General features: G+C 74.1%; 99 protein-coding genes (2 of these 99 running past the window's edge). 35 read left to right on the forward strand and 64 right to left on the reverse strand.

The features are described from left to right. Positions 1-626: the 3' portion of an NAD(P)-dependent oxidoreductase gene (locus IO39_RS15315; protein WP_043622434.1), read on the forward strand. 283 nt of this gene lie to the left of the window's left edge; only the last 626 of its 909 coding nucleotides appear in the window; its start codon lies beyond the left edge, outside the window; the stop codon is at positions 624-626. A 77-nt stretch (positions 627-703) separates the two neighbouring features. Here the strand turns inward: IO39_RS15315 and IO39_RS15320 are convergent, their stop codons facing one another. Further along, positions 704-1,540, reverse strand: coding sequence for an AraC family transcriptional regulator (locus tag IO39_RS15320; protein ID WP_084772902.1), 837 nt, complete (start codon positions 1,538-1,540; stop codon positions 704-706). Between the two features lie 121 nt (positions 1,541-1,661). Beyond that, on the reverse strand, positions 1,662-2,231 hold the full coding sequence (locus IO39_RS15325; protein ID WP_043622442.1) for a TetR/AcrR family transcriptional regulator: 570 nt from the start codon (positions 2,229-2,231) through the stop codon (positions 1,662-1,664). 74 nt (positions 2,232-2,305) lie between these two features. Here IO39_RS15325 and IO39_RS15330 point away from each other — a divergent pair, with 74 nt between their 5' ends. Beyond that, positions 2,306-4,201, forward strand: coding sequence for an ABC transporter ATP-binding protein (locus IO39_RS15330; RefSeq protein WP_043622446.1), 1,896 nt, complete (start codon positions 2,306-2,308; stop codon positions 4,199-4,201). Between the two features lie 124 nt (positions 4,202-4,325). Here IO39_RS15330 and IO39_RS15335 read toward each other — a convergent pair whose 3' ends face one another. Next, the gene (locus IO39_RS15335) at positions 4,326-4,976 is read right to left on the reverse strand and encodes a TetR/AcrR family transcriptional regulator (RefSeq protein WP_043622448.1); all 651 of its coding nucleotides are present in this window, start codon (positions 4,974-4,976) and stop codon (positions 4,326-4,328) included. A 303-nt stretch (positions 4,977-5,279) separates the two neighbouring features. Here IO39_RS15335 and IO39_RS15340 point away from each other — a divergent pair, with 303 nt between their 5' ends. Continuing rightward, positions 5,280-6,467, forward strand: a complete 1,188-nt coding sequence (locus IO39_RS15340; protein ID WP_043622450.1) for an MFS transporter — start codon at positions 5,280-5,282, stop codon at positions 6,465-6,467. A 60-nt stretch (positions 6,468-6,527) separates the two neighbouring features. Here IO39_RS15340 and IO39_RS15345 read toward each other — a convergent pair whose 3' ends face one another. Continuing rightward, a complete protein-coding gene (locus IO39_RS15345; protein ID WP_043622452.1) occupies positions 6,528-8,768 on the reverse strand; it encodes a rhamnogalacturonan lyase family protein in 2,241 nt (746 codons plus the stop codon). Between the two features lie 344 nt (positions 8,769-9,112). Beyond that, the gene (locus IO39_RS15350; RefSeq protein WP_211267024.1) at positions 9,113-10,150 is read right to left on the reverse strand and encodes a LacI family DNA-binding transcriptional regulator; all 1,038 of its coding nucleotides are present in this window, start codon (positions 10,148-10,150) and stop codon (positions 9,113-9,115) included. Positions 10,151-10,410: 260 nt separating this feature from the next. Here IO39_RS15350 and IO39_RS15355 point away from each other — a divergent pair, with 260 nt between their 5' ends. Together IO39_RS15355 and IO39_RS15360 are read left to right on the forward strand one after the other, a co-directional pair. Next, complete coding sequence (locus IO39_RS15355) at positions 10,411-10,788, forward strand: hypothetical protein (RefSeq protein WP_043622457.1); 378 nt, start codon at positions 10,411-10,413, stop codon at positions 10,786-10,788. A 56-nt stretch (positions 10,789-10,844) separates the two neighbouring features. Then, the gene (locus IO39_RS15360) at positions 10,845-12,146 is read left to right on the forward strand and encodes a serine hydrolase domain-containing protein (RefSeq protein ID WP_084772904.1); all 1,302 of its coding nucleotides are present in this window, start codon (positions 10,845-10,847) and stop codon (positions 12,144-12,146) included. Positions 12,147-12,218: 72 nt separating this feature from the next. Here IO39_RS15360 and IO39_RS15365 read toward each other — a convergent pair whose 3' ends face one another. Then, positions 12,219-12,866, reverse strand: a complete 648-nt coding sequence (locus IO39_RS15365) for a CatB-related O-acetyltransferase (protein ID WP_043622460.1) — start codon at positions 12,864-12,866, stop codon at positions 12,219-12,221. A 184-nt stretch (positions 12,867-13,050) separates the two neighbouring features. On the opposite strand from IO39_RS15365, the gene IO39_RS15370 reads away from it, so the two are divergent. Continuing rightward, complete coding sequence (locus IO39_RS15370) at positions 13,051-13,800, forward strand: TetR/AcrR family transcriptional regulator (RefSeq protein WP_084772906.1); 750 nt, start codon at positions 13,051-13,053, stop codon at positions 13,798-13,800. Positions 13,801-13,850: 50 nt separating this feature from the next. After that, on the forward strand, positions 13,851-14,297 hold the full coding sequence (locus IO39_RS15375; protein WP_043622463.1) for a DUF4383 domain-containing protein: 447 nt from the start codon (positions 13,851-13,853) through the stop codon (positions 14,295-14,297). Positions 14,298-14,333: 36 nt separating this feature from the next. Here IO39_RS15375 and IO39_RS15380 read toward each other — a convergent pair whose 3' ends face one another. The 21 genes from IO39_RS15380 to IO39_RS15480 all read right to left on the reverse strand — a co-directional run bounded on the left by IO39_RS15380 (position 14,334) and on the right by IO39_RS15480 (position 39,042). Then, the gene (locus IO39_RS15380) at positions 14,334-14,621 is read right to left on the reverse strand and encodes a hypothetical protein (RefSeq protein ID WP_043622466.1); all 288 of its coding nucleotides are present in this window, start codon (positions 14,619-14,621) and stop codon (positions 14,334-14,336) included. Positions 14,622-14,627: 6 nt separating this feature from the next. Beyond that, positions 14,628-16,706 carry an ATP-binding protein gene (locus IO39_RS58890; RefSeq protein ID WP_043622469.1) on the reverse strand — a complete coding sequence of 693 codons (2,079 nt, stop codon included), beginning with the start codon at positions 16,704-16,706 and terminating at the stop codon, positions 14,628-14,630. A gap of 42 nt (positions 16,707-16,748) precedes the next feature. Continuing rightward, complete coding sequence (locus tag IO39_RS15390; RefSeq protein WP_043622473.1) at positions 16,749-18,476, reverse strand: hypothetical protein; 1,728 nt, start codon at positions 18,474-18,476, stop codon at positions 16,749-16,751. Next, positions 18,473-19,012, reverse strand: coding sequence for a hypothetical protein (locus tag IO39_RS15395; RefSeq protein WP_043622476.1), 540 nt, complete (start codon positions 19,010-19,012; stop codon positions 18,473-18,475). Before IO39_RS15395 ends, IO39_RS15390 begins: the two co-directional genes overlap by 4 nt. 94 nt (positions 19,013-19,106) lie before the next feature. Further along, on the reverse strand, positions 19,107-20,240 hold the full coding sequence (locus tag IO39_RS15400) for a hypothetical protein (protein ID WP_043622480.1): 1,134 nt from the start codon (positions 20,238-20,240) through the stop codon (positions 19,107-19,109). Then, on the reverse strand, positions 20,237-22,408 hold the full coding sequence (locus IO39_RS15405; RefSeq protein ID WP_043622483.1) for a coiled-coil domain-containing protein: 2,172 nt from the start codon (positions 22,406-22,408) through the stop codon (positions 20,237-20,239). The genes IO39_RS15400 and IO39_RS15405 overlap by 4 nt, the downstream gene beginning before the upstream one ends. Then, positions 22,405-23,769, reverse strand: a complete 1,365-nt coding sequence (locus tag IO39_RS15410) for a hypothetical protein (protein ID WP_052422934.1) — start codon at positions 23,767-23,769, stop codon at positions 22,405-22,407. Before IO39_RS15410 ends, IO39_RS15405 begins: the two co-directional genes overlap by 4 nt. Positions 23,770-23,782: 13 nt before the next feature. Beyond that, on the reverse strand, positions 23,783-25,735 hold the full coding sequence (locus IO39_RS15415; RefSeq protein WP_043622486.1) for a phage tail protein: 1,953 nt from the start codon (positions 25,733-25,735) through the stop codon (positions 23,783-23,785). Between the two features lie 67 nt (positions 25,736-25,802). Beyond that, positions 25,803-27,848, reverse strand: coding sequence for a putative baseplate assembly protein (locus IO39_RS15420; RefSeq protein WP_043622489.1), 2,046 nt, complete (start codon positions 27,846-27,848; stop codon positions 25,803-25,805). Further along, complete coding sequence (locus IO39_RS15425) at positions 27,845-29,800, reverse strand: baseplate J/gp47 family protein (protein ID WP_043622492.1); 1,956 nt, start codon at positions 29,798-29,800, stop codon at positions 27,845-27,847. The genes IO39_RS15420 and IO39_RS15425 overlap by 4 nt, the downstream gene beginning before the upstream one ends. Next, positions 29,797-30,201: a GPW/gp25 family protein gene (locus IO39_RS15430; RefSeq protein WP_043622495.1), complete on the reverse strand. Its 405-nt coding sequence runs from the start codon at positions 30,199-30,201 to the stop codon at positions 29,797-29,799. The genes IO39_RS15425 and IO39_RS15430 overlap by 4 nt, the downstream gene beginning before the upstream one ends. Beyond that, entirely contained in the window at positions 30,198-30,845 is a 648-nt protein-coding gene (locus IO39_RS15435; protein WP_043622498.1) for a phage baseplate assembly protein V, read from the reverse strand. The genes IO39_RS15430 and IO39_RS15435 overlap by 4 nt, the downstream gene beginning before the upstream one ends. Further along, positions 30,845-32,032: a phage late control D family protein gene (locus IO39_RS15440; protein ID WP_043622501.1), complete on the reverse strand. Its 1,188-nt coding sequence runs from the start codon at positions 32,030-32,032 to the stop codon at positions 30,845-30,847. The genes IO39_RS15435 and IO39_RS15440 overlap by 1 nt, the downstream gene beginning before the upstream one ends. A gap of 13 nt (positions 32,033-32,045) precedes the next feature. After that, positions 32,046-32,714, reverse strand: a complete 669-nt coding sequence (locus tag IO39_RS15445; RefSeq protein ID WP_043622503.1) for a CIS tube protein — start codon at positions 32,712-32,714, stop codon at positions 32,046-32,048. Then, complete coding sequence (locus IO39_RS15450; protein WP_043622506.1) at positions 32,711-32,899, reverse strand: putative phage tail protein; 189 nt, start codon at positions 32,897-32,899, stop codon at positions 32,711-32,713. The genes IO39_RS15445 and IO39_RS15450 overlap by 4 nt, the downstream gene beginning before the upstream one ends. A gap of 8 nt (positions 32,900-32,907) precedes the next feature. Continuing rightward, positions 32,908-33,408, reverse strand: coding sequence for a phage tail protein (locus tag IO39_RS15455; RefSeq protein WP_211267025.1), 501 nt, complete (start codon positions 33,406-33,408; stop codon positions 32,908-32,910). Further along, positions 33,405-34,958, reverse strand: a complete 1,554-nt coding sequence (locus IO39_RS15460; protein ID WP_211267026.1) for a phage tail sheath subtilisin-like domain-containing protein — start codon at positions 34,956-34,958, stop codon at positions 33,405-33,407. Before IO39_RS15460 ends, IO39_RS15455 begins: the two co-directional genes overlap by 4 nt. A 4-nt stretch (positions 34,959-34,962) precedes the next feature. Further along, positions 34,963-35,412 (reverse strand): phage tail protein, encoded by a 450-nt coding sequence (locus IO39_RS15465; protein WP_211267027.1) that lies wholly within the window; start codon positions 35,410-35,412, stop codon positions 34,963-34,965. A gap of 30 nt (positions 35,413-35,442) precedes the next feature. Beyond that, a complete protein-coding gene (locus IO39_RS15470; RefSeq protein ID WP_043622512.1) occupies positions 35,443-37,689 on the reverse strand; it encodes a phage tail sheath C-terminal domain-containing protein in 2,247 nt (748 codons plus the stop codon). A gap of 19 nt (positions 37,690-37,708) precedes the next feature. After that, complete coding sequence (locus IO39_RS15475; RefSeq protein WP_052422935.1) at positions 37,709-38,470, reverse strand: hypothetical protein; 762 nt, start codon at positions 38,468-38,470, stop codon at positions 37,709-37,711. Further along, the gene (locus IO39_RS15480; RefSeq protein WP_043622515.1) at positions 38,467-39,042 is read right to left on the reverse strand and encodes a Pvc16 family protein; all 576 of its coding nucleotides are present in this window, start codon (positions 39,040-39,042) and stop codon (positions 38,467-38,469) included. Before IO39_RS15480 ends, IO39_RS15475 begins: the two co-directional genes overlap by 4 nt. Before the next feature lie 194 nt (positions 39,043-39,236). Here IO39_RS15480 and IO39_RS15485 point away from each other — a divergent pair, with 194 nt between their 5' ends. Continuing rightward, positions 39,237-39,455 (forward strand): hypothetical protein, encoded by a 219-nt coding sequence (locus IO39_RS15485; RefSeq protein ID WP_043622518.1) that lies wholly within the window; start codon positions 39,237-39,239, stop codon positions 39,453-39,455. Between the two features lie 127 nt (positions 39,456-39,582). Further along, positions 39,583-40,278: an AfsR/SARP family transcriptional regulator gene (locus tag IO39_RS15490; protein WP_211267028.1), complete on the forward strand. Its 696-nt coding sequence runs from the start codon at positions 39,583-39,585 to the stop codon at positions 40,276-40,278. Between the two features lie 42 nt (positions 40,279-40,320). Here IO39_RS15490 and IO39_RS15495 read toward each other — a convergent pair whose 3' ends face one another. Both IO39_RS15495 and IO39_RS15500 read right to left on the reverse strand, forming a co-directional pair. Continuing rightward, positions 40,321-41,235: an SAM-dependent methyltransferase gene (locus IO39_RS15495; RefSeq protein WP_043622524.1), complete on the reverse strand. Its 915-nt coding sequence runs from the start codon at positions 41,233-41,235 to the stop codon at positions 40,321-40,323. Between the two features lie 53 nt (positions 41,236-41,288). Beyond that, positions 41,289-42,302, reverse strand: a complete 1,014-nt coding sequence (locus tag IO39_RS15500) for a hydroxyacid dehydrogenase (RefSeq protein WP_043622527.1) — start codon at positions 42,300-42,302, stop codon at positions 41,289-41,291. Positions 42,303-42,670: 368 nt separating this feature from the next. On the opposite strand from IO39_RS15500, the gene IO39_RS15505 reads away from it, so the two are divergent. Together IO39_RS15505 and IO39_RS15510 are read left to right on the forward strand one after the other, a co-directional pair. Then, positions 42,671-43,228 carry an RNA polymerase sigma factor gene (locus IO39_RS15505; protein ID WP_043622530.1) on the forward strand — a complete coding sequence of 186 codons (558 nt, stop codon included), beginning with the start codon at positions 42,671-42,673 and terminating at the stop codon, positions 43,226-43,228. Continuing rightward, positions 43,225-43,710, forward strand: coding sequence for a hypothetical protein (locus IO39_RS15510; protein ID WP_043622533.1), 486 nt, complete (start codon positions 43,225-43,227; stop codon positions 43,708-43,710). Before IO39_RS15505 ends, IO39_RS15510 begins: the two co-directional genes overlap by 4 nt. A gap of 277 nt (positions 43,711-43,987) precedes the next feature. Here IO39_RS15510 and IO39_RS15515 read toward each other — a convergent pair whose 3' ends face one another. The 5 genes from IO39_RS15515 to IO39_RS15535 form a co-directional block, all read right to left on the reverse strand. Continuing rightward, on the reverse strand, positions 43,988-45,205 hold the full coding sequence (locus IO39_RS15515) for an MFS transporter (protein WP_043622536.1): 1,218 nt from the start codon (positions 45,203-45,205) through the stop codon (positions 43,988-43,990). A gap of 4 nt (positions 45,206-45,209) precedes the next feature. Next, positions 45,210-46,193, reverse strand: coding sequence for an ABC transporter substrate-binding protein (locus IO39_RS15520; protein ID WP_043622539.1), 984 nt, complete (start codon positions 46,191-46,193; stop codon positions 45,210-45,212). Then, positions 46,193-46,990 carry an ABC transporter ATP-binding protein gene (locus tag IO39_RS15525; RefSeq protein WP_043622541.1) on the reverse strand — a complete coding sequence of 266 codons (798 nt, stop codon included), beginning with the start codon at positions 46,988-46,990 and terminating at the stop codon, positions 46,193-46,195. Before IO39_RS15525 ends, IO39_RS15520 begins: the two co-directional genes overlap by 1 nt. Beyond that, complete coding sequence (locus IO39_RS15530; RefSeq protein WP_063765279.1) at positions 46,990-48,111, reverse strand: iron ABC transporter permease; 1,122 nt, start codon at positions 48,109-48,111, stop codon at positions 46,990-46,992. The genes IO39_RS15525 and IO39_RS15530 overlap by 1 nt, the downstream gene beginning before the upstream one ends. A gap of 130 nt (positions 48,112-48,241) precedes the next feature. Then, positions 48,242-49,261, reverse strand: a complete 1,020-nt coding sequence (locus tag IO39_RS15535; protein ID WP_043622544.1) for a LacI family DNA-binding transcriptional regulator — start codon at positions 49,259-49,261, stop codon at positions 48,242-48,244. A gap of 266 nt (positions 49,262-49,527) precedes the next feature. Between IO39_RS15535 and IO39_RS15540 the strand changes: the two genes are divergently transcribed. Further along, positions 49,528-50,007: a hypothetical protein gene (locus tag IO39_RS15540; RefSeq protein ID WP_043622546.1), complete on the forward strand. Its 480-nt coding sequence runs from the start codon at positions 49,528-49,530 to the stop codon at positions 50,005-50,007. 58 nt (positions 50,008-50,065) lie between these two features. Here the strand turns inward: IO39_RS15540 and IO39_RS15545 are convergent, their stop codons facing one another. Both IO39_RS15545 and IO39_RS15550 read right to left on the reverse strand, forming a co-directional pair. Next, on the reverse strand, positions 50,066-50,896 hold the full coding sequence (locus tag IO39_RS15545; RefSeq protein WP_043622548.1) for a carbohydrate deacetylase: 831 nt from the start codon (positions 50,894-50,896) through the stop codon (positions 50,066-50,068). After that, complete coding sequence (locus tag IO39_RS15550; RefSeq protein ID WP_043623152.1) at positions 50,893-52,290, reverse strand: MFS transporter; 1,398 nt, start codon at positions 52,288-52,290, stop codon at positions 50,893-50,895. The genes IO39_RS15545 and IO39_RS15550 overlap by 4 nt, the downstream gene beginning before the upstream one ends. A 285-nt stretch (positions 52,291-52,575) precedes the next feature. On the opposite strand from IO39_RS15550, the gene IO39_RS15555 reads away from it, so the two are divergent. Together IO39_RS15555 and IO39_RS50645 are read left to right on the forward strand one after the other, a co-directional pair. Continuing rightward, positions 52,576-53,637 carry a serine hydrolase gene (locus tag IO39_RS15555; protein ID WP_157548361.1) on the forward strand — a complete coding sequence of 354 codons (1,062 nt, stop codon included), beginning with the start codon at positions 52,576-52,578 and terminating at the stop codon, positions 53,635-53,637. Between the two features lie 166 nt (positions 53,638-53,803). Further along, entirely contained in the window at positions 53,804-54,148 is a 345-nt protein-coding gene (locus IO39_RS50645) for an ArsR/SmtB family transcription factor (RefSeq protein WP_052422936.1), read from the forward strand. Between the two features lie 100 nt (positions 54,149-54,248). On the opposite strand, the gene IO39_RS15565 is transcribed toward IO39_RS50645, so the two are convergent. Beyond that, positions 54,249-54,845 carry a DJ-1/PfpI family protein gene (locus IO39_RS15565; protein WP_211267029.1) on the reverse strand — a complete coding sequence of 199 codons (597 nt, stop codon included), beginning with the start codon at positions 54,843-54,845 and terminating at the stop codon, positions 54,249-54,251. A 177-nt stretch (positions 54,846-55,022) separates the two neighbouring features. Between IO39_RS15565 and IO39_RS15570 the strand changes: the two genes are divergently transcribed. The 6 genes from IO39_RS15570 to IO39_RS15595 all read left to right on the forward strand — a co-directional run bounded on the left by IO39_RS15570 (position 55,023) and on the right by IO39_RS15595 (position 63,155). Then, positions 55,023-55,970 carry a GlxA family transcriptional regulator gene (locus tag IO39_RS15570; protein ID WP_043622552.1) on the forward strand — a complete coding sequence of 316 codons (948 nt, stop codon included), beginning with the start codon at positions 55,023-55,025 and terminating at the stop codon, positions 55,968-55,970. A gap of 236 nt (positions 55,971-56,206) precedes the next feature. Beyond that, positions 56,207-57,043: a hypothetical protein gene (locus tag IO39_RS50650; protein WP_052422937.1), complete on the forward strand. Its 837-nt coding sequence runs from the start codon at positions 56,207-56,209 to the stop codon at positions 57,041-57,043. Between the two features lie 5 nt (positions 57,044-57,048). After that, positions 57,049-58,497 (forward strand): SRPBCC family protein, encoded by a 1,449-nt coding sequence (locus tag IO39_RS15580; protein ID WP_084772912.1) that lies wholly within the window; start codon positions 57,049-57,051, stop codon positions 58,495-58,497. Positions 58,498-59,128: 631 nt separating this feature from the next. Continuing rightward, entirely contained in the window at positions 59,129-60,265 is a 1,137-nt protein-coding gene (locus tag IO39_RS15585) for a M23 family metallopeptidase (RefSeq protein ID WP_084772914.1), read from the forward strand. A 218-nt stretch (positions 60,266-60,483) separates the two neighbouring features. Then, on the forward strand, positions 60,484-61,608 hold the full coding sequence (locus IO39_RS15590; protein WP_245641985.1) for an alanine racemase: 1,125 nt from the start codon (positions 60,484-60,486) through the stop codon (positions 61,606-61,608). Between the two features lie 101 nt (positions 61,609-61,709). Then, positions 61,710-63,155: an IucA/IucC family C-terminal-domain containing protein gene (locus IO39_RS15595; protein ID WP_043622559.1), complete on the forward strand. Its 1,446-nt coding sequence runs from the start codon at positions 61,710-61,712 to the stop codon at positions 63,153-63,155. Here IO39_RS15595 and IO39_RS15600 read toward each other — a convergent pair. After that, entirely contained in the window at positions 63,109-64,596 is a 1,488-nt protein-coding gene (locus tag IO39_RS15600; RefSeq protein WP_245641986.1) for a Gfo/Idh/MocA family protein, read from the reverse strand. The two genes, IO39_RS15595 and IO39_RS15600, sit on opposite strands and share 47 nt — an antisense overlap. A gap of 131 nt (positions 64,597-64,727) precedes the next feature. On the opposite strand from IO39_RS15600, the gene IO39_RS15605 reads away from it, so the two are divergent. The 6 genes from IO39_RS15605 to IO39_RS15630 all read left to right on the forward strand — a co-directional run bounded on the left by IO39_RS15605 (position 64,728) and on the right by IO39_RS15630 (position 70,360). Next, positions 64,728-66,236, forward strand: a complete 1,509-nt coding sequence (locus IO39_RS15605; RefSeq protein ID WP_043622565.1) for an ABC transporter substrate-binding protein — start codon at positions 64,728-64,730, stop codon at positions 66,234-66,236. Further along, a complete protein-coding gene (locus IO39_RS15610) occupies positions 66,236-67,201 on the forward strand; it encodes an ABC transporter permease (RefSeq protein WP_043622570.1) in 966 nt (321 codons plus the stop codon). The genes IO39_RS15605 and IO39_RS15610 overlap by 1 nt, the downstream gene beginning before the upstream one ends. After that, complete coding sequence (locus IO39_RS15615) at positions 67,198-68,010, forward strand: ABC transporter permease (protein WP_043622572.1); 813 nt, start codon at positions 67,198-67,200, stop codon at positions 68,008-68,010. The genes IO39_RS15610 and IO39_RS15615 overlap by 4 nt, the downstream gene beginning before the upstream one ends. Positions 68,011-68,053: 43 nt before the next feature. Then, positions 68,054-68,842, forward strand: coding sequence for an ATP-binding cassette domain-containing protein (locus IO39_RS15620; protein ID WP_043622576.1), 789 nt, complete (start codon positions 68,054-68,056; stop codon positions 68,840-68,842). Next, positions 68,839-69,660 carry an ABC transporter ATP-binding protein gene (locus IO39_RS15625; protein WP_211267031.1) on the forward strand — a complete coding sequence of 274 codons (822 nt, stop codon included), beginning with the start codon at positions 68,839-68,841 and terminating at the stop codon, positions 69,658-69,660. The genes IO39_RS15620 and IO39_RS15625 overlap by 4 nt, the downstream gene beginning before the upstream one ends. Positions 69,661-69,772: 112 nt before the next feature. Further along, the gene (locus IO39_RS15630) at positions 69,773-70,360 is read left to right on the forward strand and encodes a peptide deformylase (RefSeq protein ID WP_052422939.1); all 588 of its coding nucleotides are present in this window, start codon (positions 69,773-69,775) and stop codon (positions 70,358-70,360) included. Positions 70,361-70,435: 75 nt separating this feature from the next. Here IO39_RS15630 and IO39_RS15635 read toward each other — a convergent pair whose 3' ends face one another. The 11 genes from IO39_RS15635 to IO39_RS50660 all read right to left on the reverse strand — a co-directional run bounded on the left by IO39_RS15635 (position 70,436) and on the right by IO39_RS50660 (position 81,909). Continuing rightward, a complete protein-coding gene (locus tag IO39_RS15635; RefSeq protein ID WP_157548367.1) occupies positions 70,436-70,672 on the reverse strand; it encodes a type II toxin -antitoxin system TacA 1-like antitoxin in 237 nt (78 codons plus the stop codon). 142 nt (positions 70,673-70,814) lie between these two features. Continuing rightward, positions 70,815-72,203 carry an aldehyde dehydrogenase family protein gene (locus tag IO39_RS15640; RefSeq protein ID WP_043622586.1) on the reverse strand — a complete coding sequence of 463 codons (1,389 nt, stop codon included), beginning with the start codon at positions 72,201-72,203 and terminating at the stop codon, positions 70,815-70,817. Continuing rightward, entirely contained in the window at positions 72,193-73,104 is a 912-nt protein-coding gene (gene bcpA / locus IO39_RS15645) for a carboxyvinyl-carboxyphosphonate phosphorylmutase (RefSeq protein WP_043622589.1), read from the reverse strand. Before bcpA ends, IO39_RS15640 begins: the two co-directional genes overlap by 11 nt. Further along, entirely contained in the window at positions 73,074-74,333 is a 1,260-nt protein-coding gene (locus IO39_RS50655) for an enolase-like domain-containing protein (protein WP_157548370.1), read from the reverse strand. Before IO39_RS50655 ends, bcpA begins: the two co-directional genes overlap by 31 nt. Continuing rightward, complete coding sequence (locus IO39_RS15655; RefSeq protein WP_084772918.1) at positions 74,330-75,601, reverse strand: CMP-5'-phosphonoformate--3-phosphoglycerate phosphonoformyl transferase; 1,272 nt, start codon at positions 75,599-75,601, stop codon at positions 74,330-74,332. The genes IO39_RS50655 and IO39_RS15655 overlap by 4 nt, the downstream gene beginning before the upstream one ends. After that, positions 75,552-76,121, reverse strand: coding sequence for an adenylyltransferase/cytidyltransferase family protein (locus IO39_RS15660; RefSeq protein ID WP_043622593.1), 570 nt, complete (start codon positions 76,119-76,121; stop codon positions 75,552-75,554). The genes IO39_RS15655 and IO39_RS15660 overlap by 50 nt, the downstream gene beginning before the upstream one ends. Further along, positions 76,118-77,260, reverse strand: a complete 1,143-nt coding sequence (gene aepY / locus IO39_RS15665) for a phosphonopyruvate decarboxylase (protein WP_052422942.1) — start codon at positions 77,258-77,260, stop codon at positions 76,118-76,120. The genes IO39_RS15660 and aepY overlap by 4 nt, the downstream gene beginning before the upstream one ends. After that, positions 77,257-78,219, reverse strand: coding sequence for an isocitrate lyase/phosphoenolpyruvate mutase family protein (locus tag IO39_RS15670; protein WP_043622596.1), 963 nt, complete (start codon positions 78,217-78,219; stop codon positions 77,257-77,259). Before IO39_RS15670 ends, aepY begins: the two co-directional genes overlap by 4 nt. 68 nt (positions 78,220-78,287) lie before the next feature. Further along, positions 78,288-79,298, reverse strand: coding sequence for a C-terminal binding protein (locus tag IO39_RS15675; RefSeq protein WP_043622602.1), 1,011 nt, complete (start codon positions 79,296-79,298; stop codon positions 78,288-78,290). 8 nt (positions 79,299-79,306) lie between these two features. Then, complete coding sequence (locus IO39_RS15680) at positions 79,307-80,626, reverse strand: hypothetical protein (protein ID WP_043622605.1); 1,320 nt, start codon at positions 80,624-80,626, stop codon at positions 79,307-79,309. A gap of 101 nt (positions 80,627-80,727) precedes the next feature. After that, a complete protein-coding gene (locus tag IO39_RS50660) occupies positions 80,728-81,909 on the reverse strand; it encodes an iron-containing alcohol dehydrogenase (RefSeq protein WP_052422943.1) in 1,182 nt (393 codons plus the stop codon). Between the two features lie 523 nt (positions 81,910-82,432). Here IO39_RS50660 and IO39_RS15690 point away from each other — a divergent pair. Continuing rightward, the gene (locus IO39_RS15690) at positions 82,433-85,543 is read left to right on the forward strand and encodes an amidohydrolase family protein (RefSeq protein ID WP_043622607.1); all 3,111 of its coding nucleotides are present in this window, start codon (positions 82,433-82,435) and stop codon (positions 85,541-85,543) included. Between the two features lies 1 nt (position 85,544). Further along, complete coding sequence (locus IO39_RS15695) at positions 85,545-86,780, forward strand: MFS transporter (RefSeq protein ID WP_043622609.1); 1,236 nt, start codon at positions 85,545-85,547, stop codon at positions 86,778-86,780. A 144-nt stretch (positions 86,781-86,924) separates the two neighbouring features. Here the strand turns inward: IO39_RS15695 and IO39_RS15700 are convergent, their stop codons facing one another. Genes IO39_RS15700 through IO39_RS15710 form a run of 3 tightly spaced genes read right to left on the reverse strand, consistent with a single transcriptional unit; the run spans position 86,925 to position 90,714 of the window. Beyond that, positions 86,925-88,142 carry an NADP-dependent isocitrate dehydrogenase gene (locus IO39_RS15700; protein ID WP_043622614.1) on the reverse strand — a complete coding sequence of 406 codons (1,218 nt, stop codon included), beginning with the start codon at positions 88,140-88,142 and terminating at the stop codon, positions 86,925-86,927. Between the two features lie 12 nt (positions 88,143-88,154). After that, a complete protein-coding gene (locus tag IO39_RS15705; RefSeq protein WP_052422945.1) occupies positions 88,155-89,552 on the reverse strand; it encodes an MmgE/PrpD family protein in 1,398 nt (465 codons plus the stop codon). After that, on the reverse strand, positions 89,545-90,714 hold the full coding sequence (locus tag IO39_RS15710; RefSeq protein ID WP_043622616.1) for a citrate synthase: 1,170 nt from the start codon (positions 90,712-90,714) through the stop codon (positions 89,545-89,547). The genes IO39_RS15705 and IO39_RS15710 overlap by 8 nt, the downstream gene beginning before the upstream one ends. 262 nt (positions 90,715-90,976) lie before the next feature. Here IO39_RS15710 and IO39_RS15715 point away from each other — a divergent pair, with 262 nt between their 5' ends. Next, positions 90,977-93,985, forward strand: a complete 3,009-nt coding sequence (locus IO39_RS15715; RefSeq protein ID WP_052422947.1) for an AfsR/SARP family transcriptional regulator — start codon at positions 90,977-90,979, stop codon at positions 93,983-93,985. Between the two features lie 112 nt (positions 93,986-94,097). Here IO39_RS15715 and phnE read toward each other — a convergent pair whose 3' ends face one another. The 4 genes from phnE to IO39_RS15735 all read right to left on the reverse strand — a co-directional run bounded on the left by phnE (position 94,098) and on the right by IO39_RS15735 (position 98,234). Next, entirely contained in the window at positions 94,098-94,922 is an 825-nt protein-coding gene (gene phnE / locus IO39_RS15720) for a phosphonate ABC transporter, permease protein PhnE (protein ID WP_043622617.1), read from the reverse strand. Further along, a complete protein-coding gene (locus IO39_RS15725; protein WP_063765282.1) occupies positions 94,919-95,989 on the reverse strand; it encodes a phosphonate ABC transporter ATP-binding protein in 1,071 nt (356 codons plus the stop codon). Before IO39_RS15725 ends, phnE begins: the two co-directional genes overlap by 4 nt. Before the next feature lie 2 nt (positions 95,990-95,991). Further along, on the reverse strand, positions 95,992-96,906 hold the full coding sequence (locus tag IO39_RS15730) for a phosphate/phosphite/phosphonate ABC transporter substrate-binding protein (protein WP_043622619.1): 915 nt from the start codon (positions 96,904-96,906) through the stop codon (positions 95,992-95,994). Positions 96,907-97,100: 194 nt separating this feature from the next. Continuing rightward, complete coding sequence (locus IO39_RS15735) at positions 97,101-98,234, reverse strand: TIGR03364 family FAD-dependent oxidoreductase (RefSeq protein ID WP_052422948.1); 1,134 nt, start codon at positions 98,232-98,234, stop codon at positions 97,101-97,103. Between the two features lie 154 nt (positions 98,235-98,388). Between IO39_RS15735 and IO39_RS15740 the strand changes: the two genes are divergently transcribed. Together IO39_RS15740 and IO39_RS15745 are read left to right on the forward strand one after the other, a co-directional pair. Continuing rightward, positions 98,389-99,168 carry a GntR family transcriptional regulator gene (locus IO39_RS15740; protein ID WP_043622632.1) on the forward strand — a complete coding sequence of 260 codons (780 nt, stop codon included), beginning with the start codon at positions 98,389-98,391 and terminating at the stop codon, positions 99,166-99,168. Next, on the forward strand, positions 99,165-99,839 hold the full coding sequence (locus IO39_RS15745) for a phosphonatase-like hydrolase (protein ID WP_043622633.1): 675 nt from the start codon (positions 99,165-99,167) through the stop codon (positions 99,837-99,839). Before IO39_RS15740 ends, IO39_RS15745 begins: the two co-directional genes overlap by 4 nt. Here the strand turns inward: IO39_RS15745 and IO39_RS57720 are convergent. From IO39_RS57720 to IO39_RS50680, 5 genes are all read right to left on the reverse strand, one after another. Further along, the gene (locus IO39_RS57720; RefSeq protein WP_245641987.1) at positions 99,742-100,299 is read right to left on the reverse strand and encodes a hypothetical protein; all 558 of its coding nucleotides are present in this window, start codon (positions 100,297-100,299) and stop codon (positions 99,742-99,744) included. The two genes, IO39_RS15745 and IO39_RS57720, sit on opposite strands and share 98 nt — an antisense overlap. Before the next feature lie 140 nt (positions 100,300-100,439). Further along, on the reverse strand, positions 100,440-101,057 hold the full coding sequence (locus IO39_RS50665) for a hypothetical protein (RefSeq protein ID WP_052422949.1): 618 nt from the start codon (positions 101,055-101,057) through the stop codon (positions 100,440-100,442). Positions 101,058-101,507: 450 nt separating this feature from the next. Beyond that, a complete protein-coding gene (locus IO39_RS15755; RefSeq protein ID WP_052422950.1) occupies positions 101,508-105,119 on the reverse strand; it encodes an RHS repeat domain-containing protein in 3,612 nt (1,203 codons plus the stop codon). After that, the gene (locus IO39_RS56035) at positions 105,083-105,913 is read right to left on the reverse strand and encodes a hypothetical protein (RefSeq protein ID WP_052422951.1); all 831 of its coding nucleotides are present in this window, start codon (positions 105,911-105,913) and stop codon (positions 105,083-105,085) included. Before IO39_RS56035 ends, IO39_RS15755 begins: the two co-directional genes overlap by 37 nt. 482 nt (positions 105,914-106,395) lie before the next feature. Beyond that, positions 106,396-107,112, reverse strand: coding sequence for a hypothetical protein (locus tag IO39_RS50680; protein ID WP_052422953.1), 717 nt, complete (start codon positions 107,110-107,112; stop codon positions 106,396-106,398). Positions 107,113-107,477: 365 nt separating this feature from the next. Here IO39_RS50680 and IO39_RS15760 point away from each other — a divergent pair, with 365 nt between their 5' ends. Continuing rightward, the gene (locus IO39_RS15760; protein ID WP_043622636.1) at positions 107,478-108,947 is read left to right on the forward strand and encodes an aminotransferase class I/II-fold pyridoxal phosphate-dependent enzyme; all 1,470 of its coding nucleotides are present in this window, start codon (positions 107,478-107,480) and stop codon (positions 108,945-108,947) included. 118 nt (positions 108,948-109,065) lie between these two features. Here IO39_RS15760 and IO39_RS54420 read toward each other — a convergent pair whose 3' ends face one another. Then, positions 109,066-109,845 carry a hypothetical protein gene (locus IO39_RS54420; RefSeq protein WP_043622641.1) on the reverse strand — a complete coding sequence of 260 codons (780 nt, stop codon included), beginning with the start codon at positions 109,843-109,845 and terminating at the stop codon, positions 109,066-109,068. 11 nt (positions 109,846-109,856) lie between these two features. Then, positions 109,857-110,426 (reverse strand): DUF5709 domain-containing protein, encoded by a 570-nt coding sequence (locus IO39_RS15770; protein ID WP_157548377.1) that lies wholly within the window; start codon positions 110,424-110,426, stop codon positions 109,857-109,859. 217 nt (positions 110,427-110,643) lie between these two features. Between IO39_RS15770 and IO39_RS15775 the strand changes: the two genes are divergently transcribed. Beyond that, entirely contained in the window at positions 110,644-111,528 is an 885-nt protein-coding gene (locus tag IO39_RS15775) for a hypothetical protein (RefSeq protein ID WP_211267032.1), read from the forward strand. A gap of 84 nt (positions 111,529-111,612) precedes the next feature. Here IO39_RS15775 and IO39_RS15780 read toward each other — a convergent pair whose 3' ends face one another. After that, positions 111,613-112,221, reverse strand: a complete 609-nt coding sequence (locus IO39_RS15780) for a nucleotidyltransferase domain-containing protein (protein ID WP_043622653.1) — start codon at positions 112,219-112,221, stop codon at positions 111,613-111,615. A 151-nt stretch (positions 112,222-112,372) separates the two neighbouring features. Here IO39_RS15780 and IO39_RS15785 point away from each other — a divergent pair, with 151 nt between their 5' ends. Further along, positions 112,373-113,200, forward strand: coding sequence for a maleylpyruvate isomerase N-terminal domain-containing protein (locus tag IO39_RS15785; RefSeq protein ID WP_084772926.1), 828 nt, complete (start codon positions 112,373-112,375; stop codon positions 113,198-113,200). A gap of 193 nt (positions 113,201-113,393) precedes the next feature. Further along, a protein-coding gene (locus IO39_RS15790; RefSeq protein WP_043622656.1) for an ArsR/SmtB family transcription factor crosses the window boundary here: on the forward strand, positions 113,394-113,442 show its 5' portion. The gene runs 293 nt beyond the window's last position; 49 of the gene's 342 nt are visible here — the first part of the coding sequence; the start codon lies at positions 113,394-113,396; its stop codon lies beyond the right edge, outside the window.

Raw genomic sequence — 113,442 nt, forward strand, 5'->3', positions numbered from 1 at the left:
GCACGACGTCTCCCGCGTACTCGGCGGAGCTGGCCGCCGCCATCCGCGACGCGGGGGGCGAGTACGTCGAGGCGCCCGTGTCGGGCTCGCGCGGCCCGGCCGAGAGCGGGCGCCTGGTGGCGATGCCGGCCGGCGAGCCGGCGGCGGTCGAGGAGGTACGCCCCCTGCTCGCACCGATGTGCGCCGAGACGATCACCTGCGGGCCGGTCCCCGGCGGGCTGCTGATGAAGCTGGCGGTGAACCTGTTCCTGATCACCATGGTGAGCGGCCTGGCCGAGTCCGCGCACTTCGCCGCCCGGCACGGGCTGGACCTGGAGAAGTTCGCCCGGGTGCTCGGCTCCGGCCCGATGGCCAGCGACGTGTCCCGGGTCAAGGCCCGCAAGCTCCTCGAAGGGGACTTCGCCCCGCAGGCGGCCATCGCGGACGTGCTCAAGAACAACCGGCTCATCGCCGAGGCGGCCCGGGCGTCCGGCGTGGCCTCGCCGCTGCTCGACGTCTGCCACGCCCTGTTCGCCGAGACCCTGGCGCTCGGGCACGGCGCGCTCGACATGGCGGCCGTGGTCCGGGCCCTCGAAGCCAGGACCGACGCCTCCCGGCCCCTGACCGGCGATGCGGCGGCCAGGTGACTGCGGCGGCCAGGCGAGTACAGTGGCCAGCTGAGTGCCGCGGTCAGCTGAGTGCCGCGGTCAGCTGAGTGCCGCGGTCAGGTGAGTGCGGCCGTCCACGCGCCGGGGGTGAGACCGTAGGCGCGCTTGAACATGCGGGTCAGGTGGCTCTGGTCGGCGAAGCCCGCCCGCAGCGCCGCCTCCCGCAGCGGCAGGCCGTCCCGCATCGCCCGGCGGGCCAGATCGAGCTGGCGCATCGTCCTGAACCGGGTCGGGCTGGTGCCGAAGGCGGCGCGGAACTGGCGGGCGATGGTCCACCGGTCCAGCCCCGAGACGCGTTCGAACACGGCGACCGGATGCCGGACGGCGGGATCGGCGGCGATGAGCTCCCGCACCCGCGCCAGCTCCTCGACCGCGAGCGGCTCCCGCCGTGACCGGGCCGGCCGGCCGGCGTGCCGCTCCAGCGCCGCCGCGACCAGCAGCGCGACCTCCAGCCGGGCCAGCCCCTCCAGCGGCTCGTCCAGGCGCCGCAACCAGCGCAGCAGCGACGGGGACATCCCGTCCGGCCGGACGACGGGGTCGGCGACGAACGGCAGCGGCCTGCCGCCCAGCGCCTCCTGCACGAGGTACGGATCGACGTAGAAGATCCGGTAGCCGAACCCCGCGTCGGTGCCCGCCGCCCCGTCGTGCACCTCGTCGGGGTGCAGCACGTGCCACTCCCCCGGCAGGCACCGCCGCAGCTCGCCCCGGTACCGGAAGGTCTGCACGCCCGTGAGCGTGACGCCGATGGCGTAGGTGTCGTGGCGGTGCGGCGCGAACGCCGCGCCCACGAGCGAGGCCGCCAGCCGCTCGATGCCCTCGGCCCGCGCGCCGAAGCGCAGCCGGTGCCCCGGCGCCGGCCGCAACGTCCCGTCCCAGGAAGGTGCCGTCCTCACCCCACCAGTCTCACCCCGACCGGCCCGGCTCACTCCGACCGGCCCGGCTCACTCCGACCGGCCCGGTGTCGCGGGCACGGTGTCGCGGGCACGGTGATGGGGCGGGCCGTTGGCCGGGGTGTCAGCAGCCGGCCGCGATGGCCTTCCTGAGGGTGTGCAGGCACAGGCTCAGCGACGTGTGCTTGGGCACCTGGTTCTGGCGGGTGTGCTGCCAGGCCGCGTACAGCATGCTCCACATCAGCTCCGCCACCCACGCCGGGGGAAGCCGCGGGTCGATGGTGCCGTCGGCGTGGCCGCGCTGGATGAGCCGGCCCAGGATGCGGTCGGACTCGCTCTCGCTCTCCCAGTCCACCCACTCGGTCGCCTGATTGTTCTCGAACGCGAAGAGCAGCACGTCGCCCAGCTCGAAGTATTCCTGGCACACCCGCTCCAGCGCCTCGGCCCCCGTGCCGTCGTCGGGGCGGGCGCGCGCGGTCGCCAGGTCGATGCGCTCCAGCAGGTAGCTGCCGATCGCGGCCAGCAGGTCGGAGCGCTCGGGGAAGTAGCGGTGGATCGTGGTGCGCCCCACCCCCGCCGCCGCGGCGATGTCGGACAGGGAGGCGGCGGGCTTGGCGGCGAGGACGGACAGGGCGGCGTCGAGGATGGCCCGCCTGGTCCGGGCCCGTGCGCCGGTGGGGGCTGCTGTGTCCATGCGGCTACGGTAGCGCCTCCTCCATAAGGAAACACATTTGACTTTCTCCGGAACATCAGTGTTCCATTTCTCACATGAATGTTCCGAAACGGTTCCCGAGGTTCCATGTCCTGTGGTCGTTCGCCCGGCCCCATGCGGCCACGCTGCTGCTCGGGTTGTTCCTGGCCCTGGGCGGGTCGGCGCTGGGCCTGGCCTCGCCGATGGTCACCAAATGGGTGCTCGACGCGCTCGGCGCCGGCGACTCCCTGACCGGCCCGATCCTGGCGCTGGCGGGGCTGCTGGTGGTGGGCGTGGTGATCTCCCGCTGGCAGTGGGTCAAGCTGGGCACGCTGGGCGAGCGGGTCGTGCTGGAGGCCCGCGAGTCGATGGTCCGGCGGTTCCTGCGCGCCACCGTGCCCGCCGTGACCAGGCACCCTCCCGGCGAGCTCGTCACCCGCGTGACCTCCGACACCGTGCTGCTGCGCGAGGCCGCGACGTCCAGCGTGATCGGGCTGATCAACGGCGCGGTCATGCTGGCCGGGACGCTCGTCCTGATGGCCGTGCTCGACCTCGTCCTGGTGGCCGTGACGATGGCGGCGGTGCTGACCGTCATCGTGCTGTTCGCGCTGCTCATGCCGGCCATCGCCAGGGCCCAGGAGCGGGCGCAGCACGAGATCGGCCGGCTCGGCGGCGTGCTGGAGGGCGCCCTGCGGGCGATCAGGACGGTGAAGGTCAGCCGCGCCGAGGAGCGCCAGGCCGAGCGCGTCCTCGCCCACGCCAGGTCCTCCGCCGAGCACGGCGTCCGCGCCGTGCGGGCCGAGGCGACCGCCTGGACGATCGCGTGGACGGGCATCCAGCTCGCGATCATCCTGGTTCTCGGGGTCGGCGCGTGGCGGGTGGGCGCGGGGCACCTGGAGGTGTCGAGCCTGATCGCGTTCCTGCTGTACGCGTTCGGCCTCATGGAGCCCATCACCGAGCTCAGCCAGAACTTCACCGCCCTGCAGTCCGGCATCGCCGCCGCCGAGCGCATCCGCGAGGTCGCCGCCATGCCCACCGAGCCGGCGGCCGTCCCGGCCACCCCACCTGCGGATGACGGGCCGGTGGCCGGCAGCGGGACGGCGGCCGGCAGCGGGACGGCGGCCGCCGGCAGGACCGCGAGCGGTGGCGGGACGGCGACCGGGGCGGCGACCGGGGCCGGGGCGGTGGGTGGTGCGGGGCCGGAGGCGGGGCCGGTCCTCGAACTGCGGGAGGTCACGGCCGCGTACGGACCGGACGCCGGTCCCGCCGTGCGCGGGGTCAGCCTGGCCATCCCCCGGCGCGGCCACGTGGCGATCGTCGGCCCGTCGGGCGCGGGCAAGACGACGCTGTTCTCCCTCATCCTGGGCTTCCTCGAACCGCAGGAGGGCACGCTGCTGCTGGACGGCCGCCCGTACTCCGGGCTCACCCGCGACCGGATCAGGGCCAAACTGGCGTACGTCGAGCAGGACACTCCCATCGTGCCCGGCACGATCCGCGACAACCTGCTCTTCTCCCACCCCGACGCCCGCGAGGAGGAGATGACCCGGGTGCTGCGCGAGGTGCGGCTGAGCGACAAGGTCGCCGTGCTGGACGACGGCCTGGACACGCCGCTGTCCTCCACGCAGGTCTCGGGCGGCGAGCGGCAGCGGATCGCGCTGGCCAGGGCGCTGCTGCGCACGCCGGACGTGCTCCTGCTGGACGAGGCCACCGCACAGCTCGACGGGCTCACCGAGGCGGCCGTGCACGACTGCATCCGCGACCGCGCCCGCGAGGGGGCGGTGGTGACGATCGCGCACCGCCTGTCCACCGTGATCGACGCCGACACCATCGTGGTCATGGAGGCCGGCCGGGTGCGTGCCCGGGGCGGTCACGAGGAGCTGCTGGCCACCGACGCCCTCTACCGCGAGCTGGTCGCCGCCCTGCGCATCGACTCCACCCGGCCGGACGCGAGCGTGACACCGCCACGGGGCTGACCGGGCTGGAGGCAACCGGGCGGGGCTGGTCAGGCGAGCGGTGACCGGCGAGGTGACCGGCGAGCGGTGACCGGGAGGGTGATCAGGCGAGCGGTGACCGGGAGGGTGATCAGGCGAGCGGTGGTCAGGTGCTGGCGCCGCGCAGGTAGGCGACCACCGCGTCGCCCACCATCTTGCGCAGCCGGGCGCGGTGTTCGGGCGCGGTCATGTCGCGCCCGAACAACGCCCCGAACGTGTGCTGGTTGGCCACCCGGAAGAAACAGAACGAACTGATCAGCATGTGCACGTCGATCGCGTCGGCCTCGGTCACGAAATCACCCCGCGCCGCGCCCTCGTCCAGAATGCGCGAGATCAGATCCAGCACCGGCGTGCCCAGCCCCGCCAGCGCCGCCGACTTGCGAATGTGCTCGGCCTGATGAATGTTCTCGATCGCCACCAGCTTGATGAACTCACGATGCAGATCATGGTGATCGAACGTCAGCTCCGCCAGCGTCCGGATCGCCTCCACCGGCGCCAGATGCTCCACCTCGATCGCCCGCTCCATCTCCCGCACCTCGGCGTACGCCTTCTCCAGCACCGCGATGTAGAGCCGCTCCTTGCTCCCGAAGTAGTAATAGATCATCCGCTTCGTCGTCCGCATCCGCGCGGCGATCTCATCCACCCGCGCCCCCGCGTACCCATGCCGGGCGAACTCCTGCTGCGCGACCCCGAGAATCTCCGCCCTGGTGCGCTCGGCATCCCGCTGACGTTCGGGAGCGGCCGGCTGAGAGGTCATCCGCCCATCCTAGTGTCCCCGTCACGCCGCACCGCGAGTTCCGTCCCGCCACCACCGCGAGTTCCTTCCCGCCACCACCGCGCGTCCCGGCGGGCCGCGCCGCGAGTCCCGGCGGGTGCCCGGAACGTTCACCCGGCGGTTGACCCGCGCGGCCGGCGGGCCGAAGGGGTGAGTCCGGCGGGGGCGTGCCGCACGGGAGAGACTTTCCCCCTATACGATCAGTTTCATCACCTATAGGGATTCATCTCCCCTTTGTCAGGCATCCTCCCCGGGCATCCGCATCATCACGGAGTTCTCAGCTGCATGGATACCGCCACGCGCCGGCGCCGGCAGGCGCTGTTCCTGTTCTTCTTCCTGCCGGGCATCGCGATGTCGTCGTGGGTGACCCGCACCCCTGACATCCGTGACGGGCTGGGGGCCTCCACCGCGCAGATGGGGCTGGTCCTGTTCGGCCTGTCGCTCGGGTCCATGATCGGCATCCTCTGCTCCGGCCGCCTCACCTCCCGCTTCGGGACCAGGCCCGTCATCGGCTTCGGCACCGCGCTGGTCGTCGTGAGCCTGGCCGTCATCAGCGCGGGCGCCCTCCTGGCGTCCGTGCCGCTGGTCATGGCGGGCCTGTGCGCGTTCGGCGCGGGCGTGGGAGCCGGCGACGTCGCCGTCAACGTGGACGGCGCCGACGTCGAGCGGATCACCGGCAGGACGACGCTGCCCACCCTGCACGGCTGCTTCAGCCTGGGCACCGTCGTCGGCGCGGCGGCGGGCATCGCGGCCACCGCCGCCGGGGTGCCGGCGCACTGGCACCTGGCCGCGGTCACCCTGGTCGCCGCCGCGATCTTCCTGTACGCCTTCCGCCACGTCCCCGCCGGCACCGGCCTGCTCGCCCCCGCCGAGCCCGGCGCCGGCGGGCCCGCGCCGAAGATCTGGAAGGACGGCCGGCTCCTCCTGATCGGCGCGATCGTGCTGGCCATGGCCCTGGCCGAGGGGGCCGCCAACGACTGGCTGCCGCTGCTCATGGTGGACGGGCACGGCGTGGACGCCACGTACGGCTCCCTCGTCTACACCGGGTTCGCCGCCGCCATGACCATCGGCCGGTTCTGCGGCGGCTTCTTCCTCGACCGCTTCGGCCGCACCACGGTCGTACGGGCGAGCGCGGTCTCGGGGGCGATCGGCCTGCTCCTGGTGGTCTACTCCGACAGCGCCGTGCTGGCGGGGGCGGCCGTGCTGTTCTGGGGGCTCGGCGCGTCGCTGGGCTTCCCCGTCGCGCTGTCCGCCGCCGGGGAGACCGGGCCCGAGCAGACCGCCCGCGTCAGCCTGGTGGCCACCATCGGGTACGTCGCCTTCCTCGTCGGCCCGCCCGGCCTCGGCTTCCTCGGCGAGCAGTGGGGGCTGCGGCCGGCCATGCTCGTGGTGCTCGCCTTCGTCGCCTCGGCCGTCCTCCTGGCCCCCGCCGTCGACACCCGCCGCCGCACCGCCGAGCCCACCACCCGCTGACCGCCGGGCGCGGTCACGGCGGCGTGGGGTTTCCGCCGTCGCGACCGCGCCCGGTGCTCATCAGCGCAGGTAGACGTTGGGCCGGGGCGGCGTGCCCATGCCGGCGCCGATGAAGAAGCTCGGGTGCGGGGGCTGGTTGTAGGCAGTGTTCTGCCAGGCCAGGGCCACGCGGTACTGCGGGTCGTGCAGGAGGGTGTGGATCTTGGTGGTGGTCACGTGCGGGGTGGCGTAGATGCGCAGGGCGCGGTTGTCGGTGGTGGGCCAGATGACCTCCTCGCGCCAGTCGCCCAGCAGGTCGCCCGACAGGGACGGGGTGGCCTTGGTGCCGTTGTTGCTGTGCACGCCGGAGGCGGTCAGCAGGCGGGTCTCGCCGCCGGTGCCGTACTTGTCGACGCGGGTCTGGTCCAGCAGCTCGCGCACCGGGTCACCGTCCCACCAGGACAGGAAGTTGGCCGAGGAGGGCTGGCGGCCGACGACCGTGCCGGAGGTGTTGCGCAGGCCGTTCTGCCCGGCGCCCGCGGCCCAGGACTCGGCGCCGGGGCTGCCCGCGTAGATGTCGGCGGCCACGCCGCGGCCCGGTCCCTCGCCGTCTGAGCCCGAGCCGGTGCCGGTCTGCCAGAGCACCTGGCCGTTGCGGGCGTCGACCATGTAGAGGCCGGGCCGGTTGGCGGACTCGGAGATCTTCACGTACTCCTGGCCCGCGCGGGCCGGGTTGAGGTCGCCCAGGTGGGCGGCGTCGCCGTGGCCCCAGCCGACGTTCCACAGGCCGCGGCCGTTGTCGTCGATGGCGGCGGCGCCGTAGAGGATCTCGTCGCGGCCGTCGCCGTCCACGTCGCCGACGGTGAGGGAGTGGTTGCCCTGGCCCGCGTACGAGCCGTTGCCCGAGGCGTTGGAGTCGAACGTCCAGCGCTTGACGAGCCGGCCGTCCCGGAAGTCCCAGGCGGCGATCACGGCGCGCGTGTAGTAGCCGCGGGCCATGATCAGGCTGGGCCGCTGCCCGTCCAGGTACGCGGTGCCGGCCAGGAACCGGTCCACCCGGTTGCCGTAGGAGTCGCCCCAGGAGGAGACGTTGCCGCGCGGCGGGTCGTAGGGGACCGTGGACATCGCCGCGCCGGTCTGGCCGTTGAACATGGTCAGGTACTCGGGGCCGGACAGGATGTAGCCGCCGGAGTTGCGGTGGTCGGCGCTCGCGTTGCCGATCGCGGCGCCCCGGCCGTCGATCGTGCCGTCGGCGGTCTTCACGGCGACCTCGGCCCTGCCGTCGCCGTCGTAGTCGTACACCTGGAACTGCGTGTAGTGGGCACCGGCCCGGATGTTGCGGCCCAGGTTGACCCGCCACAGGCGGGTGCCGTCCAGCTTGATGCCGTCGAGGTAGACCACGTCGGTGGTGCCGGACTGGGAGTTGTCCTTGGCGTTGTCGGCCTCCCACTTCAGCACCAGGTCCAGCCGGCCGTCCCCGTCCAGGTCGCCCACGCCGGCGTCGTTGGCGTGGTGGCCGGAGGAGGGCGGCGTGATCGGCACGTCGAGGTAGCCGCCGCCGAAGCGCAGCGAGGTCTCCGAGGCGGGCCCCTCCACGCCGCCGCTGACCGGGCGGACGGTGTACGAGGCGTCCGCGGCCGCCCCGGAGTCGAGGTAGTTGGTGGAGTTCGTGACGGTCGCGACCCGGGTGCCGCCCCGGTAGACGTTGAAGGACGTCTCACGCGGCTCGGTGCCCAGCAGCCGCCAGGAGACCAGGTTGCCGCTGCCGGAGCGGACGCTGATCAGGCCCCGGTCGAGGTCCTCCGCCTGCTTGGCCCCCGGAGGGTTCGTGGTCGGCGTCACCGTTGGGGTCACTGTGGGGGTCACTGTGGGAGTCACCGTGGGGGTGGGCTCGCCCGGGTCGCCGGTGCAGGTGACGCCGTTGAGCGCGAACGAGGCGGGCGCCGGGTTGGCGGAGCCGTTCCAGGAGGCGTTGAAGCCGAACCTGGCACTGCCGCCTTCGGGGATCGCCGCGTTGTAGCCGGCGTCCTGCGCCCTGACGGCCGAGCCGTCCTGCGTGGCGGTGGCGTTCCAGGCCTGGGTGATCTGCTGTCCGGCGGCGAACGACCAGTCCAGGCGCCAGCCGTCGATCGCCTCGCCCAGGTTCCTGATCGTCACGTCGCCGGTGAAGCCGCCGGACCACTGGGTGGCGACGGCGTAGTCCACCTCGCAGGCCACCGCCGCGGCGGCGGACGGCCGGAGGCCGACGGCGCCCGCGACCACCAGGCTCACGGTGCTGCCGAGCACCGTGGAGATCAGCGCTGGACGGGATAAACGTTTCATTGAGCGTCCAATCAACGTGCGGATCTCGACGGGGTGCCGAGCGCCCACACGGTAAGAAAACGCTGATCAGAGTGTCAATCGGCCGGTGACGCCGATCCCGGCCCGGGTTGTTACCTTTCAGGTCAGCGAAGCGGGACCCGCCCACCGCCCCTGAAACTTTCGGCCGCCCCGCCCGTGATCGGGGCCGGCGCGGCGTCACCGGTGGGCCGGCGGCCGGGTCGGGTGCAGGGGCGGGTGCCGGGTCGGGTGCCGGTCAGTGGCGAGGGTGGCGCGCCCGCGTCACCGCGGGGCCGGCGCCGGGCCGCCGCCGGGCCGCCGGTGGTCGGCGGCCGGTCAGCGGCCGATCAGCGGCGGGGTGGGGCCGTGGACTCGCGGACGACCAGGCGCGGCCGGTAGACCAGCTTCTGGTGGCGGTGGCCGGGGCGGGCCTCGTCCAGCAGCAGCTCCGCCGCGACCCGGCCCAGCTCGCGCTTCGGCTGCCACACCGTGGTCAGCGGCGGGGCGAGCTGGGCGGCGAACGCCACGTCGTCGTACCCCACCACGGACATCTCCCCGGGGACCGCGATCCCCCGCTCCCGCAGCCCGCCGATCACGCCGAGCGCGGCCGTGTCGTTGAGGCAGAGGATCGCGGTGGGCGGGTCGGGCGCGCCCAGCACGTCCTCGAGGGCCGCCGCGGCGGTCACCGTGATGTCGGGCGACGGCACCCGCACGTCCAGCATGCCGCGGTCGGGGTCCAGACCGGCCTTGACGAACGCCCTGCGCACCCCGGCGTGGCGCTCGGCGGTCTGCTGCACCTCGATCGCGGCGGCGAGCAGCGCGATCCGCCGGTGCCCGAGCCCGATCAGGTGTGCCGCGATCTGCTCGCCGCCCCACTGGTTGTCGATCGAGACCGAGCAGAGCCGGCCGTCGGAGCGGTGGTCGAGCAGCACCACCGGGACGCCGCGCCCGGCCAGGGCGACCAGCGGGCCCAGGTCGTCCTCGACGGGGGTGATCAGCACGCCCCGCACGCGCTGTTTCTCCAGCTCCTGGAGGTAGTGCCGCTCCCGCCCGGGCTGCAGGTCGGTGCTGCAGGTCATGAGCATGCAGCCGTCCTGGAGGAGCCGGTCCTCCACCCCCCGGCACACCTCGGTGAAGAACGGCCCGGCGATGTCCAGCGTCACCGCGCCCACCAGCGGGCTGGGCAGCCCCCGTAACCGCCTGGCGGCGTTGTCCGGCAGGTATCCCATGCGCTCCATCGCCGCGTGCACCCGCCGGCGCGTCTCCTCGGCGACCAGCTCAGGGTTGTTCAGGACGTTGCTCACCGTCGTCGGCGAGACGCCGGCCTCCTTGGCGACCTGGCGCATGCCGGGGCGGCGCGGCTCGCCCGGTGCGTCCCCATTCACCGCAGCACCATATCCGGCCACCGGCTCCGCCACCGCACCTCCCGGCCGATCTTCCCCGGGGCCTTCCCGGCCGATGGCGCCGGAAGCCGCAGAGGCCGCTCCCCCCGGGCCGCCGGAGGGGTTGTCAACATCGTCTCTCTGAGAGACAATGGGTTTCGTCTCTCGTGGAGACATCGTTTTCGGCGGCTCAGGGTGAGGCGCCGGACGTGGTAATACTGGAGATCCGCGAAGGGGGCCGGAAAGGACGAGCTGGTGCGCCCATGACCGAGCGCTATCTCGGTGTGCTCGGCCTCGCCGAGGCCCTGGGAGTGAGCCGGCACGCGGTGCACAAGTGGCGCACCCGCTATCCCGGCGGCTCCGATCACCCGTTCCCCGAGCCTGACGTCGAGGTGGACGGGGCGCCCGGCTGGCGGGCCGATCGGGTGACGGAGATCGCGCGCTGGCGCGCCGGCCTGCCCGGACGCGGGGCCGGTGGCGGGCGGCCCACCGCCGCGCGTCAGGAATACCTCAAGGCGGCGATGGCGCGCGGCCTGGACCGGGGCGAGGCGCTGCGCGCGCTGGCCACGTTCGCGGCGGAATATCCGGAGATGAGCGAGCCGGAGCTGTGCGCCTGGCTCATCGAGAAATTCCGCCGCTGACTCCTTTCCGCCGACCCCTTTTCGCGGAGCACGACATGAACAGAAGGCGATGACGCATGCCCGAAATCAGCCCGGACAGCGAGACGGGAAACGGGGCGAGGAGCGGCACGGAGGTCGGCACGGAGGTCGGCGCGCAGGTCGGCGCAGAGGTCGGCGGGCAGGTCGGCGCGCAGGTCGGTGGGGAGACGGCGCCGGGGTTCGAGGGGGTGCGCGAGGCGTTCGCGGCGAACCTGGCCTCCGGGGAGGAGATCGGCGCGGCGGTCAGCGTCTACCTGCGGGGGCGGAAGGTCGTCGATCTGTGGGGCGGGATCGCCGACCCCGAGACCGGCCGCCCCTGGCGGCGGGACACGCTGCAGGTCGTCTACTCCACCACCAAGGGGGTGACGGCGGCCTGCGCGCTGCTGCTGGCCCAGCGGGGCGAGCTCGACCTCGACGCGCCCGTGGCCCGCTACTGGCCGGAGTTCGCGGCCAACGGCAAGGAGCGCATCCCCGTACGGTGGCTGCTCACCCACCAGGCCGGCCTGCCCACCCTCGACCGCACGGTCACCCCGGCCGAGGCGATCGCCTGGGACCCCGTGGTGGACGCGCTGGCGGCCCAGCGGCCGTTCTGGGAGCCGGGTGCCGGGCACGGCTATCACGCGCTGACGTACGGCTGGCTCGTCGGCGAGGTGGTGCGCCGGGTCACCGGCCGGAGCATCGGCACGTTCCTCGCCGAGGAGATCGCCGAGGAGATCGCCGGGCCGCTCGGCCTGGACCTGTGGATCGGGCTGCCCGAGTCCGAGCAGCACCGGGTCAGCCGCGTCGTCACCGGCCCGGGCGGCTTCGACCTCTCCGCGATCGACCTGGACGCCGTCCCCGAGCCCATGCGGGAGGTGATGGCGGCCTACGCCGACCCGGCCTCGCTGACCGTACGCGCGCTCACCTTCGTCCGGCCCGCGTTCGATCACAACGACCCGGTGGAGCGGGCCGCCGAGCTGCCCGCCACCAACGGCATCTGCACCGCGCGCGCCCTGGCCCGCTTCTACGCCGCCCTCATCGGGGAGGTGGACGGGCGCCGCCTCCTCACCCCCGCCACCCTGGCGGCCGCGACCGCCGAACAGGCCGCCGGCGTCGACCGGGTCCTGCGCGTGCCCGTCCGGATCGGCACGGGGTTCGGGCTGCCCACGCCGGACGCGTACTGGTACTCCCCCACCGCCTTCGGCTTCCCCGGCCTCGGCGGCTCGATCGGGTTCGCCGACCGGGAGAGCGGGCTCGCGTTCGGTTACGTGATGAACCACGTCCGGGAGGGAGCGCCGGACCTGCGGGCGGCCCGCCTGCTGGAGGCCGTCAGGCGGGCGGCAGGAGCGCTCGCTCGATGAGGCCGACGGCCCGGAGGGTACGGAAGCTGCGGACGCGGCGCACCCGCCGTCGTGCGGGGGCAGGTGCGCGGGTCAGGGACGGGGGGCGGCGGCCTCCAGGGCGTCGACGGTGCCCGACATGATCGTGCGTACGTGCTCGGTGATGTGCGCCACCGGCCAGTCCCACCAGGCCAGCGCCAGGAGGCGGGCGATGTCGGCGTCGCTGTGGCGACGGCGGATGAGCCGGGCCGGGTTGCCGCCGACGATGCCGTAGTCGGGCACGTCGGAGGTGACCACGGCGCCGGCGCCGATGATCGCGCCGTGCCCGATCCGCACGCCCGGCATCACCGTGGCCCCGTAGCCGAACCAGACGTCGTTGCCCACCACGGTGTCACCCCGGTTCGGCAGGCCGGTCAGCAGGTCGAAGTGGTCGGACCACGAGCCGCCCATGCTGGGGAAGGGGAAGGTCGAGGGGCCGTCCATGCGGTGGTTGGCGCCGTTCATGATGAACCGCACCCCGGTGCCCAGCGCGCAGAACCTCCCGATGACCAGCTTCTCCGGCCCGTAGTGGTAGAGCACGTTGCGGGTCTCGAAGGCGGTCGGGTCGTCCGGGTCGTCGTAGTACGAGAACTCCCCCACCTCGATCAACGGGGACTTGACCAGCGGCTTGAGCAGCACCACCCGCGGCTGCCCCGGCATGGGGTGCAGCACGGTGGGGTCGGCGGGGACAAGGGGACTCATGGATCGTTCCTCTCGGTACTCCTGCGGGTGGCAGGTGCTCGTGGGCCGCGCGGGAGACCGGACCCGTCCGGCGGGCCGCCCGCGTGACGGGCGGCGGTTCAGGAACCGGGCGGTCCGGGAGGAACGCCACGGAAGAACGTCGATACCGCCACTAATGCGACAACTTCTACATTAAGATGGTGGCATGGCTCCGTCCGATGAGCAACCTGACCCCGCGCCGACGACATCCGCGCCGACCACGTCCGCGCCCCCGCCACCGGCCGCCCGACCGGCGCAGGGCGGGCCGGAGACGGCGACACCGGCCGGGCCGGAGACGGCAACGCAAGACGGGCCGGAGACGGCGGTTCGGAGGCGGCCGGGTGGGCGTACCGGCAGGATCCGGGCGCAGGTCCTCGACGCGGTCCGCGCCGAGCTCGGCGAACACGGCTTCGACGCGCTGAGCATCGACTCCGTGGCGGCGCGCGCCGGGGTGCACCGGGCGACGGTGTACCGGCGCTGGCGGGATGTGGGCGGCCTGCTCACCGACCTTCTGGAGGCCACCGGTGACGACGACTGGGAGCCGCGGGACACCGGCTCCCTGCTGGGCGACCTGGCGGCCCTCAACCACGAGAACCAGGCGGCGCTGACCGCGCGGCCGTCGATCGCCGCGGCCCTGCTGACCGCCTCGTTCCGCTCGGAGGAGGCCGCCCGCGGCGTGCGACGGCTCTGGGAGGACCGCTACGCCCGCTGCGAGGTCATCGTGCGGCGGGCCGTGCGCCGTGGCGAGCTGCCGCCGGACACCGACGCGCGGGGGCTGCTCATCGCCGCCACCGCCCCGCTCTACCACCAGCTCGTGCTGCTCCGCATGCCCGCCGACCCCGGCCTGCCCGAGCAGGCGGCCAGAACCGCCGTCCTCGCCGCCGGGGCCGGCGCCTTCACCGCGGGTGACGACTGAGTTCGTGTGCGTGGGTAGGGAGAAGGGTCCATCTACGCAAGGGAGGTCCGATGGACACCCCGCACACCCCTGCCACCCGCTCGCCCGTGCAGGTCGCCGCCCTCGCCACCGGCGTGGTGTTCCTGCTCGTCGGCGTGCTCGGCTTCGTTCCGGGCGTCACCACCAACTTCGACGACCTGCAGTTCGCCGGGCACCAGTCCGACGCGCTCCTGCTCGGCGTCTTCCAGGTCTCCATCCTGCATAACATCGTCCACCTGCTGTTCGGCCTCGCCGGCGTGCTGCTCGCCCGGACGTGGAACGGCGCGCGCGCCTTCCTCGTCGGCGGCGGGATCGTCTACCTGGTGCTGTGGATCTACGGCATGCTCATCGCCCACGACAGCCCGGCCAACTTCGTCCCGCTCAACACCGCGGACAACTGGCTGCACCTGGTCCTGGGCATCGGCATGATCGCCCTCGGCCTCCTGCTGACCCGCCGCCGCGTCACCGCCACGCGCTGACGGGCCCGCTGAAGGACCGGCTGACGGGCCGGCGTGTCACGGGGCGTCCTTCTTCGGGACGGCCATCGGCACCACGCGCATCGCCGCGCCGGCCACGGCCGCGTTGCCGACGCGGTCCTGGCCGGCGGCGAGGGTGGAGGCCACGTGGGAGGGCACGGTCTTCGACTGCGCGTCCATGGCGGTCTTGGCCGCCTGTGCGTTGCCGACGACCGCCGGGACCAGGACGAGGGCGCTCCTGCCCTTGTCGGCCGCGGCGGCCGTGCGCAGCTCCTTGGCGGTGACCGGCACGGCGGGCCGGTGCTGCGGCGGAGGAAGTTCGGGCATCGGTCGTCACCCCGGGATCCCATTGTCGGGTAGGAGTCCAGCGTACGGGCCGAGCTCGGACGGGCGGAACAGGCGGGCCTCACGCTGGAACTGGCGGGAGACGCCGCGGACGACGTGGCGCATGCCGATGGCCGGGCTGCCCTCGTCGGCCGCCGCCAGCGCGGCGGCCCGGGCGGCGGCGGTGATGCCGGCGCCCGTCATGTCCAGCCGGCACAGCGCCTCCAGGTCCACGTCGCCGGCCAGCGGCGCCTGGGGCGGGAAGGCCTGCCGCCACAGGGCGCGCCGCTCCTCGGCGCCCGGCCTGGGGAAGTGCACCACGAACTGGAAGCGGCGGGTGAAGGCCGGGTCGATGTTCTCCTTCAGGTTGCTGGTCAGGATGACCAGCCCGTCGCTGGCCTCCAGGCGTTGCAGCAAGTAGCCGACCTCCAGGTTGGCGTAGCGGTCCGTGCCCTGCTTGACCTCGCCCCGCTTGCCGAACAGCGCGTCGGCCTCGTCGAACAGCAGCACGGCGTGGCTGTTCTCGGCCTGCTGGAAGACCGTCTCCATGTTCTTCTCGGTCTCCCCCACCCATTTGGAGACCACCTGCGACAGGTCCACCCGCAGCAGCTCCAGGCCGAGCATGCCGGTGATCACCTCGGCGGACATCGTCTTGCCCGTCCCCGGCTCGCCGGTGAACAGCGCCTTGATCCCGCCCGGCGAGCGGCCCGCGAAGCCCCACGACTCGGCGATGCGCGGCCAGGCGCGGAAGGCCGAGGCGATCTCCTCGATCTGGTTGAGCTGCGCCTCGGGGAGCACGAGGTCGTCGAGGCTCCTGCGCGGCACGATGGCCTGTACGGCGTGGCTGGTGCGCCCCCTGGTCACCGTGGCGATCGCCGGCTCCACGTGCTCGGCCAGCGGCGCCGGTCGGCCGTTGCCCGACAGGCGCGCGCCGGTGCCGGCCACGGCCGCGACGGCCCGCAGCTCCCCGCCCGTCATGCGGTAGCGGGCGGCCAGGTCCTCCAGCACGGGCCCGTCCAGGACGGGGAAGGCGGCCGACCACATGGCCCGCCGCTCCGGGAAGCCGGGGGCGGGGATCGTCAGCTCCGCGTACGTACGGGCGGCCAGCAGCTCCGCCGGCCGCCACGGCGTCGTGCCGGTCAGGCAGAGCGGCACGGCCGACCTCAGCAGCAGCGCGTCGGGCCGGGTGGGCAGGTCGTCGGTCGGCAGCCACAGCACCGCCTCCAGCGCGGCGGCCAGGCGCAGGTCGCCGTCCAGGTCGCCGGTGCCGCGCCGCAGCCGTCTGCCCGCCGCCCGCGCCAGCGCCCGCGCCACGTCGGCCTGGCCGTCCCGCGGGCAGCCCCACAGTCCCACCACGTCGATGTCGCCGGCCGCCAGGGCGCGGCCGAGTCTCGGCAGGCGCTCCTCCGGCAGGTACGGCCCCACCGCCTCCGGCCCCGGCTCGGCCACCTCGCCCGGGTCGTGGCCCACCAGGCCCACGTCCCCGCCCCAGCCCATCAGGAAGTCGAAGACCCCGGCGCCCAGCGCCAGGTCCCGCGCCGCCTCGGACGGGGAGTCGCCGTACGCGAGCAGCAGGCCGAGCCTGCGCAGCCGGCCGGTCGGCCCCACGGCCCGGCGGATCGCCAGCCGGGCGGGGGGCGTCTGCCCGCACACCGTGACCAGCAGCTCCACGCTCGGCGCCCGGCGGTTGAGGTTGTCCACGACGTAGGCGTAGACGCGCTCGTAGCCCGCGTCCAGCTCGGGGGCCGCCACCAGCAGCAGGGCGTCCTGCTCGGCGCGGGTCAGGCCGAAGCGGGCGGCCAGCGCGTCCAGCGGCAGGGTCGCCCCCTCCGCGGCGGCCCGGTGGCGCAGCTGCTGCTCCGGCTCCGGGTCGGGGACGGGCTCGGGCGGCGGGCCGGTCATGGCGGCGGCGAAGGCGTCCACCCGGTCGAGCAGCGCGCCCACCTGCTCGTCGGTGACGCAGAACGGGGTCAGGTCCGGGCGGGTGAGCAGCGCCGCCGCCTCCGCCTGCCGCGCCACCGCCAGCCGCAGCGTCCGGTGCAGCTCCCCCAGCCGCAGCCGCAGATGCTCCACGGCCCACCCGCTCATGCCGCCCCTCCCGACCGGCGCTCCACGGCCCACCCGCTCATGTCAGCCCCCCGAGAAGGTCAGGGTCCGGCCGTCCAGCCAGACCACGTCGGGCACGTCCGTCAGGGCGCCGCAGCGCCACAGGTCCGCGTGGCGCCGCCCGAGCGGCAGTTTCACGCTCACGGTGTCGCGGGAGTACCGGACCGTCCCCTCCAGGTCGGCGAAGCGCGTCAGCGCCAGCAGCGGATCGGGCGTCTCCCGCTCCCGCCACAGCGTCCAGGCGAGCAGGCCGAGGGCCAGCGAGGCCGCCAGCGTCACGCTGCGCTCCAGCGCGCGGTCCGGCGCCAGCGGGACCGCGCGGTGCGCCTCGAACAGGGTGCGCACCAGGTCGCCCGCCCGCCCGGCCAGGGCGGGCAGCTCCGCGGCCAGGCGCTGCCGCACGCCGCCCGTCGTCCACAGGGGGGTGCGCCAGGGCAGGCGGGACAGGGGGTCGTCGCGGACCGGGGGCACGGCGGTGACCAGGCGCACGCCGGCCTCGGCCAGCTCGCGCAGGCACGGCGGCGGGAGCGGGCCGGCGCACACCAGCACCGGCGGGCGGCCGCACGCCTCCCAGTGCGGCAGCAGGCCCGCCGTACCGGCGGCCCACGCGATCGGGAACATGCCCTGGGCGTCCACCAGCAGCAGGCCGCCGTCCACCCCCAGCACCAGCAGCGGGTCCTCCGGGTCGTGGCCCCGGCACAACGACAGCGCCAGCACGCCGTCCAGCACGGGCAGCGCGGGCCGCACCCGGTGGGCGAAGCCGGTCAGGTCGGGCGCCGACTCCAGCCCGGCGAAGGCCGCGGCGGCCTTCCCGGCCTCGCCGCTCCTGCGCCAGCCCCGTTCCGGCGCGTCCAGCACCTTGTACGCCAGCGCCGCCGCGAGCAGCGGCGCCTCCTCCGGCAGGTCGATCCCGGCCAGCGCCGGGCCGATCGCGTCCAGGTACCCGGTGCGCGCCAGCGGGCCCGCCAGCAGGAACGGCAGCACGAAGCACACCCGCGTCTCCCCCGCCGGCACGCGCTGCCAGCCGCCGGCGTCCGCGCGCAGGGCCGGTGGCAGCGGCTCGGTCTCCGCCCCGGGCAGGGCGTCGAGCAGCTCGGCGAGGCCGTCGCGGGTGGCGGGCGGCGGCGGGCGGGACAGCCGGCGGGCCAGCTCCGCGGCCAGCGCGCCGATCACCTCGGCCGGCACGGGCCCGGCGGGAGCGGGGGCTCGCGTGCCCGCTCCCGCCGGAGCGGCGTCCGGGGCGGGGGCGAGCAGCGCGGACAGGTACGTCCGCAGCGCCGCGTCGGGCAGCCCGGCCAGCAGCGCCGCCAGCTCGCCGCGCTCGGCCAGCTCGGCGAAGAGCGCGGCGGGCGTGCGGCTCGCCTCCCCGGCCGCGTACGGACCGGCCGCCATCGTGGCGTCCTCCGTCGTGGACGCCCCGGCCGGCGCCGGGCCCGGGGGCGGGGCGCCGGCGACCGGCCGGGGCGGCGGGACGGCGACGGGCGCGGGCTCGACGACGAGACCGGCCGGCGCCAGGCCGTTGCGGGCGGCGCGGGGCGGCTTGACGGTCAGCAGCACCGGCTCGGTGATCTCCAGGTCCGGGCCCTCGCCGGTCAGGTGCTCGCCGAACCGCTCGGCCAGCAGCTCCGGCAGCGCGTCCAGCACCTGCCGCACCAGGTCCTGCGGGTCGGGGCCCCAGCTCCAGCCGCCACGGCGGATCACCCGCACCACGCACCGGCGCACGGTGATGCCGTCCGCGGCGGGGGTGCTCACGACCGGGTCACCGCCCGCAGCACGCCGGTCCAGCCGGTCACCAGGGCCAGCACCCCGTAGGTGCCGGCGGGCACGCTCACCGGGAGCCGGACGGTGTCCGTCCCCGCGGCTATCCGCCCGGCCAGCACGTGGACGTCCTGCCCCTCGGCGAGCAGCGCCAGCACGGGGGTGTCCTGGCTCGGGTCCGGCACCGGCACCTTGATGTCGAGGCTGCCTGCCGTCAGGGTCACCCCCTCCGCCCAGGTGGCCAGCTGCACCAGCGCGGGCTTCGGCCGGCCGCCGGGGACCTGCTCGACGCCGAACGCCAGCGGGCCGGCGTAGACGCGCGGCTCGTCCTCCGCCTCGTGCACGGCCAGCTCCCTGGCCGGCAGGGGGAGGCTCGCGACCTCGCCGCCGGCGACCGGCACGCGCAGCGGCAGCGCGTCGCCCACCAGCGCCGCCACGCCGGCGTCGTCGCCCGGGGGGAGCGCGCCGAGCGCCGAGACCGCGCCCACGACGTGCCCGGTGTCCGGTACGTACACCACGAAAAGGCTCATCCCGCACCATCGCCTTCCGTCATCGCGACCGCTGCCCGCAGCGCGGAGATCCGGCCGGCGCCGTTCGCCGCCGCTGCCGGTGCTGCGAAGAGGCTCATCCCCGGCCACCGCCGTTCGCCGCCGCGACCGTCGCCAGGACGAGGAAGTCGACCGCGCCGGGCAGGTCGACCACCTCGGCCGGGTTGCCGACGGGGTCGTAGAAGCGCATCCGGCACCGGACCCGCCGCTCGCCGTCCACCGTGGCCTCGGCCGGGACGCCCAGCCCGGCGGCGAACGGCGGGACGCGCGGCGTGACGTACACGTGCAGCGCCACCCGGCCGTCGGCGACCTCCTCGGGGGCCACCCCGGCCGGCAGCGGCAGCAGCATGCCGTCCGTGGCCGTGCCGGAGGCGGCCAGCACGCTGCCCGCCGAGACCCGGCCGGAGAGGCTGCCCGCGATGGTCAGGTTCCCGTTGCCGGCCACCGTCATGAGCGGGCTGACCGAGCCGTTGCCCTGGTAGAGGCCGAAGACCAGGCTGGGCGGGTCCTCGCCGGACAGCACCAGCGCGGGCCTGCCCTCCTGCACGGCGGTCTGGGTGCGCAGCGACAGGGTGCCCGAGCGCGCGGCCACCGTGTCGGCCCGCACCCCGGCGTACCGGGGGGACACGCCGCGCGCGCTGGGCGGGGCGCCGGTGAAGTGCCCGTCGGTCCACTGGACGAAGCCCAGCAGCACCAGCCAGCGCGCCGGCGGGCCGGCCGGCGGGCCGCCGGCCCCGGGCGGGCGCTGGTCGGCGACCAGCCGCTCGTCCCCGAGCCGGCCGAAGAGGATCTGGTACGTCTCGGCCACCCGGGTCGCCCCGGCGGCGCCGGAGCACGACCCGGGCCCAGTGGCGGCCTGAGGCCGGTCCACGGCCGTCAGGAACACGGGGAACGGCTGCGTGGTGCGTTCGGCCCCGTTGACCTCCGCGAAGTCGGCCTCGGACAGCACGACCGGGGCGTCGACCACGATCTCCCTGCCCGTCCCGTCGATGGCCAGCCCCGGCGCCAGCGTCACCTCGACGTACCGGGCGCCGGTGACCGGGTCGGTGCGGCTCTCGGTGGTCAGCCCGAGCCCTTCGGCGATGCCCCAGTCGTGCAGGTACCTGGCGTGCCGGGCGGCGGCGGCGCGGGCGTGCTCGACGGTCGCCGCCAGGTCGGCGGCGGCGAGGACCTGACCCTCGTGGAAGGCGGGGCGCAGCGGAGCGGTCACGACGACTCACCCGGCTCACCCGGCGCGGAACCGCCGGACCGGCCCGACCGGCCGGAGCCGCTCGACCCGCCGGATCCGCTCGACCCGCCGGATCCGCTCGACCCGCTGGATTCGCCGGACTCGCCCGGTTCCTCCGAGCCTGCCGGGGTGTCCGAGCCGCCCGACCGGGGCTTCCGGCCCGAGGTCGAGCGCGTGCGCCGCGCCGGTTGCTTGGAGGACGACGAGCCCGACGAACCCGACGGCGAGCCCCCAGCGGAGCCTGACGAGCCCGAGGACGGCGCCGGCGGCGGGGCGTTCTCCAGCTCCGAGAGCCGGTCGCCGAGCCGCTCCGGCAGCTCCTCGCGCACCTGCGAGACCTGCTCCCGCGCGGTGTCGAGCTGCGCCCGCAACGCCGCCATGCCCGCGGTCAGGTCGTGCACCTGGGCCCGCAGCGCGCTCAGCTCGTGCAGGCTGTCGGTCACCTCGCTGGGCACCGTGTAGACCCGCTCGTGCAGCGGCTGCGGCACCGTCTCACCCGGGGCCGGGGTGATCAGCAGGTGCCACATCTCCTCCAGCAGCCCGGTGCGCGGCCAGTCGTCGAGCAGCCCGGCCACGTAGGGCCGGCGCACCGGGCCGTCCTGCGGCACGGAAGGCGGCCGGTGCACCGGCACCGGCCGGCAGCACACCTGCTGGGCCAGGTGGCGAAGCTGGTAGAGCTTCGGCAGCCACTCGCCGTACGCCGACCCGCCCGGCAGCACCTGCTCCCGGGTGGCCGAGCAGACGCGCCGCACGTCGCAGCCGTCCAGCTCCAGATGGGCCAGGAGCACGTCGGCGTCGGAGCAGTCGGGGCACGGCGGGTTGAGCGTCGAGCAGGCCGCGTCGGCGACGAAGCGCCGCACGTAGACCGTCAGGTTCCCCGCCGCGCCGGCGATCTGGTCCAGCTCCGCGATCGTCAGCCGCTGCGCCGGGTCCGGCTCGGGCGCGGGCAGCGGCTGCGGGATCGCCGCCGCGCGCACGTCGTCCCGCAGCGCGCAGTCGCCCAGGCCGCGCGTCCGCTCCAGGCGGCCCAGCAGCCACTCCCTGATCCGGACGAGGTCGGAGCGGAACTCGGCCTGCAGCACGTTGCTCACCGGGGTGCCCTGCGCGAGCAGGCGCACCTCCAGCGGCGACCCGGTGTCGGGGGTCACGACCCGCGCCCTGGCCTCGGCCACGACGGCGACGGCGAGCGAGCGGTGCGCCGGGTCCGGCCACACCTGCGCGGGATCGGTCTCGGCCAGCCGGGCGCACGCGCGCTCGATCGCCTGCCGGGCCGGCTCGACCTCGCCGAGCCGGTGCTCGGTCCGCAGCCGTTCCTGGCCGGCCGGGTCGTGGGTGTCGTACCGGGCCAGGGCGGCGGCCAGCGCGCGCACGTGCTCGGTCATCTCCCTGGCCACCTGCGGCGACGTCACGCGCCCCGCACCGCTCTGGCCCAGCCACTCCAGGCTGCGGGCATAGCGGGCCGCGTCGTCGGCGGTGAACTCGATCGGCCGGGCGGACGCCGCCCCGGCGACCGACATGGCGTCCACGTACAGCCCGAACCGCTGGCCCAGGACGCGTACGGGCTCGTAGCCGTCCTTGTCGCCGACGGTCGCCAGCAGCCGCTGGACCGGGTTGTAGCGGTGGTCGTCGGTGTCGGCGCACTTGACGACGAAGCGGAAGCCCTCCTGCACCCGGGAGGGCACGCAGCCGGGCGCCGGGCAGGGCTCCTCGGTGGCGTACGGGGCGACCGGGTCGACCGGCGTCTCCTCGTAGCGCACGTAGAGCCCGTAACGGCGGCCCCCGTCGTCGTCGCACGGCTCGCCGCACTCCACGCCCAATGACGAGACCCGCAGCTCCCGCACGAGCGCCTGCACGTCCACCTTCTCCTTGCAGGACAGCACGATGTCGTTGCCGAGGCAGTCGAGCGCGTGCCCGGGGTGCACGACCACGGTCCCGCCGCCGCACGGGTCGCAGCCCACCTCCAGGCCGCAGACCACGCCCGGCCCCGACATCATCCGGTTGTGCAGGCGGGACTTCCCGGTCAGGTAGTCGACCAGCAGCGACAGGTCGTCCTCGGTGAGGAGCTGGCCGGCGAAGAACCGCGGCCGGACGAACGCGGCCGGCCACCGGGACGCGCCGCCGCAGCCGCACCCGCAATCTCCTCTGCTCATCGGCGCTCCTCGGTGACGAAGAACCAGCTCTCGAAGACGTCCCCGCCCGCGCCGGTGCCCGAGGTCCACGGCCCGATGCCGGAGGGCGGCAGCCCACAGCCGCGCCTGCTCTCCAGCTCGTTCTCCGCGGGCTCCGGCCAGTCGCCCTGGATGTCCCGGCCGCGCCGGAGGTAGGGGACCTTGCCGCCGACGTTGGTGCCGTCGACCGGGCGGCAGCACCGGTCGAGGATGAACGCCGCGCGGACGGTGACCAGCACCCGGTCGCCGTCCTGCAGCGTCTCGCGGGTGGTCTGCCGGTAGCGGAAGTGCCGGGTGTACTCGCCGCCGGCCGGCTCCTCGAACTTCCCGCCCATGTACCAGGTGTCGGCGTTGCGGCCGGCGCCGCCCTCGATCACCTGGATCTCCACGACGCCGGGCTGCAGCGAGTCCACGCGGACGTCGTCGGAGAAGCGCACGACGAGCCCGCCGCTCTGCTTCTGCGTGCCGAGCAGCTCCCTGGCCTCGTCCACCGTGTACGTGTGGCCGTGCCGCCAGTTGATGCCCGTGATCACCGTCGGCACCCGCTTGCCGAACAGCCGGCGGATGTTCATGCGGATCTGCTCCCCTCGCACGGGCCGGCGCCAGTCCACGTCGTCGATCCTGGCCAGCCAGAGGACCTTGTGCTCGCAGCGGGAGCAGCACGGCTCGCACCGCTCGTCGTCCGGCGGCCTGCGGGTGGTCACCCGTACGGCGTAGCTCTCCTCGGTGTAGCCGTACTCGCAGTCGGAGGTGTCGGCGCAACTGGAGTTGAAGACGGTCCTGGTGGGCTCGACGGCGCGCTCGTCGTACTCGATGCCGATCCACACCGTCGTGCCCGCGGAGCGCTCGTCCTCGTGCAGCGCCTCCCACAGGTCGATCACGCAGCCGCCGGGGACGACGAGCTCGTGGCCGTCGCAGTCCACGCCGAGCCCGGACGTGAGGCGCACCTTCGCCCTGCGCCGCCACTCCGGATGGCCCTCGCCGCTCCCGCCGGCCTCCGAGGTCTCCGCCGCGTCGCCGCCGCCGGTCTCGGAGGTGCCGGAGGCGCCGGCGCTCCCGGCGCTCCCGGCGCTCCCGGCGTTCTCGGCGTTCGTCTCATGGGGCCCGTCGTCATGAGGCCCGTCGGCCGGCACCGGCTCCACGTACAGGCCGCACACGACGCCGTAGCCGAGCAGGGAGCGCATGCGCAGCATCAGCTTCTCGCGGAAGTACTCCTGCTCGCGCTGGAAGTCGCGGGCGGTCAGCATCTGGCCGTGGAAGTAGCGCAGCCGGCGGAACGGGGAGACGTCGAAGTCCCCGTGCTCCGGGCTCTGCGCGGAGGGCTGTGCCGATATCTCGGTCATCTCTTCCGTCCTCTCAGGACACTCGCGTGTGGACCCCGACCGCGGACACCACGCCGACGCTCACGCCGTGGCGGGCGCCGCGCGGCCCGGGTCTCAGTACTCCGTCGTGGTTCAGCCGCGCGCCGCCGAGAACGGGCGGTGGCAGGGGGACGAACGCGGTGTCCACCCCGACCGTCGACCGGGTGCCGACCACGAAACCCACCCCGCCGGCGCGGACCGATCCCCTCGTGTGCGCGGGCGCCTGCCGCTGGACGAGCCGCCGCAGCGCCTCCTCGTCGGCGCCGGGAGGCAGGCCGCCGGGCAGCAGGACGCGGAAGCGGTGGGCGTGCTCGGTGAGCGGGTCGGTGCCGGGGTCGCCGAAGGCGCGCAGCGGCGCCCCGCCCAGTGCCGAGCCGCGCGCCGAGCCGCCGAGCCGGAACCGGCCGGCGGAGCGGCCGAACAGCCGCACCGCGCCCAGGCCCCGGGCGCCGGCGGGGCCCGCGCCGGCGCCTACCTGCGCCCAGTGGCGGTCGCCCGCCAGCTCGTCGATGACCGGCGTGACGCCGAAGACCACGCGCACGGCCTCCGACAGCGCCCACGGCGTGCCGCGCCGCCGGTACAGCTCCGGCGCCCTGGCGATCAGCTCGCGCCGGGTGCGCGCGTCCCAGCCGGCCTCGAACGACAGGCCGAGCAGCCCGGCCAGCCACGGCAGCGCCGCGTCCGGGACGCCCGCCGGGTCGAGCAGCGCCGGGTAGCGCTCGATGACCCGGTCGATCTCGGCCGTCGTCGCGTCGAACAGCGACAGGAACCGCTCGGTGAAGTCGTCGGCGGCGGGGTCCTGCCGGTAGGCCGGGGGCAGCAGGTCCGCGCTGGTCGTGCGGGGGAAGTCCAGCCGGATGCGGCGCAGGACCGGGGTGGCGGAGGTGTCGCCGGTCAGTCGCACGCGGGCGGTCAGGTAGCGGCCGGGCGGCTGGTCGACGAGGAAGTCGGTGACCCCGGCGGGGACGGTCTGCCAGTCGGTGCCGGCGAACCGGCCGTCCTCGGAGACGACGACGGCCACGGACACCGCGGTGCCCGCCGGCACGTCGGCGTGCACGCGCACCCGGTGCCAGCGGCAGCGGGCCAGGCCGCTGTCGATGAGGCCGGTGGTGAACTCGCCCGCGCTCACGTACCTGCCGGTCTGCGACGCCGGCTCCGGCCGCGGCCGGCCCGCCCAGTCGTAGCAGGCGGCGGCCTCGCCGTCGGGGCCCTGCTCCCGCAGGCAGAACCCGTGCTCCCCGGCGGAGACGAGCGTGCTCGGCGGCAGCTCCGCCGCCAGCTCGGCCAGGCCGGACTCGGCGAAGCGGCCGTCCGGCAGGCTCCGGTGGACGCGCAGCCGGGTGCGGCTCTCGGTGAGCAGCCAGATCGTCCGGCCTGGGCCGGTGCGCAGGCCGGCGATGCGGCCGGCGACGCCGGTCTCGATGACGCCGCACGGGCGGCCGTCCGGCCCGAAGCGCAGCAGCTCGCCGCCGCGCTGCCGGGTGACCAGCACCTGCCCGTCCGGGGCGAGCGCGACGAGGTCGGCGCCCGGCGCGTCGATCACCGCGACGAGCTGCTCGCCCTCGTTGCGCCAGACGAGGACCCGGCCGGAGTCCACGACGGCCAGCCGGTGGCCGCGGGCGGCGACGGAGTGCGGCGCGCGCAGCTCCTCGGGCAGGCACGGTGGCGTCCAGACCGGCCGCCACCCGCCGGAGCAGGTGTCGCGGCGGAGCGGCCCGCGCTCCGCGAGCAGGTACCAGGAGCAGGGGCGGCAGCCGGGCGCCAGCCGGGGATCGGGGAACCACGGCAGCACCATGTCCCTGGTCGGCCCCTCGGGCGCGCGGCCGGCGAACGCCAGCCGCACGCCGGCCGGGTCGGCGAAGCCGGTCACGTTCAGCACGTCGGCCTCGTCCCACCCGACCACGTCGTCGAGCAGGCGGAACGTCGCGGTGGTCGGCCCGCACGTCATGGGCGCACCCCTCCCCCGGCCTGGGCGCCGCCGGGCGGGCGGTACGCGGTGGTGAGCGGCGCGGGCGTCATGTTTCCTCCACCGGGATCAGCAGCGGGCGTTCCGGCCAGACCAGGTCGTTCGGCGGGATCGCGTGGTCGGTGCAGGGCGGCTGCCGCACGCCGTCCACGGTGAGCGAGAGCCCGGACACGGCCAGCACGCCGTCCACGGCCAGCAGCCGGCGCACCAGCGGGGTGTGCCGCACGGCCCCGCCGAACGGCCAGCCGCCGCCGTTCTCGCCGCCCCGCAGCGGGTCGAGGTAGGCGGTCACGGCGTCGGCGGCGCTGGCCAGCACCGCGGCGCGGTCCCGGTCCCGGTCGAGCACGACCCGCGCCTCCACGGCGACCCGGCGGAACGCGGCGGGGCCGGCGACCACGGTGACGCCGGCGGGCGCGGCCTCGCGGGCCAGGTAGTCCGACACCGCGCGCAGGGTGGCCGCGGCGGGCACCGGCGGCTCGCCCGCGGCCCCGCCCGAGCCCTCGACCGGCGGCACGACCAGCACGCCCACCACGCCGGGGATGGGCCTGCCCGGCAGGCCGGGGTGGAGGCCGGGCACACCGTGCGCGCGGGCGACCGAGGCGCCGGGCGCGCGGACGGCCAGCAGGCCGTAGTCCGACGGCGCGACGGCGCGGCCCCGGGAGCGCAGCTCGCCCACGCCGCGCCGCATCGCCTCGGCGTCCGGCTCGGCGTCGGTCCCGCCGGTGGCGGGGAACGGGTTGTTCACGCCGGTGACGAACGGCAGCGCGGTGACGACGCCGTTGATCGCGCCGGCCGCCACCGCGCCCGCCCGGCCGCCGCCGACGCGGTAGCGGACGGCGCGCACGTTGCGGAAGCCGGGCGGCACGGGCGCGCCGTTGACGCCGTCGCCGAACGTGACCTCGCCGGTCGCGTGGTCGATGACGAACACCCGGTCGTCCGGCCCGTACGCGGCCAGGCTCGCGACCTCCCGCCAGCGGGCGGCGGAGGCGCGGGTGGTGCCGAACAGGTCGGCGCCGGGGTCGTCGTCCACCTCGATCACCACGCTGCCGGCGAGGATCGGCACCTGGCTGAGCCGCATCCGGCGGCGGGCCGCCTGGCGGGGGTCCCTGACGGGTTCGAGCGGCTCGTCGAGGATCGTGCGGGCGGCGGTGGCGGCGACCATGTTCAGCCGCAGCCCGGTGACGAGCGGCGGCGCGACGGTGAACGTGCCGTGCGCGACCTGCAGCCGCAGCCAGCGCAGCGCCGGTCCCGGCCGGGCGACCGGCGGGCTGCCGGCGGCCCAGGTGCGGGGCAGCCGCAGCTCCACGGTGCCGGCGGCGCGCAGCCCGCCGGTCTCGTCCCGCACGACCTCGGCGGGGCGGAACCGGCCGCCGTCCAGCACGTCCCAGCGCAGGAGCGGCTGCGGCGGCAGGGGCGGCGGCGCGAGCCCGCCGGACTCGGCGGGGGCGGGCGGCGCGGCGGCGACGACGAAGCCCAGCGACAAGGAGGGGAACGGGTTCGCGGCGCCGGCCAGGCCGATCCAGAGAGCGTCGCCGGGCTGGGGGTCCGCGCCGAACGGCGGGAAGGGACGGCCGGGCCCGTTGGGGCCGAGCGGGACCGGTTCGAGCGCGCCGCCGCGCTGCACGGCGATCGCCGCGAGCGTGGCGGGCGTGGCGTACAGGTCACGGTCGGTCTCGTAGACGAGCTGGCCGTCGGGTCCGGCCGCGGCGGCCTGGAAGCCGGCGGGGACGAGGACCGAGGCGCCGTCCGGCGGCGTCACGGTGAACTCCAGCAGCGCGGCCGCCGCGGTGGCGGGCCTGCGCCGCACGCCGGCGGTGCCGAGGTGCTCGGCCAGCACCTTCTCGGGCAGCCGGTTGACCCGGGCGAGCACGGGCTCGGCCTGGCTGCCGAAGAGGCGGACGAGCGCGACGCCGGCGTCCTGCCGGTCCGGGTTGGTCCAGTCGGGGGTGTAGCCGGGGATGCGGTCGCGTACGGCGGCGCGGACCGCCTCCCGCGTGGCGTCCACCAGCTCCGGCTGCACGCCGGACGGCCCCGGCCCGGGCACGACGCGGCCTTCCTCCTCCGAGTCGCGTGCCCACCACACGTCTCCGGTCATGTCAGCCCCTCCCCCGGTTCGACGTCGGGCACGATCCGGGTACGGATCTCCCGCACCGCGGGCAGCTCGCCGGGCCGCAGGTCCAGGTCGCCGCAGGAGGCGGCGGGCGCGTCGCCGTCGAGGCCGATGGCGACGGCCGCGACGTGCGCGAGGCCGCCGAGCGCCCGCTGCGCGGCCCGCAGCAGCGCGGACGGCCGCAGCGCCGCGCCGAACGGCCAGCCGGCGCCGTCGTCGCCGCCCGCCAGCGGGTCCAGGTAGCGGCGCAGCGCCTGGCCGGCCAGCGCGGAGACGCGCGCCCGGTCGGCGGGGCGGCCGGACAGGTCGACGCGCAGCCGGACGGGCCGGTAGGCGGGGGCGCGCACGAACACCTCGGCCGTCAGCAGCCGCGCGGCCGCGAGCCGGTCGGCGACCGCGCACAGCATGCCGGGATCCGGCCTCGGCTCCGGCACCTGCCCGCCGCCCGCGGTGTCGCGGGGTGCGTCGGGGACGATGTGCACGGTGACCGCGCCGGGCACCCGCGCGCACGGGAAGCCCGGGTGCTCGCCCGGCGCCGCGTACGCCCGGCCGACCGGGACGCCGGGCGTCGTGACGGCCAGGGTGACGTAGTCCTCGGCGGTGACGGCCCGGGTCACCTCGCCCAGCGTGCCCGCCGCGCGGCCGCGCGCCTCGGCCACGGTCTCCGGGTCCGCGCCGCCCGCGGCCTGCACCAGGTTCGCGCCGCGCACGGCCACCGGACCCTCGGCGGGACGGGCTCCGGGCACGACCTCGGCGTCCGCGACGGGCAGCCAGTTCCCGGTGAGCCCGCCGTTGCCGTCCCTGCCGCCGCCGACCGTGTACTCGACCCGCACCTCGTCCCCGCCGGGGCGCGGGATGCGCCCGGTGAGCCCGTCGCCGAAGACGAGCGCGCCGCCGGCCCGGTCGAGGAGGAAGATCCGGTCGCGGGAGCCGCCGAACGCGAAGTCCGCCGCCGGCTCCCACGTCTCCCCGGCCAGCCGGAGCGTCGCGCCGAGCAGCCGGCCGGCGGCGTCCGGCAGCGCCAGCCGCTGGCCGGGCAGCTTCAGCCACGCGGCGAGCTGGTCCGCCAGCTCGGCCCCGGTCACCGTGCGATGTTCGAGGTGCCGGGCGGCGCCGGCGTTGACCGCGAGCTGGAGCAGCCGCGGCGGCGCCGCGAACGTGGCCGCCGGAGTGGACACCAGCACGCCGCGGTCGCGCGTGGTCCACCCGCCGGGCGGGTGCAGCCGGACCACGCCGGAGCGCCGCAGCCCGCCGGTGCCGTCCTCGACCTCGGCGAACGTGCCCGAGACGTCGGTGCCCGGCCGGAACCACGACCAGGTCAGCGCGGCGGGCGGCGGCACGTCCGGCACCGCGGACGGCGACCAGGACGGGGGCAGCGGCGTGTCCAGCTCGACGAGCAGCGACAGCGGGCCGGGCGCCGGGTGCGCGCCGGCGAGCGGCAGCGTGAACCGCGCGGCGGCGGCCGAGCCGTCGGCCGCCAGCAGCGGGACCCCGCGCCGCGCGAGCAGGTCCGCCGTGCGGTCGCGGTCGGTGCCCACCGTGACGTCCCCGTCGAGCGGGAGGACCGCGACGTCGCTGTCGAGGGTGAACCTGATCCGCCCGGCCGGGTCCCGCGACATGACGGTCCCTGCGGGGACGAGCGTGGGGCGGGGCCCGTCGGCGGTCAGCCGCAGCACGGTGGCCGCCGGCCGCGCGGGCCGTGGCGGGTCGAGGCCGAGCAGCCGCAGGATCGCGACGACGAGCTCGTCCGGCGCCTGGTCGAGCCAGTAGAGCCGCTGCTCCAGCAGGTACGCGAGCAGCTCCAGCAGCGTGACGCCCGGATCGGCGGGCGAGTGCAGCGTCCACGCGCCGTCCGACTCGGCCGGGATGCGGCGGCGGATGGCCGCCATCATGTCGGCCCAGGTGAGGTCGTCGAGCCGGGGCGCGGGCAGCGTCATGGCGTGCTCCCCGTCAGGCCCAGGTAGAACGGGAACACCAGGTTCGTCTTGGTGTTGGTCCTGCGGATGCGGTATTCGACGGTGACCGTGACGCGGAACTCGTCGGCCGGGTCGGCCTCGGCGCGGACGGCGTCCAGCTCGACCCTGGGCTCGTGGGCGCGCACGGCGTCGGCGACCGAGCGCTCCAGGTCGCGCAGGTTCTGCACGCTGCCGGGCGCGAAGACCGACTCCTGCGCCCGCGTGCCGAAGTCGGGGCGCATGACGCGCTCGCCCGTGCCGGTGAGCAGCAGCGCGCGCAGGCAGTGCTCGATGCTCTGCTCGCCGTCGGCGTACCCGAGCCGTCCGGCCTCGTCGGGCAGGATCGGGAAGCGCCAGCCGGTGCCGAGAAACGGTTCGCTCATTCGACCTTCACCTTCGACGACAGGGTGTTCCCGGGCAGTTGCGGCACCGGCGGGCCGGTGGGCGAGCCAGACGCGGCGGAGACGTGGGTGTGCGCGTCGAACGCCGCCTTGAGCGCCTCGCCGAGCACGGCGCTCTGGGCGGCCCCGCCGCCGAGGTCGACGGCGTCCGCCTCGACGATCACCTTGCGCGCCTTGAGCCTGATCTCGCCGGTGGCCGTCACGGTCACGTCGCCGCCCTCGGCGGTGGTGATGCGGATCTCCTTGGCGGCGTCGTCGAACACGACCTCGTGCCCGGCCCGCGTACGGATGACCTTCCGGTCCCGCCCGCCGGTCCGCGCGGCCGGCGGCTTGTCCACGCCGTTGTAGAGCCCGCCCAGGACGATCGGGAAGCGCATGTCCCCGTGCACGAACGCGACCAGCACCTCGTCGCCCTTCTCGGGGACGAACACCGAGCCGTAGCCGTTGCCCGCGTAGAGCTGGCCGACCCGGCACCACTCGGTGACGGTCGAGCCGCCGTCGAACCAGGGGAACGTGACCTTGACGCGGCCCTCGTCGTCGCCCTCGTTCTCCACCACGATCGCCTCGACGACGCCGTAGAAGCGGCGGTCGGTGCTGCGGGCGCGGGGCATGGCGCGCGGCGGCATCACACGCCTCCCTGGTGGATCCGGCGGCCGGTGAACGTGGTGAAGAAGCCGCTGCCGCCGAGGGTGTGCTCGACGCGCTTGACGAAGTAGGTGCCGGAGAAGCGCCGGCCCAGGCCGAAGATCTCCAGGTTGTCGCCGGGCCGCAGCTCCGGCAGCCCGGCCACCCGCCCGGTCGCGGTGATGAACTCGTACGACCGCTCCCGCAGCAGCGCGATGGCCAGCTCGCGGGCCTCCTGCTGGCTGGTGACGGGGGCGTCGACCAGCACCTCCTGGCGCCCGCCCGCCGCGCTGTCGGCCGCCTGCGGGCCGTTCTCCCCGCCGGCGCTGTTCTGCCCGGCGGGCAGGTTCTCGGCGGTCGCGGTGAACGCCAGCTCCTGCTTGGTACGCGGGTCCCAGCCGCGCACGGTGAGCTTGCTGACCTGCTGCGACACCGTGAGCGTCGGGGTGAAGTCGAGCAGGTTGGGCACCAGGCCCTCGGGCAGCGCGGCCGGCCCGGTGGTGAGCCCCGGCTGGTAGGTCAGCCGGAACAGCCGGATGGGGCGGCCGTCCCTGCCGTCGGTGGGCTTGATGAAGTACAGCGTCTCCTCGCCGGTGTCGGGGTCGGGCAGGATGAAGCAGTCGAAGTCGAGCCGCTTGGCCCGCTCCATCAGGAAGCTCGCGTCGTCCTGGTTCTTCTGCACCACCAGGTCGTGCACGGGCCCCTCGCGGGTGGTGACGACGCGCAGCTTGTTGCGCCGGGCGATCTTCTCGGCGATCTGCCAGTCGGCCATCCGGGGGAAGACCTTGTCCTCCTCCTTGGTGGGCTTGCGGTCCTTGAGCTTCAGCATTCCGTCCACGCCGCTGATCGAGACGGTCGGCGAGGCGCCGTCGGGGAACTTGGGCGCCAGCGTGCTGATGGTGCCGGTCGCGACGGTCAGCAGCCGGTCGGCGTAGCCGAGCCGGACCGACACCCGGGAGCCGAGCCGGAACTGGCGCGAGTCGCTGTGCTTGAACCGCAGGTTGACGTCGTCCCAGTTGTTCAGCTCCAGGTCGAAGCCGGACATCTCGTCGAGGTCGCGGTGCACCTTGATGTCGAGGATGTCGTTCTTGGTGGTCGGGTCGGCCTCGACGCCCTCGATCACCACCTCGAACTCGGGGGCGTACCGGTCGGGGTCGGCGATCTGCGGCTCGGCGGCGGGCAGGGTCATCGCGGCGCCCCTCTCACGGCAGCCGGGGCACGGTGAGCACCCGCCCCGGCCGCAGGTCGCGTGGATCGGTGATGCCGTTGGCGCGCGCCAGCTCCCGCCAGGCGTCGGGCCTGCGGTAGACCGCGGCGGAGATGCTCGACAGCGTGTCGCCGCGGCGCACCACGTAGCTCTTCTCCACCGTCGGCGAGGAGCGCGGCGGGTCGGAGACCTGCTGGGCCGCGGGCCGGAACTCCTTGAGCGTGATGTCGAGCTGCGCCCGCAGCGGCACCCCGTCCTTGCCGAACAGCACGTAGTTGACGTCGAGCTTCTCCAGCACGCCGGTGAAGACGGCCTCGTCCCAGACGAACCGCACGACGGGCGGGGCGTGCTCCCTGCTGTCGGGCCGCATCAGGTTGCGGACGGCGTCGACGTAGGCGGTGCGCACGTTGTCGAGGGTGTCGGAGGTGTCGACCAGCGCCTGCACGCTGAGCGTCTCGCTGCCGCCGCGGACGTACTGGATCGGCGGCGTCTCCAGCCCCGGGATGGTGATCTCGGCGAAGGTGTTGCTCTTGCTCAGCTTGTAGTCGGTCGGGTTGAAGCGCAGCGGGATGCGCCGCCGCCGCTCGTCGGCGATCACCGGACGGATGATCTCCAGGCGGGCCAGGGCGCCCTGGCCGGCGAAGGACACGGGGGTGACGCTCACCAGCCGCCCTCCGTGTCAGCGAGCCGGCGCTCCTGCTCCGAGCGCTTGTGGCGGGCGCACTCTTGCTCGTACAGCCGCGCCCACGCCTGGATGTGCTTGTTGAACAGGCGGGTGAACACGGCGCCCTCGTCGCCGTCCACCTGGAACCGCACCTCGAGGTTGTGGATGATCAGGTTCTTGGGCACGCTCTCTCCTACAGGACGTTGGTCAGTCCCTCGTGGGCGATCTCCAGTGACTCGATCGCGACCGCGTTCTGCTCCGCGTGCAGGTCCGGGCCGCTCCACTTGGCGGCCAGGCCGCCGTGGAAGGCCCACGCCATCGCGGGCAGGCCGGCGTTGTCGAGCACGATCACCGCGCCGTCGCGCCGGGCGCCCAGCGAGTCGGCCAGGCCGGTCCGGTACCAGGACCACAGCAGGCGGTCGCGCACCACGCCGCGTTTCAGCGTGATCCGGTTCCACGAGTGGCGCAGCGGAAGCTGGTGCGTCGAGTCGTTGCGGCCGCCCTCGGCGTAGCTGACGACCTCCAGCTGCCCGCCCAGCCCGGTGACCTCCTGGAAGGCGCCGGCGGCGACCAGCGGCAGCAGCAGCGCCTGGGCGGGCGGCAGGTAGGCGTCGCCCGGGTCGAGGGTGACGATGAAGCGGTACTTGGGCAGCGGCTCGGTCAGGTCGAGCAGGCGCTCGATCGGCGTGCTCATGACTCGATCACCTCCAGCCCGCGGTCCTGGCCGAGCACGAGGCGCAGCCGGATGAACTCCATCGGCACGGCGGGCGCGACCTCGACCTCGCACACCAGGAGCCCGGGGTCCTGTTCCTGCGGGTTGTTCGTCTCGTCGCACACCACCCGGAACGCCTGCTCCGGCCGGGCGCCGGCGAGCGCCCCGGTGCGGAAGGTCTCCAGCAGCACCGAGGTGATCGCGCGGACCAGGGTCAGCCGCAGCTCGGGGCTGTTGACGTCGAACACCAGCGGGCCGGCGACCCGGCGGATCGCGCGGACCAGCAGGTGCAGCAGCCGGCGGTGCGCGACGTAGCGCCGGCGCGGGTCGCCGGACAGCGTCCGCCCGCCCCAGACCACCAGGCCGCGCCCGCGCACGCAGCGCACGAGGTCCACGTTCGCCTCGAAGAGGCGGACCTGCTGCGGCTGCGGGTAGTCGATCTCCAGGTCCACCGCGTCGAGCAGGGTGGCGTTGGCGGGGGTGTGGTGGGCGCCGCGCTCGCCGTCCAGCCGGGCGACCAGCCCGGCGACGTGCCCGGAGGCCGGCACCGTGCGCAGCCCGGAGGGCGGGCCGGAGACCGGCGCGTGACCCGCGGCGTGACCCGTGGGTTGCGCCGGGTCCGGGCCGGTTCCGGCCGGTTCGGGCGCGCGCAGCGGCGGGTGGTACACCGCGGCGGCGGCGAGCAGCGCGTCGCCGCCGAGGTTTCGCAGCGAGCGCACCCAGGCGAGCGCGTCGTCGGCGGAGGCCGCCGCCGGCGGCACGTCCAGCAGGGCCAGCCGGTCGAGCAGCGGCGCGCACGTGGCCAGCAGCGTGCCCACCAGCTCGGCGTGGTCGGCGCCGGTCAGGTCCGCGCCCAGGTCCGGCAGCGCGACCAGGGCCGGCTCCGGCAGCTCGGCCTGCGCCGCCACGGCGGCGGCGTACTCGGCCCGGCCGGGCGGCGCGTCGGCGCCGCCGGTGAGCGTCAGGTCCCACGCCATCGAGATCGGCGCGCCGGCCGGGATCGGCCCGCCCGGCTCGTCCTCGCCGGCGGGCACCAGCCGGACCAGCCGGGACGCGGCCAGCCGGGCGGCCAGCTCGTCCGGCGCCAGGCCGGCGAAGATCTCCGCCGGCTCGCCCGGCACGAGCACCCGCACGCTGATCGCGGGCGGCCCGGCGATGCTGCTGGCCTGGTAGCGCAGCGCGACCCGGCCGCCGTTCGCCCAGGCGCCGGGGCTCGTGGCCACGACCCGCCAGCCGGCCGTCCACTCCGCGCCGGCGGTCGCGGCGGGCCCGGAGACCCGCAGCACCCACGCGGTGCGGCCGCCGTTCTCGAAGAACCCGCGCAGCGCGTACGGCAGGGCGGCGGCGCCGTCCGGGGCGCCGAACGCGCCGGTGACGTCGTTCCAGCTCTCGACCCGCACCGGGACGCCGACCGGCCCGCGCCGGGCCCGGCCGAGGAACGCCGCCACGTCCGTGCGCAGCGGCTCGGTGCCGGAGCCGGCGCGCTCGACGGTGAGGGAGACGCCGGGAAGCGCCGCGCTGGTCATCTCCATGGCCTCACGCGTCGATCAGGAGGCTCTCGACGGCCAGGACGAGCGTCTCCATGGCGATCTCGTTCTTGGTCGCGTTGAAGGACGGGCCGGTGTACTTCGTGGGCCAGGCCCGGTCGAAGTTCCAGCGCATGACCTCCTGGCGGTTCTCGTCCAGCATGACGATCGAGCCGGAGGTGCGGCGGACCCGGCCGTTGAGGGCCTCGTTGATCCAGTTCCAGAAGCCGACGTGGCCGGTGACGCCCCGCTTGAACGTCAGCGCGCTCGGGAACTTCTTCAGCCCCACCAGCTTCCTGACCGTGATGTCCTCGCTGCCGGTGCGGTACTCGATCACCGGCAGTTCCACGTCCAGCCCGCTGGCCTCGGTGAAGGACCCGCTCACCGCCACGCCGTCGTCGCTGACGTTGGTCACGATGACCAGGAAGTTATATGCGGCGTACGGGTCTTCCCGCGTCACAGGTGGCATTTCCGTTGCCTCTCAGTCGGTTCAGGCGAGGGTCTCGCGGGTCTTCTGCTGGATCCGGAAGATCACGAACTCCGCGGGGAAGACCGGCGCGACGCCGATCACGCAGATGAGCCGGCCGTTCGCGATGTCGTCGTCGGTCATCGTGGAGCGGTCGCAGGTGACGAAGAACGCCTCGTCGGCGGTCGCGCCGGCGAGCGCGCCGCTGCGCCAGACGGTGGTGAGGAAGTTGCGGACGGTCTGCCGGACCAGCGCCCACAGCGGCTCGTCGTTCGGCTCGAACACGACCCACTGGGTGCCCTCGTCGATCGACTCCTCGATGAACAGGAAGAGCCGGCGGACGTTGACGTACTTCCAGGAGGTGTCGGAGGAGAGCGTGCGCGCGCCCCACACGCGCTGGCCGAGCCCGGGGAAGAAGCGCAGCGCGTTGATGCCCTTGGGGTTGAGCAGGTCCTGGTGCCGTTTGGTGACGTCCTGGGCGATGCCGTCGGTCAGGCGGATGCCGCGGATGACCACGTTCGCCGGGGCCTTGTGCACGCCCCGCTCGTTGTCGACGCGGGCGTAGATGCCGGCCAGGTGGCCGGAGGGCGGCACCTCGACGAACCGGTTGGTGGCGGGGTCGACGGCGACCAGCCACGGGTAGTACAGGGCGGCGTACTTGGTGTCGAACGGCTCGCGGAACGCCTGGATGCCCTCGATGTCCAGCCCGTCCTGCGGGTCGAGGATGGCGAAGCGGTCCTTGAGCTGCTCGCAGTGGGTGATGAGCGCCGACTCGACGGTCCCCGACCAGACGCCGGGCACGGCGCAGATCGCGATCTCGTCGATGTCCTCCAGCGCCACGATCCCGGTGCGCCTGCCGCTGCCGCCGTCGGCGCCGACGAAGTCCCCGACGTTCAGCGCGTCGTAGCCGTCGGACCCGCCCTCCAGCGCCAGCGCGGAGCCGCGCGCCGGGGTGGGGAACAGGGTGAGATCGTCGAGCCTGCCGCGGACCGTGGCCCGCACCAGTTGCGAGCGGCTCGCCAGGGTGGCGGCCAGGCTGGAGGGGGAGTCGCCGCTGAGGCGCAGGTTGCTGAACGTCTCGGTGACCGAGCCGCCGCCCGGGTCGTCGAAGCCGGCGTCCACCCGGCCCTCGACCAGGTAGAGCCGGTCGTTCTCGAAGACGTCGGCCGGCGTGTCGGAGGTGAAGGTGACCTCGTCGCCGGAGAGGGAGCGGACGTACAGGGTGGTGAGCCGGTCGCCGGTGTCGAGCTGGACGACCGCGTCGGGGTAGAGCCGGTTCACGCCGGCGACGCGCAGCCGGGGCGTCGCGCCCGCCGGGTTGGCGCGGCGCAGCCGGCGCACGGCCAGGCCGGCGGGCCAGGCGGCGTGCTCGGCGTCGCCGAGGGTCAGCGTGGCCGGGCCGTCGGCCGGCCGGTCCGCCGCCGTCACCTCGAACCGCCGCTCGCCGATCAGGATCCAGAACGGCGTCTCCAGCCCCTCGGGGATCGCGGCCACCTGGACGGTGGGGCTGTCCTCGTCGGCGGGCGCGGCCAGCCGGGTGACGAACAGCTCGCCCTCGTCCGCGCCGGGCAGCACCTGGAGCGTCGCGCCGACCATCGGCGTGAGGCTGACCCTGATCCCCCTGCCCCAGGTGCCGGGGCTGGCGGCGGCGAACTCCACGGTGGCGTCGCCGGCGCGCTGCCCGACCTGGACGTAGTCGCCGCGCGAGACCTTCACTTCGGCCGCCAGCGGGGTGCCGAGCCGGATCCTGCGGGTGGCGGCGTCGTAGCCGGTGATCGTCGCGGTGCTGATCTCGACGTCGTCGCCGCCGCGGATGACGCTGACGGTGTCGGCGCCGGTGAAGCCGATCAGGTGGGCCAGCTCCAGCGACTCGGCGCCGGCCGGCGCGTCGCGGGCGATCGGGCTGATGAGGCCCTGGCCGAGGGTGCCGGAGGCGGGCAGCGCGCCGGCGCTGACGACCCGCTTGACGTACAGGCGCCGGCCGCCGTTGTCGAAGAAGCCCTTGACCGCCAGGGGGAACAGCCACCAGCGGCCGCCCTCGGACGGGTTGTCGGCCCAGGCGTCGCGCACGGTCGGGTCCGGCTCGGGGAGGAAGCCGCCGAAGGTCGTCTGGAACTCCAGGAAGTTCGTGACCAGCTTGGGCTTGCCGGTGGTCGGGCCGCGCTGGGTGACGCCGACCATGCCCGCCGTGCTGGTGCTCACCCCCGCGATCGGCCGTGGACCGGCGTCGACCTCCTCGATGTAGACGCCGGGGCTCAGATACTCGGGCATGGCTCTGGCTCCTTCACTCTCACTGCTCGCTGTGATGGCCGGACCCTGCGAGCAGGTCCGCCGAGATCTCGATGACGTGCCGGCGGTCGCGTTCGGCCGGCAGCCGGATGTCCAGTGACCCGGTGCGGCCCGGCCGCTCCGTGGCCTGGAGGTGGAACGCCTGTCCGGCGGGCGGCCCGGTCACCCGCTCGCCCTCCCACCGCAGGGCCAGGCGGAACGCGCCGCGCGGGTCGGTCAGGGTGCGTTCGAGCCAGGCCACGCCGTCCCTGCTCGTCCTGCCCCGCGCCTCGATCAGCGCGTTGGCCACCGGTGCGCGGGTGCCCGCGTCGATCGCGACGCCGTGGACGGTGCGCACGCCGGGCGCGTACGGGAAGGCGACGCCCGGCAGCAGCCGCACCAGTCTGGGCTCGCCCGGCCACGCGGGCGGGCGCGTGTCGTCGTACGGGGGCGCGAGGAACTCGACCCCCGTCACCGACGCGTCGAACGGCTCGCCGTCGGCCGGGTACAGCGCCTGGTAGCCGATGGCCTCGAACCTGACCCGGTAGCGCTCGGGCGCCGCGCCGGGCCCGCGCCGCCGGCCCAGCTCGGGGTAGGCGATCGCGGCGCTCGGGGTGCGCACCGCCTGCGTGTCCTGCGGCGTCCAGGCGTTCTCGGCGGGGTCGAAGCGGTCCAGCCGCGTCGCCACGCCGGCGGCCCGCACGCGCTGGGCGAACTCGTCGAACGGCACGAACCACGCCGGGCTGTGCAGGACGGAGGTCTCGACGGGATAGAACCGGGTCATGGCACGGGCGTCCCGTCGATCGTGCGGCTGCGCACCAGCCGCAGGTCCGACACGTCGAGGGAGTCCAGGTTGACGACCCGGACCTCGTAGTTGAGCGACAGCCGGTACGGCTTCTGGATCGCGTACCAGATCCAGGACTTCTGGTCGAGCGTCAGCGGGGTCAGCGTGAACTGCAGCGTGTCCGTCGTCCCCGCGAGGCTGCCCGTCAGCTCCTCGCCGCCCCAGATCGCGTCGTCGTAGAAGACCTGGAGGGCGCGGCCGATCATCTGGTGCTGCGTCTCCTGGTTCCCGCCCCAGGGCGTGATCAGGTAGCGCAGCAGCAGCGCCATCGGCGGTTTGCGGGTGGTGGGCGCGGCCGGCGGCAGGGAGCGGACCGGCGGCCGGTTGCGCGACGTCGGGTCCTCGGCGACCTCGTACAGGAACACCGTGAGCTTCGCCTGGTCGACCTGCACCGGCTCGGACAGGTCGTTCAGCTCGGCGGTCACCGGCCCGGGACGCACGTCCGCCAGCGCCCGCCGCAGCCGGTCGACAATGATCGTCGACACGTCGGCGACGACCCCGAAGTCCCCCATGTGACTCCTCCCGTTGCCCCGCCGGGTCGAAATCCGCTCCGGCGTGCGTCCCGCAGGATGACAGGGCCGGCGTGGCGGGCCCGCCTTCCGGCCGTCGCGGCGGCGTCACGGGCGCGTTCCCGCCGTGTGGCGTTGACGGGCGCGCACACGCGGTGGCGACGCGGCGGTGACAGGTGTCCGCGCATCCTGCCCTCGTGGAACCATCAGAGGAACGCGCCGGCAGCATGGTCCTGCGTGCATGGCTGGAGGGCGGGCAGCCGGACTGCCTGCGGGTGCGCATCCTCTCGTCGATCGGCCCCGATCAGGCGCCCCCGCTCGCGGTGTCCACTCCCGAAGCCGTGCACGAGGCCGTGCAGAGCTGGCTGGAACAGTTGCTGATCAGGCCCGATGACGTTCCCGTGACGCCCGGTTGACACCTCACGGCCGATAATTCCCCGTAACATTTGGCGCCGAGTTCGCGAAGTCAGTCAGGGGGCGAACCGATCGGTGCAGGCGTAGCCTGGGGGCCCGATGCGCACTGAAGTACCGCAAGCTGCGACATTGCGACTGTTGAAGGGTTTCGCGCTGGTCGTGGGGGACACGCGGGTGACGCTGTCGTCCGGCGCTCAACGGTTGCTGGCCTTTCTCGCACTGCAGGACCGGCCGCGTACGCGGACGTACGTGGCGGGGACGTTGTGGCCGGAGGCGACGGCGGCGCGCGCCAACGCCAATCTCCGCTCGTCGTTGTGGCGCGCCCTGCGCACCGGCCACCGGGTCATCGAGGCGTCGGCGCACGAGATGGCGCTGGCCACGAACATCAACGTCGACATCCACGACGCGGTGACCCGCGCCCACCGGCTGCTCGACGCGTCCTGCCGGTGCGACGACATCCTGAACCGGCAGACGCGCGACGACCTGTCCGCCGATCTGCTGCCGGAGTGGTCGGACAACGAGTGGGTGCTGATCGAGCAGGAGCAGTACCACCAGCTCCGGCTGTATGCCCTGGAGGCGATGGCCAAGCGGCTCACCGTCGAGGGCCGTCACGGGGAGGCGGTGGCGGCGGCCCTGGCCGCCGTACGGGCCGAGCCGTTGCGGGAGAGCGCCCACCGGGTGCTCATCGACGCGCACCTCGCCGCCGGCAACCGCGCCGCGGCGCAGCACCAGTACGAGCAGTGCCGGCGCATCCTGCTGGACGAGCTGGGCCTCGAACCGTCCGACCTGCTCCGCCACCTCCTGCCCCATCTCACCCCGCACTGACCCGCGACGAGGGCGGGGCGGCCGAGGCGGGCGGGCCGGCGGTCACCGTGCGGGCGCGTGACCCGGCCGCGGCTTCTCGGCCTCGGCGAAGAGCTCGATCGGCATCACGCGCATCGTGCGGCCGGCGGGCCGCAGGTACCGCTCGCGGTACTCGGCCTCCCCCACCTGCTCGCACCCCCGCCAGCCGTGCCCGGCCAGCAGCGCGTCCGCCTCGGCGGGGTCGAGCCCGAAGTGCCACACCCCGTGCCGGGTGACGAACCGGCGGCGCAGCCGCTTCCCCATGCCGTAGGAGCGGGTGCCGTCCAGGAAGTCGCGTCTGAGGTAGGTGAAGAGCAGCCGGCTGCCCGGGGCCAGGCCGGCGAGGAAGGCGAAGACGTTCCGGACGCCCTCCTCGCCGAGGTACGGGGTCACCCCCTCCATCAGCACGACAGCGGGCTCGCCGGTCCGGAACCCGGCCGCTTCCAGGGCGGGGCCGGGCCCGCCCGCCCGGAGGTCGGCGGGGACCAGCCGCAGCCGCTCCGGCACCCGCCCGTACACTCGCTCGACCACCCGGCGCTTGGCGGTGACGTTGGCCGGCAGGTCCACCTCGAACGCCGCCGCGCCCGCCGGCACCGCGAGCCGGCAGGCCCGCGTGTCCAGGCCCGCGCCGAGCACGACGAGCTGCCCGGCGCCCGCGGCCAGGGCGGCGGCGACCTTGTCGTCGGCGTAGCGCTTGCGGCACAGGATGCCGCCCCACACGCCCGGCGCACTGCGCTCGCTCGCCGCGACGAACCACTCGCGCAGGGGCCGCCAGGCGCACGCGCGCACCAGCAGGCGGACCGGGCCGGGCAGGAAGCGCGCGGCCAGCTCGTCGCGGGCGATCCGCCGCGCCTCGGGCAGCCCCTGCTCGATCGCCGCGATGGCGATGGGCCCGACGGCGGAACTCGCCGCGGCCGACCGCGGTGTCCATCTCCTCATGCCTTCATGATCGGCCCGCACGGGCGCCGGCGCATCATCCGGGCGAAAGACGGTCAGGCGATGTACGGGAGCTGCTCGGGCTCGACCCGGCCCAGCAGCGGCGCGCCGCTGACGAACCTGCCCACCTCGGCGACCGCGAACTCGCCGAGCCGGCGCAGCTCGCGGCCCTGGGCCCCGGCCAGATGCGGGGTGATCAGGACGTTGGGCAGCGCGAAGAGCGGGTGGCCGGGCGGCAGCGGCTCGGGCTCGGTGACGTCGAGCACGGCGGAGATCCGGCCGGTGAGGCACTCGCGGGTGAGCGCGTCGGTGTCGATGAGGGAGCCCCGGGCGGTGTTGACGACGAGCGCGCCGTCGGGCAGGAGCGCCAGCCGGCCGGCGTCGAGCAGGTGGCGGGTCTCGGGCAGCGCGGGGGCGTGCACGGTGACCAGGTCGCTGCGGCGGCACAGCTCGTCCATGCCCACCGGCTCCGCGCCGAGGGCCGCGGCCTCCGCGGCGTTCACGTACGGGTCGTAGAGCAGGACCTCGACGTCGAAGGCCCGCAGCCGGCGCAGCACGAGCCGGCCGATGCGGGAGGCGCCGATCACGCCGACGGTGCAGTCGTGCAGCCCGGTCCCGTCGCCCTGGAGCCAGTCGGCCGGCGCGCCCGGCACGGCGGCGGCGTAGCGCCTGGCCCGGCTGAAAACCCGCTTGGCGCCGAGGACGAGCATGGCCAGGGTGTAGTCCGCCACGGGCACGGCGTTGGCCTCGGCGGCCGAGGACACGACGACCCCGCGCTCGAACACGACGGGATCGACGCGGGCCTTGACCGTGCCGGCGGCGTGCACGAGCGCCCGCAGCCGGGGCGCGGCGGCCAGCACGCCCGCGTCGATGCGCGGGCAGCCCCAGCCGGTGACCAGGAGGTCCGCCTCCGCCAGCGCCGCGGCGGCGGCCGGCCCGTCGAACGAGGTGAACGTCGTGGCCGGGTCGAAGTCGACCAGTCGCCGCAGCCGGGTGAGCAGGTCGGCGGGGAAGACGCCGCCGAAGGCCCAGGGGGCGATGGCGAAGACCGCGACGGGTCGCCGTGGCACGGAACGGGCTCCTTCCGGAGGGGTGGGGGTGTGAAAACGCTTCCTCAAGCGAAGCCACTCTATGCACCAACACACCACACCACAACGCCACCCCCCTCCCATGACCCGCTCGTGAGGTGGGAATCCGCCCTTCACGGCCCTCGGATTAGCTATTGACGCCTTCATGTAACCGTTTTAGCAACGCTGCCTTCATCCAGGACGGCTTCGGCTCCATGTCGCTGACCAGGTGGCCGAGGAACTGGCCAAGGAGTAGGCGGCCGCGCAGTGACCCGCCCCGGGCGCACGCGGGCGGCCGGGGCCGCCTGATCGCGCCGGGCGTGAACCTGATCGGCCTCTCCCCCGACTGTTAGGGGTGACGGGAGGCCGAGATGACCGATGAGCTGCTGGTGGCGCGGGCCCAGCTCGGCGAGCGCGCGGCGCTGGCCGAGCTGGTGGAGCGCTGGCGGACGCCGGTGTGGACGTACGTACGCCGCATGCTGGACGCCGAGCGCGCCGACGACGTGACCCAGGAGGTCTGGCTGGCCGTGATCCGCGGCCTGCCGGGGCTGCGCGAGCCGGGCCGGTTCGCGCCCTGGCTGTTCACCATCGCCCGCCGCTCGGTCACCGACCGGCTGCGCGGCCAGTACGCCGCCGAGGAGGCCCGCTCGCCGGACGTGTCCCCCTCGGCGGACCCGGCGGGGAGCACGGCCGACAGCGCCGTCGAGAGCGCCGTGGAGAGCCTGGTGGACCGGGCGGAGCTGGTGGCGCTGGTGGCCGGCCTGCCGGTACGGGAGCGGGAGATCCTCGTCCTGTTCTACCTGGAGGATCTGTCGGTCGAGGACTGCGCGCAGATCTGCGGCATCCCGGCCGGCACCGTCAAGTCCCGGCTCAGCCGCGCCCGTCGCCTGCTGCGCGCCCACCTGGAGGAGAAGGGATACCGGCCATGACCGAGGAGGAACCGCGCCTGTCGGCGCGGGAGCTGATCGACCGGCTGGAACCGGCGCTGGCCGCGCGCACCCGGGTGCGCGCGGTCGCGGCGCTGGTGGCCGGGGTGTCCGGGACGTTGTTCGTGACCGCCCTGTGGGCGGGCGAGCCCGGCCCGCTGCCGGTCCGCACCCATCTGGCGTTCGGCCTGTTCATCGTGTTCTGCCTGGCCTGGGCCTGCTACGGCGGATGGCTGCTGGCGCGGCGGGTGCCGCTGTTCGCCACCGACCGGGTGGTCGCCGGCTGGATCGGCGTGACCGCCTCGGTGGTCACGACCGTGGCCACGGCCGTCGCCGCCGTCCAGCGCGGCGCCGGTCTGGGGACGGCGCTGGCCCTTGGCGGCCTGCTGACGGCCGTGGCGCTGGCGCTGACCGTACGGGCCCATGCCCGCCGGGCCGCGCTGCTGCGCCGCGTACGCGAGCTGTCCGGCCGGGACGGCGCCTGACCGCCCCTCTCCCACCCGCATCCGTCCGATGAAACCCCCCGATGCCCCCGATGAAACCCCTCCGATGAAACCTCTACGAAAGGCAGGACGATGGCGCACAATCCGAAACTGATCCGCCGCCGCTTCGGCGCGCGGGCCCTGACCGGCGTGACCGTGGCCGTGGCCGCGCTGCTCCTCGTGGGTGTGATCATGCTGCTGACCTGAGCCGCCCGCGGCGACCACGCATGCCCGGCTCGGGGCTTTCCGCGTGCCGTTCCCCGCCCCCGGGCGGGGCGGGTCAGCCGGGGCGGCGGGAGAAGTGGCGGGCGCCGGGCGCGAGGGCGGCGGCGGCCGGGGCCAGCAAGCACACCAACCCGCAGGCGAGCAGCACCGGCCCCGGGCCGAACGCGCCGATCGCGGGGGCCAGGAAGGCCAGCCCGACGGGGGCCAGCCCGTAGGAGAGGAGGAAGTCCAGCGACGACACGCGGGCGAGCAGCCGCGGCTCCACCTCGCGCTGCGTGGCGGTGAACCACGGCACGTTGAACAGCTCGATCCCCAGCCCGGCCAGCGCGTAGGCGGACAGCACCAGCGCCGGGTGCGCCGGCGGCAGCAGGCTGAGCGGCGCCAGGCCGTAGAGCGCGAGCCCGGCCAGGGCCGCCCACCCCTGTGCGCGCGGCTGCCACCGCGCCATCAGCGCGGCCCCGGCCAGCGCTCCGAGGGTGTAGGCGGTGAGCGCCCCGGCGAGCACGGCCTCGCTCCCGTGCTGGTCCCTGCTGACCAGCGGCAGCGCCACGCCGGTGGCGGAGTAGCCGGTGAAGATCACGGCGCTGAGCGCGGCCAGCCCTGCGAGGAACCACGGATGGCGGCGCGCCTCGCGCACCCCCTCGGCGAACTCGGCCGGCATGGCGGTCCAGGCCGCGCGCGGCCCGGCGGGCGGGCGGGCGCCCCTGGGCGGGAGCAGCGCGGCGGCCAGCCACAGCAGGCCGGTGCCGACCAGCAGCGCCCCGGTGTCGAGCACGGTGGCCAGCAGCGCGGTCGCGGCCGGGGCGACCAGGGTGGTGACGCGCACGGCGAGCGTGATGGCGGCGTTGGCCCGCCGGCGCCGCGGCTCGTCCACGACCTCCGCGGTGAGCGCCTGGAACGCGGGCCGGCACGCGCCCTGACCGGCCCCGACGATCGCCGCCGCGACGCTCATGAGCAGGATCGAGCGGCCGAGCCCCAGCGCGATGAACGGCGTGGCGAGCGCGGCCGCCGCCCCGGACCAGAACACCACGGCCCGGCGCGGGTACCGGTCGGCCAGCACGCCGCCGACGGGCATCGCGAGCAGGAAGCCGGCGGTCCTGGCGGCCAGGACGACGCCGAGCCCGGTGGCGGTCAGGCCCCGGTCGAGCACGGCGAGCCCGAGCACGAACGGCAGCGCCCAGGTCGCCAGGCCCGAGGCGGTGGTGCCGCACCACAGCCGCAGGAAGGACGCCTGGCGCAGCACTGGGCCGCCGGGCGGGGCGGTCGTGGTCATGACGTCACTTCTCCAGCCCGCGCAGGTATTCGGCGAACCCCTCCAGGCCGTCGATGTTGCGCGGCCCGCTGATGCCCTCGTTGTAGTCGAGGATGTGGAAGCGGTCGTTCACGACGGCGGGCAGCTTGCTGGTGGCGGGGAACTCCTTGAGAAATTTGATCTTCTCCTGGGCGGGCTTGTCGCCGTAGTCGAGGATGATGATGACCTCGGGCCTGGCCTGGACGACGGCCTCCCAGGTGACCTCGCTCCAGCGGGCGTCGAGCCCGGCGAAGACGTTGCGGCCGCCGGCGAAGCGGATGATGTCGTTGGGCGGCACCTGGCTGCCGGCGGTGAACGGCTTGTCGGTGCCGGAGTCGTAGAGGAAGACCGGGACCGGGTCTCCCTCGGGCGCCCGGGCCCGGACCGCCTCGACGCGCCGGCGGTAGTCGGCGATGAGCTTCCGGGCCCGGTCCTCGACGCCGAAGATCCGGCCGAGGCGTTCGAGGTCGGTGTAGAGGCCCTCGAAGGGGGTGAGGCGTTCCGGGTGGCCGGGGTAGTTGAAGCACGACTCGGCGTGCATGAAGCTCTGGATCTTCAGGCCGTCGAGGATCTCGGGGGTGATGCCGCGCTGCTCGCTGAAGCCGGAGCGCCAGCCCGCGACGACGAAGTCGGCCTTGGCGTCCACGACCAGCTCGCGGTTGAGCAGGTCGTCGCTGAGGAACTTCACCTTGGCGTACTCGGCGGCCCAGGGCGACTCCGTGACCGGCGGGTTGGCGGGCGGCATGACGTAGCCGTGCACGTGCTCGGTGAGCCCGAGGGCGAACAGCTTGTCGGCGCTGCCGCCCTCGTAGGCGACCGCGCGCCGCGGGGTGGTGTACTCGACCTCCTGCCCGCACCTCTTGACCGTCACCTTGCGCGCGGCGGCGGCGCCGTCCTCCACCCGCGCGCCGCATCCGGCGAGCAGGATCGCGCCCGCCAGGGCGGCGGCCGTCAGACGGGTACGTGTCATCACGTGGGGTCTCCAATCGTGGTCGTGGCCGAGCCCAGGTCGTAGAGCACCTGGGGAACTCCGGTCAGCGGATGCGGGACGACGCTCGCCGCGACGCCGAACGCCTCGCGCAGCAGCTCCTCGGTGAGCACCTCGGCGGGCGGGCCGCACGCCACCAGGCGCCCCCGGGACAGCACCGCCAGCCGGTCGCAGGCGGAGGCGGCGAGGTTGAGGTCGTGCAGCGTGACCAGCACGCTCAGCCCCGCGCCCCTGAGCATCGACAGCAGCCGGATCTGGTGGTGCAGGTCGAGATGGTTGGTGGGCTCGTCCAGCACCAGCACCCGGGGCTCCTGGACGAGGGCGCGGGCCACCAGCACCCGCTGGCGCTCCCCGCCGGACAGCGACAGGATGCCGCGCCCCGCCAGGTGCAGCACCTCCGTCCTGGCCATCGCCTGGCGGCACAGCTCCCGCTCGCGCGGGCTGAGCGCCTGGTTGCCGCGCAGGTGGGGGGCGCGGCCGAGGGCGACGACCTCCTCGACCGTGAAGTCGAGGTCCGTCCGGCCCTCCTGGGTGAGCGCGGCGATCACGCGGGCGCTGTCCCGCAGCGGCAGCCGCGCCAGGTCCCTGCCGTCGATCAGGACCGCGCCGCCGCTGGGCCGCAACGCCCGGTAGACGCAGCGCAGCGCCGTCGTCTTGCCCGAGCCGTTGGGCCCGACCAGCCCCACCACCTCGCCGTCGCCGACGGTGAGCGCCAGGGCCTCGACGATGGCGGCGCCGTCGATGGACACCGAGAGATCGTCCAGTGCCAGGCTCGTCATCAGCGCCCTCCGAACAGGTAGCCGCGGCGGCGCAGCAGGACGACGAAGACCGGCACGCCCACCAGCGCGGTGATGACGCCGAGCGGCAGCTCCCGCGGCGCCACCAGGGTCCTGGCCACCAGGTCGGCCCAGACCATGAAGATCGCCCCGGCGAGCGGCGCGACGGTGAGCACCCGCACGTGCGCCGCCCCCGTCCAGAGCCGCACCAGGTGCGGCATGACCAGGCCGACGAAGCCGATCGCGCCGCTGACCGCGACCATCGCGCCGGTGGCCAGGGACGTCAGCACGAACAGCCCCCGGCGCAGCCGCACCGTGTCCACGCCCAGGCTGGCCGAGGTCTCGTCGCCCAGGGCGAGCACGTCGAGGCTGCGGCCCAGGCGGCGCAGCAGCACGACGGTGACGAGGGTGACGGCCGCCACGACGGGCAGCGCCCCCCACGTCGCCGCGCCGAAGCCGCCCATCGACCAGAACAGCACGGTGCTGGTCGACTCCCCGTCCGGGGCGAAGTACACGATCAGGCTCATCACCGCCTGGAACCCGAAGGCCATCGCCACCCCGGTGAGCACCAGCCGCAGCGGCGTCAGCCCGCCGGCGCCGCGCGCGGCCAGGTAGACCAGCGCGGAGACGAGCAGCGCCCCGAGGAACGCGCCCGCCGAGATCGCGTAGATCCCGAACGCGGCGAGCGCGCCCGTGACGCCGACCAGCACCGCCCCGGCCGACGCGCCCGACGACACGCCCAGCACGAACGGGTCGGCCAGGGCGTTGCGCACCATCGCCTGGATCGCCACGCCCACCACGCTCAGCCCGGCCCCGACCAGCACCGCGAGCAGCACCCGCGGCGTGCGCACCTGCCAGATGATCTGGTACGCGGTGACGTCGCCCGCCTGGATGGAGCCGCCGGTCACGGCCGCCCACAGGTAGCGCAGCGTCTCCCCCGGCGGCACGGCCGCGGCGCCCAGGCCGATCGCCAGCAGCACCGACACCGCGAGGACGGCGGCGAGCACGGCCACGGTGAGCGGCATCGCGAACGCCGTCGCGGGCGGGGCGGCCTCGGGGCCGGGGCCGGCCGGCGGGGCCTGCGCCTCAGAGGTCGGGGACGTGGTCCCGGGAGACGATCTCAAGGGTACTCCAGAAATGAGAATCATTTCCAGAGGACCGTACCACCACAAAACACCTAGATCGACGCCGCAACCTCGGGTATGCCAAGGCCCCGGCCCGACGGGCAGGCACGCCGATCCCGGGTGACGAGTGTTACGCGCCGGTCGACTCGCGGGCGACGAGGGAGAAGTCGCCGATGAACTCGCGAGCGGCGGGCCCGCGCGCCCCCTTCTTGCCCTTCTCGGCGATGCGCTCGGCCAGGAACCCGACGGCCGTGCCGGCCATGAGCGCGTGGTCGGGGTCGATCGACGACAACGACGGCACGAGGTAGGCGCCCTCGGCGACGTTGTCGAAGCCGATCACCTTCACGTCGCGCGGCACGCTCAGCCCGCTGTCGGCCAGCCCACGCAGCACCCCGATCGCGACCGTGTCGGTCACGCAGAACACGCCGTCGAACTCCGCCCCCGATCCGGCCAGCCGGCGCGCGGCCGCCGCCCCGTGCTCCATCGTCAGCCGCTCGATCGGGGCCACGAGCCGCGGGTCGAACGGCAGGCCGGCCGCGTCGAGGGCCTCGCGGTAGCCGTCGTAGCGCAGGCTGGAGACGTCGACCTCGCCGCGCCGCAGGCCGTCCACGAGCGCGACGCGGCGGCAGCCCCGCTCGATGAGGTGGGCGGTCGCGGCCCGCGCGCCCGCGACATTGGGCATCGCGACGTGGTCGACCGGGCCGTCGAAGATCCGCTCCCCCAGGATGACCACGGGATGGTCGACCTTGAGCAGGTCGGTGTCGGCCGGGCCGAGCCCGACCGTGCTGAGGATGAGACCGTCGTAGAGGCGGTTGCGCGACAGGGCCAGCGCGGCCAGCTCGCCCTCGCGCGAGGCGCCGGTCTGCTCGATGGCGACCTTGAGGCCGTGCCCGGCCGCCGCCGCGATGATCTCGGCGGCGAGCTGCCCGTAGTAGGGGCGGTCGACCTCGGGGACGGCGAGCCCGATCGTCCCGGTACGCCCGGTGCGCAGGTTGCGGGCCGCCACGTTGACCCGGTAGCCCAGCTCGTCGATGGCCCGCAGCACGCGCTCGCGCGTCTCGTTCTTGACGTGCGGATGGTGGTTGATGACGTGGGAAACGGTCATCGGCGAGACCCCGGCGGCCTTGGCCACGTCCTGTATCGTCACCACCCCGGCATCCTTTCACGACCTCCGCCGCGCGCCCCACCTCTCACCGGTCGATGAAACTTTCACAGAAGCCCTGAAATTTTCGGTACCACCGGGTGCCGCTCCTCCGCTGGTGACGCACCGTAGCCGGTCGGCGGGATGGCTCGTGGGGCCGTTTAGCGTCCGGCCGGAATCGGGGCCCCGGACGCCCGCCTGGACCCGGTTCCTCCTTTCACCGAATAATCACCGCGCGGCACTCCCCCATCCGCCTTGAAGAGACGAGGTGCGAATTGGCAGCACGTTCCAGAGCCGGCCGGCTGACGAGGTCGATCGCCATCGCCATCGCCGCGATCGCCGCCGCGCTCCTGCCCCTCAGCCCCGCGCACGCGGCGTACGGCCCGGACCAGCCGGTCTCCGTCCAGGTCAACGCGACCGACCCCTACAACACCCCGCTGGCCCGGCTGCAGGGCACGGTGGCCTTCGACGACGGGACCGCCATGTTCCGCTACTCGCTGCAACTGTGCTGGCTGCGGGCCTACCCCGCGCCGAACCTGCGGATCTTCATCAACGGCACCACCCAGCACTACCCGGTCTCCGCCGGCTCGACGACCACCCCCGGCTGCCAGCAGACCTCGCTGTACGCGGCCGAGGTGAACCACGGCGCCGCCATCGCCAACGTCCGCTTCGACGTGACCGCCGGCTGGTTCTACCCCGGCATGCAGTACAACACCCGCACCAGGTCCTTCACCTCCGACAACCCCTTCACCTGATCGGGGAGCCGGCCGCCCGCACGGCGGTGTCCGGGGTGGGCCGGACACCGCCGGCGGGTCAGGGCCACCAGCCGCCGACGACCTCCACGCCCTCGCGCTCCAGGGCGCGGTGCCAGAGCGGGTCGCGCAGCAGCCGGGTCTCCCAGGCCCGCACGATGCCGTCGGGGCCGGTGACCGCGTCCTCGCGGGACGGGTGCAGGAACAGCTCGCTGACGCCCTCGGGAAGCGCCGCGAGCCGGCGCAGGTAGTCGTCCCGCAGCCGCTCGTACGAGCCGAGCTCGCGCGCGGTGCGCCGGTTGGTGGCGATCGTGCGCGGGATGGGCACGCCGAGCGCGTCGGCGAGGGCGACGGCGCGCTCGTGGGCCTCGGCGAGCCCCGGCGGGAGCGGCCCCCCGAAGTACGGCGCCGGGTCGCGGGGCAGCCGGAAGGCCAGGCCGTGGCGGGCGCACCAGCCGAGCGCCTCGGCCAGCCACGACCTGCCGTGCAGGCCGTAGAGGGTGCCGGCGTGGGAGTCGGCGGCCACGGGCGCGAGGCCGCGCCCGCGCATCCAGCGCAGCTGGGCTTCCGCCTCCGCGATGACGTCCGGGGCCTCGCCGCGGGCGCCCAGCGCCATCGGGTCGTCGGTGAGCGTCCCGTCCGGATCGACGAGGCTGGCCGCGCCGTCGAGCGGCCGCCAGCGCGGCAGGCCGCGCTCGCTCGTGAGTGTCACGTGCAGCCTGGGCACGACGCCGAGCCCGCCCACCCGGTACGCGGCCCGCTCCGCCTCCGGCGAGACGCAGATGAGCGTCGTGGCGGACACGTGTCCCTCGGCCAGCAGTTCGGCGATGACCTCGGTCGTGCCCGGCTCCCTGCCCAGGTCGTCGGCCGTGATCACGACCCGCCGGCTCATCGCGGCCGCTCCACGGCCGCCCCGTCGGCGGGGCCCCGTGGCGGGCCGGCGGGGTCGGCGGGGTCGGTCGCCTCGGGCGGGGTCTCGATCGGGACCGAGATGAGCCGCGCCGCCACCGCGCCGATCGCCGTCAGCACGAACGGGTAGACGCACAGGTACACCCGGAACGCCAGCCCGGGATCGGCCCCGGGGTCGGCGCCGGAGTTGTAGCCGAAGAACAGGCCCAGCGAGGTGAGCGCGAGCCCGGTCACGATCCCGTTGAGCCGTCCGAAGAAGCCGAACGCGGACAGGAAGAGCCCTTCGCGGTGCTCCCCGTTGCGCGCCGCGTCGGCGTCCAGCACCCGGGCGACGATGAGGTCGTTCGTCGCGAGCTGGCCCGACCATCCGGCCCCGACGACCACCCCCGCGGCGATCGCGGCGCCGAGGCCGGTGGCGAAGAACAGGGCCGCGAACCCGGCCGCGAGCACCACGAACGCGACCCGCCAGGCCCACAGCGCGCCGCGCCGGGCGATGACCCGCGTCCACACGGCCAGGCCGCCCGCCGAGACGACGATGACGATGCCCTGGAGGTAGAGCGCGTCCTGGACCGGCAGGCCGAGCGAGTAGCGGACGTACAGCTGGATGCCCGAGAGCACGAGCGCCATGGCCACCCCGTAGCAGGCGCCGGTGAGCCCGACCGTCCAGAACGTCCGGGTGCGCACGATCGACCACAGGCTGGGCAGCAGCCGCGGCCGCTCGCGGGTGGAGTAGCGGGGCCGCTCGCGCGCGCCGAGCGCCATGAACACGATCACGACGAGCGCGACCGCGCCGTAGATGATCGCCGTGGTGCGGAAGCCCTCGGTGGACTCCGCGGTGCCGAACACGCCCGTGGTGAGCAGCGGGGTGACCGCGAGCGAGATCACCAGCGCCACGAGCTGGAAGCCCTGGCGCAGGCCGTTGGCGACGGCGCGGTCACGCTCGCGGGGATAGAGCTCGGGGAGCAGCGCGCCGTAGTTGGCGTTCAGCATCGAGTCGAAAGCTTCGCACAGGATCGCGAACACCGCGAACCAGAGCACCAGGCCGGCGCCCTCCAGCGTGGACGGGGCGGAGAAGAGCGCGATCATGCAGGCCGTGAGCATCGGCGCGCCGACGAGCAGCCACGGCCGGCGCCGGCCGAACCGGGTCCTGGTGCGGTCGGAGAGGTGGCCGAGCAGCGGGTTGTCCAGGGCGTCGATGATCGCGTAGACGACCATGACCGCACCGTAGGCGCGCACGTCGAGCCCGAGGATGTCGACGTAGAAGAGGATGACCGATCCCTTGATCATGTTGATCGGGATCGAGGTGCCGAACATCCCGATGGCGTAGCGCCACGCGGGAGTGCGCGCCGGGGCGGGGGCCGTACCGGGCTGGGACACGCGATCACCTTCCTCGCCGAAGCCGGCGCCGTGCGTGGCGTCACCTTCGCACTCGAACACGAACAGCGGGTGAAGCGAAGTCGTGCCGCGCCCCTCCGGAACCGCCCCCGGCCTTCCGGGCACGCCCCGTCCGTCCGGACGGGCCCCGCCCGGCCGGGTCGCCCCAGCGGGCGGGGTGCACGTCGGTCCAAGTACACGCCCGGCGGGCGGGCGGTGGCTACGGGCACGGGCCACCGGCCGAAAACTCGTTATTCCGAAATTCCGATTTTATGGTTGAATAAAGGCATGCGAAGCATCCTTGCCGTGCTCCTGTCCCCGCTGCTGGCGGCTCCGATCACCGCGGCCACGCCGGCCACCGCCACAGCCACAGCCACAGCCACGACGACGGCCACCACTCCGGCCACCGCCACGACCACCCCGGCCGGGGCCGCTCCCGCCCCCTCCGCCGGCCCGGCCTCCGCGCCCGCCGACCTGAAGGACGCCGAGGCCGTTCTCGCCTACATCCGCGCCAACCCCGACGACGTGGCCCTGGTCACCCAGGGCATCAGCCACAACGCCGGCCGCCCGGCCCCCGTGGCGTCGGCCATCAAGATCATCCACCTCGCCGCCTACTCCGACGCCGTCCGCAAGGGCCGGGTCAAGCCCGGCGAGCCCGTCTCCGTGGCGCGGTGGAACGCCTACCACCTGCCCGGCACCGACGGCGGCGCGCACGAGGCGGCGCTCAAACGGCTCAAGCCCGGCGCGAGCGTCACCCTCGACCAGGTCGTCTCCGCGATGATCGAGGAGAGTGACAACGCCGCCGCCGACCTGCTGCGCGACCGCCTCGGCCCCGGCGCGCTGCGGAAGATCGCGCGCACGCGCGTCGGCACCATCAACGGCGAGATCCTGCGCGGCTTCGGCGGCTGCAAGCTGCCCGCCGACGTCTGCCTGAAGAACTACGTCAAGGCCGGCAAGCAGCTCCGGCTCACGCTCCCCGGCTTCGCCCGGCAGGCCGCCTGGGCCGACGCCGTGACCCGGATCAGGCCCGCCGTCCTGCACGAGGTCCTGGCCGGGCTCAGGAAGGACAAGACGGCGAGCCGGCACCTGGAGTGGCCGATGCGGCAGCCGGGCGCCGACCCCGAGACCCTGCTCATCGGCACCAAGGGCGGCTCGCTGCCGGGGGTGATCAGCGAGGCGATGTACATCGTCCGGCCAGGTGAGCAGCCGCGCGAGACCGTTCTGGCGCTGCGGCGGCTGCCCGAGCAGACCTGGTTCTCCGCCATGCGCAGCTATGCTCACCAGCAGTTCCTTGTGCGGATGGCGACGGATTCCGGCTTCTTCGCGAAAGTTCGCACAGCGTTGAAGTGAGGCGACCCTGACCAGCGACAACGACCGGCTCCAGGATCTCGAGGCGCGGGTCAGCGCCCTTGAGGCGGCGCTCTCGGCCCCCGCGCCGCGGTCGGACGGCGACGACACCGGCCTGTTCACCTACGGCGGCCAGGCGAAGCTCGGCGGCTACCAGTGGGTCTGGGAGGTGGCCCGCAGCCCCGGCTGGCTGCTCGATCAGCCGACCGGGCCGCTGGCCGCCGTCCTCGCCGCCGCCGGGCACCCGGCGCGTTTCGAGATCCTGCAGTTGCTGGTGGCCGGGCCGAGGCCGGTCGCCGACCTGCAAGCCGAGTTGTCGCTCTCCTCCCCCGGCCAGCTCTACCACCACCTCAAGACGCTGGCCGCGGCCGGGCTGGTCGAGCAGCCCGAGCGCGGCGTCTACCGGGTGCCGCCGCACGCGATCTTCCCCGTGCTGGCCCTGGCCGCCGCCGCGATCGACGTGTCCGAGGGCGCGGGGGCCGCCCGCAGGACGCCCCGCGACCTGCCCGCCTGAGCCTCCGGCCGGCGGCGCGGTCAGACGGCGGCGCGGTCAGTGGTCATGCGCAGATCGTGCCACACCGCCTCGTCCCAACAGCGGTGCGGACGAGACCGCGTCAGGTGGTCGTGCGCCAGACGGTGCCGCGGCGCTCGTACTCCATGATCTGCTCGGCGAGCAGCGCGGCTTCCGGGCCGAAGAAGCGCTCGGTCAGCCACAGTCCCAGGTCGAGGCCCGAGGTGACGCCGCCGGAGGTGACCAGGTCGCCGTCGTCCACGACCCTGGCGTTGATCAGCTTGCCGCCGTGGGCCCGGATGTCGTCCGCGGCCATGCGATGCGTGGCGCAGGGCCGCCCCTTGATCAGCCCGGCCGCGGCGAGCAGCAGCGTGCCCGTGCACACCGCCCCCAGCACCAGGCCGGGCCGCCGCGCGGCGGCGAGCGCCGCCGTCAGCGTGCCGCGGCGGGTCTCCTTGTCCACGCCCGAGCCTTCGCCGTACCGGCCGCCGGGCACGAGGATCAGGTCGGCCGCCTCCGGCGCCCAGGGCGCGCGGACGGTGATCTCGACGCCCGAGGCGGTGGTGATCGTCCGGGGGCCCTCGACGGTGACGTACGTGTGACGGACTCTGTCGTTGACGCCGAAAGCGGTGATCGGGCCGATGTAGTCCTGATCCTCGACGTCGTCGTAGAGCACGGTGTGCACGGTGAGGGTCGTCACGGGGATCCTCCGAGGTCGTGGGATGGGTGATGGCGTGGGAGGGGCGATGACCGGGTGGGCGGTTCCTGGGGTGGGTGCCGACCGGGTGGGTGATGACTGGCGGTGATGACGACTATGGCCGGGCGGTGGCGGCGCGAACAGTGGCAGGGCGGACCGGCATCCGTAAGATCTGGCCACATGCGCGTGGTCGCCGTCCTGGCCCTGGACAACGTGGTGGCCTTCGATCTGGCGATCCCGTGCCAGGTGTTCGCCGCCGCGCGGCACGCCGACGCGACGCCCGCGTACGACATCCGGGTGTGCGGAGAGCGGGACGTCACCGCGACGGCCTGGGACCGCGAGACCTTCCGGATCTCCACCCGCTACGGCCTCGACGACGCGCTGGAGGCGGACACGGTGATCGTGCCGGGCGTCGACCCGGGGCTCCCGCCGCGTCCCGAAGTCCTCCGCGTGATCCGGGAGGCCGCCGGCCGGGGCGCCAGGGTGGCGTCGATCTGCACGGGCGCGTTCGTGCTGGCGGCGGCCGGGCTGCTCGACGGCCGCCGCGCGACCACCCACTGGCAGCTGGCCGGCCGGCTGGCGCGGGACTTCCCGGACGTCGAGGTGGACCCGTCGGTGCTGTTCATCGACGACGGGCAGGTGCTGACCTCCGCCGGGGTGGCGGCCGGGCTGGACCTGTGCCTGCACATGGTCCGCCGTGACCTGGGCGCGGCCATGGCGGCCGGCGCGGCGCGGGCGATCGTGATGCCGCCGCAGCGCTCCGGCGGCCAGGCGCAGTTCATCGAGCACCACGATCCCGACGGCGACCCCGACGATCTCGCGCCGGTGCTGCGCTGGATGCAGGACCACCTCGGCGAGCCGCTGTCCCTCGCGGACATCGCGGCACGGGCGGCCATGAGCACCCGCAGCCTGTCGCGCCGGTTCCGCGCCCGGATGGGCACCACCCCGATGCAGTGGCTGGTCGATCGGCGCGTCCAGCGGGCGAGGGAGCTGCTGGAGACGACGGACCTGTCCGTGGACCGGATCGCCCACGCCACGGGGTTCGGCTCGGTGGAGACCCTCCGGCACCACTTCGCCAGACACGTCGGCACCAACCCGAGGGACTATCGCGCGGCCTTTCGGGGCTGAGGCGAACGCGCGTCCGGGCAGCGTGCCGGGGCTGAGGCGAACGCGCGTCCAGGGCGGTGTTCCGGAGCTGGGGGATCGTGTCCGGCGTGGTGGTGTTGGCCGCCCAAAATCTGCTCAATTTTCGTCCTTTACCGGATTCTTCACCCCGTCGGGGGCATGCGACCGGCGAATGCTCCCGAGCACCGGTTCGGCGCATTCCGGGACGGACGAAGAGGTCGGGGGGAGGAGCGCTGACGATGTCGAACAAGATGAGGGTGGCGTGTGCCGTGCTCGCGGGGTACTACCTCGGGCGGCGTCGCAAGTTGCGCATGGCCGCGGCCCTGGCGGCGGCCGGGGTGGCCGCCCGTGCGCGCCGCAACGCCGGGGGTGGCAAGGGCGGGAGCGACAAGGGCGGAGGTGGCCTGCTGTCGCAGGGGCTCGGGTTGCTGGGCTCCTCCCCCGAGATCGGGCGGATCACCGAACGTCTGCGCGGCGACCTCCTGGAGGTCGGCAAGGCGGCGGCAGTGGCCGCGACCAGCAGGCAGATCGACTCGCTCTCCGACAAGCTGCGCGAACGCGCCGAGGCCATGCGGGCGGCGGACGCGAAGGACGCCGGCGGCAAGCCCGCGAAGGGCGAGAACGGCGAGGGGGCCGAAGCCGGGGACCGGGCCCAAGGCGAGGACCAGGATCAGGAAGCGGCTCAGGGCCAGGAAACGGACCAGGATCAGGACGAGGCTCAGGGCGACGAGGCTCAGGGCGACGAGGCTCAGGGCGACGAGGCTCAGGGCGACGAGGCTCAGGATGAGGAGCCGGGCGGAGAACCGGAGGAGGAGCCGGCCGGAGCCTCCGGCCGGGATTCGGATCAGAGCACAGGCCAGGAGTCGGACGAGAGCTCGGACGAAGAGCCGGACGAGGACTTGGACGAGGAGCCGGGCCAGGGATCGGGCGAGGAATCGGGCATGGAATCCGCGGAAGAGCCGGGCGAGGAGGCCGAGAGGGCGCCGGCGGGGAAGCAGGAGGAGCCCGGGAAGCATGAGCAGCAGGCGCACCGGCCCATCCGCCTGGTGCGGCACACCCGTCGGACTCGGAGGTGAGTCGGGTGACTGAGACGGGACCGGGACGGGTCCGCAGAGCCGTACAGGCCACGGGCAAAGGCGTCACAGGAACGGCCAGAAAGGCCGCCGCGGCCGCGAAGGGCACCGGGCACGAGGCCGCCGGCACGGCGGAGAGCGCGGGCCAGGAGGCGGCCGGCGCGGCGAAGGGAGCAGGCCAGGGAGCCACCGGGGCCGCGAAGAGCGCGGGCCAGGGAACCGCCGGCGCGGCGAAGGGAGCAGGCCAGGGAGCCGCCGGAGCCGCGAAGAGCGCCGGTCGGCAGGTGGTCGGCGTGGCCAAGGAGGTGGGTGAGGGAATCGTCAAGAGCCTGCCCACGGAACGGCTCGCGCACGAGGCCCAGAACCTGCTGCAGGCCGCCGCCGAGCGCGTGCTCAAGCGCGCGGAGAGCAAGATCGAGGGCCTGACGGGCCGGCTGACCGACTACGCCGAGAACAAGGGCACGAGCCTCATCGGCGCGGTAACAGGCGGCTCCGGCCCGTCGAGCGGCTTCATGAGCGGAGCGATCAAGGGCGGCCTGACGGGCGGCGTCAAAGGCGGGCTGAAAGGTGGTCTGAAGGGCGGCCTCAAGGGGCTGATGCAGAAGATCACCGGCGGCAAGGGCAGCAAGGGGGGCCACGCGAAGCTCACCAACATCGTCGAGACGATCGACATCGGCGCGCCCCGCCGCCTCGTGTACGACCAGTGGACGCAGTTCCAGGACTTCCCGACCTTCATGAAGAAGGTGGAGAACGTCAAGCAGGAGTCGGACGCGGAGCTCACCTGGAAGGCCCAGGTCTTCTGGTCCCACCGCAACTGGAAGGCGCACATCGTCGAGCAGATCCCCGACCAGCGCATCGTCTGGCGGTCGGAGGGCCAGAAGGGTTACGTGGACGGGGCCGTGACGTTCCACGCCCTCAGTGACGATCTCACCCGGGTCCTGGTGGTGCTGGAGTATCACCCGCAGGGGTTGTTCGAGCGTACCGGCAACCTGTGGCGCGCCCAGGGACGGCGCGTACGGCTGGAGCTCAAGCACTTCAGGCGGCACGTCATGTCGCACCTCGTCCTGCACCCCGACAACATCGGGGAGGGCTGGCGCGGCGAGATCCGTGACAGCAAGGTCGTCAAGGACCACGAGACGGCGATGCGGGAGGAGCGCGCCGCCCGGGACCAGGAGGACAAGCCCGAGGAGCCCTCGGACGGTTCCGAGAAGTCCCCGGCCTCGGAGGAGGAGCCCGAGAACGGGCGCTCCGCGCAGGACGAGGAGTCCGGGGAGAGCGAGGGCGAGGAGAGAGCGGGCGAAGAAGGGGCGCCCGAGGACGAGCACCCCGACGACGAGCACCCCGAGGACGAGCAGGCCGAGGACGAGGAGCCCGAGGGTGAGCCCGAGGGCGAGGAGCAGGACGGAGTGGGCGAGACAGGCGCCGACCAGGAAAGCGAGGAGCAGGAGCGCCGCTGACCGGAAGGCCGCTGACCGGGAAGGCCATGGACCGGAAGGCCATGGACCGGAAGGCCATGGACCGGAAGGCCATGGACCGGAAGGCCATGGACCGGAAGGCCGCTGGCCGGGAAGGCGGGCGGGTCGACCGTTTTTGCTCCAACGGTTTCCGCCGGAAAGTTCTTGCAACGGGGACGCCGGCTCGTGCGTCCCTGGGAGGTGGAGTTCGAGGAGTTGGCCGGCACGTCAAAGCGGTGGTGCAGGCGCGGTGCCGGCTTGGCAGTGAGTTTCATCCGTGTTCCTTCGAGGACAGGGATGTCGACGCCCTCAGGCTGACGATCGGATCTGGCCGTCCGCCCGAAGGGCAGGTGGACGTCCCGTTACGCCGGCCCGTCCCCGGCTTCACCCGAGATGGCCGGAAAGTTTCCGTCATCAGGGATTGATGAAGAGAACTTTCGAGGATATCTTCACGATCAATCCGCCCTTCCCCCCGGGGCGGTGCGATGTCGATACGTCCCCTCACGGCAGCCTTCCACCCCCCTCCGAGCGCCGCACCCGCCCGTCATGCCGTCGCCATGGGCCGATCGACGTCGCCGATCTGGGCGTTCGACGTACCCCCTCTCCACCCCCCGTTCAAGAGGTGAGCATGTCAATGACCGGAAGGCCCGCGCGGCCGATCGCCGTCGCGTCCGCGACCCTTGCCCTGTCCGTCGCGCTCGCGGCCGCGTTGCTTCCCCAGGCCGCCGCCGCGGACCCCGTCGAGGCTCTGGCGACCTCCCACAAGAGCCCGTTCGCCTGCGGAAAGACGTTCAACGCGAACAACTGGAGCCCCGGACACCGGCCCTCGGGCTCCATCGACTGGCAGGACTACGGAGGCGACGACATCAACGGCGAGGCCGTGCTCGCCACCGCCGCGGGCACCGCGTACTTCTACGACGAGGGGAACACGAGCTACGGCAAGTGGGTGGAGGTGCGCCACGGCGACGGCAGCAGGACCCGCTACGCCCACCTCGCCACCATGGCGCGGGCGGCCGGCGGGTCGATGAGCGTCGGCCAGGGCACCTCGATCGGCACGGTCGGCTCCACGGGCGGCTCCACCGCGCCGCACCTGCACTACGAGCAGCGGACCTCGACCGGGACGGTGGACACCAGCCCCACCGTGGACGGCGTGACCGTGTCCCTGGGCCAGAAGAAGGCCGTCACCAGCACGAACGCCTGCGGCGGCGGCACCAACCCGTACACGCCCGAGGAGGTCTGCGGCAGCGGGTACGCGGTCATCGACTCGGCCGCGCTCACCGGTGGGCGGGTCTACCTGCTCTACAACTCCGGCAACGGCAACAACTGCGTGGCCACGATCAAGACGTCGAACGTCGGGTCGCCGTCGTCGATGTCGGCCTTCCTCGAACCGCAGGGGGAGAGCAGGACGACGAACGCGGGCAGCTTCAGCTACTACGCGGGGCCCGTCACGCGCTCGGCGCCCGGGCAGTGCGTCAAGTGGGGAGGATCGATCGGGAGCAGCACGTACACCAGCTGTCCGGACGGAGCCCTGTCCGGACGGAGCCCTGTCCGGACGGAGCCCTGTCCGGACGGAGCCCTGTCCGGACGGAGCCCTGTCCGGACGGAGCCGACCGGGCGCCGCCGACCGGGTGGGGAAGCCCGCCGCCCCCCGCAGGAGCCGGTTCCGGCCGCCCCGGCGGAAGGTGTGCGATGGCGAAGGCCATCGTTCCGTCACGTTTGGCCGCTCCGGGGACAAGGGAAGCCTTTGTGCGGTGGCCGTCGTCGCCTCTGATCCTGCCGCCATGCGAAAGGAGGCGCGCACCCATGCCGGCGAACCCACCGGCTCACCGCGGCCGGGACCACGCCCTCACGGCGACCGGACCCGGCGCACCGGAACGGCCGAACCCGGAACGGGCGAAACCGGGACGGGCGGAGCTGGAACGGGCGGAACCGGAACGGGCGGAACCGGAACGGCCGAAACCGGGACGGGCGGAGCTGGTGTGCGGGGACGTGCGGGACCTGGCGGTGGAGCTGGCCCGCGCGGGCGAGCTGCCCGCCTACGTCTACCACCTGCCCGGCCTGCGCGCCCACGTCGCCGCCGTACGCGCCGCCATGGCGGGCGTGGCCCAGGTGTTCTACGCGGTGAAGGCCAATCCCGACGCGCGGATCCTGCGGACGTTGTGGCCGCTGGTGGACGGGTTCGAGGTGGCCTCCGGCGGGGAGCTCGCGCAGGTGCGGCGGGTCGTGCCGGAGGCGCCGGTGGCCTTCGGCGGGCCCGGCAAGACCGACGACGAGCTGGGCCTCGCCCTGCGGCTCGGGGCCGAGCGGGTGCACGTGGAGAGCGCGCACGAGCTGTCCCGGCTGATCGCCATGAGCGCCGGCCGCCCGGTCGACGTGCTGCTGCGGGCGAACCCGTTCCCCGCCGCGCCGGACGCGGTCACCCCGTTCGGCATGGACGCGGACGGCCTGGCCGAGTGCGCCGGGCTGCTGCGGGCGGCCCCGTGGGTGCGGCCGCGCGGCGTCCACGTCCACCTGTCCTGGGGGCAGGACGCCGCCGCGCTGGCGGGCCTGGCGGCGCGCGTCACCGCCTGGGCGCTGCCGTGGACGCGGGCCCGGCTGCCGCGGGTGGCGCGGCCCGAGATCGACCTCGGCGGCGGCATGGGCGTCGACTATCACGACCCGGGCGGGCGCTTCGACTGGCCCGCGTACGCCGCCGCGCTGGCCGGCCTGAACGTCCCCGCCCGCCTGCGCGTCGAGCCCGGCCGGGCACTGACCGCCTATCACGGCTGGTACGTCACCGACGTCCTCGACGTCAAGCGCAACCACGGCCGCCGCTTCGGCGTGCTGCGCGGCGGCACCCACCACCTGCGCACCCCGGTGGCCCGGGGACACGACCAGCCGTGCGCCGTCATCCCCCTCGGCACCGGCGGGCCGTCGGCGCCGGCGGGCCCGATCACGCTGGTCGGCCAGTTGTGCACCCCGAAGGACGTCCTGGCCCGCGACCTGCCCGCCGCCGGTCTGCGGGTGGGCGACGTGGTGGTCTTCGCGCTGGCGGGCGCGTACGCGTACAACCTGTCCCACCACGACTTCCTGATGCATCCCAAGCCGCGATTCCACTACCTCGACCCGTCGTGATCGGAGGTCCCAGCGATGCGCTCGCCGATCCGGCGCCGACCCCCGCCGCCGCACGCGTACGCACACGTACGCGGACGCGGCGCACGTGCAAAGGAGTCGTAGTGATCTTCGATGAGACGTGGGACTTCCTCCGGCTCTGGCAGTACGCCGAGCGCTACCTGGGCGTGGGCACCCGCGACTACAGCGCGTTCTCCCACCACCTCGACATCTCTGACGAGTTCCACCCCCAGCGCGGCCGGCCCCGGTTCGTCCTGCCGACGTTCCGCGTCCCGGACGATCACGGCGCGTTCCTGCCCGGCGGCGCCGACTCTCCCGTGACCAAGCTGTACCGCGGGAGCGGCGGGGAGTTCCTGCTGCCCGTGCACCCCGAGACCCTGCGCTTCCCCGGCCTGCCGGGACGCGCGGCGCTCCGGGCCGTGGAGCGGGGCCCCGACCTGCTGGTGGTGCCGTCGGCGAACGCGCGCACGGTGTTCGTCGAGCGCATCGGCGGCCGGCCCGTCGAGCCGCACTTCGTGAAGCTGCACTATCCCCGGCGCCTGTCCCGTTTCACCCGGCGGCTGCGCCGGCCGATCATCACGCTGCAGCTCTGGGCGGCGGCCGAGCTGATGCGCGCCGGCCTGCCCGTGCTGCCGGAGGTGGCCGGCGGCGTCCTGGGCGAGGATCCCCGCGAGGCGTGGGGCTTCCTCATCCGCGAGCTCAGCCCCCGCGCCACCACCCCCATCTCCCCCGAAACCACCACCATCACCCCGCCGCCTCCTGACCCGGCTCGTGCCCCGGGCCCCGGCACGGTCCCGGGCGCGGGCGGGCCGGCTGCGGGCCAGCCGGGTGCGGGCGGGCCGGGTGCGGGGCTCTCCGGCGGTTCCGGGGGCGTGGCGCTGGAGTTCACGGTGCCGTTGTTCGCCCTGTACGGGCGCGACCTGCACCATCCCGGCCATCCGCCGCTCCTGCGGCAACTGGTGGCCCGCAGCGGCGAGGACCCGTTCACGTGGATCATCCGGCGGGTCGTGGCCCCGATGGTCGGGCTGTGGCTGGACGCCGTCGCCCGTACCGGCTGCCTGCTGGAGCCGCACGGGCAGAACACGCTGTTCAGCTTCGACCGGGCGGCCGGCCGCACCGCGATCGTCTATCGCGACTGCGGCGTCTACGTCGACCTGCGGACCAGGCACGAGCTGTCCCCGGACGGCCCGCTGCCGCCGGTCAACGTCATCCCCCGCGACATACGCCACCCGCGCGAGCAGGTCATGAGCCTCACCTACGACAGCTTCCTGGCCCACCACGCCCTGGAGCGCATCGCCCGCCTGGCCCGCGACGCGTACGGCATCCCGCCCGGCCACCTGCGCCGGGCCGCCTGCGACGCCTTCCTCGCGCACGGCGGCGCCGGCACGCCGCTGCCCCCGACCGTCTACTACTACGACGACCGCCTCCACGACGACGGGCGCTGGAACCTCGTCGACACCGGCGAGCCGCCGCACTGGCGCCCCCCTGCGACCCGTCCCGCCGTCACGGCCCTGGCCGCTCCCCCTGCCGTACGGGGGCGCCGGCCGTGAGGTCGGCACCGATGTCCAGGTCGCCGACGAGGACGGCCCGGCCGGTGGCCAGCGACTCGTTGGCCGCGATGCCGACCACGGCCGCCCGCAGCCCGTCCAGGTGATCGGCGGCCCGCCCGAGGGGATCGTCGCCGATCCGCAGGTCCCGGCGGAACACGTCCTTGAGCAGGATCGCGTCGCCGCCGCCGTGCCCGCCGATGCCGCCGGGGATGGGCACCTCCTCGGCCCGCTCCCAGTGCCGCTGCACGACCACCCGCTCCCCGGTGGGCCGTACGGCATCGCGGGCGGCCGTGGGGGCGAGGGCGATCGAGCCGTCCGCGCCCAGCTCGACGAAGCCGCGCTCGACGACCTCCAGCTCGGCCCGCCCGGCGGTGCCGTTGACGGTGACGCGGTAGCCCTCCCACGGGCTGTGGGCGTTGAGCGAGTACGTGAGCATGGCGCCGCGCCGGTAGTCCACCAGGACCGCCATGTTGTCCTCGATCGTCACGCCGGGGGCGAACGGGTCGGTGTCGCGCCGGTAGCCGTCGTGCTGCTCGGCCCGCAGGTAGAGGGCCTCCAGGCGCGGGTCGGCGCGCAGGTCGAGGGCGTACGGGTCGCCGTGGACGCCCGTGCCGCGCTCCGGCCGCTCCCCCATCCCCCGCGCGGCGGCGTTCTCGTGGCCGTAGAAGCGCAGCGCGGCGGAGGCGTACACCTTGACCGGGTCGTCGGCGAGCCACCAGTTGACCAGGTCGAAGTGGTGGCTGGCCTTGTGCACGAGGAGGCCGGCGGACAGGGCCCTGTCGCGGTGCCAGCGGCGGAAGTAGTCGGCGCCGTGCATCGTGTCCAGCGCCCACTCGAAGTGCACGCCGGTCACCTCGCCGATCGTGCCCGAGGCGATGACCTGGCGCAGCGCGGAGTTGCGGGGGGCGTACCGGTAGTTGAAGGTCATGACGACCTCACCGCCGGTGTCGGCGATCGCCCTGACGATGCGCCGGCAGCCGTCGGCGTCGGTCGTCAGGGGCTTCTCCACCACGACGCCGGCCCCGGCCCGCAGCGCGTGGTCGACCAGCTCGGCGTGGGCGCGGTCCACGCTGGTGACGATCACGGTGTCGACCCGCTGCTCGGCGACCATCCTCGCCGCCTCGCCCGGCGCGTACCGGGGCAGCCCGGCCGGGCCGCCGAGGCCGAGCGCGCGGCCCGCCTCGGCGTCGTAGTGGTCGATCCGGGCCGGGTTCGGGTCCAGCCAGGCGACGATCTCGCCCACGTCGGCGTGCTCGCCGGTCAGCGCCGCCACGTACATGCCGGCCCGGTGTCCCGTGCCGGCCACGGCGTAGCGGCGGCGCGGGCGGGACGGGGGCGGGGCCTGGTAGGCGGGCACCACGCCGGGGCCCGCCTGGGTGCGCGTGCTCGACGCCGGGGCGGGCGCGGTGGGATTCTGGTCAACAGGGCTGAAATCGCTCACGAAGGTCATCATCTCGGACGCCGCGTTCCGGCGGTACGCGGCCCGCACCCCCCGCCCGTTCCGGCGCCGCCCGCAGGGATTACCGTGGATCGGGATATAGTCAACCAAACCTACCGATTTCCCCTGGAGATATGTTGACCAGCAAGTTCGCCGGCGTCGTGGCCGCGCTCGCGCTCGCGCTCACCGCGTGCGGCTCCGGCGGGGGCGGCACGTCCACCGGCAGCTCCGCCGCCCCCGACGCCGGCGCCACGATCGAGATCGGATCCCTGTACGAGCCCCAGAATCTCGACAATACGGCCGGCGGCGGCCAGGGCGTGACCGAGGCCTTCAACGGCAACGTGTACGAGGGCCTGTTCCGGCTGACCGACGCGGGCAAGGTGGAGGACCTGCTGGCCGAGAGCCATGAGGTCTCGGACGACGGCCTCACGTACACGTTCAGGATCCGCCAGGGTGTCACGTTCCACTCGGGCAAGGCGCTGACGGCCGCCGACGTGAAGAACAGCATCGAGCGGGTCGTGGCCGAGGACTCCCAGTCGGCGCGCAAGAGCAATCTTGAGGTCATCAAGTCGGTCGAGGCCCCCGACGACCGCACGGTCGTGGTCAAGCTGTCGGACCGGTCGATCTCGCTGACGTACAACCTGAGCTACGTGTGGATCGTCAACACCGCCGCCAAGGACCTGGCCACCGGCGAGGACGGCACGGGGCCGTACCGGCTGGAGGCGTGGAAGCGCGGCTCCACGCTCAGCCTGGAGCCCTTCCCCGGCTACTGGGGCGCCAAGCCCGCCAACGGCGGCGTCGTCTTCCACTACTTCACCGAGGCCACGGCGCTCAACAACGCGCTGCTCACCGGCGCGGTGGACATCGTCACCAGCCAGCAGAGCCCCGACGCGCTGAGCCAGTTCACCGGCAACCCCGACTACAAGATCAGCGACGGCCACTCCACCACCAAGCTGCTGCTCGCCTTCAACGACCGCAAGGCCCCGTTCGACAAGCCTGAGGTGCGCAGGGCGGTCGCCGCGGCCATCGACGACGCCAAGCTGCTGGAGTCGGTGTGGGCGGGGCACGGCAGCCTCATCGGCTCGATGGTGCCGCCCACCGACCCGTGGTACGAGGACCTGACCTCGCTCGACGCCTACGACGTCGAGGCGGCCAGGAAGCAGCTCGCCGAGGCCGGGTACGCCGGCGGCTTCCGCTTCACGCTCGACACGCCCAACTACGACCCGCACCCGACGGCCGCCACGTTCATCAAGGGCGAGCTGGCCAAGGTCGGCATCACCGTGGACATCAACGTGATCACCGCCGACGAGTGGTACACGAAGGTCTACAAGAACCGCGACTTCGCCGCCACCCTCCAGGAGCACGTCAACGACCGCGACGTGGTCTGGTACGGCGACCCCGACTTCTACTGGGGCTACGACGACAAGCAGGTCACCGGCTGGATCGAGCAGGCGGAGCGGGCCAGGACGGCCGAGGAGCAGACCGAGCTGCTGAAGAAGGCCAACCGGCGGATCGCCGAGGAGGCGGCCAGCGACTGGCTCTACCTCTACCCGCAGATCGTGGTGGCCTCCTCGAAGCTGTCGGGCTACCCGGTCAACGGCCTGAACTCGCAGTTCTACGCGTACGGGATCAAGAAGGGCTGATGGGGCGTTACCTGCTGCGCCGGACCGGCTTCCTGCTCGGCTCGTTGCTGGCGGCGGCCGCGCTGCTGTTCGTGCTGCTGCGGCTGCTGCCCGGCGACCCGGCCAACGCGCTGCTGTCGGTCGGCGCGACGCCCGAGCAGATCGCCGCGGCGCGCCGCCAGATCGGCTCGGACGTGCCCCTGCCCGAGCAGTTCGCCGCCTGGCTGGCCGGGCTGGCCCGGCTGGACCTGGGCACGTCGTTCGTGAGCCGGCTGCCCGTGGGGCCGGAGATCGCCGCGCGGCTGGTGGTGACCGTGCCGCTGACGCTGCTGTCGTTCGCGCTGGCGGTGCTGATCGCGCTGCCGGTCGGGTTCGTCGCCGCGTGGCGCTCCGACCGCTGGTACGGGCTGCTGCTGAACGGCGTCTCCCAGCTCGGCATCGCCGTCCCCGTGTTCTGGATCGGGATGCTGCTGGTGACCGTGTTCGCGCTGCGGCTGCGGGTGCTGCCCGCGGGCGGCTTCCCGCGCGGCGACTGGGCCGAGCCGGGCCGGGCGCTGACCTCGCTGGCGCTGCCGGTGATCACGATCGCGCTGGTCATGTCGGCCTCGCTCATCCGGTACGTCCGCTCGGCCACGCTCGACGTGCTGGGCAGCGACTACCTGCGGACGGCGCGGGCGCTCGGGTCGTCGTTCGCCGGGGCGATGTGGCGGCACGGGCTGCGCAACGCCTCCGTCCCGGTCATCTCGATCCTCGGCATCGAGCTGGCGACCACGTTCCTCGGGGCGGTGGTCGTGGAGAGCGTGTTCACGCTGCCGGGGCTCGGGACGCTGCTGGTGGAGGGGATCGCCGAACACGACTATCCGGTGATCCAGGGCGTGCTGGCGGTCAGCACGTTCGCGGTGCTGATGATCGGCTTCGCCGCGGACCTCGCCCAGCGGCTGGTCGACCCGCGCCTGCGGGCGCACGTGGGCGGTGGCCGGCCATGAGGGGGAGGTTCACGTTCCTGGCCGGGTGCGTGCTGGTGGGCCTGATCCTGGTGGTGGCCGCCGTGTCGCTGGTGTGGCTGCCGTACGATCCGGCCGACACCTCCGGCGGGCGGCTCGCCCCGCCGGGCGGAGCGCACCTGCTGGGCACCGACAAGCTCGGCCGCGACCTGCTCACCCAGCTCATGGTGGGCGCGCGCATCGCGCTCACCGTCGGCATCGGCTCGGTGCTGGTCGGCGGGCTGCTGGGGGTGGCGGGCGGGCTGATCGCCGGGTTCGCCACCCGCTGGCTGGACGACGCGCTGTCGGCCGTGCTCGACATCCTCATCGCCTTCCCCACGCTGCTGCTGGCCATGCTGGTGGTGGCCGCGCGCGAGGCCTCGCTCGGGTCGGCGATCCTGGCGATCGGGCTGGCGATGTCCGGGGTCGTGGCCCGGCTGACCAGGATCCTGGTGAAACGGGTGCTGGCGCAGGACTACATCACGGCCGCGCGCACCTCGGGCACCTCGTGGCCGAGGGTGGTGGCCGAGCACGTGCTGCCGAACATCTGGCCGACGCTGCTGGTCAACCTCTCGCTCCAGCTCGGGCTGGCCGTGCTGGCCGAGGCGTCGCTGTCGTACCTGGGGCTCGGGCCGCCGCCGCCGAACGCGTCGTGGGGCCGGCTGCTGCAGGAGGCGCAGGCCACCGTGCTGACCTCGCCGACCGGCGCGATCGCGCCGGGCGTGCTGCTCGTCGTCCTCGTCGTGGGCGTGAACCTGGTGGCCGACGGCTTCCGCGACCTCGCCGACCCGACCAGGAGGAGAACCCGATGACGCTGCCGGACCTCTCCCGCCGCGCCGTGCCCGGGAGGAGCCGATGACGCTGCTGGACGTGTCCGGGCTGGCGGTGCGCCGCGCGGACGGTCACCGGCTGGTCGGGGACGTGTCGTTCGCCCTCGACGCCGGCGAGCGGCTGGCCCTGATCGGCGAGTCGGGCTCGGGCAAGTCGCTCACCGCGCTGGCCGTCATGGGGCTGCTGCCCGCGGGCATGACCGCCCACGGCAGCGTGCTCCTGGGCGGCACCCAGATGATCGGCGCCCCGGACCGGACGCTGAACCGGGTGCGCGGGCGTACCGCCGCCGTGATCTTCCAGGAGCCGCTGACGGCCCTGGACCCGCTGATGCGGGTGGGCCGCCAGATCGCCGGGCCGCTGCGCCGCCGCGGGCTGCGCGGCGCGGCACTGCGCGCCGCCGTCCGGGCGGCCCTGGACGAGGTACGGCTGCCGGAACGGGTCGCCAGGGCCTACCCGCACGAGATCTCCGGCGGGCAGCGGCAGCGGGTCGCCATCGCCATGGCGCTGGCCTGCGAGCCCGCGGTGCTGATCGCCGACGAGCCGACCACGGCCCTGGACGTGACCGTGCAGGCCGAGGTCCTGGCCCTGCTGGACGGCCTGGTGGCGGGCCGGGGCATGGCGCTGCTGTTCATCAGCCACGACCTGGCCGTCGTCGCGGAGGTGGCGGACCGGGTGGTGGTGCTCAAGGACGGCTCCCCGGTGGAGTCGGGAAGGACGCGTGACATCGTGGGCCAACCGCGCCACGCCTACACCCGCGCGCTCGTGGACAGCGCGCGGGCGCTGGAGGGCGAGCTCGATCGGCTCGCGCCATGACGCCCGCCATGACGCCCGCCATGACGCCCGCCGCCCCCGCCGTGCTGGAGACGCGCGAGGCCGGCTTCGCCTACCGGGGCGGCCGGCCGGTGCTGGAGGGCGTGTCGGTGGCCGTGCCGGCCGGGCGCAGCCTGGCGCTGGTGGGCGAGTCGGGCGCGGGCAAGACCACGCTGCTGCGGCTGCTGCTCGGCCTGGCCCGGCCGACGACCGGGCAGGTGCTCTTCGACGGGGCGCCGCTGGTCCCGCGTGACCGGGCCTTCAGGCGGGCGGTGCAGCCGGTCTTCCAGGACCCGTACTCGTCGCTGGACCCGCGCCAGCGGGTGGCGCGCATCGTCTCCGAGCCGCTGCGCTCGCTCGGCCTGCTCTCCCCCGGCAGCCGCGCGGCGCGGCGGGACGAGGCCGGCGAGCGCGTCGCCGAGGCGCTGCGCTCGGTGGGGCTGCCCGCCGACGCCGCCGGGCGTTACCCGCACGAGTTCTCCGGCGGGCAGCGGCAGCGCATCGCGATCGCCAGGGCGCTGGTGTGCCGGCCGCGGGTGCTGCTGGCCGACGAGCCGGTCAGCGCGCTCGACGTGTCGACGCGGGCGCGCGTGGTGGAGCTGCTCGCCGGCCTCGCCGAGAGCCACGCGCTGACCGTCGTGGTGGTCTCCCACGACCTGAGCGTGGTGGCGGCGTTGTGCGCGCGCACGGCGGTCATCGAGCGCGGGCGCGTCGTCGAGCAGGGCGACACGGCGGACGTGCTGGGGGCGCCCGCCCATCCGTACACGCGGCGGCTCATCGACAGCGTCCCCCGCCTCAGCCGCGCGTCCCGCCTCCGGTGACCGCCCCGCTCCGGTACGGGCGGTGCCCTATTGTCGGTGACGATCCCCTAGAAAGGATGCATATGCACCACCGGTACGCCGCCGCCGCCCCGGGCACGACGGGAGGCCGGCGATGAGCGCGGAGCTGATCGAGCGGGTGCACGCCGTGCTGGCGGCGCCCAGGCCGTGGTCCGTCGTCCAGGTCGGCGACCCGGTGCTGCGCCGCACGGCCGAGCCGTACGACGGGCAGCTCCCCGACGCCCTGCTGCGCGACCTGCTCGACGCGATGTTCAAGCACCTGCCGGGCGTCGGCGTGGGGCTCGCCGCGCCGCAGATCGGCATCCCGCTGGCGCTGGCCGTCATCGAGGACCCCGCCGAGGTGCCGCCGGAGGTCGCCGCGGAGCGGGAGCGGGTGCCCCGGCCGCCGCTGGAGCTGGTCAATCCCGTCGTCACCCCGCTGGGCTCGCGCTACCACGCCTTCAACGAGGGGTGCCTGAGCGTCGAGGGGTTCACCGCCGTCGTCGCGCGGCACGCGCGGGTCCGGCTGTCGGCCACGGACGGGAACGGGCGCGCGTACGAGACGGAGCTGTCCGGCTGGCCGGCCCGGATCGCCCAGCACGAGACCGACCACCTCAACGGCATCCTCTACCTTGACCGGGCCGAGCCCCGCTCGCTCTCGACGGTCGCCAACTACGAGCGCTTCGGCTCCCCGACCGGCTGAACGGCTTCAGGCGCGAGCCGGGCATGGTGCCTGGACGTGCCGGCCGGCGACGCCGGCCGCCCGGCGCGGTCGTCGTCAGTAGCGGTGAGACACCTGGTAGGTGCCCTGCAGCCACCGTGGCGCGCCGCCCTCCGGCTCCGGCTCGGAGGAAGCGGGGCGCTCGGAGGAGGCGTGGCGCTCGTTGACGCGCAGCGCGCGCTCGTACGCCGCCTCCAGGACGAACTCCTCGACACCGATCCCCTCGGCCTCGGCGGCGGCGACGATGGCCGCGCGCCTGGCCGGGTCGGTGAAGTGCAGCCGCAGGTCGCTCATGCGCATCACCCTAGTCATCGCGGAAGCGGAGCTGAATCCCCCGCGCGGTCAGTCCGCACGGCGTGGTTCACGGCCGGGCGGCGCGCGGGTCCTCCCTCCGGCCGGGTGGCGGGCCGCGCCCGTCCCGCCACCCGGCCGGCCGTCACGGGAGCGGGAGCGTGATGGTCTTCGTCACGCTCATCTCCCTGGTGGAGTAGCGAATGCCCTCGCGCCCGAGCCCGCTGTCCTTGACCCCGCCGAACGGGATGTGGGGCGAGTCGAAGTGCGGCCCGGCGTTCAGGTTGACGGCGCCGACCCGCAGCTCGGCCGCGATCCGCAGGAACGCCATCGCGTCGGAGGTGACCACCCCGGCCTGGAGGCCGTAACGGGTGCCGTTCGCCACGGAGACGGCCTCCGCCGCGTCCCTGACCCTGATGACCGGGGCGACGGGCCCGAAGGTCTCCTCCACGACGAGTTCGGCCTCGCGGGGCACCTGGTCGAGCACCACGGGCGCGAGCAGGGAGCCGCGCCGCTCCCCGCCGCACATCGGCTTCGCCCCGGCGGCGACGGCGTCCAGGACGCGCCGCTCCACCTCGGCCGCGGCCTCCTGACTGATGAGCGGTCCCAGATCGGTGGCCGGGTCGAGCGGGTCGCCCGCCCGCTTGCCGCGGGCGGCCTCCGCGAGGCCGGCGACCAGTTCGTCGGCGATCTCCTCGACCGCGATGACGCGCTTGATCCCGCGGCACGACTGGCCCGCGGTGGCGAAGGCGCCCTCGGCCGCCAGCCGCACCGCGAGCTCCAGGTCGGCGTCGCGCAGCACGATGAGGGGATCGTTCCCGCCCAGCTCCAGCAGGAGCCTCTTGCCCGCGGCCGCCGCCGAGACGGCCCGGCCGGTGGCCACGGAGCCGGTGAAGGTCACCATGTCCACCTCGGGGTGGCCGGCCAGCGCCGGGCCGATCAGCCCGGGGTCCCCGGTCGTGACCACGAGCTGCTCGGGCGGCAGCCCGGCCTCCATGAGGAGGCCGGCGAAGGCCAGCGCGGTCAGCGGCGTCTTCTCCGACGGCTTGAGCACGATCGGGCAGCCGGCCGCGATGGCCGGTGCCACCTTGACCACGACCTGGTTCAGCGGCCTGTTGAACGGGGTGAGCGCGGCCACGACGCCGACGGGTTCGAGCACGGTCACCGCCAGCCGGTCCTGTCCCGGGATGGGGATGCTCTCCCCGCGCAGCCGCTCGGTCTCCTCGGCCGCGACGGTGAGGTTGGCGACGGCCCGCTCGATCTCCTTGCGGGTCTCCTTCACGCACACCCCGGACTCGCCGGTGATCAGCGTGGACGTCTCCGCGGCCCGCTCCCCCAGCAGGGCGGCGGCGCCGCGCAGCACCTCGGCCCGGCGGCGGGGGCTCAACGGCCGCCAGGCCGCCCGGATGCGCCGGATCGCGTCGTCCAGCTCCCGGGGCGTGTCGGCCGGCACCGAGCCGACCGTCTCGCCGTTCCACGGGTTGAGCACCGCCGACTGCCGGGCGGCCGGCCGCAGGGCGCCGTCACTGAACATGATCGTCGTCCTTGACCGCTTCGTCGTCCTTGACGACGAAGCGGGCCTCCAGCTCGGAGATCCGGGAGTAGTCGAACACCTCGAAGAGCTCGTGGAAGGTCATCCGCAGGTCGTTGCGCTCCCAGAAGTTCTGCGTGGTCCCCTCGTCGCGCAGCGCGGCGAACACCTTGCGCAGGATCGTCGTGGCCGCGTACCAGCCGGACAGCGGGTAGATGGCCAGGTTGTAGCCGAGGTCCTGCAGCTCGCGGGTGGTCAGCCAGGGGGTCTTGCCGCCCTCGACCATGTTGGCCAGCAGCGGCGCGTCGATCTCGTCCCTGACCCGCTTCATCTCGTCGACGTTGAGCATGGCCTCCAGGAAGATGCAGTCGGCGCCCGCCCGGACGTACTCCTTCGCGCGCCGGATCGCCTCGTCCAGCCCGAGCTTCTCGCGGGCGTCGGTCCTGGCGATCAGCACCCAGTCGGGGTCGGTACGGGCCTCCACCGCCGCCTCGATCTTGCCGATCATCTCCCGGGTGGAGATGAGCCGCTTGCCCTCCAGATGCCCGCAGCGTTTGGGCACCACCTGGTCCTCCAGATGGCCGCCGACGATGCCGGCCCGCTCGAACTCCCGCACGCACCGCCAGGTGTTCATGGCGTTGCCGTACCCGGCGTCGATGTCCATGATCACCGGCAGGTCCACCGCCAGGCAGATGTTCTTGGCGTTCCAGGCCATCTCGGTGATCGTGGCGAAGCCGAGGTCGGGCAGCCCGAGCATGGACGCCGAGGTGCCCGAGCCCGTCATGTGGATGGCGGGGAAGCCGGCCTGCTCGATGACCTTCGCGCTCAGCGCGTCATAGGCGCTGGGCACCACGAGGATCTCAGGGGCGAGCATCAGATCTTTGAACTGCTTGGCACGCGACATGCTGCTCCTTCGGAGGTGAGTGTCTCGGTGAGCCGGATGAGCTGGTTGTACTTGGCGATGCGGTCGCCCCTGCGCGGGCCGCCGATCTTGATCCACTCGGCGCCGACGGCCACCGCCAGGTCGCACATGGCGGTGTCCTCGGTCTCGCCCGAGCGATGCGAGACGGCCAGCCGCAGGCCGAGGTCGCGGGCGGCGCGGGCGGCCGCCAGCGTGGCGGTGACGGTCCCGGCCTGGCTCGGCTTGAGCAGGACGGCGTCGGCCAGGCCCGGGCGGACCCGGCCGGCGTCGGAGGCGAACAGGTCGTCGCCGACCACGGCCGCCCCGGCCTGCCTGGCGGCGGGCAGGAACGCCTCCCACGCGCCGGTGTCGGCGGGGTCGAAGGGGTCTTCGACGTACTGGATCCCGTGGGCGCGGACCAGTTCGAGCAGCAGCGCCGCGAACTCCGCCGGGCCGTGCTCGCGGCCCTGGAACCGGTAGCCGCGCTCCGTGCGCAGATGCTCGGCGGCCACGTCCACGCCGAGCGCGGCCGGCGCGGCGGCTCTGGTCCGGTCGAGCGTGCGGAGCTGCCAGGCCAGGTCGCGCCCGCCGGGGAGAAGGCCGCTGGAGGCGGAGATCGGCGCGGCGCCGCTCCCGTCCGCCATCGTCCGCTCCAGGGCGGCGTACACGTCGAGCGCGATCCGCACGTCGTCCAGCACGGAGCCGGACTCCGGGATGATCATGATCTGCTGGAAGGAGTCGGGCGCCGCCGTGCCGTGGATGCCGCCGGAGAAGGCGTTGACCAGCAGCCGCGGCAGGCCGGGGGTGGACCCGGCCCGGTCCGCGAGCCAGGCGTGCAGCGGCCGGCCCGCGACCGCCGCCGCGGCGCGGGCGTGGGCCAGCGACACGGCGAGGGTGGCGTCCGCGCCGACGCCGTGCCGGTCGTCCAGCTCGCGCAGCCTGGCGTCCAGCTCCTCCTGGCCCGGCTTCAGCCCGGCCAGCTCGTCACGCAGCAGCCGTCCGGTCTCGCTGTCGCGCAGCGGGCCGAGCGCGCCGGTGCGCAGCCGGCGGCGGCGCTCCAGCCTCCCGGGCGCGATGGCCACCGGGCAGGAGCCCCTGCCGCGCACCTCCCCCAGCCACACGTCCGCTTCCAGGGTGGGATGGCCCCGGGAGTCCAGGATTCCCCGCAGCGCCACGTCGGTGATCGGCATCGGAGCCGCGCCGCCGTGACCCCGCTTCCCGCCTTGTGTCACGACCGCTCCTTCACCTTGGCCAGCCAGGGCATCAGCTCGCTGGCCCGGGAGATCGGCAGCGCGCCCTCGGCCACCGCCGCCTCGTCGAACCGGCGGACCGCGTCGGGCCTGATGCCGGGTCCCGCCACGGCGATGGGCACGGGGTCGTCGGTGTGGATGCCCGCGGCGCAGGGGGTGGCGTGGTCGCAGGTGACGACGAGCGTGTCGGCGGGGCCGAGGGCGGCACGCAGCGGCCCTATCAGATGGGCGTCGATGTCGGCGATGGCGCGGACCTTCTCGTCGGGCTGGTTGTCATGGCCGGGCTCGTCGGGTCCCTTGATGTGCGCGAACACCACCTCGGCGGGATCGCCGAGCAGGCTCGGCAGCAGCTCGGCGTAGAAGGCGGCCTCGCTCTGCCCGGGCGCGACCTTGGCCGTGGTGAAGCGGGCCCCGATGAGCCGGGCGAGCCCGCGTTCGGCGGGCACCTGTCCGTACATCGAGATCCGGGCGGACGCGGGCGGGAGGTCGGGCAGCAGGTGCCCGCCGTCGCGGACCAGCAGGAGGTTGGCCGCCTTGCGGCCGGCGGCGCGCCGGCGCGCGTTGACCTCGGCGGCCTCCAGCACCTTGGCGCTCTGCTCGACGAAGGAGTTGACGAGCGAGGCGGTCAGCGCGGCGCCCGGATCGCCGGTCAGGGGCCTGGCGGGCAGGGGCCGGTTCTCGTGCTCGCGCACCGGCAGGCCGAACGGGCCCTGCTTGACGAAGCCGGGGTCGGTGTTGGACACCTCGCCGGACAGCGGTCTGCTCCTGCTGGTGAAGGCCAGGATGCCCCGGTGGCGGCCCCACCCGGTGAGCCGCACCTCGACGTCTGGCTCCAGCCGGACCTTGTCGAGGATCTCGGCGACCAGCTCCAGCATCTCCTCGTCGGAGAGATCGCGGGAGGTCCGCCGGTCCAGGCGGCCCGTGGCGGTGTTGAGGCTGGCGAAGTTGATCCGGAACGCCACCGAATGGCCCTCCGGGTCCCAGTAGCGGTTGCCGTACCCCTCCAGCGGGCCGCGGCCGGTGTAGTGGACGGCGGGATCGTAGCCGAGCAGCGCCATCGCGCCCGAGTCGGACTCGGGCGGGATGCCCGGCGCGATGACCTCCAGCAGCCCGGTGCGGCCGTCGGCGGCGAGCCGGTCCAGATGCGGGGTGGCGGCCTGCTGGAACGGCGTGCGTCCGCCCAGCGCCGGGCTGGGCCGGTCAGCTCCCCCGCACAGCGCCATCAGATAGAGCTTGCCTGAGCGGCTCATCGATCCCCCTCTCCTCGATCACGGCGGCGACGGCGGCGGGGACGAGCGAGCGCCAGTCACCGCCGGAGGCGATTTCCTGCCGGACCCGGGTTCCGCTGATCGGCTTGCTGGTGCGCCGCCACATGACCTCGGTGGTCAGTCCGAGCCGGGCGAACCTGTCCACCTTGGTCTCGCCCCACTCGTCGTAGACGGTGAGGAAGTAGACGGCCTTCGTCGGCGCGTAGTAGGACAGCCGCTCGGGGAAGCTGTGCGGGAACGGCACGATGCGGAAGCGTTCCCTGGGCACACCGGCCCCGCTCAGCGCTCCTTCGACCATCAGGTAGCGCTCGTAGTAGGTCCACGGGTTGCCTTCGGGGGTGCCGCGCGCCGGGTCGGTCTCCTCGAAGGCGATCAGCGTGGGGTCGGGGTTGGTGATGCCGACGACCAGGATGTCGCAGCGTTCCGCCCCGGCCAGCAGGTATTCCAGGTGGCCGAGGTGCAGGGGCTGGAAGCGCCCGTGGATGACGCCGATCCGGTTCATGTCCGCGCCTCCGTCACGAAGTCCCTGAAGCGCCGTGCCACCTCCGAGGGGTGCACGCGCGGCCTGCCGAGCGGCTCCATCGAGCCCGGGAGTATCCGCAGGTGGACGAGTGCCGGCCCGGGCTCCTCCAGCGCCGCCCGGAGCGCCTCCCCGAAGCCGGCCAGGTCGCCGCAGCGGTGCACGCGGGCGTAGCCGCACGCGGCGGCCACGGCGGGGAAGTCCACCTGCTGGGCCAGGCTGCGCTGGCCGCCCGTGGAGTCGTGGACGCCGTTGTCCAGCAGGACGTGCGTGAGGTTCGGCGAGGCGTGCGCGCCCACCGCGGCCATCGTGCCCAGCCGCATCAGCGCCGCGCCGTCCCCGTCGACCACCACCACGGGCCGGGAGGTGTGCCGGGCCACGCCGAGCCCGACCGCCGAGGCCGACCCCATCGCGCCGACCATGTAGAAATGCTGCGGCCGGTCGGCGATGGTGTACAGCTCGCGGCTGGTCTTGCCCGTGGTGGACACCACGGCCGCGGTGTCGGGCAGGGCGGCGAGCAGCCGCTCCAGGGCGGCGGCCCTGGTGGGCGGCCCGCCGCCGTCCCGGCCATGGCATGTCACGTCCGGGACGACGGCGGCGGGCGGGGGTTTCTCCCGCAGCGGCTCCGGCCTGACGATCCCGTCGCGCAGGACGAAGGCGTGGGGCCGGCGTTTGAGGTCCATCGCCGCCCAGCCCGCGTCCAGGCACGCGTCCAGCTCGCTCTCCTCGCCGGGCACCAGGGCGTGGCCGATCCGCATGAGATCGAGCAGCGACCCGGTGATCTCGCCCATCAGTTCGTGCTGCGGCTCATCGGGCCGGCCCGGCTCCCCCCGCCAGGTGACCACGAGGGGCACGGGGATCTCGGCCGGGTGGTTGAGCGACGTGAGCGGGTTGACCATGTTGCCGAGACCGGAGTTCTGGGCGATGACGCACGCGGTCACCCCGGCCAGCCAGCAGCCCGAGGCGATGGCCACCGCCTCGCCCTCGTGGGTGGCCGGCAGGTATCCCGGCCCTGCGGCCACCCGGTTGATCAACGGGGTCAGGTAGGAGCAGGGCACGCCGGTCGTGTCGGTCACCCCGCGTGCGGTCAGCGCGTTCAGCAACGCCTGTGCGTCGATCACGAGCCCGGCTTCCGGGTGGCCACCAATTCGGCGATGCCGGGCGCCTGGTCGCCGTACCGCTTCTCGTCCTCGGCCAGTTCCTGGTATCTCATCAGCGAGAACAGCTCCTCCAGTGAGGAGATGCCGTCCTCCACCGCGGCCGGGCCGTCCCTGCGGAGCGACTCGCAGGCCTTCCGCATCGCGGCGAGCGAGGCGCGCATGCTCTGGTTGGCCCAGATCACGCCGGAGATGCCGAGCTTGACGTACTCCTCCATGGGGGTCGTGTGATAGGTGGTGGGCGCGATCACCAGGGGCAGGCGTGACTGCCATTCCCGGGCGAACTGGGCGATCTCGCTGACCGTGGACTGCCTGGAGTGGATGAACAGGGCGTCGGCCCCGGCCCTCCGGTACGCCTCGCCCCTGCGCAGCGCCTCGTCCAGGCCCGCGCCCGCGATGAGGGCCTCGGTCCTGGCCACGATGACGAAATCGGGATCGGCCAGCGCGTCGCGGCAGGCGGCGATCTTCCCGCAGAACTCGCCGATCTTGGTGAGCTCGTGGCCGTCGCCCACGAACGAGTTCATCTTGGGGAAGAGCTTGTCCTCCAGGCAGACGCCCGCGCCGCCGATCTGCTCGACCCGGGCGGTGAAGCGGCGGGCGGTGTTGAAGTTCCCGTGTCCCGTGTCACCGTCGACCAGCACGGGCAGCCCGGAGGCCGCCACGACGCGGGCCGCCATCTCCAGCAGTTCCGTCCACGAGGCCTCGTCGCTGTCACGGACGCCCAACGCCGTCGAGATGCACAGGCCCGACGCCCACAGCGCGGGGAATCCGGCCTCTGCCGCGACGCGCGCGCTCAGCCCGTCGTGCGCGCCCATGAGGACGGCGGGCTCGGAGCCGCCGAGCAGCGCCCGCAGGCGGGCTCCCGGACTGGGCGCGGGCTCCGCCGTGGGCCGGTCGCGCCGCTGTGCGCCGTAAACGCTCATCGCTTTTCTCCTTGTCGTGGTCAGGTGAAGTCGCGGTCGGGTGAGGTCGCGGTCAGGTGAGGTCGCGGTCAGGTGACCCGGCACTCGGCCGGAGGCGGATCGCCGTTGAGCACGGCCCTGACGCCTTCCGCGACCCGTCGTCTGAGACTGCGTTCCGACTCCTCGGACAGGAAGGCCCGGTGCGCGGAGACCACCACGTCGTCGCGCGCGAGCAGCGCGCGGGCCACCGGGCTGTCGTTGGGGTCCTCCGGGGTGAACACGTCCGAGGCGAAGCCGCCCAGCGTGCCCCGGTCGAGGGCCGCGCGTACGGCGGCGAGGTCGACCAGCCGTCCCCTGGCGGTGTTGACCAGGAGCGTGCCCGGCCTGGCCCGGCCGAGCGCGGCCGCGCCGACCAGCTCGCGGGTCTCCTCGGTGAGCGCCGCGTGGATCACCACGGCGTCGCAGGCGGCGAACAGCTCGCCCAGCTCGCCCGCCGCCGCGACGCCGTGACTGGCCATGAGGTCGGCCGACACGTACGGGTCGTAGGCGAGGACGCGGCCGTAGAAGGCGTGCAGCTTCCTGGCGGTGGCCCGGCCGATGCGGCCGAAGCCGACGATGCCCGCCGCCCGCATCGACAGGCGTCTGGGCACGCCGCCCGCGTGGATGTTCCACCGGCCCGACTTGACCAGCCGGTCCTGGGTGCAGATCTTGCGCTCCAGGGCCAGCAGGAGCGCCAGGGTGTGCGAGCTCACCTCGTCGCCGCAGTAGTCGGGCACGTTGAAGCCGGCGATGCCGCACGCCGCCAGCAGGGGCGCGTTGAGGTTGTCGACGCCCACGCCGCTGCGGGCGACGACCTTGCAGGCCGGTCCCACGGCGTCCACGAGTTCCTTGGTCACCTGGCACCGGTAGATCACCAGCGCGTCGGCGCCGCGTACGTACCGGAGGAAATCCGGCCCCTCGGTGACGTAGCCGTCGGCGAACAGGCCCAGGTCGAGGTGGGCGTCCGGGCCGAAGACCCCGCGCTCGATGCCGGCCAGCGCCGGGTCGGGCCGGCCGGTCCCGTCCAGGGCCCAGGCCGGATCGGTGTAGACGATGCGCATGACCCTCCTCAGGAGTCGTAGCCCCAGCTTCGGCCGTCCCGCCGGCCACGGCGCAGCGTCGCGGCGGCGGCGTAGGTGTTGGTCAGCTCGTACAGGTCCAGGTAGGTCAGGTGCCGGCCGGAGCCGAGCTTGATCAGGGATCCGTCGCCCGACCAGCGGTGCCGTACGAAGGGCGCCACCCAGGCCGTCCCGTCGGCGCCCAGCTCGCAGGAGGCGGCGCCGTCGCCTTCGGCCCACTCCAGGCGCAGGCTGCCGCCGGTCACCAGGTAGTGGGTCTCCGCGGGTTCGACCAGGTCGCCGCCCGCGTCCCCGGTCACCCGCAGGTAGAGCCCGGACAGGTCGGGCAGGTGCGGCGCGCCGGCCAGCGAGGCCACCCGGTAGCCGCGGAAGTCGCGGGCCTCCCGGCGGCACTCCGCGATGTCCTTGTAGGTCTTGCCGACGGCGTCGTGCCGCAGTTGCCTGCGCAGCAGGAGCCGGTCGTCGAGGCCGAGCTTCCAGCCGAGTTCGCGCAGGTCGTCCACGGCCCCGTAGTCCAGGGCGGCGGCCAGTTTCTCCCCGCTCATCCCCAGCGCGGCGGCGGCCGACTCGAGGGTGTGGCCGCGGCGGGCCAGCAGGAGGTCGGCCAGCGCCCGCGGCGACACCTCGTCGCCGAGCCAGCCGAACAGCTCCTCCGCCGCCGGTTCCGGCCAGTCGTTGACGTCCTCCAGCAGGGCCGCCAGGTTCGACTGGCCGGTGTAGGAGACGATGCGCGCCGGGGTGCCGGAGGCGAGGGAGTAGCTGTGGGGGCAGTAGGAGGGCTCCAGGTAGGAGTCGCCCACGATCCACCTGTCCTCGCCCTTGTTGGCCTCGATGACCTGCCAGGTGGCGTCGGTCAGCTCCGCTCCCCAGCGGCCGTGGATGTCGCCGGGGCCCAGGTTGACGGTGATCGCGGGTTCGAGGTGCCCGTTGTTGAGGGCGGGCAGGCGGTCGGCGGGGCAGAGGATGTCCAGGATGACCGGCGCGACGGCGCCCGGCGGCGCGGCCATCGTGTAGTAGTTGTAGAAGTGGATGCCGTCGCGCTGGATCGGGCGGCGGGTTTCGGCCAGTTGCGCGGCCGTCCGGGTCACGACGGTCAGGTCGCGGCGGCCGCTGGCCGACAGGTGCTGGGGCGCCACGCCCAGCGCGTGCGCGAGCGGGGCCACATCCGCGTCCGGCCACTCGTCGCCGCCCGGTTTCTCCAGCAAGTCCGTCAGGCGCGCCTGGCCGAGTCCGGCCGCCTCGGCGACCTGCCGGAGCGTCATCTTCCTGACGTTCATCCAGTGAACGATCTTGTACGTGTCAAGACGCATGCTCGCCTCCGGGAAGTGTCCGAACGATGGTCAGGACTTGCGGGGGTGGAGCCGGGGGACGGACGGCGCCGCGGGCGGGCGTCGCCGCGCCCCGGCTTCGGTCACGACGTCAGGAGCCGGGCGAGAGCCGGGACGTCGAGGTGACGCGGGTTGTTGCCGGCACGGTCGTAGCCGAGCGCCTGGCGGGCGATCCGGGGCGCGTCCGGGCCGAGGTCGGGCACGCCGGGCAGGCCCGAGCGGGCCAGGAACGCCTCCACCCGCCCGGCCAGCGCCTCCGCGTCGCCGGCTCCGGCCGCCGCCGCCACGGCCGCGATGGCCTCCCGCACCCGGCCGGGGCCCCGGGAGTCGGCGCAGTCGTGGGCCTGCACCGCCGCGTTGAAGCGCACCGCACCGGCCAGGGTGACGCCACAGGCGTGCCCGTGGCTCAGGCCGTGGCGCAGGGTCAGCGGATAGGACAGGGCATGGCACACGGTGGTGCCCGCGATGGCGATGGCCCGCCCTGACAGGTGCCCGGCCAGGAGCAGGGCGTGCCGCTCCGCGGCGGACGGCGGGTGCGGAGGCTGGTCGAGCAGGTCGGCGAGCCGGCCCCAGGCGGCCGCGCCCAGCCTCTCCGCCCTCGCGTCCGACCTGGTGGACCACGCCGCCTCCACGCCCTGCGCCAGCGTGTCGAGCATGTTGCTGGTGAGCTGGCGCGAGGGGAGCCCGAGCAGCAGGTCGGGGTCGAGGATCGCGACCGCCGGCAGCAGGGACTCGCCTCGGAGCGAGAGCTTGCGGCCGCGGTCGACGTCCCAGACGGTGGCGAACGGGGTGGACTCCGCGCCGGTGCCGGGGGTGGAGGGCAGGGCCACGACGGGCAGTCCCGTACCCCGCGGGCCGCTCTCGCACGCCTGCGTCACCAGTGCCGGGGTGACCTCGGGCCCCGGGGCCAGGGCCGCGGCGGCCTTGGCCGCGTCCATGACGCTGCCGCCGCCCGCCGCCACCACGACTTCGGCGCGGTGCTCGCGCAGCGCGCGGGCCAGCTCCGCGACGGAGGCCGGCGTCGGCATTCCCGCCTGGACGCCCACGCGCGGGCGGAACGGCCGCAGGGCCTCGAGTAACGGGCCCGACCACGGGCGGCCGGAGAACCCGGCGCCGGTGACCAGGAACACGCGCGGGGCACGCCGTCGGTCACCCGCCGCCGCGCCTTCGATCTCCTCGGCGACGGCGCGGGACAGGCCCGCCCCGATCAGCGTTCGCGGAGCACCGGTCAGAAGCGTCTCGGTGGCGGCAAGGGGCGCAGACATGAAGGACAGACCTCTTCGGCAAAATGATAAAGGCACCCGATAAATGCGGAGGTATCGCGATGCCACTGGACCGCAAGGAAAATTGGCTAATCGACTCGATCGGCCGTTCCGCTCATTTCGTCAAAACAACACAGAGATCCACCCAGCACAAGCACACCTGGGTGCTCGCCCGGACACGATGCGTGACAGGCACCCGTGCGCGGAGGCGTAACGCAAGGTTAAGAGATGATTCACTCGTCATTCATGTGCAACTTGAATAATATTACGATTCGATAACAGCGGATGACAGCCCAAAAGCAGCCTTTCCCCATCACCCGGCCCGCGATCACCAGAAAACATAAAGATCGACTTAGAGCGGCGACTGGCACCATCACGAAATGCGATTCACCCGGCCTCGTCCCGCGGGCCCGTCATGACCGTCCCGGTTCCGCCCTGCCCCGCCCCGGCTCCGTATCCGGACGGCTTTCCGTCTCGTTGAAACAAAGCGATGATCGAAGTCTCCGCATCGGAAGGCAGGGCAACCATGAAAGGCTTCACCAGACGGCGTTTCATCCAGACCGTGGCGGTCACCGGCGCGGCCGCGGGCGCGGCGCCTGCCGCCCCCGCGGCGGGTGCCGCCGCGACGCGCCCCGAGGCGCTCACCCTCACCGGCCTGACCAACGGCACCGTGGCCGCCTCGCCCGCGGCCGACCGGCTCATCGTGGAAGCGCAGGGCATCTTGTGGTCCTTGCCGCGCACGGGCGGCACGGCCAGGGCCCTGACCTCACCCGACCTGGAGCCCACCCGCCCCACCTGGTCTCCTGACGGCTCCGCCGTGGCGATGTGCGCCTACCGGGGCGGCGGCTTCCACATCTGGACCATGGCCCCCGACGGCTCCGGATTACGCCGGCTCACGGACGGCCCCTGGGACGACAGGGGCGTGAGCTGGTCGCCCGACGGCAGCCGCATCGCCTTCGCCTCCGAGCGCGGCGGGGACCCCGCGGCGGGCAGCTTCTACCACGTCTGGACCGTGGAGGTCCGCACCGGACGGCTGACCCAGCTCACCGACGGCCCGCAGAACGACTACGACCCCGCCTGGTCGTCCGACGGCCGCATCCTGTTCGTCCGGGCCGACGCCGCGGGCGGCAGGACCATCGCCGCGGTCCCCGGCTCCGGCGGTGCGGTGAGCGTGGTGCGCACCGTGGACACCGGGTCCGTGGTGTGCCCCGCCGTCTCCCCCGACGGCTCGCGCGTCGCCTACGTCCACCTCACCACGGACGAGAACGGCCCGGTGGCCACGCTGATCGTGGACGGCGCGCCGGTCACGGCCGGCGAGGACGTCTTCGCGGTGCCGCCCGCCTGGCTGTCGGCCGACGAGCTGCTCTACCTCGCCGACGGGCAGATCCGCACCCGGCGGGTGACGGCCTCCGGCGCGGCCGCGGCCATCCCGTTCACGGCCGCGCTCAAGGTGTCCCGGCCGGCCTACCGGCGCAAGAAGTACGACTTCCGCTCGACCGGGCCGCGTGCCGTGCGCGGCGTCAACCAGCCGGTGCTCGCCCCCGACGGCAGGTCGGTGGCCTTCACCGCGCTCAACGCCCTGTGGGTGATGCGCCTCGGCGAGACGCCGCGCAAGCTCGTGCAGGCCGACCCGGAACACTACGTGCAGGGGCCCGCCTGGACGCCCGACGGCCGCGGCCTGCTCTACTGCAGCGACAAGGAGGGACTGAACGCCGTCTACCGTCACGACCTCGCCGACGGCACGGAGACCACGCTCGCCTCCGGCGGCAGGGTCAACCCCGCCGTGTCGCCCGACGGCGCCCGGCTCGCCTGCCACGACATGAGCGGCAACCTGCTGGTGCGCGACCTGGCCACCGGCGAGGAGCGCACGCTGGCGGCCCCCCTGGGCGGAGGCGGGCTGCCGGGGCCGCCCTCCTGGTCCCCCGACGGCCGCTACCTGGCGAGCGCCGACCGCAACCGGCTCACGGCGCGCTTCCGCGAGGGCTACAACCTCATCAGGGTCGTCGACACCCGGACGACCGGCCAGGCGGTGCTGTACGCGCCCCTGGGCCACACCTCGCTGTCGGACCGCCACGCCTCCGGCCCCGTGTGGTCGCCCGACGGGCGGTGGATGGCGTTCGTCGCCGAGTCGGCCCTGTGGGTGCTGCCGGTCCGGGCCGACGGCTCCCCCGCGGGACCGGCACGGCGGATCACCGACGAATCCGCCGACTTCCCCTCCTGGTCGGGCGACTCCCGCTCGATCCTCTACCTGTCCGGCGGAACGCTGCGCCTGATCCGGCCCGACGGCCACGGCCGGCGGACGCTGCCCACGCGGCTGCGGTACCGTCGCCGCGCGCCCGCTCCCTCCACGGTGACCCGCATCCACGCCGGCCGCCTCTGGGACGGCACCGGCGAGCGCGTCAGGCAGGACGTGGACATCCTCGTGCGCGGCAACACGATCGTCGGCGTCGAGGCGCACAGACCGCCGCGCGCCGGCGAGCGCCTCATCGACGCCCGCGCCCACACCGTGCTGCCGGGCCTGTGGGACTCCCACGTGCACCCCTGGAACCCGACCTACGGCAACCGGCAGAACCTGGCCAACCTCGCCTACGGCATCACCTCCGCCGTCTCGCTGGGCGGGTTCGCCTACGAGGGCGTGCACATCCGCGAGGCCCTGGCCGCGGGCCGGCTGGCGGGGCCGCGCCTGTTCGCCACCGGCGAGCTCATCGACGGCGACCGGGTCGCGTACAGCATGGGACGCGCGCACCGCACCCGTGACGGGCTGCGCCGCACCCTCGACCGGGCCGTGGCGCTGGACTTCGACTTCGTCAAGACGTACGTGCGCGCCCCCGGCTGGATCATGGCGGAGGGCGCCCGGGTCGCCCACTCCGAGCTGGGCGTGCTCGCGGGCAGCCACCTGGCCTATCCCGGCATCAACGTCGGCCAGGACCTGACCACCCACCTGCAGGCCACCCAGCGGCTGGAGCAGGGGCACCAGGTCTCCATGATGGGGCGCGCCTACCAGGACGTCGAGGAGATCTACCGGCAGCCCGGCTTCCACCTCGTCGCCACGCCGTTCTCGGCGCTGCAGCTCCTCGGCGCCGCGCCCGCGCTGGCCGACGACCCGCGCGTGGCCGCGCTGCTGCCGCCCTGGGACGTGGCCCTGGTCAGGACGACCGCCGCGGAGGCCCCCACCCGGGCCGAGCTGGTCAGGATCGAGACCGAGGTGGAGGTCTACAAGCGCATGCTGCGCGACGAGGCCGGGGGGATCGTGCTGGGCACCGACTCGCCGCTCTACCCGGTCGGCCTCCACCTGCATCTGGGGTTACGGGCGCTGCACATGTACGGTGTCACCCCGCTGCAGGCGCTGCGCATGGTCACGGTGCTTCCCGCCCGGGTGTTCGGCGTCGGCGACCAGCTCGGCACGGTCGAGCCCGGCAAGCTGGCCGATCTCACCTTCGTCGCGGGCGACCCGTTCACCGACTTCGACAGCCTGGTCGACACCCCGATGACCATGTGCGACGGCGTCCTGTACCGGCAGGAGGACCTGGTGGGCAAGCGGCCGCCCGCCGTCGCGCCGGCGGTCGCGCAGACCGACTGGCTGGAGACGTCCCGCGCCATGCGCAGGGACGGCTGCTGCTCCGACCACGGAGGATGAGGTGAAAGTCCGTCAGCGGGCCCGGTTCTCGACGGGCTGGCGCATGGTGGCCGCCCTGGCCGTCACGCAGACGGTCGGCTGGGGCGTGCTCTACTACGCGTTCGCCGTGTTCCTCGGCCCCCTGCAGCGTGACCTGAACGCCTCCGCCGGCCAGGTGACCGGCGCCTTCACCCTCGCCGTGCTCATCACGGGGGTGGCCGCGCCGCTGGTCGGCCGCTGGCTGGACCGGTACGGCGGGCGCGGCCTGATGACCGCCGGCTCGGTCATCGGGACCCTGGCGATGCTGGCCTGGTCCCGCGTGGAGAACCTGCCCTCCCTGTACGCGGTGCTCGCGGCCATCGGCGTGGCCTCCGCGCTGGCCCTCTACGAGCCCGCGTTCGCCGTCGTGGTCGCCTGGTTCGACCCGGACCGGCGGGCCAACGCGCTGCTGGCGGTCACGCTGATGGCCGGGTTCGCCTCCACCGTCTTCATGCCCCTCACGGCGCTGTTCGTGGAGCAGTACGGCTGGCGGACGGCCTCGGTGCTGCTGGCGGTGATCTTCGGCGTGACGACGATCCCGCTGCACGCCTTCTTCGTGCGCCGGCCGCGCCGCGCGGCGCCGGTGCGGCGGGAGCCCGCCGAGGACGCGGCCGGCCTCGACCGGGTGACGCTGAGGCAGGCCGTACGCGGCCGGGCCTTCTGGCTGCTGACCGTGGCGTTCGTGGCGCACAGCGCGGCCATCGCGATCATGGCGGTGCACCTGCTCGCCTACCTCGTCGAGCTGGGACATCCGCCCACGTTCGCGGCGGCCGTGACCGGGCTGCTCGGTGTCCTGTCGGTGACGGGCAGGCTGGTCGCCACCGGGCTGCAAAGGCGCTTTCGTCCCGCGACGGTCACCGCGGCCGTCTTCGCCGTCCAGGCCGTGGCCGTGGCCGTGCTGCCGCCCGTCGGCGACAGCACGCCGGGCGCGATCGCCTGCGTGATCGCCTTCGGCATCGGTTTCGGCGTGGGGACGATCGCCAGGCCGCTGCTCATCGCCGAGCACTACGGCGCCCCGGCCTATCCCATGATCGCGGGTACCCTGGCGCTGCCGACCATCCTGGCCAAGGCGCTCGGCCCGCTGGGCGCGGCCGTCCTCAGCCAGGCGTACGGCTATCCGGTCGTCATGCTGGCGGTCGCCGCGTGCTGCGTGGTGGCCGCGGCGCTGCTCGTGGCCTACGGCAGGTCCGGGACGGCGCACGCGTACGCCGGTTCCTGACCGGCGCACGCGTGCGCCGGTCAGGAACCGGCGCGCCGGGCCCAGGTCCCGGGCCGCGCACGAGCCCCACAGGAGCTGGGCCCGCGCACGGGCTCACAGGAGCTGGCCCGTGCGCGGGCTCACCGGGCCCGGGCCCGCGCGGGCTCAGCCGCCGGCGCGCAGGGCGGTGAGCCGGTCGGCCACGGCGGCCACGAAGTCCTCCGTGGTCAGCCACGTGCCGGCGCCCGCCAGCAGGGCCAGGTCCTTGGTCATGTGGCCCGACTCCACGGCCGCCACGCAGGCTTCCTCCAGCATGGCGGCGAACGCCGTCACCTCCGGCGTGCCGTCCAGCCGGCCCCGGTGGGCCAGGGCGCGGGTCCACGCGTAGATGGAGGCGACGGGATTGGTGGAGGTCGGCTCGCCCCGCAGGTGCCGCCGGTAGTGGCGGGTCACCGTGCCGTGCGCCGCCTCCGCCACCGCGGTGCGGCCGTCCGCCGTCATCAGCACCGACGTCATCAGCCCGAGCGAGCCGAATCCCTGCGCGACGAAGTCGGACTGCACGTCGCCGTCGTAGTTCTTGCACGCCCAGACGAAACCGCCCGGGGACTTGACCGCCTGGGCCACCATGTCGTCGATCAGCCGGTGCTCGTAGGCGATGCCCGCCCGTTCGAAGCCGTCCTTGAACTCGGTCTCGTACGTCTCGGCGAACACGTCCTTGAACCGCCCGTCGTACGCCTTCAGCACCGTGTTCTTGGTCGACATGTACAGCGGCAGGGCCCGGTCCAGCGCGTAACGCATGGTGGTCCTGGCGAAGTCGCGGATCGACTCGTCCAGGTTGAACATCCCGAGCACGACGCCGCCGCCGCGGAACTCGGCCACCTCCCTCTCGACGGGCTCGCTCCCGTCGGCCGGGATGTGGACCAGCCTTACGACGCCCGGCCGCGAGACGACGAAGTCGGTGGCCTCGTACTGGTCGGCGTGCGCGTGCCGGCCGATGACGATGGGGGCGGTCCAGCCGGGGACGAGCCGCGGGATGTTCCGCATGACGATGGGCTCGCGGAAGATGACCCCGCCGAGCAGGTTGCGGATCGTGGCGTTCGGCGAGGTCCACATCCTCTTCAGCCCGAACTCCTCGACCCGCGCCTCGTCGGGGTTGACGGTGGCGCACTTGACGCCCACCTTGTGCCGCTGGATGGCGCGGGCGGCGTCCAGCGTCACCTGGTCGCCGGTGGCGTCGCGGTTGTGGATCGACAGATCGTGGTAGTCCAGCTCGACGTCCACGTGCGGGAGCACGAGCCGCTCCTTGATCAGGCGCCAGATGACCCTGGCCATCTCGTCGCCGTCGAGGTCGGCCAGCGGGCCGCGTACCTGGATCTTCTTCATGGCCCGTCCCCGCTACGCGCCGCGCTCGCCGGCCTTGCCGTCCCCCGGGACCCTCCTGAGCAGGTCGGTCAGCGTGCCGGTCCGCCGCTCCTCCAGGGTCCGGACGCAGGTGATCAGTTCCTCGCGCAGCTCGGGCGTGACGAGCCCCTCGGTCAGCCCGGTGAACTTGGCCGTCGCGGAGACCCAGTCGGCGGGGCGGCGCCAGTGGCCCTCGTAGTCGCTCTTCTCCCGCTCCAGCACGGCGCCGCCGCGGGTGCGGACGCGGACCATGCAGGCCAGCTCGTCGGGGAAGCGCCTGGTGTACTCGGGCCGGTTCCTGATCACGACCCGGCCGAGCAGGTCCTGGACGTCCTCGGCGACGACCCGCTCGGGCGCGTACTGCGCCGGCAGCACCTGGCCGTCCAGGAGGGCGACGGCGAGCAGGTAGGGCAGGGAGTGGTCGGCCTCCTCCTTGGTGGCGATCCGGGTCTTCTCGCCGTCGCTGCCGCCGCCGATGATGTCGTACGCCACGTCGAACGTGTCGAGCTCCACCGCCTCGACGTCCGCCGCGCGCAGCCCGTGCTCGGCCCGCAGCTCCAGCAGCGCCTCCAGCGCGGGCTGGGAGTGCACCTCGGCGTTGAACCGCTTGACGAACGTCCGGGTGATCCGGTCGAAGCCCTCGCTCTGCCAGTCGATGGCGAACGGGCCGCTGATGGCGTCCATGAGTCCCTTGCGCCCGTCGAGCGCCCCGAGGGGGCCGGTGAGCCCACGGGCGGCGAGCAGCGCCAGGTGGACGGCCTCCGACGCGGCGTACGGGTAGGCCAGGCCCTTCCAGTGGGACAGCGAGGTGCGGGTGACCCGCAGCGCGTTGAGCGCCGTGCCGGCCATGGCCAGGGCGTGCGCCGCCTGGCCGGGCTCCAGCCGCAGCGCCCGCACCACGCCGGAGGTGGCCGCGAAGCCGGCGTGGGTGACGTGGTCGAAGTGCCGCGCCCGGACCGGTCCCTCCTCCGCCAGCTTGCACTGGACCTGGTAGGCCACCGCGAGCGCGGTGAGCAGCTCGCTGCCCGGCAGGTCCCGGTACTCCGCCGCGGCGAGCACCGCGCCGATGTTGTCGCTGGGGTGACAGGTCTCGCCCGGGGCGATGTAGGAGTCGTTGAAGTCGAGGTAGCGCACGAGCGCGCCGTTGTAGAACGCGGCGTCGCGGGGGGTGGCGTGGCCGCCGCCCACGAGTGACACGATCGGGGAGCCGCCGAACTCCGCGAGGTCCTGGCGCAAGATCGCGATCGGCGGGCCCTCCAGGGCCCCGATGGCGCAGCCCAGGGCGTCCAGCAGCCGGATCTTCAGCGCTTCGCGCGCGTCGCCCGGCAGGTCCTCGAACCTCGCCGACGTGGCGTATCGGGCCAGGTGCAGGGTCATGGGCTGGTCAGCCATTCGGGTGGCCTCTCTCTGCGGATGACGGGACGGGCAGGACGGGTCCTCCGGCGAAGGCGGTGACGGGCCTGATCAGCCGGTTGCCCGCGTGCTGCTCCAGCAGGTGGGTGCCCCACCCGACCAGCCGGGCCATGGCGAACGTGGCCGGGAACAGCGATCTGGGCAGCCCGACCGCCTCCATGACCAGCGCGGTGTACAGCTCCACGTTGGCGCGGAGCGTGCGTCCCGGGTTGGCCTCGTCGAGCAGGGCGGCGGCCCGCTGCTCCACCAGGCCGGCCAGGGCGAGCCGCGCGCTCCCCAGCCGGGTGGCGATCTCCCGCAGCACCTCGACGCGGGGGTCCACGGCGCGGTAGATGCGGTGGCCGAAGCCCATGATCCGCTCGTTCTTGACCAGCTTGTCGCGCAGCCACGGCTCGACGCGATCGGGTGAGCCGATCTCGTCCAGCATGTCGAGCACGAGCGTCGGGGCTCCCCCGTGCAGCGGCCCGCCCATCGCGCCCAGCGCACCGGACAGAGCGGAGCCGAGGTCGGCGCCGGTGGAGAAGATGACCCGGCCGGCGAAGGTCGAGGCGGCCATGCCGTGCTCGGCGGTGAGCATCAGGTACTGCTCCAGCGCACGGGCGTGCGCCGGCGGCGGCGCCTCGCCGGAGAGCATGTACAGCACGTTGGCGGCGTGGTCCAGGGCGGGATCCGGGGGCACGGGGTCCAGCCCCTGCCGCAGCCGGTGCATCGCCGCCAGCATGACGGGGGCGGTGACCAGGGTCTGGAGCACCTGGCGGCGCAGCGCCGCACGGTCCAGCTCCAGGACCGATGGCCAGTCGAGCGACCTGGCCAGGAGCAGGACGGCCGTCTGGAGCCAGCCGATGCCGCCGGCTCGCTCACCCAGCCCTGCCACGGCGGGCAGCAGGCCGGTGACCGCGGGCGGGATCGCGCTCAGCTCCGCGAGCTCGGCGGCGAATTCCGCGCGCCGCGCGGCGGACGGCAGTTCGCCGTCCACCAGAAGGCACCAGACCTCCGCCAGCTCGCAGTTATTGACCAGCTCGATCGCGTCGTAGTCGCGGTAGCGGTAGCGGCCGAGGTGGCCGTCCACGTGGGAAATGCCGGTATGGCAGAGGACAATGTCGTTGAGTCCGTACACGACGGGCCCGTGGGCATCGCTCACGACTTCCATCCTTGGCGCTCGTGATTTCGTGAATATGGTCAGCAGCAGCCTTCCATTAAGGATGGCAATAGCTGCCGTTCATCTCCTTTCCGCGCACTTGAGTGGTGCACACCGGCAAATGATTCCAGTCGCGACTCTAAGTTGATCTTTATATTTGCTTGCGATGGGCGGTCTTTCTGGTTGTATGGGACACGGCCTTCGCGTCCGTTTTCCGAATAGCCCCCGGGGGGAGATTCTCCTGAAGCTCTTTCTGCTCGGGCCCGTGCACGCCAGCGTCGCGGATCGGCCGATCGATCTGGGCGTGCGCAAGCAGCGGTTCGTGCTGGCGCTGCTCGCCCTCGAAGTCAACAAGCAGGTGACCACCGAGCGGCTGGTGGAGCTGATCTGGCCGCGTGACCCGCCGGTCACCGCCCGGGGGATGATCCACACCTACATCAGCGGCCTGCGTGGCGCCATCGCGCGGGCGAACTGTTCCGGGGTCTCCGTGGAGCGCACGGTGGGCGCGTACCGGCTGTGCTGCGACCCCGACCACATCGACGTGCACCGCTTCCGCGCGCTGCTCACCGAGGCGAAGATCGCAGACGACGAGACCAAGGTGGAGCTGTTGCACAGGGCGCTGGCGCTGTGGCGCGGGCCCGCGCTGGCGGGAGCGGCCCCCGAGGACGTCAGGGAGACGGTGTGCAGGGGCCTCGACGAGGCCCGCCTGACCGCCGTCGAGGACCTGATCGCCGCCCAGCTCCGGCTGGGCCGCCACGAGGAGCTGCTGGAGAGGCTGCTGTCGCTGGCCGCCGAGCACCCCGGCAGGCCGCGCCTGATCGGCGGGCTCATGCAGGCCCTGCACCGGGCCGGCCGTACCGCCGAGGCCCTGACGATCTACCAGCAGACGCGGCAGCACCTGGGCGACGAGCTGGGCCTGGACCCTCCCGCCGAGCTCCAGGAGCTGCATCTGAGCATCGTGCGCAACGATCCGGTGCGAGCGCCCGGCACCGCGCCGCGCCACGATCCGGCTCCCGCTCCGCGGCAGCTTCCCGCCGACCTGCCCGCCTTCGTGGGCCGCGCCGACGACCTAAAGTCCCTGCTCGCCCTCGCGGATGACGAACGGGCCGGATCCACCGTGGTGGTCGGGATGATCGACGGCATGGCGGGCATCGGCAAGACGGCGCTCGCGGTGCACGCCGCCCACCGGCTGGCCGACCGGTTCCCCGACGGTCAGCTCTTCGTGGACCTGCACGGTTTCACCCACGGAGTCACACCCGCCACGCCCGCCGATGCGCTGTACGGGCTGCTGTGCGCCCTCGACATCCCGCGGGAACGCATACCGCGCCGGCTCGACGAGCGGGCGGCGCTGCTGCGCTCCACGCTGGCGGGCAGGCGGGTGCTGATCCTGCTGGACAACGCCCTCGGCGAGGCGCAGATCCAGCCGCTGCTGCCCGGCTCTCCCGGCTGCCTCGTGCTGATCACCAGCAGGCACCGGCTGGACGGCCTCGACGACGCCCACCGGATCAGGCTCGAAGCGCTGCCGCGGAACGACGCGATCGCCATGTTCACCAGGATCGCCGGAGACGGACATCCGCACGCGCTGGTGGCCGAGCTGGTGGAGCTGTGCGGGCGGCTGCCGCTGGCCATCCGCGTCGCGGCGGCGCGGCTGCGGGCCAGGCCCGCCTGGACGCTGGCCCACCTGGTCGACCGGCTACGAGACCCCAACCGCCGGCTGGCCGAGCTGGAGGTGGGGCAGCGCAGCGTCACCTCGGCCATCGACCTGTCCTACCGGCAGCTCACCCCCGCCCAGCAGCGCTTGTTCCGGCTGCTCGGCCTGCACCCCGGGCCCGACGCGGACGCCTACTCCGCCGCCGCGCTCGCCGACACCACGCTCGACCAGGCCGACCGGCTGCTCGACGACCTGCTTGAGGCCGGCCTGGTCCACGAGCCGATGCCGGGCCGCTACCGAATCCACGACCTGCTGCGGGCCTACGCCGCCGCGGAGGAGTCGGGCTCGCAGCGGCAGTCCGCCCTGGGACGGCTCCTCGACTACTACACGCACACCGCGGCGAAGGCCATGAAGACCCTCTATCCCTTCGCGACGCCGCAGCGCCCCCGCGCCAAGAGGACGCCGGCGCCCGTGCCCTCCTTCCCGACGCCCTCGCACGCCAAGCGGTGGCTGAACACCGAGCTGGCGAATCTGCTGGCCACCGCCCGGCAGGAGCAGCCGGGCCACGCCCCGCACCTGCCCGCGATCCTGCACCTTCACCTGCGCACCCGCGGCGCCCGCACCGAGCCGGTGCACACCCGCGTGCTGCAGATCGCCAAGCGCACACGAGACGAGTACGCCCAGGCGGAGGCGCTGCTCAGCCTGGGCGAGCTGCACCTGAGAAGCGGCCGTTTCGCTCAGGCCGACGACCTGCTGTCGCAGGCGCTGGCCCTGGCGCAGGCGATCGGGCACGTCTCCTTCCAGACCGAGGCGCTGACGAGCCTGGGCGAGGCCCGGTTGCAGAGCGGCCTGCACCGGCAGGCCTACGACTGCTACGAGCGCGCGCTGTCCATCGCCACCGAGACCGGCCACCTCGCGGAGCGGGCCGACGCCCTGGGCGGGCTCGGCCACGCGCACCTCCAGACGGGCCGCCTGGACGAGGCGGGCGACTGCCTCCACGACGCGCTGACCGCCTCCCGCGAGATCGGCCATCCCGCGGGGGAGCTGACGGCGCTGCTCGGGCTCGGCCGTCTCCACCTGCGCATGAGCAACAGGCGGCAGGCGAGCGAGCACTTCCAGGAATGCCTCGCGCTCTGCCGGCGCACCGCCAACACGATCTGCGAGGTGTACGCGCTGCTCGGGCTGGGCTACGTCGGCCGGCGAGAGGAGGGGGCCGAGCACTTCCGGCGCGCCCTGACGGCCGCCCGGCGCGCGGGAGACCGCGTGGGCGAGATGTGGGCGCTGATCGGGCTGGGCCACTGCCATCGCAGGGCGGCGCGGCACGACCGCGCCGAGGAGTGCTTCAGCCGCGCGCTCGCCCTCTCCGACGAGCTCCGCCACCCCGCCGGGCGCTTCGAGGCCACCCATGGCCTCGGGTACGCCAGCATCGGGGCCGGGCGGTTCGAGCAGGCCGTGGCCTACCAGCAGGCCGCGCTCGACCAGCTCAAGGAGCTGGGTCACCGGCACGACGAGGCCCGGGTCCACCATGGGCTGGCCATGGCCTACCACGCGCTGGGGCGTACGGACCGCGCGTGGGAGCACCGGCGGCAGGCTTGGCGGATGGTCACCCCGTCGAAGGCGTGACCGTCGGCAGGCCGCTCCGGCGGGTCCGGGCCGGCCCCGGCCGTCCCGGCCGTCCTGACCGGCACATGACCGGCACATGACCGGCACAAGCGGCGCCAGGGGCGCGGGCGGGTCAGGAGCCGATGCGGCGGCGCACGTACGCCGAGAGCTGGTCGACCGCGACCACGAGCACCAGGACGATCGCCAGGTGGGTGACCATCTCGTCGAACCGGAAGAGCTTGATCGACTGGTTGATCAGGAATCCGATGCCGCCCGCCCCCACCAGGCCGAGCACCAGCGACGAGCGCACGTTGACGTCGAAGCGGTAGAAGAGCAGCCCGACGAGCTGCGGGACGACGGCGGGCAGCACCGCGTGCGCGGCCGACTGCACCCCGGACGCCCCTCCCACCCGCAGGGCGTCACGCGGGCCGAGGTCGATCTCCTCCATCGCCTCGGCCCACAGCTTGCCCATGACGCCGGTGTTGTGGAAGATCAGCGCCAGCACGCCGGCGAACGGGCCCAGGCCCACGGCCGTGACGAAGACCAGCGCGAAGACGACGTCCGGCACGGAGCGCAGGAACGACAGCACCGACCGGGCCGTCTGGTAGGCCCAGTGGCCCGGCGAGGTGGTCCGGGCGGCCAGCACCGCGAGGACGAGCGCGAAGGGCACCGAGAACGTGGTGCCCAGCAGCCCGATGCCCAGCGTGACGAGCGCGGCCTGCAGGCCGGGCAGCAGCACCCCCTCCCACGACAGGTCGGGCGGCAGGGCCTGCGCGGCGAAGTCCGCCATGCCGCGCCAGCCCTGGACGAGGGCGGCCGGGGAGAACTCGGTGCCGTTCCAGGCGAGCACGTGCGCGATCACGATGGCCACCGTGAGCCCGGCGGCGGTCGCGGTGACGGGCCGCCGGCGCGGCGGGACGAGGCGGGCCTCCGGCGGAAGCGTGCCCGTGGTGCTCACTGCTGCTCCTGGTCGGGGTGGTGACGGCCGGAATGGTGATCGTCTGTCGTGGCCTGGCGGCCGGCGGCCTGGCGGTCGGGGGCGTACAGGGTGGCCAGGTCCGTCTCCGTGAGCGCCGTGGCCGGCAGGTCCAGTGCGGCACGGCCGTGCAGCAGGCCGGCCACGCGGTCGGCGTGCCGCCGGGCCAGGTCGGGCTGGTGCAGCACGGCGGCCACGGCCAGGCCCTGGTCGTGGGCGAGGTCGGCCAGGAGGGCGACCACCTGCTCGGCCGCGGCGGGGTCGAGGGCGGAGACCGGCTCGTCGGCGAGGATGATCTCCGCGCGCTGGCACAGGGCGCGGGCGATGGCCACCCGCTGGCGCTGCCCGCCCGACAGCCGCCCGGCCGGCTCGGCGGCCCGGTCGGCCATCCCGACCCGGTCCAGGCAGGCCATGGCCTCCTCGCGCAGCTCGCGCGGGAAGAGGATCGGGGTGAGCGAGCGGTGCAGCGGCAGCCGTCCCAGGGCGCCGGCGCAGACGTTGTCCAGGGCGCTGCGGCGGTGGACGAGGTGGATCTGCTGGAAGATCATCGCCAGCCGCCTGCGCACCGCCGCGCCGGCCTCCTGGCCGCCCAGCCGGTCGCCGTGGACGAGGATCTCGCCCGCGTCGGGCGTCTCCAGGCCGACGACGCAGCGCAGCGCGGTGGACTTGCCGCTGCCGTTGGCGCCGAGCAGCGCGAGGAACTCGCCGGGGGCGAGGCTCAGGTCGAGGCCGTCCAGCACGGTCCTGCCGGAGAACGCCTTGCGCAGCCCGCGCACGGTGAGCGCGGGCCGGGCGGCGTCGCCCGGAACGGCGTGCCGCGCACCCTCGGCCGCCCGGCCCTGGGGCGGCGTGGGCGCGACCCTGGAGGCCCCGCCCTGGCGGGGCGTGGGTGCGGACCCGCCGCCCGCCGGCGGGGAGGTCATGGGCGCAGGCACGGACCCGCCGTCCCCCGCGGGGGAGGTCATGGGCACAGGCACGGACCCGCCGTCCCCCGCGGAGGAGGCCAGGGCCACGGGGGCGGGCCGGGTGCCCGCCGGTGGGGAGGTCATGGTCACACGTCCTTCTCGGTCAGGTTGAGCGCGGTGGCCAGGTCGAACAGGGGCTTGTAGGTCTCCTTGCCGACCGCGACGAGCGGCCCGGGCGGGTTCACGTCCAGGAACGCGCCCACCTTGGCCACGTCGGACGGCCCCAGCTTCAGCAGCGCCGAGGCGATCGCCTCGCGCAGGGCCGGATCGAGCTTGCCGGAGACGGTGATGGGGTCGTTCGGGATGGGGTCGGAGGTCCAGATCTGGCGGTATCCGGCGGGGTCGAAGCTGCCTTCGGCCTGGGCGGTGGCCAGTTGCTGGCTGTTGATCTCGGCCGCGTCCACCTTGCCGTTGGTCAGGGCGAGCAGCGCCTCGGGGTGCCCGCCCGCATAGTCGATCTTGACGCTGGTCTCGGCCACGCCCTGGGTCTTGAGCGCGTACCTGGGCAGGGCGTCGCCGGAGGTCGAGCCGGGGCTGGACAGGGCCAGGGACTTGCCCGCCAGGTCCTTGACGGACGTGATCGGCGAGTCCTTGGGCACCCAGATGCCGGCGGTGTAGGTGGTCAGGGCGCCCTTGGCGTCGGCGAAGGAGGCGACGGGCTGCGCGTCGGCCATGGTGCTGGCGAAGACGTAGCCGAGCGGGCCGAACTGCGCCATCTCCAGCTGGCCGTTGCGCATGGCGAGCACCTCGGCGGAGTAGTCCTCGACGATCTTCAGCTCGACCTTGCAGTCCAGCGTGCGCTGGAGGGCGGCGGCCAGGGTCTCGTAGGCGGGCTTGAGCTTGGCGGGGTCCTCGTACGGCTCGATGCCGAAGCGGATCCTGCCGTCGGGGCAGGTGACGCCGGTCTTGCCGGCGGCCGTCTCCGTCTCACCGCCGCCGCAACCGGTCAGCAGCAGAGCAGGCAGCACGGCCAGAGCGGCCAGGGCAGGTCGTGTGCGCATGGGTTCTCCTCGAAAGTTCATGGGGTCGGCCCGGGGAGGCCGTGGAAAGGCCGGGCGGCAGCGATCAGGCCGCATGGCAGCGGCCGGGCCGGGCGCGACGGCCGGACCCGGAGGTGGCGGTCAGGCCGGGCGCGACGGCCGGACCCGGAGGTGGCGGTCAGGCCGGGCGCGACGGCCGGACCCGGAGGTGGCGGTCAGGCCGGGAGGCCGTCGAGGACCTCGGGGGCCAGGCCCAGAGCGGTGGTCATGCCGATGCCGGACGTGACGGACACGACCCGCACGCCGGGCATCGGGTCGGCGATCAGGAACGGGTCCGGGGCCGAGGCGTAGACGCCGCGCCACCGCTCCCGCACGGTCAGCCGCCCGGCGCCCAGCAGGCGGGCGGCCTCGGCCAGGACGTGCCGGTCGAGCTCGTCGTCGTCGAACGGCTCCGGCGTGACGGCGTAGGCGTGGGTGTCGCCGACGATGAGGTCGCCGTCCGGGCGCTGGGTGAACATGAGGTTCAGGCCGATGCCGGTCAGCTCCGGCCGTTCGCTCTCCAGGCGGGCCCGCAGGGCCGGCTGGGAGGGGCAGGCGCGGAAGCCGTCGTAGCGCAGCAGCGAGAATCCGGACAGCACGGCGGGGGCGACGGCCCGCCGGTGGGGGTCGGCGACGCGCAGCATGCGCAGCACGCAGCGGCGCAGCCCCGCGCGCTCGGCCAGGCCGGGGAAGTGGCGATCGACGTCGTGGCCGACAGCCATGATGACGTGGCCGGCCCGGATCGGACCCCGGCTGGTGGTCAGCAGGCCGGGCTCGACGACCTGGGCGGAGGTGGCCCAGTGGAAGCGCACGCCCTGCCCGGCCAGCCAGGCGGCGATGGCGTGCACGGCCGCGCGCGGATCGAGTCGCACGTCCAGCGGCAGCCAGGCGCCGCCCACCACCTCGGGGCCCACGGTCACCCGTTCGGCCACCCGGTCCCGGCCGAGCAGGACGGCCTGGCCGTCGCGGGCGGCGGCGAACTCCTCCAGCACCGCGTACTCGTCGTCGGCCCTGGCGACCACGACGGTGCCGCTCTCCTCGATCCAGAGCCCCGCCTCCTTGGCCAGGCGCAGCCAGGCGGTCCTGGCGGTCATGGCGTAGCGCAGGGCGTCGCCGTCCTGGGCGGTGAAGCAGCCGTGCCCGAAGTTGCGCACCGAGGCGCCGACGGCGTGCTCGTCCCGCTCGACCACCACGACGGACAACCCGCGGGCCACGGCCTCCACGGCGTGGGCCAGGCCCACGACTCCCGCTCCGACGATCACGAGATCGGCCGCGTCGAGAAACCGTTCCCGCGGCTGATGACTTGTCATGATAAGTACGCTGCCGCGCCCGGACCGGTGCCGTCAATCCAGATCCCGATATGTCATCTTGCGTTTGCCTTCATGTCATTTATCCAGCTCACATAGGCATTTACGGATCGGGCGACTTCCCCGACATGTCGGCGCTCCTGTATGGTCAAGTGCCATGGACGCACCCCTCCACGAACGCGTCGCGTCAGACCTGCGCCGCCGGATCAGCTCGGGCGAGCTGCCGGTGGGCGCGCCCCTCCCCTCCGAGTCGCACCTGTGCGAGCAGTGGGGCATCTCGCGAGGCCCCATCCGCCAGGCGCTGGCCACGCTGCGCGCCGAGGGCCTGATCGGCGGCGGGCGCGGCAAGCCGCCGGTCGTGCGCAGCCAGAGCATGCCGCAGCCGTTCGAGACGTTCCTGTCGTTCTCGCGCTGGGTGGAGCTGATGGGCCGCACGCCCGGCCAGCGCACGCTGGAGATCGCCCGCCGCCCGGCCACCCCGGAGGCGTGCGACGCCCTCGGCCTGGAGGAGGGCGAGCCCGTCGTGCAGATGGTGCGGCTGCGGCTGCTGGACGACGTGCCGGCCATGGTCGAGCGCACCACGTTCGTGTGGCCGGTCGGGCGGCTGCTGTTCGACTTCGACTGCGACTCCGGCTCGGTCTTCGCCCACCTGAGCCGGTGCGGCGTGGACCTGAGCCGGGCCCGTCACGTCATCGACGCGATCGGCGCCGACGAGACCGACGCCGAGCTGCTGGGCGTCCCCCTCGGCGCGCCCCTGCTGCGCGAGCGCCGCCAGACCTCCTCCGCGGCCGGCGAGCCCGTCGAGTTCTCCGACGACCGCTACCGGCCCGACCTCGTCTCGTTCACCATCGACAACTCCCAGCAGACCCACCCGGCGCTGGTACGCAGCCCGGGCGGCCTGCTCCCCAACCTCGTTCCCCAAGGAGGGACATCGTGATCGAACTGGCGGTCCTCGACATCGCCGGCACCACCGTGGAAGAGCACGGCGCCGTCTACCTCGCGCTGGAGGAGGCCGTGCGCGCCGCGGGCGGCGACCCGTCGGCCGCCGCGATCCGGCGCTGGATGGGCGCCGACAAGCGCGAGGCCATCACCGCGCTGCTGGCCGAGTCGCAGGGCGGCGCGCCCGCCCCGGAGACCGTCGACGCCGCGTTCGCCGACTTCCGCGCGCGGCTGGACGCGGCCTACGCCGCCCGGCCGCCCGCGCCCCTGCCCGGCGTGCCCGAGGCCATCGCCACGCTCCGCGCGGCCGGCGTGAAGGTGGCGCTGACCACCGGGTTCGACCGCGAGGTGACCACCGCGCTGCTGGCGGCGATCGGCTGGCAGGACGGCGTCCTGGACGCGGTGGTGTGCGTGGACGACGTCCCGTCCGGCCGGCCCGCCCCGTACATGATCTTCCGGGCGATGGAGGCGACCGGCGTCCGCGACGTCGGCCGGGTGCTCACCGCCGGCGACACCGTGCGCGACCTGGAGGCCGGCACCAACGCGGGCGCCCGCATCGTGGCCGGGGTGCTCACCGGCAGCCAGGACGCCGCCGCCCTCGGCGCCGTCCGCCACACCCACCTCCTGCCCGGCGTCGCCGCCATCCCCGCGCTGCTCTCCCTGAGCTGAACGCCTCGGCAGCGGGACGGGACGGCGGGGACCGGGGGGGACGGGACGGGGGGACGGGGCGGCGGTCAGGGGGGAGGGCTGAGGAAGCTCGTGCGGTGGTGGGCCACCAGGTCGGCCAGGGCGGGCTCGAACTCGGCGACGATCTGCCTGACCCGGAACTCCGCGAGCGGGCCCAGCGTGTCGTAGACCTCTCGGCCAGCCGGTAGTAGGTGCGCCGCCCGGACTTGGACGACTCCAGCAGCTCCCGCCGCGCCAGGCGGGACAGCGCGGCCCTGGCGGCGACGGCCGACACGCCGAACTCCCCCGCCAGCCGCACCAGCGCGGCCGAGGGCAGCTGCTCGGTCCGGCCGATCCAGTAGTCGCCCAGCAGCGTCGTGATCAGATGTTGCGGGGACGAGCCCGCCTGGAAGCGCGGAAGGTCGACGTCGCCCGCCTCGGCCGCCCATGCGCCGCCGGCCACCGTTGGAGTATAGGGACCGGCCCCGTCATCCGGCGGGCGCCGGCCGAGGCGTCCGTACGCGTCCGGGGCCGCCCCGTCATCCGGCGGGCCGATGCGGGACCGTCCCCGTCATTCTGCGGGCCGATCCGGGACCGTCCCCGTCATTCTGCGGGTGTCAACCGGAGGCGGCCGTAGGGGTTGTGGAACAGGTCGCCCTCGTCGTAGCGGTCGCAGGCGCCGGTGCGCAGCAGCCAGCGCGGGGAGTCCCCGGTCAGGCGGAAGCCTTCGCCGTCCTCGATCTCCTCCGCGCGCGGGTCGGTCAGCAGGTAGATCGCCAGCGTGTCCAGGAGCGCGACCAGGTCGAGCAGCTCGTCCCCGGTGGGCGGCTCCGCGCCGACCTCGACCTCCACCTCGGGCGCGCCGAGCAGGTGCATGCCGCAGCTGTAGAGCACCCGGCCGTCGAAGATGGGGCGCTTCACCCAGGCGGCCACCAGGGCGGCGGCCAGGTCCTCGTCCTTGGCGTCGGCCGCCCGGTCGGCCAGCGCGAGCCAGCGGTCGCGGCCGTGCGTGATCCCGCTGCTCTCGTTCTTCACCGCCGCGGCGCCCGCGCGCAGCAGGGCCGCCGTCGCGGCGAGCAGCCGCCGCGAGGTGCCGGCCGCCAGCTCCCGCGCCATCGGCGGGGACAGCAGGTAGCCGACGCTGTCGTGGGACTCCACCGCCGCCCAGTCCGCCTCGGTGAACGAGGCCGCCGCCAGCCCGGCCTCGAACGCGGTCGGCATCCGCGCATCGGGTCCGGCCTCGGAGCATTCGCGGTCAAGGACGAAACCACCAAAATCGGCTGCGATCCGTTCCATCTCCGGAAGGCCCAGCCCTAAGCCGAGCACGCACAACACGTGCCGGGGAAACGCTTCACTCATCCCGGCACATTACCGATCACCACCGGCGTCCCGCGCCGATTCCGCCCGATCCCGGCGGAAGAGATTTCCCCGATCCCGGCCGGTCGTCGTGCGGGCCCGGCGGAGTTCGTGCGGGCCCGGGCGGGTCCGGGTGGGCCCAGGGGGCTCCGGGTGGGTCCAGGCGGGGTCTGGTGGGCCCAGGCGGGGTCTGGTGGGCCCAGGCGGGGTCCCGGTGGAGTCGGGCCCTGGTGGGTTCGGGTGGGTCCGGGCGTGGTGGAGCGGCCGTCACCGGGCGGGGACGGCCGCTCACGGCCGGTCGGTCAGGTGCCGGCCCTACTCATAGGGCTTCTTGAGGAAGCCGCGGATGAAGCCGACGACGAACGTCGTGCCCCGGCCCACGGGGTCCATCCAGTCCCCGTAACGGGGGATCATGTTGATGCCGCCGCCGATGTTGTGGGTGACGTACTTGTCCTGCCATTCGAGCCCGGTCTGGAAGCCCTTGTTCACCCTCGGGTGCCGGATCGCGGCCCGCTGGATGAAGCCCTGCCGGTGGTTGCGGGCCGGCTGCGACGCCTGCTCGCGCCGGGCCTTGGGCGGCGAGGGCCGCTGCGTCGACTTGCGGCTGGTGGGACGGCTGGCGGGCCGCTGCCTGGACGTGGGCTTGGGCCTGCTCGCCCGCCTGGTCACGGCCCTGGCCGCGGCCTGGCGCCGCCGGTTGGCCGCGGCCCTGCGCGCCGCCTCGGCCGCCCTGCGGCGGGCCGCCGCCTGTTGCGCCCGCTGCCTGGCCTCGGCCGCGCGTTTCCTGGCCTCGGCCGCCGCGCGCTTGCGCGCCATCGCCTCCGCCTTGCGCCTGGCCGCCTCCTGGGCCCGCCGCCGGGCCGCCTCCGCGGCCCTGCGCCTGGCCGCCTCGGCCGCCCTGCGCCGCGCGGCCTCGGCCGCCCTGCGCCGGGCCGCCTCCAGGGCGCGCCGCCGGGCCGCGGCGATCGCCGCCCGCCGGGCCGCCGCCTGCGCCGCCCGCCTGGCCGCGGCGCGGGCCGCGACCCTGGCCGCGATGCCCACGACGAACCAGACCCACTGGCCGTCGGGGTCGCTCGCGCTCACCGGGCTGTTGCTGGCGTAGGCGTAGGCGTTGAGCTGCTGCGGGTCCTCCTCTTCGATGATCGGGTCGACCGAGATGAAGCGGCCGAACTTGGGGTCGTACTCGCGGGCCCCGAGGTGCACGAGCCCGGTCGTGGCGTCGTTGGTGCCGCCGACGAAGCCGCGCTGTCCCGGCCACCAGGGTGGTGGCGTGCCGCGTTCCTCGCCGAACGGCGTCTGCCTGCGCACGGCCAGCTCGCCGGTCGCGGCGTTGACCGCGGCCGCCGCGGTGCCCTGGTGGTCGTTGACCAGGAAGTAGACCTGGTCGTCCGGGGTGCGCACGGCCACGGCCTGGTCGTTGAGGGTGTAGTAGCGGGTCTGCTCGACGGTGTCCTTGGCGTAGTCGAGCCGCAGCTCCATGTCGTCGATGTAGAGGGTGGCGTCGGTGGGGGTCTTGCGCAGCAGGCGGTCGCCGTCGGCGTCGTAGATGAACGACGTCGTCTTGCCCGCCTCGGTCACCGACTCCAGGTTGCCCTCGGCGTCCCACACCAGGGCCTGGTCGGTGGTGCCGACCTTGCGCCGGGTGGTGTTGCCCGTGGCGTCGTACTCGAAGACGTCCGCGCCGACCGCCTTCAGCGCGTGCGGCTGGGGGCCGCCGGCCTCGGGGTAGACGTAGTCGCGGACCTGCTCGCCGGTGCCGCCCCAGGCGTGCCTGGTCTCCTTGACCCGGTTGCCCGCGGCGTCGTAGGCGTAGCTGACCGCGTACGGCGCCACGCCGCCGATCCTGCCCTCGGCCGGGCCGGAGGCGCAGTCGTCGGTGGAGGTCCAGGCGGAGGTCAGGCGGCGCAGGTGGTCATGGGTGAAGCACTGCGTGTCCTGCCCGCCGGCCCGGTCGGTGATCTTGGTAACGTTGCCGATCGCGTCGTAGGAGTAGCCGAGGTCGAGGTCGGTCGCGGTGGCGCCCTCGCGGTCCAGCCGCATGCCGGTCAGGCGGCGGGTGGCCTCGTCGTGCGCGTAGGTGAGCCAGGCCTTCTTGCCGCCGGTGTCCAGCTCGTACTGCAGGGTCTCGCCGAGCTTGGAGTAGCGGGCGGCGGTGACGTACGACGACCGGCCGCTGACCTTGACCGGCTGGCCCAGCGCGTCGTAGCTGTAGACGACCGACTCCTCCGCCAGCCCGCCGGCGGCGGGGAAGCTGACGGACTGCACCTTGTCGTCGAGCGTGTAGCGGGTGTTGAGCACGTACGAGCCGGCCAGCTTGCCCTCCCGCTCGGGGATGGTGACGGTCTGCCGCAGCGTGCGGTAGTCGGCGTCGATCGCGTTGATCTCGGCCGTGTACGCCTGCCCGCCCACGTACCGGATGGCGGCGTTCAGGTGGCCCTTGGCCAGGCCGTCGTACTTCCACTCGGCCAGCAGCGGCCCCGTGGCGGAGCCCTCGCGCAGCTGGGTCTTGCGGCCGAGCTGGTCGTAGCCGTACCAGAGGGTCTTGCCGCGGGCGTCGGTGGTGGTGACGATCTCGTCGGCGTCGTTGGACAGGCGCCCGGCGTGGTCGTAGGTGTACTTGGTGGACTCGTACTCGCCGGTCGGGGTCGCGCCCTTGTACTGGCGCAGCTCGATCAGCCGGTCCTCGGCGTCGCCGATGCGGGTGGTGGCGGTGCCGCCTGGCGGCGGCGTCACGTGCAGCCGGTCGCCCTCCCGCTCGGCCGTGACGCGGTACTTCTCCGCGCCCTTGGCCTTCATGATCTCGGCGCTGACCTCGCCCGTGCCGTCGAACTGCGAGACGATCTGGGTGGGCACGTCGGCGTCGGCGACCGCCAGCAGTTGCGTGGAGGGGGCGCCGGTCGCGAAGTAGCCGGTGTTCTCCTTGTGCTTCTCGCCCTGGGAGTTGTAGAAGGTGTCGGTGATCGTGCGGCCGTCACGCAGCGCCGGGTCCTGCGTCTGGTCGTCCCTGGGGGCGGGCTCCTGGGTCTGGCGCTCGCGCATCAGGCCGTCGAACAGCTCGTGGCTGGTGGTGTAGGAGCCGTCCGCGCCCAGCGTCTTGGTGGTGACGTAGCTGGGCCCGTCGGTGCGCATGACGTAGGCGTACTCGGTGCTGGGCGACTGCCCGGCGGCCTTGCTGCGGTCGGGCTGCCAGACCTTGACCAGCCGGCCGAGCGGGTCGTACTCCATGTCCACGCGGCGGCCGGCCGCGTCGATCTCGGCGACGGGCTCGCCCCAGGCCGGTTCGAGCAGGGTGCGCTCGACGTGGCCGAGCTGGTTCGTCTCGGTGGTCTCGGTGGGCGGCCCGCCGGTGGCCGGGCTGTAGGCCGTGACGGACTTGGTGCCGACCGGGTCGGTCTCGCTGATCTCGCGGCCGTAGACGTCGTAGGCGCGGGTGGTGCCGGTGATCGTCGTGCCGTCCGCGGAGACGAGCTCCTGGACGGAGGTCACGTCGCCCTTGGTCGGGGCCTGGCCGTGCGGCTGGCCGTCGTACTGGACCTTCTCGTCGGAGATGACCTCCTCGGCGGCCAGCGTGGACACCGCGGAGCCGCAGCCGGCGGCGACCTTCTGGACGCGGCTGGGGTAGTCGAGCATCCAGCTCGTGTCGTTGCGGGCGTAGGTGTAGCGGGTGCACTGGTCGTCGTCGGTCTTGGCCAGGTCGCCCTTCTCGTCGACCTGGAGGAGCAGGCCCCTGGTGTCGTACGAGCGGTCCTCGCCGGTGCGCCGCCACTTGCCGCCCGCCAGCGCGGTGCGGGTGACCATGGACTGGGCCTCGACGATGTGCGCGGCCTTGGTGACGCCGCCCTGCGTGGACTCGGCCGTCTTGACCGACCAGGGCTGCTCGGCGGTCGCGGTCACGATCGCGCCGCCGTCGCGCGGAAGTCCGACCACGTGCGGTGCTCGGGCTTGACCAGGATGTTGTCGGCGTAGCGCCAGGCGGCGCCGTCCAGGTACTCGTAGCTGGTGACCACGTTGGGCGAGCCCGCGACGCGGTCGACCTCGATCGTCTGCGCCACCACGTACTTGTGGAACCAGTCGGTGACCTCCGCCTCGTTGGCCGGGGCCCAGCGCTGCGGGAAGCACCGCTTGGTGTTCTTGTCGGCGGCCGGCAGCGCGCCCGCCGCGCACTCGGCCGGCGCGTAGTTGACCCGCAGCTCGCCGCCCGACTCGTTGTTGATGGCCTGCACCCGCCACTTCACCAGCGGCGCGCGGCCCTCGGTCGCGTCCACCCGGTTCGGCAGCTGCACCCCGACGAACGTGATCGGCGGCAGCGACAGCGTGCCGCCCACGTGGCCGGTCTGCTGGATCGAGGCCAGCCACAGCGCCGGGCTCAGCCCGTCGCCCGTGGCGGGGAACTGGTGCTTCAGCGTCCAGGAGTCCACCGGCGAGAACTGGCCGGCGGCGTCGCGCACCTGCGTGGTGACCTTGGTCAGCCGCTTGCGCGAGAAGTACGTCGGCGCCAGCCGGTCGGTGCACTTCACGCCCGCGTCGCAGATCTGGTCGAACGGCACGTCCGGCCAGTGGCTCGCGGTCTCCTTCTTGAGCTGCTCGGGCGCGCAGGTCACGGTGCCGCCCGGCAGGCAGCGCTCGGCCACCTCGAACAGCACCCGGGCCGCCGGGGCCTTGGTGAACAGCTCGTTCTTCAGGTAGCCGTAGTCGATGCGGGTCAGGTAGGCGGCGCGCACGTACGGGGTGCCCAGCTCCGGCTTGGAGTTGCGGCCGTAGTGGTTGGTCTCGCGCTCGTACCAGTAGGTCGTGGCGTTGGCACCAGGCGTTGGCCGGGGTGCTGCTGTAGCAGGGCTCGCCGCTGTTGTTGCCGAACACCGGCACCGTCTGCACCGACTTGGTCTCGGCCTTGCCGCTCGCCCAGCCGGGCAGGCGGTTGAGCCCGAAGGTGTACTGGGTGCCGTCGGCGGTGGTGACCCGCCAGTACTCGCCGTTGTTGTCGCCGTTGACCGCGCCGGTGAGGTACTCGACGCGGGTGCCGTCGTCACGCTTGGGCCGCCACTGCTTGGTCGTGGCGTCCTTGATCAGCTCGACCGAGGAGCCGCCCAGCGACAGCACCGCGTTCTCCTGGTCCCAGCACAGGTCGCCGGTCTTCTTGCCGTCGAGCATGCAGGACTTGTAGCGGCGCTCGATGAAGCCGCCGGGGTTCAGCTCGAAGCCGTCACCGGCCCAGGACGCCTGGTTGTTGGTGGCCGCGGTACGGCCGTCCAGGCTCTGGGAGGAGTAGGCCAGCGACAGCTCCGGCTCGTCGCCGCCCAAAGAGGGCGGCGTGCGCATGTCGTAGCTCCAGGTGAAGTCGCCGGTCTGGGTGCCGACGGCAGGCGGCCGTGGCGGTGGCCGACTTCAGCGCGCACTCCTCCAGCTTGACCAGGCCGAGCCGGGCGCCGTAGTCGCCGCCGTAGGCGTAGAGCTCCACCGTGACCGGGGCGGCGGTCTGCTCCGGGGCCGACTTGCCGGAGGCCGCCTTCGCCGGGACGAGCTTGACGGGGAAGTCGCCGGCCACGGCCTTGGCGCTCGCGCCGACGCCCAGCTCGGCCTTCTGCTTCCTGGGCCAGGCCACGCGCGGCGGGGCCGTCCAGGCCTGCTTCCGCGCGGGGTCGGCCATCGGCGGCAGGACCGGCACGCTCGTGCCCTTGACCGGGGTCTCCTTCTGCACCTGCGGGGCGGTGCGCGGGGCCGCGTAGGCGGGCACGGCGTAGGCCATCTCGGCCAGGAGGACGACCGCGAGGACGGGGGCCAGCCGGCGCGGCCAGCGCGCCTCGGCCTTGGCTCCCTCGAAACGGTTCCAGGACGGGTCGGGACGATCGGGTTCTCGGGCGGTCGGCTGAAGACCGCTCCAGCGGGATTCGGGCAGGTCTAACTCATCCTGCGGGTCCATTGAACCTCTCCCAGTGGGGGGGAAACGGGACTTACTGGGCGGCTGGCTGAGCGGTCTGCGGGGTGCTCAGCACTCGGTGGTAGAGGCGGATGCCCTCATGGGCGCGGACGGTCTGCCTGGCGGACCGCCGGGCCGTCGCCGGACGCGCCCTGCGGCAGGCCCGGTCAGCGGGCGCCCGGACGGGCCCGCGATCTTCGATTGACGATCGGATGATCGCTCCCGGCACGCCGTCGGTCCAGACTTTTGCGCATTAAGCTCAAAGTTACTTTCAGACCTTCCGGCCCGGCCGGAAGTTTCCGTCAGGCCGGCGGCGGTGCCGGAGGGGCCGCCGTTTTCGCAGCTCATCGCTGGGCAAGAGCGGGCCCATGGATCATTCACAGGCGCCGGTCCTGGAGGCGCTGCAGGCGTACCACGACAGCGGACAGCTGCCCTTCACCCCTCCCGGCCACAAGCAGGCCCGCGGCGTCGACCCGCGGGTCACCGCGGTGCTGGGCGAGACGATCTTCCGCTCCGACGTGCTGGCGGTCGGCGGGCTCGACGACCGCGCCTCCTCCGGGGGCGTCCTGGAGCGGGCGGAGCAGCTCATGGCCGACGCCGTGGGGGCCGCGCAGACGTTCTTCTCCACCTGCGGCAGCTCCCTGTCGGTGAAGGCGGCGATGTTGTCGGTCGCGGGGCCGCACGAGAAGCTGCTGATCGGCCGGGACGCGCACAAGTCGGTGGTGGCGGGGCTGATCCTGTCCGGGATCAGGCCGGTGTGGGTCGAGCCTCAGTGGGACGAGGAGCTGCGCCTGGCCCACCCGCCGTCGCCGCGGGCCTTCGCCGACGCCTTCGCCGCGCACCCCGACGCGCGCGGCGCCCTCGTCGTCACCCCCACCCCGTACGGCACCTGCACCGACCTGGCCACGCTCGCCCGGATCTGCCACGACCACGGCAAACCCCTGATCGTGGACGAGGCGTGGGGCGCCCACCTGCCCTTCCACCCCGACCTGCCCACCTGGGCGATGGACGCCGGCGCGGACGTGTGCGTCACCAGCATCCACAAGATGGGCTCCGGCCTGGAGCAGAGCTCCGTCTTCCACCTCCAGGGCGACCTCATCGCGCCGGAGCTGCTCAAGGAGCGCGCCGACCTGTTCAGCACCACGAGCCCGTCGGTCCTGATCTACGCCGCGCTCGACGGCTGGCGCCGCCAGATGGTCGAGCAGGGCCGGGAGATCTACGACCGCACGCTGGAGCTGGCCGACTGCCTCCGTTCGCGCGTCTCGGCCATCGAGGGGCTGCGCGTGCACGGCCGCGACGACTTCTGCGGGCCCGGCCGCGCCTTCGACGCCGACCCGCTGCAGCTCATGGTGGACGTCAGCGGCCTGCGGACGGGCGGGTACCAGATCGCCGACCGGCTGCGCGGCCACCACCAGATCAACGTCGGCCTCGCCGACCACCGGCGCATCGGCGTCCAGCTCACCCACGCCGACGACGAGCAGACGACCGGCCGGCTCCTCGCGGCGCTGCGCGATCTCCAGGGCCGCACCGCCGAGCTGCCGCCGCCGCCCCGCATCCCCATCCCCTCGCCGGCCGACCTGCGGCTGGAGCAGGCCCTGCTGCCCCGTGACGCGTTCTTCGGCCGGGCCGAGCACGTCCCGTGGCAGAAGGCCGCCGGGCGGGTCACCGCGGAGCTGCTCACGCCGTACCCGCCGGGCATCCCCGCCGCGCTGCCGGGCGAGCGGCTGACCGACAAGGTGCTGCGGTATCTGCACGCGGGCGTGGAGGGCGGCATGGTCGTCCCCGACGCGGCCGACCCCAGCCTGGAGACCGTCCGCGTGGTGGTGGACGACGCCTGACCCGCCCCGGTGCGGCCACCCGGGGCGGCCGGGGTGCCGGGCCCGATGGGTGCGGGGCTCGGTGGGTGCGGGGCTCGGCGGGTGCACGGCCCGGCGGGTGCACGCGGGCGCGGGCCGGTCAGTAGGGGCGGCCGGTGCCCTCTCCCGGGAGGTAGCCGCCGTCGTCGGCGTCAGTGCGGCCGGAGCCGCCGTCCGGGTCGTCCTCCTCGTCCGAGGGCACCCAGTCCACGTCCGCGCTGATGTGCTCGCCGCCGCTCGGGGCCCGCGCGGGCTCCTCCGGCCGCCCGCCGTCCTCGTCGACGATCATCCCGTGCTCGGCCTCGTCCACCGGGCCCCGGACGCGGAAGCCCGGGTCCCCGCCCTCGCCCTGCGGCTCCAGCGCGCCGGGCGGCATCGGGTGCGGGCTCGGTCCGTAGGTGGCGACGTGGTCGTCGATCTCGTCGGTACGGGCGGCGACCGCCTTCTCGTCCGAGCCCGCCGTCACCGGCCACTCGTCGTCCCTGCCGGTGACGTAGCCCATGGGGCGGGCGTACCCGCTCTTCGGCTCGGCGTCGTCACCCGGTTTCGCGCCGGGGCTGACGTTGGACCCGCGGATCGACACCGGGCCCACGTCGCCGCCCATGTTGTGCAACTCGGCGTCGAACGTCGTCCCCTTGTCCCGCTCCCGCCGCTCGTCCCGCTCCCGCTCGTCCCGCTCGTCCCGCTCGTCCCGCTCGTCCCGCTCGGGGCCGGCGGGGCCGGCTCCCGTCCGGCCGCCGTCATCGGGCCCGTTCGGCCGGCGTTCGCGCTCTTCGTGCTCTGTGTACTCTTCGAGCTCTGCGTGCTCTGCGTGCTCTGTATGCTCTGCGCGCTCTGCGTGCTCTGCGTGCTCGCGGTCCGGGTGCTCCCTGTCCGGCATGCCGCTCCTCCTCACTCGGGCTCGACCCGCATGGCGGCCTCCTCGGCCGTGTAGCCGCCGGAGTCGGGCCCCACCTCCGTGGCCACCTCATCGGGCTCGGCGTCCTCGTGCGTGCCCTCGTCGGGGGCCACGAGGCGGCCCGCGCGCCGCGGCGCGTCCCAGACCTGGCCCGACGGCTCCTCCGGCTGCGCCTCCCAAGGCGGATCCACGCCGGTGTCACGCTCGTAGGAGGTGTCCAGGTCCGAGCCCACGCCCAGGCCGCCCTCCTCGGTCACCCGCTCGACGGCCGGCGCGTCGTCGTCATCGGCCGGCAGGCGGGCCGCGGTGGCGGACTCCTCGGCCCCGAACACCGGCTGCTCCTCGGCCACCTCCCGCTCCAGCCGGCCGGTCAGCGACTCGCCCTGGATCTGCTCGTCGTCCGTCGTCCCGAAGTCGTTCACGGCGACCGGCTCGTCGGCGGGCAGCGGCGCCTCCTGCGGATCCACCGCCCACTGCTGTCCCGGCGTGCCGTCTTGCAGGTCCGGAATGCCCTCGTCCTCGAATTGCGAGTGAGGATCGTGTTCCGGTACGTGATGACTCATCCGTTCCCCCGCTTCCCGGCCGGCTCTCCCGGCTCCCGCTCCGGCCACCGGCTTCCCCGGCCCCGTGCGGACGTCGGCGCGGTTCGGTGACCGTGGCTTCCGGTCCGCTCTCGTCCCGAACCCGCCCCCTACCCCCACACCCGAGAAGGCCACCTGCTCCGGCCCCCGCGTGACCGCGGGATGCCCCCGGGCAGGGCGCGGCGGGTAGAGTCGCGGCGTGCCGGCTCAGCAGCCCCTCACGTACCAGGCGTTCGTCCAGCTCGCCACCGCCGATCCCGCCGTCGTCGGCCTCGTGCTCAAGGGCTCCAGGGCCCACGACGGCATGCCCACCGAGCACTCCGACCACGATCTGTACGTCGTCCTCGCCGACGGCGCGGAGTCGGGCCTCGCCCGGTTCGCCGGACACCGCAGCCCCGAGCTCGACCTGGTCGTCCTCTCCCTCGCCGAGTTCCGCGCGGCCGGAATGCCGGGCTTCGAACGCTACGCCCTGGCCCGCGCCAGAGTCGTCCTCGACCGCCTCCCCCCGGACGACACCGGCGGTGACGCCGGACGCGACCGCACGGCGCCCTCGACCGTCACATCTGGCACAGATGACACGAGTTCGCGCGGCGGTGGCATCGCGGCGATCCTGGCGGCCAAGGCGCGGCTCGACGCCGAGGAGGCCGTCCGGGACTCCGCCGCGTGGCTCGACGCCTACGCCAACTCGCTCTACCGCTCGGTCAAGAACGACCGCGACGGGCATCGGCTCGCCGCCCGCCTCGACGCCGCCGACAGCGTCCGGTTCCTGCTGGAGCTGCTCTTCGCGATGGACCGCCGGCCCCGTCCGTACAACAGGTACCTGGAGTGGGAGCTGGCGCGGCACCCGCTGCCCGGCTGGGACGCCGGGCTGCTGCTGGACGCCGTGGAGCGCATCTCCGGGACCGGGGACGTGGCCCTGCAGCGCAGCCTGTTCGCCCGGGTCGAGACGGCGGCCCGGCGCGCCGGGCACGGCGCGGTGCTGGACGCGTGGGGCCCGGACCTCGCCCTGATGCGCCCGCCCGCCGCGCTCTCGGAACCATCGCGAGCTTCCGGGAACGAGACTGCCCGGGGCATCGGCTGGTGAGCCCCGGCCCCCAGCCACCTGCGCAGCCGGGCGTCACCGGAGAACCAGGCCACATGGGGAGCCGGGCGTCGCCGGGAGATCCGGCTATGTGCGGAGCCGGGCTTGCCAGGGGTGTGTGGCGTGCTCGACGCGCAGGGCGTCGTCCAGCCAGCGCCGCTGCTCCCCGGTCAGGATCGGCAGCACCGCCTCGAAATCGGCCTGGTCCTTCGGACGGGGGTCCTTGGCTTTGTAGAGGAGCTGCACCTCCGGGGCGAGCCGGCGGAAGCCGTCGTCCGCGACGGTCAGGCCGGCCAGCGGGCGGCGGATCCGGGGGTCGCGCCGATAGACCCACTCCTCGCCGTCGGTCTCGTCCAGCATGAGCTGGAAGCGCCACGGCCCGCCGGGCCGCTCGCGCACCCAGATGTCGTGCGCCCGCCGGGGCAGCGTCTCCCCCACCGGCCAGGGCAGCGTGGTCTCGGCCACGCCCGCGACGTGCACGTCCCAGCCGACCAGGAGGCGGCGCACCGCGAGCTGGTCGCGGCGCGGCAGCGCGACGTCCACGTCCCCGTGCTCGCGGTACGCGCGCCCGACGGCCAGCTCGATCGCGTACCCGCCGGCCACCCACCAGGGCGACGCCAGGCCGCGCAGCAGCGCGACGACCTCGCCCAGCGGCGCCGGCTCCCATCGCTCCGGATCATTGTCGACGTCGGTCATCCGGACATCATGCACGAGCGACGCGGCCAGGGAGCAACTCCGGTGGCGGCACTGTCGCCTTGACGTGACGCGCAGTATGTATCTATAAGCGGAATGTCTCTCCGAGCAGAGACGGGGCGAACGCCTGGTCCAAGGGAGGTGCCTCGGACGAATGACGAGTGTGACCCGGGACGAGGTGTTGCGCGCCGCGGCGGTCCGGCGTGAGCCCGCGCCCAAGGTGCCCCCGTACGCCGCCGCCTACGCCGCCCGGGTGGCGGCCCTCGGCGTGCTGCTGCCCGAGCTGAGCGGCGTCGCGCGGGCGGCGACCGTCGTTCACGGGTGGCGGCCGTACCAGGTGGTGGGCCATCTCCTGGCCTCCGACCGGCTGCTCGCGGCGGCGCTGGGCGCGCCCCTGCCCGGGGGCCGGCCGTCGAGCGACGACCGGGAGGCGTACACGGACGAGGTGCTCGCGACGGCGGGCGGGCCGGAGGAGGTGGTCGCCGCGTGGCGGGCGCAGGCGGCGGCGCTCTGCGCGTTCGTCGCGGCGGCGGACGCCGGGCTGGCGGAGACCAAGGTCACCGCGGGCGGGCTGCGGCTGCGCGTACGCGACCATCTGACCGGCCGGGCCTTCGAGACCTGGGTGCACTCCTGCGACATCGCGCGGGCCGGCGGCATCGCCCTGCCCGACCCCGTGGCTCCCCACGTGCACGCGATGGCCGACATGGGCTGCCGCTCGCTGCCGCTGGCGCACCAGGTGGGCGGCGGGACGGGCACGGGCACGGTCGAGCTGCGGCTGACGGGGCCGGGCGGCGGCACGTGGCCGGTCCGGCTCGGGGACGACCCGGGCCGGCGGCGCGGGACGGTGGTGATGGACGCCGTCGAGTTCTGCTTCCTGTTCGCCGACCGCCGAGATCCGCGCACGGTGACGGCGCAGGTGGAGGGGCCGCTGGCGAGGGAACTGCTGGAGACGGCTTCGAGCCTGGTCCGCCTGAGCCGCTGAGCGGCTCATCCCGAACACCTGAGCCGAGCCGCTGAACGCGAATCCCGGGAACACCTGAGCCGAGCCGCTGAAAGGCGAATCCCGGAACACCTGAGCCGAGCCGCCGGACGGCGGATTCCCGAGCGTCTGAGCCGGGCGGCGGATTCCGTGCCGGCCATTGACATACCAGTTGGTTATATAAACAATTGGTTATGTGAGTGCGGAGACCCTGGACGCCACTTTCGCCGCCCTCGCCGATCCGA

Origin of the sequence: Nonomuraea candida, from assembly GCF_000725485.1 — a bacterium.
Lineage (GTDB): Bacteria > Actinomycetota > Actinomycetes > Streptosporangiales > Streptosporangiaceae > Nonomuraea > Nonomuraea candida.

What these genes read in the sequence shown, in the direction of transcription:
- IO39_RS15325 (WP_043622442.1), bottom strand. Translation starts at nt 2,231, where the DNA reads ATGGACACAGCAGCCCCCACCGGCGCACGGGCCCGGACCAGGCGGGCC.
- IO39_RS15330 (WP_043622446.1), top strand. Translation starts at nt 2,306, where the DNA reads ATGAATGTTCCGAAACGGTTCCCGAGGTTCCATGTCCTGTGGTCGTTC.
- IO39_RS15335 (WP_043622448.1), bottom strand. Translation starts at nt 4,976, where the DNA reads ATGACCTCTCAGCCGGCCGCTCCCGAACGTCAGCGGGATGCCGAGCGC.
- IO39_RS15340 (WP_043622450.1), top strand. Translation starts at nt 5,280, where the DNA reads ATGGATACCGCCACGCGCCGGCGCCGGCAGGCGCTGTTCCTGTTCTTC.
- IO39_RS15345 (WP_043622452.1), bottom strand. Translation starts at nt 8,768, where the DNA reads ATGAAACGTTTATCCCGTCCAGCGCTGATCTCCACGGTGCTCGGCAGC.
- IO39_RS15355 (WP_043622457.1), top strand. Translation starts at nt 10,411, where the DNA reads ATGACCGAGCGCTATCTCGGTGTGCTCGGCCTCGCCGAGGCCCTGGGA.
- IO39_RS15360 (WP_084772904.1), top strand. Translation starts at nt 10,845, where the DNA reads ATGCCCGAAATCAGCCCGGACAGCGAGACGGGAAACGGGGCGAGGAGC.
- IO39_RS15365 (WP_043622460.1), bottom strand. Translation starts at nt 12,866, where the DNA reads ATGAGTCCCCTTGTCCCCGCCGACCCCACCGTGCTGCACCCCATGCCG.
- IO39_RS15370 (WP_084772906.1), top strand. Translation starts at nt 13,051, where the DNA reads ATGGCTCCGTCCGATGAGCAACCTGACCCCGCGCCGACGACATCCGCG.
- IO39_RS15375 (WP_043622463.1), top strand. Translation starts at nt 13,851, where the DNA reads ATGGACACCCCGCACACCCCTGCCACCCGCTCGCCCGTGCAGGTCGCC.
- IO39_RS15380 (WP_043622466.1), bottom strand. Translation starts at nt 14,621, where the DNA reads ATGCCCGAACTTCCTCCGCCGCAGCACCGGCCCGCCGTGCCGGTCACC.
- IO39_RS58890 (WP_043622469.1), bottom strand. Translation starts at nt 16,706, where the DNA reads ATGAGCGGGTGGGCCGTGGAGCATCTGCGGCTGCGGCTGGGGGAGCTG.
- IO39_RS15395 (WP_043622476.1), bottom strand. Translation starts at nt 19,012, where the DNA reads ATGAGCCTTTTCGTGGTGTACGTACCGGACACCGGGCACGTCGTGGGC.
- IO39_RS15405 (WP_043622483.1), bottom strand. Translation starts at nt 22,408, where the DNA reads ATGAGCAGAGGAGATTGCGGGTGCGGCTGCGGCGGCGCGTCCCGGTGG.
- IO39_RS15410 (WP_052422934.1), bottom strand. Translation starts at nt 23,769, where the DNA reads ATGACCGAGATATCGGCACAGCCCTCCGCGCAGAGCCCGGAGCACGGG.
- IO39_RS15415 (WP_043622486.1), bottom strand. Translation starts at nt 25,735, where the DNA reads ATGACGTGCGGGCCGACCACCGCGACGTTCCGCCTGCTCGACGACGTG.
- IO39_RS15420 (WP_043622489.1), bottom strand. Translation starts at nt 27,848, where the DNA reads ATGACCGGAGACGTGTGGTGGGCACGCGACTCGGAGGAGGAAGGCCGC.
- IO39_RS15425 (WP_043622492.1), bottom strand. Translation starts at nt 29,800, where the DNA reads ATGACGCTGCCCGCGCCCCGGCTCGACGACCTCACCTGGGCCGACATG.
- IO39_RS15430 (WP_043622495.1), bottom strand. Translation starts at nt 30,201, where the DNA reads ATGAGCGAACCGTTTCTCGGCACCGGCTGGCGCTTCCCGATCCTGCCC.
- IO39_RS15435 (WP_043622498.1), bottom strand. Translation starts at nt 30,845, where the DNA reads ATGCCGCCGCGCGCCATGCCCCGCGCCCGCAGCACCGACCGCCGCTTC.
- IO39_RS15440 (WP_043622501.1), bottom strand. Translation starts at nt 32,032, where the DNA reads ATGACCCTGCCCGCCGCCGAGCCGCAGATCGCCGACCCCGACCGGTAC.
- IO39_RS15455 (WP_211267025.1), bottom strand. Translation starts at nt 33,408, where the DNA reads ATGAGCACGCCGATCGAGCGCCTGCTCGACCTGACCGAGCCGCTGCCC.
- IO39_RS15460 (WP_211267026.1), bottom strand. Translation starts at nt 34,958, where the DNA reads ATGGAGATGACCAGCGCGGCGCTTCCCGGCGTCTCCCTCACCGTCGAG.
- IO39_RS15470 (WP_043622512.1), bottom strand. Translation starts at nt 37,689, where the DNA reads ATGCCCGAGTATCTGAGCCCCGGCGTCTACATCGAGGAGGTCGACGCC.
- IO39_RS15475 (WP_052422935.1), bottom strand. Translation starts at nt 38,470, where the DNA reads ATGACCCGGTTCTATCCCGTCGAGACCTCCGTCCTGCACAGCCCGGCG.
- IO39_RS15480 (WP_043622515.1), bottom strand. Translation starts at nt 39,042, where the DNA reads ATGGGGGACTTCGGGGTCGTCGCCGACGTGTCGACGATCATTGTCGAC.
- IO39_RS15495 (WP_043622524.1), bottom strand. Translation starts at nt 41,235, where the DNA reads ATGAGGAGATGGACACCGCGGTCGGCCGCGGCGAGTTCCGCCGTCGGG.
- IO39_RS15505 (WP_043622530.1), top strand. Translation starts at nt 42,671, where the DNA reads ATGACCGATGAGCTGCTGGTGGCGCGGGCCCAGCTCGGCGAGCGCGCG.
- IO39_RS15510 (WP_043622533.1), top strand. Translation starts at nt 43,225, where the DNA reads ATGACCGAGGAGGAACCGCGCCTGTCGGCGCGGGAGCTGATCGACCGG.
- IO39_RS15515 (WP_043622536.1), bottom strand. Translation starts at nt 45,205, where the DNA reads ATGACCACGACCGCCCCGCCCGGCGGCCCAGTGCTGCGCCAGGCGTCC.
- IO39_RS15520 (WP_043622539.1), bottom strand. Translation starts at nt 46,193, where the DNA reads ATGACACGTACCCGTCTGACGGCCGCCGCCCTGGCGGGCGCGATCCTG.
- IO39_RS15525 (WP_043622541.1), bottom strand. Translation starts at nt 46,990, where the DNA reads ATGACGAGCCTGGCACTGGACGATCTCTCGGTGTCCATCGACGGCGCC.
- IO39_RS15545 (WP_043622548.1), bottom strand. Translation starts at nt 50,896, where the DNA reads ATGAGCCGGCGGGTCGTGATCACGGCCGACGACCTGGGCAGGGAGCCG.
- IO39_RS15555 (WP_157548361.1), top strand. Translation starts at nt 52,576, where the DNA reads ATGCGAAGCATCCTTGCCGTGCTCCTGTCCCCGCTGCTGGCGGCTCCG.
- IO39_RS15570 (WP_043622552.1), top strand. Translation starts at nt 55,023, where the DNA reads ATGCGCGTGGTCGCCGTCCTGGCCCTGGACAACGTGGTGGCCTTCGAT.
- IO39_RS50650 (WP_052422937.1), top strand. Translation starts at nt 56,207, where the DNA reads ATGTCGAACAAGATGAGGGTGGCGTGTGCCGTGCTCGCGGGGTACTAC.
- IO39_RS15585 (WP_084772914.1), top strand. Translation starts at nt 59,129, where the DNA reads ATGACCGGAAGGCCCGCGCGGCCGATCGCCGTCGCGTCCGCGACCCTT.
- IO39_RS15605 (WP_043622565.1), top strand. Translation starts at nt 64,728, where the DNA reads ATGTTGACCAGCAAGTTCGCCGGCGTCGTGGCCGCGCTCGCGCTCGCG.
- IO39_RS15610 (WP_043622570.1), top strand. Translation starts at nt 66,236, where the DNA reads ATGGGGCGTTACCTGCTGCGCCGGACCGGCTTCCTGCTCGGCTCGTTG.
- IO39_RS15615 (WP_043622572.1), top strand. Translation starts at nt 67,198, where the DNA reads ATGAGGGGGAGGTTCACGTTCCTGGCCGGGTGCGTGCTGGTGGGCCTG.
- IO39_RS15620 (WP_043622576.1), top strand. Translation starts at nt 68,054, where the DNA reads ATGACGCTGCTGGACGTGTCCGGGCTGGCGGTGCGCCGCGCGGACGGT.
- IO39_RS15625 (WP_211267031.1), top strand. Translation starts at nt 68,839, where the DNA reads ATGACGCCCGCCATGACGCCCGCCATGACGCCCGCCGCCCCCGCCGTG.
- IO39_RS15630 (WP_052422939.1), top strand. Translation starts at nt 69,773, where the DNA reads ATGAGCGCGGAGCTGATCGAGCGGGTGCACGCCGTGCTGGCGGCGCCC.
- IO39_RS15635 (WP_157548367.1), bottom strand. Translation starts at nt 70,672, where the DNA reads ATGAGCGACCTGCGGCTGCACTTCACCGACCCGGCCAGGCGCGCGGCC.
- IO39_RS15640 (WP_043622586.1), bottom strand. Translation starts at nt 72,203, where the DNA reads ATGTTCAGTGACGGCGCCCTGCGGCCGGCCGCCCGGCAGTCGGCGGTG.
- bcpA (WP_043622589.1), bottom strand. Translation starts at nt 73,104, where the DNA reads ATGTCGCGTGCCAAGCAGTTCAAAGATCTGATGCTCGCCCCTGAGATC.
- IO39_RS15655 (WP_084772918.1), bottom strand. Translation starts at nt 75,601, where the DNA reads ATGAGCCGCTCAGGCAAGCTCTATCTGATGGCGCTGTGCGGGGGAGCT.
- IO39_RS15660 (WP_043622593.1), bottom strand. Translation starts at nt 76,121, where the DNA reads ATGAACCGGATCGGCGTCATCCACGGGCGCTTCCAGCCCCTGCACCTC.
- IO39_RS15670 (WP_043622596.1), bottom strand. Translation starts at nt 78,219, where the DNA reads ATGAGCGTTTACGGCGCACAGCGGCGCGACCGGCCCACGGCGGAGCCC.
- IO39_RS15675 (WP_043622602.1), bottom strand. Translation starts at nt 79,298, where the DNA reads ATGCGCATCGTCTACACCGATCCGGCCTGGGCCCTGGACGGGACCGGC.
- IO39_RS15680 (WP_043622605.1), bottom strand. Translation starts at nt 80,626, where the DNA reads ATGCGTCTTGACACGTACAAGATCGTTCACTGGATGAACGTCAGGAAG.
- IO39_RS50660 (WP_052422943.1), bottom strand. Translation starts at nt 81,909, where the DNA reads ATGTCTGCGCCCCTTGCCGCCACCGAGACGCTTCTGACCGGTGCTCCG.
- IO39_RS15690 (WP_043622607.1), top strand. Translation starts at nt 82,433, where the DNA reads ATGAAAGGCTTCACCAGACGGCGTTTCATCCAGACCGTGGCGGTCACC.
- IO39_RS15700 (WP_043622614.1), bottom strand. Translation starts at nt 88,142, where the DNA reads ATGAAGAAGATCCAGGTACGCGGCCCGCTGGCCGACCTCGACGGCGAC.
- IO39_RS15705 (WP_052422945.1), bottom strand. Translation starts at nt 89,552, where the DNA reads ATGGCTGACCAGCCCATGACCCTGCACCTGGCCCGATACGCCACGTCG.
- IO39_RS15725 (WP_063765282.1), bottom strand. Translation starts at nt 95,989, where the DNA reads ATGACCTCCCCACCGGCGGGCACCCGGCCCGCCCCCGTGGCCCTGGCC.
- IO39_RS15730 (WP_043622619.1), bottom strand. Translation starts at nt 96,906, where the DNA reads ATGCGCACACGACCTGCCCTGGCCGCTCTGGCCGTGCTGCCTGCTCTG.
- IO39_RS15735 (WP_052422948.1), bottom strand. Translation starts at nt 98,234, where the DNA reads ATGACAAGTCATCAGCCGCGGGAACGGTTTCTCGACGCGGCCGATCTC.
- IO39_RS15740 (WP_043622632.1), top strand. Translation starts at nt 98,389, where the DNA reads ATGGACGCACCCCTCCACGAACGCGTCGCGTCAGACCTGCGCCGCCGG.
- IO39_RS50665 (WP_052422949.1), bottom strand. Translation starts at nt 101,057, where the DNA reads ATGCCGACCGCGTTCGAGGCCGGGCTGGCGGCGGCCTCGTTCACCGAG.
- IO39_RS50680 (WP_052422953.1), bottom strand. Translation starts at nt 107,112, where the DNA reads ATGGACCCGCAGGATGAGTTAGACCTGCCCGAATCCCGCTGGAGCGGT.
- IO39_RS15760 (WP_043622636.1), top strand. Translation starts at nt 107,478, where the DNA reads ATGGATCATTCACAGGCGCCGGTCCTGGAGGCGCTGCAGGCGTACCAC.
- IO39_RS54420 (WP_043622641.1), bottom strand. Translation starts at nt 109,845, where the DNA reads ATGCCGGACAGGGAGCACCCGGACCGCGAGCACGCAGAGCACGCAGAG.
- IO39_RS15770 (WP_157548377.1), bottom strand. Translation starts at nt 110,426, where the DNA reads ATGAGTCATCACGTACCGGAACACGATCCTCACTCGCAATTCGAGGAC.
- IO39_RS15780 (WP_043622653.1), bottom strand. Translation starts at nt 112,221, where the DNA reads ATGACCGACGTCGACAATGATCCGGAGCGATGGGAGCCGGCGCCGCTG.
- IO39_RS15785 (WP_084772926.1), top strand. Translation starts at nt 112,373, where the DNA reads ATGACGAGTGTGACCCGGGACGAGGTGTTGCGCGCCGCGGCGGTCCGG.